The sequence below is a fragment of the Rathayibacter sp. AY1A3 genome (assembly GCF_002930975.1).
Lineage (GTDB): Bacteria > Actinomycetota > Actinomycetes > Actinomycetales > Microbacteriaceae > Rathayibacter.
On the sequence record NZ_PSTO01000007.1, the window covers coordinates 1 to 115,343 of the forward strand.

The following is a 115,343-nucleotide window of genomic DNA, read 5'->3' on the forward strand; positions in this document are numbered from 1 at the left end:
GGCTCGGGCTCGGCCGGGGCGGGAGCCTCGGCGTCGCTCTCGGCGTCCACCGACGGGGTCGCCTCGTCAGTGGCCTCGGTCTCGGCGGCCTGGACCTCGGGGGCCTCCTCGGCGGGAGCCTCGGGCTCGGACGCCGACGCGGCTCCGGAGCCGTCTCCGATGCGCACCAGCTCGGCGCCGACCTCGACGGTCTCGTCCTCCTGGACGAGGATCTCCTCGATCACTCCCGCGACGGGCGACGGGATCTCGGTGTCGACCTTGTCGGTCGAGACCTCGAGCAGGGGCTCGTCCACCTCGACGCGGTCCCCGACGTTCTTCAGCCAGCGGGTGACCGTTCCTTCCGTGACACTCTCTCCGAGTGCCGGGAGGCTGACGGATTCGCTCATGAGCCTGTCTCCTTAAGACGCTTGTGTTTCGATGTCCAGCTTACTGATGCGGAAGCGGCGGGTCGCCGCACCGCAGTGGTTCTACAGGGCGTGCAGCGGCTTCCCGGCCAGAGCGAGGTGCGCCTCGCCGAGCGCCTCGTTCTGAGTGGGGTGCGCGTGCACGAGGGGCGCGACGTCCTCGGGGTGCGCCTCCCAGTTCACGATGAGCTGAGCCTCGCCGATCAGCTCGCCGACGCGGGCTCCGACCATGTGCACGCCGACGACGGGGCCGTCGACCAGGCGCACGACCTTCACGGAGCCGGTGGTCCCGATGATCGTGCTCCGGGCGTTGCCGCCGAGGCCGTAGTCGTACACGGCAACGCGCTCGGCGCCGTACTCGGCGATCGCGCGGGCCTCGCCGAGGCCGACGGAGGCCACTTCGGGGTCGCTGTAGGTCACCTTCGGGACGTTGACGTCCCTGACGACCTGCGGCCCCAGACCGGCGATCTCCTCCGCGACGAAGATCCCCTGCTGGAAGCTCCGGTGCGCGAGCTGGAGCCCCGGCACGATGTCGCCCACGGCGTACACGCCGGGGACGGAGGTCTGCAGGCGCTCGTCGGTCAGCACGTAGCCGCGGTCGAGGCGGACCCCGGCCTCCTCGAGGCCGATGCCCGCGGTCACCGGGCCGCGGCCGACGGCGACCAGCAGGATCTCGCCCTCCATCGTTGCGCCGCTCTCGAGCGACACGGAGACGCCGTCCCCGCTCTGGGAGACCGACGCGACACGGGATCCCAGCTGGAAGGCGATGCCCCGCTTGCGGAAGGCGCGCTCCAGCTGCTTGCTGACGCTCTCGTCCTCGTTGGGAACGAGGTGGGGGAGGGCCTCGACGATCGTGACCTCGGCGCCGAACGAGCGCCAGACGCTCGCGAACTCGACGCCGATCACTCCGCCGCCGAGGACGACGACGCTCGCGGGAACGTGGTCGAGCTCGAGAGCCTGGTCGCTCGTCAGGATCCGGCCGCCGATCTCGATGCCGGGGAGGGTGCGGGAGGCGGACCCGGTGGCGACGACGACCGACGCGCCGTGCAGCACGTGCTCGCCGACGGTCACCGTGCCGGGCGCGGTGAGACGGCCCTCGCCCGTGACGACCGTGATGCCGCGCGAGGACACGAGGCTCTGGAGCCCCTTGTACTTGCCGGCGACGACGCCTTCGCGATAGCGCGTGACGCCCGCCATGTCGATCCCGGTGAAGCTCGAGAGCACGCCGTACTTCTCTCCCTCGCGGGCGCCGTCCGCCAGCTCGGCGGCGTGCAGCAGGGCCTTGGTGGGCACGCACCCGCGGTGCAGGCAGGTGCCGCCGAGCTTGTCGCGCTCCACGAGCGCGACGCTCATCCCGAGCTGCGTCGCCCGGAGGGCCGCCGCGTACCCGCCGCTGCCACCTCCGAGCACGACCAGGTCGTAGCGCTCTTCCGACACCCAGTGACTCCCTCGCGACGTGCGGTCCCGCTTCCCGGCCGACCGGCTCCGGCGCTGAGCGCCGAGCGGATCGGGAGGGGGGACGAGGCGGGATCTCCCGCCCCGTCGACCCTACTACGCGCTCGCGAAGCCCTCGGCCAGGGCGATCAGCGCGCGCACCGAGACCCCCGTGGCGCCGGCTCCGGTGAAGCCGTAGCCGCCGCCTCCGTTGCTCGAGGGTCCGGCGATGTCGAGGTGCGCCCACGGGATCGTGGTCGCGTCCTCGCCCTCGCCGCGCTTCCCGACGAACTCGCGGAGGAAGTGGCCGGCGAGGAGCATGCCGCCGGCGGTGTTGCCCGGCTTGACGTTCGCGATGTCGGCGATGTCCGAGTTCAGCAGCGGACGCAGCTCCGCGGGGAGAGGCATCTGCCAGAAGGGCTCTCCCGCCGTGCGGGCGGCGTCGAGGACGCGGGAGACCAGCTCGTCGTCGCCCAGGGCGCCGACGGTCCGGTTGCCGAGGGCGACCACGGAGGCGCCGGTCAGCGTCGCGACGTCGATGATCGCATCGGGCTGCTCCTCGCTGGCGGCGACGAGGCCGTCGGCGAGCACCAGTCGGCCCTCGGCGTCGGTGTTCAGCACCTCCACCGTGGTCCCGCCGCGCACGGTGAGCACGTCGTCCGGGCGGATCGCGGTCCCGGAGGGGAGGTTCTCGGCGATGCAGAGCCAGGCGGTCGCGCGGAGCGGGAGGCCGAGCTCCGCGATGGCGCGCACGACGGCGTACACGGTCGCCGCGCCCGCCATGTCGGTCTTCATCCCGATCATCGAGGCCGGCGGCTTGAGCGAGAGTCCGCCGCTGTCGAAGGTGATGCCCTTGCCGACCAGGGCGAGGTGGGTGCTCGCGCCCTCGGGCGCGTAGGCGACCTTCACGAGGCGGGGCGGGCGGGAGGAGCCGCTGCCGACTCCGAGGATGCCGCCGAACCCCTCCTCCGCGAGGGCCTCCTCGTCCCAGACGGTGACCTCGAGGGGCAGTCCCTCTGCGCCGGTCTGCACGGCCTCGGCCAGCGTCTGCGGGTAGAGGTGCGACGGGGGAGTGTTGACGAGGTCCTTCACCGTGCCGACCGCGCGGCCGAGCACGAGCGCCCGGTCCAGGACGGCGGGGTCGGCCGACTCGCCGCCGCCCAGCAGGACGACGTGCTCGACGGGCGCCTTCGCCGCGGCGGCGGTGCTGCCGCGGAAGGCGGTGAAGGAGTAGGAGCCGAGCGCGGCGCCCTCGGCGACCGCGGCGAGCGTGCCGTCGGAGCCGGCGGGGAGGGAGAGGGCCACGGAGGCGGACCCCGCGAGCAGGCGGACGGCGGCGCCCGCGGCGTTCCGCAGCGCGGTGTCGTCGGGCTCCGCCGAGCCGAGTCCGACGAGCACGATCACTCCGGCACGGACCGAGGACGGTACGCGCACGAGCGTCTCGGCCGCGCCGGTCGCGCCGAGCGCGCTCAGCGCGGCGGCCAGCTCCTCGAAGCCCTCCGCACCGACGAGCCGGGGACCGTCGGGTCCCGGGGCGACGCCGAGGACGAGGGCGTCGGTGTCGATGTCGGAGGCGGGAACGGTCGAGTACTCGAGAGAGGAGAGGGGCATGGCGGCAATGCTAGGCGCTGTTCGCTGAGGGCTCAGCGGACCCGGCCGGGGGGCCGGGACCCCCGTTTAGACTGGACGCATGCTGGATCCGGAAGACCTGTTCGAGATCGAGGGCGACCTCTCCGAGATCCCGCGCGGGCTGCACCTCGTCGCGGGCCTGACGGGCTCGGCCGACGCCGGGGGAGCGGTGGGGCAGCTGGGGGAGTACCTCTTCGAGACCCTCGAGCACCGCGAGGTCGCGGTCTTCGACCAGGATCAGCTGCTCGACTACCGGGCCCGCCGCCCCATCATCACGTTCGACCAGGACCACCTGGCGGACTACCGTCCGGCGATGCTCCGGCTCTCGCTCGCGCACGACGAGCTGCACCAGCCGTTCCTCCTGCTCACCGGCTTCGAGCCCGACTTCCAGTGGGAGCGGTTCACCCGCGCGGTGGTCTCCCTCCTCGAGCGGCTCGACGTCGCCTCGACCACGTGGGTCCAGGCGATCCCGATGCCCGTGCCGCACACCCGGCCCGTCGGCGTCACCGTGAGCGGCAACCGTGAGGACCTGATCGAGGCGATGTCGGTCTGGAAGCCGCACACGCAGGTGCCCTCGAACGTCCTCCACCTGCTCGAGCTGCGCCTCTACGAGCGCGGTCTGACCGTGGTCGGCTTCGCGCTGCTCATCCCCCACTACCTGTCGGACACCGAGTACCCGCAGGCGGCGGTCGCGGCGCTCGAGAGCATCTCGGCGTCGACCGGCCTCATCTTCCCGACGGACCGCCTGCGCGAGAGCGGGCGGGAGTTCCTCGGCAAGGTCGACGAGCAGGTCGGCGGCAACGACGAGCTGCAGAAGCTGGTCTCGGCCCTCGAGGCGCGGCACGACACCTACATGGAGGGGACGAGCCTCCGCTCGCCGCTCACCGACGAGGACGGCTTCGTGCCCAGCGCCGACGCGATCGCCGCCGAGCTCGAGAAGTTCCTCGCGATCCGCCGCCCGGGCGAGGAGCCCACCGCCTCCTGAGCGGCCGTAGGATCGGACGAGTGCGTGATCGTCGAGCCTGGTTCGTCTTCGGTGCCGGAGCGTTCGCCTACCTCGTCGCGGTCCTGGACCGCACGACGCTGGGCGTCGCAGGAGTGGACGCCGCGGAGCGGTTCGGGGTGGCCGCCGCCGTCCTCTCGTCGCTCGCCGTCGTCCAGCTGATCGTCTACGCCGGGATGCAGATCCCGGTCGGGATCCTCATCGACCGGTTCGGCCCGCGGACCCTGATCCTCTCGGGCACGGCACTGATGATGGCGGGCCAGGTCGTGGTCGCGATCGCGCCGGGCATCGGCGTCGCGATCGTCGGGCGGATCCTGCTGGGAGCCGGGGACGCCGCGATCTTCACCTCCGTGATCCGCCTCACGGTGACCTGGTTCAGCGGACCGATCGTGCCGCAGCTCTCGCAGTGGATCGGCAACATCGGCCAGGTGGGCCAGATCCTCTCCGCACTCCCGTTCGCGGCGATCCTCCACACGTTCGGCTGGGAGCCCGCGTTCCTCAGCGCCGCCGGCCTCGGGGCCGCGTCCTTCCTCGGCGTGCTCCTCCTGGTCGCCGACGTCCCGCCGCGCACCGAGCCGATCACGGTCGTGCCTCCGACGCTCCGGGCGACGATCGCGCAGCTCGGAGTGAGCCTGCGCCGGCCGGGGACGCAGCTCGGCTTCTGGTCGCACTTCGTCACGCAGTCCTCCGGCACGGTGTTCACGCTGCTCTGGGGCTACCCCTTCCTCGTCTACGCGATCGGCCTGCCGCCCACCGTCGCCGCGCCGACCCTCACGATCGTCGTGATCGCGGGGATCGTCGTCGGGCCGGTGCTCGGCGTCCTGACCGCTCGCCACCCCATGCGCCGCAGCAACCTCGTGCTCGGGATCGTCTCGGCGATGGCGGTCGCCTGGACCGTCGTGCTGCTCTGGCCCGGCGTCCCGCCGTACTGGCTCGTGGTGCTGCTCCTGATCGTCGTCGGAGCGGGCGGCCCCGGCTCCATGATCGGGTTCGACTTCGCCCGCACGTTCAACCCCTCGCGGAGCCTCGGCGCGGCGAACGGAGTCGTCAACGTGGGCGGGTTCCTGGCCAGCTTCACCATGATGTTCGCGATCGGCCTGATCCTCGACGCACTGGCCGGTCCCGGTGCCTCCTCCGAGCAGACCTACTCGCTCGAGCACTTCCGCCTGGCGTGGTGCGTGCAGTACGTGGTGGTCGGCGCCGGAGTCGTCGGACTCCTCGTCGCGCGCCGCCGGACCCGCCGCCGCCTGGCCGAGGACGAGGGAATAACCGTGGCCCCTCTCTGGGTTGCACTGAGTGACCGGATGCGCCGCGGCCGCGCGGGGCGCTGACGGTCGTCCCCGTCGATCCGCCCTTCTGCAGACGCGATGTCCCAGCGGAACGGCCCGGATCCCGCCGGATCGAGCCCCACTCGCACCGCACCGCACGGCTGCACTACTCAGACGTGCAATAATTGTCAATAGGACCCGTTCGGGTCGAGGAGCACCAGGCCCGCGTCGGGCGTGCGACGTCCTCGACTTGACATGGGTCCTCGTAATGCCCACCGACGGACGACGCCCTCCCGCGCCGCCCGCCCCCGGGACGCAACGGATGGAGAGGTGCCGCCATGGCCACCAGAGCTACCAAGACCGCAACGCTCGACGCCGTCGACGACGACGTGACGACGACCACCAAGAAGCCCGCGACGCGCAAGCCCGCGGCGAAGACCACGGCGGCCAAGACCACCGCGGCCAAGACGACCCGCTCGCGCGCCACGACCAAGGCCGCCGCTCCTGCCGACACCGAGGAGGAGCCGACCGACGCCGTCGAGCCCGACGAGGCAGCGGAGGAGGAGGAGACCGAGGCCGTCGCCGAGGACACCGAGACCGACGCGAAGGACGACGCGGAGACGCCGGAGGCCCCGGCCGCCGCTGCCGTCGCCGCTCCGGCCGAGCCGCTCCCGAGCGGTGCGCTCGTCCTGTCGTTCGGCGGAGAGGACGACGAGGTCCCGGTCTACTCGACCGCGATCACCGGCGCCACCGCCGACCCGGTCAAGGACTACCTGAAGCAGATCGGCAAGGTCGCGCTGCTGAACGCGGCCGAGGAGGTCGAGCTCGCGATGCGCATCGAGGCCGGCCTGTTCGCCGAGGACAAGCTCGCCAACTCGACCGACCTCAGCCCGGAGCTCGTCCGCGAGCTGCGCTGGGTCGCGAAGGACGGCCAGCGCGCGAAGAGCCACCTGCTCGGAGCGAACCTCCGGCTCGTCGTCAGCCTCGCGAAGCGCTACACCGGTCGCGGGATGCAGTTCCTCGACCTCATCCAGGAGGGCAATCTGGGCCTCATCCGTGCGGTCGAGAAGTTCGACTACACCAAGGGCTTCAAGTTCTCGACCTACGCCACGTGGTGGATCCGCCAGGCGATCACCCGCGCGATGGCCGACCAGGCCCGCACCATCCGCATCCCGGTGCACATGGTCGAGGTCATCAACAAGCTGGCCCGCGTGCAGCGCCAGATGCTCCAGGACCTGGGCCGCGAGCCCACGCCCGAGGAGCTCTCGCGCGAGCTCGACATGACCCCTGAGAAGGTCATCGAGGTGCAGAAGTACGGGCGCGAGCCGATCTCGCTGCACACGCCCCTGGGCGAGGACGGCGACAGCGAGTTCGGCGACCTCATCGAGGACACCGAGGCGGTCGTCCCGGCCGACGCCGTGGGCTTCACCATGCTGCAGAAGCAGCTGGAGTCGCTGCTCGACTCGCTCTCGGAGCGCGAGGCCGGCGTGATCCGCATGCGCTTCGGCCTCGGCGACGGCATGCCGAAGACGCTCGACCAGATCGGCGACACCTTCGGCGTGACGCGCGAGCGCATCCGCCAGATCGAGTCCAAGACGATGGCCAAGCTCCGCCACCCGTCCCGCTCGCAGTCGCTCCGCGACTACCTCGAGTAGGCCGGTGATCCGCTACGCGCCGGCGGTCCTCCTCGGGAGGGCCGCCCGGTTCGCCGCGCGGGCCCGGAAGCCCGGCGGGGGATCCGCCGTGCCCGGACTCGTGGTGAACCGCGTCGCGCCCGGATTCCTGCCCGCGGTGCTCGACGGGTTCCGGGACGGCCTCGTGGTCGTCACGGGATCGGCGGGCAAGTCGACCACGACCAAGATGCTGGTCGCGGTGCTCCGCGCGCACGGGCTCCGGGTCTTCACCAACCCGTCGACGGCCAACATCGCCCAGGGGCTGACCTCCGCGCTCCTGGAGCGGGCGGACCTCCGCGGACGGATCGACGCCGACATCGCCGTCCTCGAGATGGACGAGGGTCACGGCGCGCGCCTCGCGCCCCGGATGCGCCCCCGCGTCGTCCTGCTGACGAACGTGGTGGTCGACCAGATCGACCGCTTCTTCGATCCGGCCATGGTCGCCCGGATGCTCGGCACCATCGCCTCCCGCGCGACCGGTCCCGTCGTGCTGAACGCCGACGACCGCCACGTCGCCGATGTCGCGACCTCCCTCCCGGACGAGCGGATCCGCTGGTACGGCGTCTCCTCCTCCGTCCGCGACTCCGCGTCCGGCGGTCTCGGCTACGCCGCGGAGGCGGAGGCCGGGACCGACCGTGCCACCACCGTCGTCGAGAGCACGACGGGAGCGGCCGCGCGCATCGTCAGCGACGGCGACCCGCTCGAGGTCCGGCTCCCCGCGCGGGGCGTCCACTACGCGGTCGACGCCGCGGCGGCCGTCTCCACGGCCCGCGCCGTGCTCGCCGAGCGCTTCGACCCGGCCCTCGCCGCCTCCGCGCTCTCGAGCATCGACCCCGTCTTCGGGCGGGGCGAGATCGTCACCGTGCGCGGCCACGAGGTCGAGTTCGTCCTGGTTCAGAACCCGGCGAGCTACCGCCTGAACATCGCGGAGATCCCCGAGGGGACCGAGCAGATCATGCTCGCGATCGGCTCCGACGTCCGAGACCCCTCCTACTTCTGGCCCGTGGACACCTCCGTGCTCGGGCACGTCAGAGTCGTCTCGGGGTCGAAGGCGCACGAGGCGGCGCTGCACCTGCGCTACGACGGTGTCCGCGTCGACTCCGTCGACGAGGACCTGGGCCGCGCGCTCGACACGTTCCTCGCTCTGCCGACCCCCGCCTCCGGCCGGAAGACCATCGTCTTCTCGGCGGATTCGATGCGCCGCACCCGTGCGCACCTGCAGCTCGTCACCAACCGCGAGGAGACCGCGTGACCACCCTCCGCATCGCCGTGCTCGCTCCCGACGTCCTGGACAGCAACGGCGACGCGGCGAACGCCCGGGTCCTCGCGGCTCGGGCGCGCTGGTCGGGCGTCGAGGCGGAGGTGGTGCCGCTGGTGACCGCCTCCGACGCCGAGGTCCGTCCGGACGTCCTGGTCGCCGGGACAGGAGCGGACGAGGACCTCCCGGGCGTCCTGGCACTCCTCCACGAGATCGCGCCGACGCTGCGGGCCTGGGTCGACCAGGGCACTCAGGTGGTCGCGGTCGGAGCCGGCTGGGAGATGCTGGCCGGTTCGATCAGCACGGCCGCGGGCGGAGCCCGGGGGATCGGGCTGTTCCCCGGAGACTCGGTCACGGGCGAGCGCGCGACCGACGACCTCCTCGTCGAGACGCCGGGCGGCGTCCTCGTCGGATTCGAGAACCACGAGCGCCGGATGACCGGGATCGCGCCCGAGCACGCGCTCGGCCGAGTGCTGCACGGCACCGGCGACGGCGCCGGCCACGAGGGCTACGCGGCGGGAGGCCTTCTGGGCACGCACCTGCACGGCCCCGTCCTCGCGAAGAACCCGTCGCTCGCGGACGCGATCCTGCGGCGCGCCCTCGGCGACGCCTACTCCCCGTCGGACGAACGTCTCCGCCTGGTCGATGAAACGGCACGAGCCGCTCGCGAAGTGATCGCGAAGCGGCTCGGTGTCGGTCGGTAGGGCGCTGACGCGCCGTCCGGGCTGATCGGGGACGCGCTAGGGACGCTGCTCCTCGAAGAGTCGGGCGGACTCGTCGTGCCAGCTCTGGGCGATGCTGGAGAGCTTCTCCTGGTACTTCTTCCCGTGGTGCGCGCAGAACAGCAGTTCTCCGTTGTTCACGACCACTCGGATGTACGCCTGGGCACCGCAGCTGTCGCAGCGGTCGGCGGCGGAGAGCTGGTGGGCACCGGCGAGCTCGTCCACGCCGTTCTGGGTTGCTGTGGTCGACATGACTTGGCCTCCTGCACTCGTTCTTCGATCTCTGCTTAGTGGAACCCATCCAAGCACGCGATTGTTTCCGCACGGAGTCGATCGGTCGGCATTTCGCTCTGCGCGTAGGGGCCCCGCGCCGAGCGGCCATCGTGCTGTCGCCGGGTGCCGCGCCACCGCGGCCGGAGCGGTTCCCGAAAGTAGACTGGGCGGATGGCCTCCACCGACTACAACGCCCGCCACCTCTCCGTCCTCGAGGGTCTCGAGGCGGTCCGGAAGCGGCCCGGCATGTACATCGGATCGACCGACTCGCGCGGCCTCATGCACTGCCTCTGGGAGGTCATCGACAACTCCGTCGACGAGGCGCTGGCCGGGCACGGGACCGAGATCAGCGTGCTCCTGCACGCAGACGGCAGCGTCGAGGTGCGCGACCGCGCGCGCGGGATCCCGGTCGACATCGAGCCGAAGACGGGGCTCTCCGGAGTCGAGGTCGTGTTCACCAAGCTGCACGCGGGCGGCAAGTTCGGCTCGGGATCCTACGCGGCGTCCGGCGGTCTGCACGGCGTCGGCGCCTCCGTGGTCAACGCGCTCTCGGAGCGCCTGGACGTCGAGGTCGACCGCAACGGCCGCACCTACCGGATGTCGTTCCACCGGGGGGAGCCCGGGCGCTTCGCCGACGCGGGCGAGCCCACCCCCGACGCTCCGTTCACGCCGTTCGAGAACGGGTCGGAGCTGACGGTCGTCGGGAAGGTCGCCAAGGGCGTCACCGGAACGCGCGTGCGCTACTGGGCCGACCGCCAGATCTTCACGAAGGGCGCCTCGTTCCAGACGGACGACCTGGTGACGCGCGCCCGGCAGACCGCGTTCCTCGTCCCCGGCCTGACGATCGACATCGTCGACGACCGGGCGGACGAGCGCCGCGCCGAGATGTTCCGCTACGACGGCGGCATCTCGGAGTTCGTCGAGTTCCTCGCCCCCGACGCCCCCGTGACCGAGGTGCTGCGCCTCACCGGCTCCGGCACCTTCACCGAGACCGTGCCGGTGCTGACCCCCGGCGGCGCCATGGTGCCCACCGAGGTGGAGCGCACCTGCGAGGTCGACATCGCCCTGCGCTGGGGCACCGGCTACGAGACGGTGATGCGCAGCTTCGTGAACATCATCTCGACGCCCAAGGGCGGGACGCACCAGACCGGCTTCGAGCAGGGCCTGCTGAAGCTGCTCCGCTCTCAGGTGGAGGCGAACGCCCGCCGCCTCAAGGTCGGCTCGGACAAGCTCGAGAAGGACGACGTCCTCGCCGGGCTCAGCGCCGTGCTGACCGTGCGGCTCCCTGAGCCGCAGTTCGAAGGCCAGACGAAGGAGGTGCTGGGCACGCCCGCCGTCCGCGCGATCGTCGCCTCCACCATCGCCTCGACGCTGGGCGCGGTGTTCTCCTCGACGCGCCGTGAGGACAAGGCGCAGACCTCCCAGCTCCTCGAGAAGGTCGTCGCCGAGATGAAGTCGCGGATCTCGGCCCGCGCGCACAAGGAGACGCAGCGCCGCAAGAACGCGCTGGAGTCCTCCTCCCTTCCGGCGAAGCTGGTCGACTGCCGCAGCAGCGACGTCGAGAACAGCGAGCTCTTCATCGTCGAGGGCGACTCCGCCCTCGGCACCGCCAAGCTCGCCCGCAACAGCGAGTACCAGGCCCTGCTGCCGATCCGGGGGAAGATCCTCAACACGCAGAAGGCGAGCATCGCCGACATGCTCTCGAACGCCGAGTGCGCCTCGATGATCCAGGTGATCGGAGCCGGCTCCGGCCGCTCCTTCGACCTCTCGGCCGCCCGCTACGGGAAGATCATCCTGATGAGCGACGCCGACGTCGACGGCGCCCACATCCGCACCCTGCTGCTCACGCTCTTCTTCCGCTACATGCGGCCGCTCGTCGAGGCGGGGCGCGTCTTCGCCGCCGTGCCTCCGCTGCATCGGCTCGTGGTGATGAACGCGGGGAAGAAGCCGAACGAGACGATCTACACCTACTCCGAGAAGGAGCTGCAGAGCGTGCTCGCGGCCCTCGGCAAGGCGGGCCGCCGCTACCAGGACCCGATCCAGCGCTACAAGGGGCTCGGCGAGATGGACGCGGACCAGCTGGCCACGACGACCATGGACCGCTCCCGCCGCACCCTCCGCCGGGTGCGGGTCGCCGACGCGGAGAACGCCGGCCGGGTGTTCGAGCTGCTGATGGGCAACGACGTGGCACCCCGCAAGGAGTTCATCGTCCGCGGGTCCGAGTCGCTGTCGCGGGACCGCATCGACGTCTGAGCCGCGGGGCTCAGAACACCTCGGGCGCCGCTCCGATCGTCGCGATCGGCGCCGCGAGCGCCACGCCGGAGCCGTCGCGCTTCATCCCGGAGTCGGGCAGCGCGGCGACCGAGCCGTCGGCCTCGAGCGCGTGCGCGGGACCGGGGCCGACCCACGCCACTCCGAGGGCGGTCTCACCCTTGAGGAAGCGCTGCGCACGGACTCCGCCGGTGGCCCTGCCCTTGGCGGGGAACTCCGAGAACGGCGAGACCTTCGCACTGCCGGTGTCGGTCCCCGAGAGGGCCCAGCTGTCGACGGCGACCGTCGCGACGACGGCCTCGTCCCGGTCCTCGGCGGCGACGACGGCGAAGTGCACGACGTCGTCGGTCTCGGCCAGCTTGACCCCGGCCATCCCCGCGGCGGTCCGGCCCTGAGGGCGGACGGCGGACGCGGGGAAGCGCAGCAGCTGGGCCTCGCCGGTGACGAAGACCAGCTCGTCCTCCTCCGCCGACGCGGCCGCGCCCACGACGGCGTCCTTCGGCTTCAGGGCGATGAGCTCGATGTCCGGGCGGTTGGGCAGCTCGCCCGGCGCGACGCGCTTGACGACGCCCTGCTGGGTGCCGAGCGCGATCGGCCGCTCGTCGTCGAGGGCGACGAGCGCGAGCACCCGCTCGTCCTTCGCCAGGTGCGGGAGGTAGTCGCTCATGCGCACGCCCGCGCCCAGCTGCACCGAGGAGGAGGGGACGGCGGGCACGTCGACCGGCGAAAAGCGGAGGAGCCGACCGGCGCTGGTGACCGCGCCGATCTCCGTCCGGCTGGTCGTGTCGAGCACGCTGAGGACGGCGTCGTGCTTCGAGCGGCGCGTGGCGCGCTCGGGGTGGGGAGCGGCCTCGGGGTCGCGGTCGACCCGCACCATGCGGCCGGTGGTGCTCAGCAGCACCCGGCAGGGCACGTCCGCGATCTCGAGCACCGCGGCGGCCTTCCGCCCGGTGGTGGCGACGGAGGGACGCGCCTCGGTGAGCAGGGTGCGCCGCGGGGTCCCGAGGCGCTGGGCGACCTCGTCGAGCTCGTCCGAGACCAGCTCGTCGATCCGTGATCGGCTGGCGAGGAGGGCCTCGAGCTCGGCGATCTCGGCGAGGAGGGTGTCGCGCTCGGTCTCGAGCTCGATGCGCGAGAACCTCGTGAGGCGGCGGAGCTGGAGCTCGAGGATGTAGTCGGCCTGCAGGGTGCTGAGGTCGAAGACCTCGATCAGCCGGGCCCGCGCCGCCGCGGTGTCGTCGCTCCCGCGGATCAGCTGGATGACCTCGTCGATGTCGAGGATCGCGATGAGCAGGCCCTCGACCAGGTGCAGCCGCTCCTGGCGCTTGCGCAGTCGGTAGCGGGTCCGCCGGGTGACGACCTGCACCCGGTGGCCGATGTAGACCTGCAGCAGCTCCTTCAGGCCGAGGGTGCGCGGGCCGCCGTCGACCAGCGCGACGTTGTTGATCGAGAACGCGTCCTCGAGGGGCGTGTAGCGGTAGAGCTGCTCGAGGACGGCCTCGGGGCTGAAGCCGGTCTTGATCCCGATGACGAGCCGGAGGCCGTTGTCCCGGTCCGTCAGGTCCGTGACGTCCGAGATGCCGCTGAGCTTCTTGTTCTGGACGCCGTCCTTGATCTTGTCGATCACCTTCTCGGCGCCGACGAGGTAGGGCAGCTCGGTGACGACCAGGCCGGACTTGCGCGCGGTGATGCTCTCGACCGAGACGCGGGCGCGGGTCTTGAAGCCGCCCCGGCCGGTCGCATAGGCGTCGCGCACGCCGGCGAGGCCGACGATCGTGCCACCGCTCGGGAAGTCCGGTCCCGGGACGAACGACATCAGGTCGTCCAGGGACGCGTCGGGATGGGCGATCAGGTGCCGGGCCGCCCCGATCACCTCCACGAGGTTGTGGGGCGCCATGTTCGTCGCCATGCCGACGGCGATGCCGCTGGCCCCGTTGACCAGCAGGTTCGGGAACGCGGAGGGGAGGACCTCGGGCTGGTCGTGCGAGTTGTCGTAGTTCGGGACGAAGTCGACGACGTCCTCGCCGAGGTGCTCGGTCATGGCCGTGGCGGCCGGGGCGAGGCGGGCCTCGGTGTAGCGGGCCGCGGCCGGGCCGTCGTCGAGGGAGCCGAAGTTGCCGTGCCCGTCGACGAGGGCGACCCTCATCGTGAACGGCTGGGCGAGGCGGACGAGCGAGTCGTAGATCGAGGCGTCGCCGTGCGGGTGCAGCTTGCCCATCACCTCGCCGACCACGCGGGCCGACTTCACGTGACCGTGATCGGGCCGCAGCCCCATCTCGCTCATCATGTAGAGGATCCGGCGCTGCACCGGCTTGAGGCCGTCGCGGGCGTCGGGCAGGGCCCGCGAGTAGATGACCGAGTACGCGTACTCGAGGAAGGACCCCTCCATCTCGGCCGAGACGTCGACGTCCTCGATGCGCTCGGTGAGCGAGGATCCGGAGGAGGGGGCTGCAGCGTTCATGACTCGATTCGGTGGCGGGCGCGGGACGGCGGCGGGGGACTGCACCGCCCTGCGGCGCTCGACGGGACGGGCGGAGCGGAGACGGCGCCTCGCGGACGGGACCGGGCCTCCCGTTCACGCGGACGCTCCGCTGCACCGGCCCGGCGGGGACGGCGGCGCTGTGCGAAACTGGGCGCGATGACCCACATGCTACCGCCAGCCCCCGACGGGCGGCGGAGCCTCGCCGACGTCCTGCCGGGCGCCCTCGACGCGCTCCTGGGCCGCCCCGGCCTCTTCGGCTCGCCCCGCGTCGAGCGGATCGTGGTCGTCCTCGTCGACGGCCTGGGTGCCGCGAACCTCCGCCAGCGCGGGGGCCACTCGCGCACGCTCGCTCCGGCCCTCAACCGCGGCACCACGCTCGTCTCGGGATTCCCGACGACCACCGCGGCGGCCCTGGCGAGCCTGACGACGGGCCTGCGCCCGGGCGGGCACGGGATGGTCGGCTACCGCGTGCTCGACCGCGCCTCCGACCGCCTGGTCAACCAGCTCTCCGGCTGGGACGAGGGCATGGTGCCCGAGACGTGGCAGCCCCACCTCACGGTCTTCGAGCAGGCCTCTTCCGCCGGTGTCCGGGCCGGAGTGATCGGCCCCGCGCGGTACGCCCGCTCCGGTCTCACGCGGGCGATCCTGCGCGGCGCCGAGTACCACTCCGCCGGCGGCGTCGCCGAGCGCTTCACGGCGGCGCGCGCCCTGCTCGACGAGGGCGGGCGACAGCTCGTGTACCTCTACGTCCCCGAGCTCGACCAGGCGGCGCACGCGCGCGGCTGGGAGTCGCCGGAGTGGACGGCAGCGCTCGAGCTCCTGGACGGGGAGGTCGGCGGAGCGGTCCGCGGGCTCTCCGCCCGCGAGAGCGTGCTGGTCACCGCCGACCACGGCATCGTGGACGTCCCGGCGTCCTCGCACGTGCTCGTCGAGCGGGGACCGCTGCTCGAGGGCGTCCGGCACCTCGGCGGAGAGCCGCGTTGCCTGCAGCTCCACCTCGAGCCGGGTGTGGACCCCGACGAGGTGGCGCGGCGCTGGATCGAGGCGGAGGGCGCACGCGCCTGGATCGCGACGCGCGACGAGGTCGCCGCGAGCGGCTGGTTCGGCGAGGTCTCTCCGGCGGCGGCCGAGCGGATGGGCGACGTGTTCGTCGCGGCGCGGAGGACCATCGCCTACTACGCGGCGGACGACTCCTCCGGCCGCTCGATGATCGGGCAGCACGGGTCGCTCACGCCGGAGGAGACGCAGGTGCCGCTCCTCCGCTTCGGCGCGCTGGCCTGAGCCGGGCCGAGTGCACGGGGGCACCGTCCACCCCGGCGGAGCCGCGCCGGCGGAGGGTCAGTCGTCGCTGCGCGCTCCGAAGACGATCTCGTCCCAGCTCGGCATGGACGCCCGCCCCCTGCGGAGGCTCCCGCGCACGCCCGACGGCTGCTCGGGGACCGGGGGAGCGGTGCGCGGCGGCTCCGGTGCCTTCTCGACGGGAGGAGCGGCCTCGGCCTCGGGCTCCGGCTCCTCGCGGACGCGGAGGCTCGAGGCGTGATCGCGCTCGCCCCGGCGGCGCCGCAGGGCGTCGAGCAGGTCGGCGGTGTCGTTGAGGTTGCGCTCGCGCTGCTCCGTCGTGCTCGTGACGGGGCGGGGGAGCGTCGAGATCGGGCGCGGGGTCTCGGAGAGGGCCGGCTGCGGCTCCGTGTCGGAGGGGCGGACGGCGGCCGGCCGCGCGTGCGGCATCGCGGCGGGGCGGCCGGCGGTGGGGTGGTCGGCCCGGGCGGAGCGGCTCGGCGCCTCCGCGGACTCCGTGTCGAAGCGCGTGGCGAGCTCGTCGACGGCTGCGGGGATGACGGCGCGCAGGCGCGGGATGAGGGTCGGCCGGATCTCGCCCTGCTGCGAGAGCGTGATCGCCTCGGAGGTCAGCGGCGACAGCAGCGCCTTCCGCGGGTCGAAGCGCCAGCGGGCGTCGTGGTCGATCTCGTCCGAGCGGAAGAGGAGCTTGACGACCCAGCCCTCCTCCTCCTTCCAGCTCGACCACTGCTCGCCCTCGGCGCCGAGCGACGCGAGGCGGTCGCGGATGACGTCGCCGAAGGGCGTGCCCTCCTCGAGGGGATCGGGGTCGGTGGTCGTGTAGACGCGCACGGCGAGGGCGGACGCGACGATGTGCTCGCGCTCGGCCGTGACGGGTCCCTCGAAGCGCTGGACGTAGCCCAGGTCGGCGCCCGTGAGCTCGGCGACCTCCTCGGCGGAGAGCCCGGAGCGGATGTGGGCCTGGATCTCGCGGGGGGAGACGCGCTTCTCGCGCGGCGGGAGGGTGTGGACCCGCGGCCGCAGCTGGCTCTGCAGCGTCTCGTCGATGCGGACCGAGAAGCGCTCGCCGCCCTCGGACACGAGGACGAGCGATCCGCCCTCGACGCCGATCACCTTCAGTTCCATCATCGTGGGGACCCTCCTTCTGGACGCGGACCGGGCAAGGATGCCACGCGCCCGGGCGATCGGCCGGGAATACCCCGGGCGGGTCGAAAGTTGGTGCGGAAGGAGGCGGGGCGAGCGGGTGTCAAGAGCCGTTCGAGGTGGTTTGCGAATCGATGCGTCGTGATGCACACTGACCCCGCCGATTTGTTGAACAGCAGAAATAAGAAGTGGATGGGAATGGCTACGGACTACGACGCCCCCCGCAAGACCGATGACGACTCCGAGTCGATCGAGGCCCTGAAGGAGCGAGTCCCCGACAAGATGTCCGGAGTCGTCGACGTCGATGACGCCGACAACCCGGGCGGATTCGAACTGCCCGGTGCCGATCTGTCCGACCTCGATCTGGACGTCGTGGTCCTTCCGCCCCAGGCGGACGAGTTCACGTGCGTGAGCTGCTTCCTCGTGAAGCACCGCTCGCAGATCGACCACGAGGAGAAGCTCGGACCGATCTGCCTGGAGTGCGCCGCTTAAGCGCCTCCCGGCTCCGAAGGACGACCGCTCCGTCGCCGTGATCCCCGGATCGCGGCGACGATGTCGTCCGGGCGGCGGGTGGAGACCAGCCAGTACGGCGTCGGGTCGGCCGGATCCTCGATCGGGACCCGCACCACCTCCTTCACCCAGCCGCGGATGACCAGGTACGCCCGCGCGTCCAGGCGCGTCCCGCGCTCGGCGAACGCCTGGTCCCCCGAGTAGGAGGACGGCTCGCCCACGAGGTCCAGCGGGATGTGCGCGCGGCCGGCGCGCAGCTCCCCCTCCGCCACCTCGATCACGGGGGAGAGGGCCAGCAGCGACAGCACGCAGCCCGCGTACAGAACGACCGCGACGATCACCCCCACCGCGAGGTCGATGGGCGCGAACACCAGGATGCTGGCGGGGATCACGAGGGCGGTGGCGACGAAGAGCCAGGGCGCGGGCCACAGCCTCTCTCGGTAGGACGGCATGACCCTATTGGATCAGACGTTTGGTCTACCCTCGTCACGTGCCTGCAACCGTCGACGTCCCGATCACCGCGGACCGGCTCCCCTCCTACGCCCGTCCGGGCGACGCGGGAGCCGATCTCCACTCGACGGAGGACGTGGTGCTCGCCCCCGGTGAGCGCGCCTCCGTCGGCACAGGGGTGGCCGTCGCCCTCCCGGAGGGCCACGCCGGCTTCGTCGTCCCCCGCAGCGGGCTGGCCTTCAGGCACGGCATCACCGTCGTCAACGCCCCCGGAACGATCGACGCGGGCTACCGCGGTGAGATCCGGGTGGCGCTGCTGAACACCGACAGCCGCGAGACGTACCGCGTCTCGGCGGGGGACCGGATCGCGCAGCTCGTGATCGTCCCCGTCGTCCAGGCGAGGTTCACGGCCGTCGACGAGCTTCCCGAGTCGGTCCGCGGCACGGGCGGCTTCGGATCCACCGGGTACGCCGCCGGCGCCCAGGAGACCAGAATCCACGAGGAGAGCGCATGAGCGACATCCAGTCCACGACCGGCGAGGCCGCCGAGCCCGTCCAGCAGGACTTCGAGAAGTCGGCGCCGGAGGACCGCGCGGAGGCCGGGCCCCTGGACGAGCGCGAGGCCAACCCGGTCCGCCCCTACATCGACCTCGGCGGGGTGAAGGTGCTTCCCCGCGAGGGCATGCACATCCGCCTCGAGGTCGAGGAGGGGACCAAGCGCGTCATCGCCGTCGGCCTCGACTACGCAGGGTCGACGCTGCAGGTGCAGCCCTTCTCCGCGCCGCGCTCCTCGGGCCTCTGGCACGAGATCCGCGGCCAGATCGCCGAGCAGATCGGCCGTCAGGGCGGATCGACGACGGAGCGCGACGGCGTCTTCGGTCCGGAGCTCGTCGCCGACCTCCCGATCGCCGGCGGCCAGACCCGCGTCGCCCGGTTCGTCGGCGTCGACGGTCCGCGCTGGTTCCTCCGCGGCGTGATCGCCGGAGCCGGAGCCGTCGACGAGCAGGCGGCCGCCTCGGTCGAGGAGCTCTTCCGCAGCATCGTCGTGGTCCGCGGCAGCGGCCCGATGCCTCCGCGCGACCTGATCCCGCTGAAGGTGCCGACCGGCAGCCAGACCCAGCAGAGCGCGAGCTGACCGGCATGGAGCCGGTGCGGCCCGAGGACCCGGCCCGATCGGAGGAGCCGGTCCGGCCCGAGGTGGGCGACGCGATCGCGCAGGCCGCCCGCCGCTCGGGACTCGGCGCGGTCGCCGACGGCGAGCCGTTCGACGGGAAGGCGCTGCTGCGCACCATGGGCGGCGTCCGGGGGATCCTCGAGGCCGTCGTGCCCGGCATCGCCTTCGTCCTGCTCTACACGGTCACCTCGGAGCTGGTGCTCTCGCTGGTCGCTTCCGTCGGGCTCGCCGTGGCGTTCACGGTGGCGCGGGTGCTCGGCCGGACGCCGGTGATCCAGGCCGTCGGCGGGCTGCTCGCCGTGGTGGTCTCGGCCGCACTGGCGCTGTTCACCGGGCGGGGCGTCGACAACTTCGCCCTGGGGCTGCTCACCAACCTCGTCTACGGGCTCGTCTTCCTCCTCTCCGTCCTCGTGCGCTGGCCCCTGATCGGCGTCGCCGCCGGCTTCCTGATGGGGGACGGCACCTCCTGGCGGTCCGATCGGCGCAAGCGCCGCCTCTTCGGCGCCCTGACCCTCGCGTGGGCGGGGCTCTTCCTCCTGCGACTGGCCGTGCAGTACCCGCTGTTCCTCGCCGAGGACACCACGGCGCTGGGCATCTGGAAGCTGGCGCTGGGCCTGCCCCTGTACGCGCCGCTGCTGGTGCTCACCGTGCTCGCCGTCCGGGCCGAGTACCGCGGAGCCGGCGAGCGCGCCGATGCGGGCGATGCTCCGGATCGTGCATAGAATTGTCTCGACGTCGAGATAAATAGCGCTCGCCTCCCCGCACCGTCGCGGCGAGGTCGACCGGGCGCCTCGGCGTCGAGGAGTTAGGTCCTCCTTGGTGGCAAGCCGCTGTGCGCGGTCGTCAAGATGAGGACGGAGAGCGGCTCCGCCCGTCGGCGGACGCTGCAGTCAGCGAAGGAGAGGGCGACGTGTCCGCGGTAGACAGCTTTGGATCGAAAGACACCCTGAAGGTCGGCTCGACCGACTACGAGGTGTTCCGCATCGACCGGGTCCCCGGTCACGAGAAGCTCCCGTTCAGCCTCAAGGTGCTGCTCGAGAACCTCCTCCGCACGGAGGACGGCGCGAACATCACCGCCGACCACATCCGCGCCCTCGGCGAGTGGGTCCCGGAGTCGGAGCCCGACACCGAGATCCAGTTCACGCCGGCCCGCGTGGTCATGCAGGACTTCACCGGCGTGCCCTGCATCGTCGACCTCGCCACGATGCGCGAGGCCGTCGCTGCCCTGGGCGGCGACGCGAACCGGATCAACCCGCTCGCGCCCGCCGAGATGGTGATCGACCACTCCGTCATCGCCGACCTCTTCGGCACCGAGGACGCGCTCGAGCGCAACGTCGAGCTCGAGTACGAGCGCAACGGCGAGCGGTACCAGTTCCTCCGCTGGGGCCAGACCGCCTTCGACGACTTCAAGGTCGTCCCGCCCGGAACCGGCATCGTGCACCAGGTCAACATCGAGTACCTGGCCCGCGTCACCATGACCCGCGAGGTGGGCGGCGCGCTGCGCGCCTACCCCGACACCTGCGTCGGCACCGACTCGCACACGACGATGGTCAACGGCCTCGGCGTGCTCGGCTGGGGCGTCGGCGGCATCGAGGCCGAGGCCGCGATGCTCGGCCAGCCCGTCTCGATGCTCATCCCGAAGGTCGTCGGCTTCAAGCTCACCGGCTCGATCCCGACCGGCGTGACCGCGACGGACGTCGTGCTCACCATCACGCAGATGCTGCGCAAGCACGGCGTGGTCGGCAAGTTCGTCGAGTTCTACGGGGCGGGCGTCGCCGCAGTGCCGCTCGCCAACCGCGCCACCATCGGCAACATGAGCCCCGAGTTCGGCTCCACCGCCGCGATGTTCCCCATCGACGACGTGACCCTCGACTACCTGCGCCTCACCGGCCGCAGCGACGAGCAGATCGCCCTCGTCGAGCAGTACTCCAAGCTGCAGAAGCTCTGGCACGACCCCGCGGTCGAGCCGGTCTTCAGCGAGTACCTCGAGCTCGACCTCGGCACCGTCGTCCCCTCGATCGCCGGCCCGAAGCGCCCGCAGGACCGGATCGAGCTCTCGTCCGCCAAGACGCAGTTCGAGTCGGACCTCACCAACTACGCGGACGTCTCGCACGACATCGTCGACCTGACCATCGCGGAGTCGTTCCCCGCCTCCGACCCCGGAGAGCTGCAGCCGCAGGACGAGCACAGCAGCCACGAGCACACCCACCGCTCGCACGCGCCGGCGACCGCCTCCAAGCCGACCACGGTCGAGCTCGGCGAGGGCGGGACCTTCACGATCGATCACGGCGCCGTCGCGATCGCGGCGATCACCTCGTGCACCAACACGTCGAACCCGTCCGTCATGCTCGCGGCCGGCCTGCTGGCCCGCAACGCGGCGCAGAAGGGCCTGAAGGCCAAGCCGTGGGTCAAGACCACGCTGGCGCCCGGATCGAAGGTCGTCACCGACTACTACGAGAAGGCCGGCCTGACCGAGTCGCTCGAGGCGCTCGGCTTCTACACGGTCGGCTACGGCTGCACGACCTGCATCGGCAATTCCGGCCCGCTGCTCGAGGAGATCTCGGCCGCGGTGCAGGACAACGACCTCGCCGTGACCGCCGTGCTCTCGGGCAACCGCAACTTCGAGGGCCGCATCAACCCGGACGTGAAGATGAACTACCTGGCGAGCCCCCCGCTCGTCATCGCCTACGCGCTCGCCGGCTCGATGAACTTCGACTTCGAGGTCGACGCGCTCGGCACCGACTCCGACGGCAACGACGTGTTCCTCAAGGACATCTGGCCCGACGCGGCCGAGGTTCAGGCGACGATCGACTCGTCGATCGACAAGTCGATGTTCGACACGCAGTACGCGGGCGTGTTCGACGGTGACGAGCGCTGGCGCGCGCTGCAGACCCCCGAGGGCTCGATCTTCGAGTGGGACGAGTCGTCGACCTACGTGCGGAAGCCCCCGTACTTCGACGGCATGACGATGGAGACGACCCCGGTCACCGACATCGCCGGTGCCCGCGTGCTCGCCAAGCTCGGCGACTCCGTCACGACCGACCACATCAGCCCCGCCGGCTCGATCAAGGCCGACAGCCCCGCCGGCCGCTACCTCGACGAGCACGGCATCGACCGCAAGGACTACAACTCCTACGGCTCGCGCCGCGGCAACCACGAGGTGATGATCCGCGGCACGTTCGCGAACATCCGCCTGCGCAACCAGCTGCTCGACGGCGTGGAGGGCGGCTACACCCGCGACTTCACTCAGCCGGACGCCCCGCAGTCGTTCATCTACGACGCGTCGCAGAACTACCAGGCCGAGGGCACCCCGCTCGTCATCCTGGGCGGCAAGGAGTACGGCTCCGGCTCGTCGCGCGACTGGGCGGCCAAGGGAACGAGCCTGCTGGGCGTCAAGGCGGTCATCGTCGAGAGCTTCGAGCGGATCCACCGCTCGAACCTCATCGGCATGGGCGTCGTCCCGCTGCAGTTCCCCGCGGGCGAGAGCTGGGAGTCGCTGGGCCTCGACGGCACCGAGTCGATCAGCATCTCGGGCATCGAGGAGCTGAACGAGGGCGTCACCCCCAAGACGGTCCACGTCGTCGCCGAGCCGACCGAGCACTCGGCCGAGGGCAAGCGGACCGTCGAGTTCGACGCGGTCGTCCGCATCGACACCCCCGGTGAGGCGGACTACTACCGCAACGGCGGCATCCTGCAGTACGTGCTGCGCTCGCTCGTCTAGATCAGCCGCAGAGCGTGTGCGCCTTCCCTGCGGGGGAGGCGCACACGCGTTCCCGGGGGCCCCGTGCGTAGACTCGGGAGACGTCCCCACCTCGCTCACGACCCCGGAAGGCGGCGCGCATGGCTGTTCTCGAGACCATCGGCGGTCCTCGCGATCTCGATCGCCTGACCGCGGCCGAGCTCGAGACGCTGGCGCAGGAGATCCGCGACTTCCTCGTGCGCGAGGTCTCGAAGACCGGCGGCCACCTGGGGCCGAATCTCGGCGTCGTCGAGACGACCATCGCGATCCACCGGGTCTTCGACTCGCCGCACGACGCGATCGTGTTCGACACCGGCCACCAGTCCTACGTCCACAAGCTGCTCACCGGTCGCCAGGACTTCTCGAAGCTCCGGCAGCGCGGCGGCCTCGCCGGCTACCCGCAGCGGAGGGAGTCGCCGCACGACATCGTCGAGAGCTCGCACGCCTCCAGCTCGCTGTCCTGGGCGGACGGCATCTCCCGCGCCTTCACGATGACCGGCCAGACCGACCGCCACGTCGTCGCGGTCGTGGGCGACGGCGCCCTCACCGGCGGCATGACCTGGGAGGCGCTGAACAACATCAGCGACGACAACTCCCGCGGGCTGGTCATCGTGGTCAACGACAACGGGCGCTCCTACGCCCCGACCATCGGCGGCATGGCCCGCTTCCTCAACGGTGTCCGCACGCGGCCGACCTACCGCACGATGCACCGCGGCTCCCGGGCCGTCTCGGAGCGGCTGGGCGGCCCGGCCGCCGCCGTCTACCGCGGCGTGCGCGGCGGGCTCCACGGCTTCCTCAGCCGCTTCATCAACAACGAGGCGCTCTACTCCAACCTCGACATCAAGTACCTGGGGCCGATCGACGGACACGACCTGACGGCGATGGAGGAGGCCCTCCAGCAGGCGAAGGACTACGGCCAGCCGGTCATCGTCCACGCGATCACCCAGAAGGGCAAGGGCTTCGGTCCGGCCGTGCACGACCTCGCCGACCAGTTCCACGCCGTCGGGCAGATCGACCCCGAGACGGGCGAGCCGCTGAGCGCGGCCGGAGCCCGATCGTGGACCTCGGTGTTCGCCGAGGAGATCGTCACCCTGGCCGACGAGGACCCGACGATCGTCGGGATCACGGCCGCCATGCTCCGGCCCGTCGGTCTCGACCGCCTCGCGGAGAAGTACCCCGAGCGCGTCTTCGACGTCGGCATCGCGGAGCAGCACGCCGTGACGTCGGCCGCCGGTCTCGCCTTCGGGGGGCTGCATCCGGTCGTCGCGCTGTACGCCACCTTCGTGAACCGCGCCTTCGACCAGGTCTTGATGGACGTCGCGCTGCACCGCGCCGGCGTCACCTTCGTGCTGGACCGCGCCGGAGTCACCGGACCCGACGGTCCGAGCCACCACGGCATGTGGGATCTGGCGATCCTGCAGGTCGTCCCGAACATCCGCCTCGCCGCTCCGCGCGACTCCGTGCGTCTGCGCGAGGAGCTGCGCGAGGCCGTGGGCGTCACCGACGCGCCGACCGTGGTGCGCTTCTCGAAGGGGAGCGTCGGCGACGAGATCGACGCCGTCGAGCGCCTCGGCGACGGGGTCGACGTGCTCGCCCGCGCCGAGCGCAAGGACGTGCTGCTGGTCACGGTCGGGCCGATGGCCGCGATGGGTCTCGAGGTCGCTCAGCGGCTCGCGGCCCAGGGCATCGGAGCCACCGTCGTCGACCCCCGCTGGGTCGTGCCCGTGCCCACCAGCATCATCGAGCTCGCCCGCGAGCACCGCATCGTCGTCTCGATCGAGGACGGGGTGCGCGTCGGCGGGATCGGCACGCGCATCCGCCAGGACCTGCGCGAGGCCGGCGTGGACACCGCGGTGACCGAGCTCGGGCTGCCCGACCAGTTCCTCGACCACGCCAAGCGCGAGGAGATCCTCGAGGACGTCGGGCTCACTCCCCAGCACATCGCTCGCGACGTCGTCGCGCAGGTGCTGGGCAGCAAGATCCCGGTCGCCCGTCCGCTCCCGGACGAGGTCGAGGCCCGGGACGACGCCCGCAGCGACTGATCGGCCGTCGGGCTCCGTCCCTCAGGCGACGCGCGGAAGGGGCGCCGGATCAGATCCGGCGCCCCTTCCGCGTCACTGCACTCCGCGTCAGTCGACGCCGCGGATCGCGGGGTGGTGGAACGTGTCCCCGAACGCCCGCTCGCTCGCGCCGACCCGGTCGAGGTAGGGCGTGAGCCCGCCCATCTGGAACGGGTAGCCCGCGCCGAGGATCAGGCAGAGGTCGATGTCCTCCGCGGCGTGCACGACGTCGTCGTCCAGCATCCGCTTGACCTCGTCCGCGAGACCCGTCTCGACGCGCAGCCGCAGCTGCTCGGCCGTCATCGGCTCCGTGCCCCCGGCGACGATCGCGACCGCGCGCTTGTCGACGCCCTTCACACGCCCCTTCGCGTCGCGCTCGAAGACGTGGCCGAGCTCGGCGAGGCGGTGCAGGTTGGGGCTGTCGAAGAAGCGGTCGGGGAACGCGGCGTGGTGGGTGTCGAGCACGTGCGCGCCGACCTTGAGGCCCACCAGCTCGAGCAGCTCGAACGGGGTCATCGGCAGGCCGAACGGAGCCAGCGACTGCTCGACGACCTCGAAGGGAGTGCCCGTGTCGACCGCGTGCATCGCCTCGCCCAGGACCTTCGCCAGCACGCGGTTCACCACGAAGCCCGGGGTGTCGCGCGTGATGACGGCGTTCTTCTTGAGCTTCGCGGCGGTGACCATCGCCGTCGAGAGGGTCTCGTCGTCGGTGTGCGGTGTCCGGACCACCTCGATCAGCGGCATGACCGCGACCGGGTTGAAGAAGTGGAAGCCGACGAGGCGCTCCGGGTGCTCCAGCCGCTCGCCGATGCGCTCGACGGAGAGGGACGAGGTGTTGGTCGCGAGCACCGCCGTGGGCGAGACGTAGCGCTCGATGTCGGCGAACACCTCCTGCTTCACCGACAGCTCCTCGAAGACCGCCTCGATCACCCAGTCGGCGTCGGCGAAGTCGGAGCGGTCGGTCGTGCCGGTGATCAGCGCGCGGAGGCGGTTCGCGTCGTCGGGGGAGACGCGTCCCTTCGCCAGCAGCGCGTCGATCTCGGCGCGGATGCCCGCGACGCCCTTGTCGACCCGCTCCTGGTCGAGGTCGGTGATGACCACCGGCACCTGGAGGCGGCGGAGGAAGAGCAGCGCGAACTGCGAGGCCATGAGGCCCGCGCCGACCACCCCGACCTTGGTGACGGGCTTGGCCAGCGCCCTGTCGGGCGCTCCCGCGGGACGCTTGGCGCGCTTCTGCACCAGATCGAACGCGTAGATGCTCGCGCGGAACTGGTCGCCCGAGATCAGGTCGGCCAGCGCCTCGTCCTCGGCGGCGAAGCCCTCCTCGCGGGTGGTGTTCTTCGCGGCCTTGAGCAGCTCCAGCGCGCGGTACGGAGACGCCGCGACCGTGCCGATCCGCGACTCCAGCTGCTTGCGCGCGATCGAGATCGCGACGTCCCACTTGACCAGCCGCTCCAGCTTGCCGGGCGCGTTCGGCCGCTCCACCTTCACGGAGCCGCCGATCACGCCGTCGGCCCAGCGGAGCGAGTCCTCGAGGAAGGCGGCGGGCGGGAAGATCGCGTCGGCGATGCCGAGGTCGAACACCTCCTGGCCCTTGAGCGTGCGGTTGTTCTTCAGCGGGTTCTCGACGACGACCTTGAGCGCGTTCTCGATGCCGATCAGGTTCGGCAGGAGCCACGCGCCGCCCCAGCCGGGGATGATGCCGAGGAAGACCTCGGGGAGCCCGAGCGCGGGGATGGAGGAGTCGACGGTGCGGTAGTCGGCGTTCAGGCCGATCTCGGTGCCGCCGCCCAGGGCGAGGCCGTTGATGAAGGCGAAGGACGGCACGCCCAGCTCTGCCAGCATCCCCAGCGTGCGGTGGCCCAGGCGCGCCAGCTGGCGGCCGAGCTCACGGCTCGGGATGGCCCCGACCTTGCTGAGGTCGGCTCCCGCGGCGAGGATGAACGGCTTGCCGGTGATGCCGACCGCCTGGATCTCGCCGCGCGAGGCGCGCTCCTTCTGCGCCAGGAGGACGTCCGCCAGCTCGAAGAGCGACACCGGCCCGAAGGTGTTGGGGCGGGTGTGGTCGCGGTCGTTGTCGAGCGTGATCAGGGCGAGCGTGCGGCCGCTGGGCAGCGGCACGTCGCGGACATAGGAGTGGGTGACGACCTCGCCCTCGGCGAGGTCCACGAGGTTCTCGAATCCGTCGAGCATGGGTCAGCGTCCCTTCCGTCGTCCGCGCTTGCCGTCGTAGTGCGGGTTCTCCCAGATCACCGTGCCGCCCTGGCCGAGGCCGACGCAGAGGGCCGTCACGCCGTAGCGGACCTCGGGGTGCGACTCGAACTGCCGGGCCAGCTGGATCATCAGCCGGACCCCGGAGGAGGCGAGCGGGTGGCCGATCGCGATCGCTCCGCCGTACTCGTTGACGCGCGGGTCGTCGTCGTCGAGGCCGAAGTGGTCGAGGAAGGAGAGCACCTGCACGGCGAACGCCTCGTTGAGCTCGAAGAGCCCGATGTCCTCGATGCCCAGGCCCGCCTTGCGGAGCGCCTTCTCGGTCGAGGGGACCGGGCCGATGCCCATGATCTCGGGCTCGACGCCGGCGTACGCGAAGCTCACCATCCGCATCTTCGCGGACAGGCCCAGCTCCTGCGCGGCCTCGGCGCTGGCCAGGAGCGACACCGTCGCCCCGTCGTTGAGCCCGGAGGAGTTGCCCGCGGTCACCCGGCCGTGGGGCCGGAACGGGGTCCGCAGGCCCGCGAGGCCCTCGAGGGTCGTCTCGGGGCGCGGTGCCTCATCGGCGGTCGCGAGGCCCCAGCCCGCGGCGCTGCGCGTGGCGACGGGGACGAGGTCCGGCTGGATGCTGCCGGCGGCGTACGCGGCGGCGAGCTTCTGCTGGCTCCGCAGGGCGTAGTGGTCGGCGCGCTCCTTCGTCAGGTGCGGGAAGCGGTCGTGGATCCGCTCCGCCGTGCGGCCCATGTTGAGCGCGTCCTCGCCGACGAGGCGCTCGGAGAGGAAGCGCGGGTTGGGGTCGGCGCCGAAGCCCATCGGGTGCCGGCCCATGTGCTCCACGCCGCCGGCGAGGACCACGTCGTAGGCGCCGAACGCGATGCCGCCCGCGGTCGCGGTGACCGAGGTCATCGCTCCGGCGCACATGCGGTCGATGGCGAAGCCGGGCACCGACTTCGGCAGCCCTGCGAGCAGCGCCGCCGTGCGGCCGAGGGTCAGGCCCTGGTCGCCCTGCTGGGTGGTGGCGGCGATCGCCACCTCGTCCACCCGCTCCTTCGGCAGCGCGCCGTTGCGCTCCAGCAGACCGATCATCGCCTTGACGACGAGGTCGTCGGCTCGGGTCTGCCAGTACATGCCCTTCTCGCCGGCACGCCCGAACGGAGTACGGACTCCGTCGACGAACACGACTTCGGATCTCTCGGCCACAATGCCTCCCAGGAACTCACGGTCGCCGTCGATCGTAGGAACCGGCACCGCGCAGCCGGAATCCTTTGCCGCTTCCTACGAAGGGGTTTCGGTGCCCTCGGCCGGCGCTTGGGCCGCTTCGACAAACGCGGTGGCGATCGAGCCCGATGTGGCCTCGACCTGCCAGGCGCGGGCGCCGGCGCGGGTGAGCTCCGCGGCGACCGACTCCGCGGTCAGCGGCTCGGGCGGGTTCCAGGCCACCCGGCGCAGCAGCTCCGGCGTGAGCAGGTTCTCGACCGGGAGCGAGAGCAGCTCCGCGATCTCGGTGACCACGGCGCGTCCCGCCTTCAGGCGCGCGTCGGCGGCCGGGTTGCGATCGCCCCACGCGCGGGGAGGGGGGAGCGTGTCGGCGGCCGGGCGGGTCGGGCTCGGCAGGTCCTCGGTCGTCGTCCCGCGCTCGATCGCGGCCCACCAGCGCTCGACCTCGCCGCGGCTGGCGCGGCCGGTGAAGTCGCGGCGGCCCGAGAGCTGGCCGATGCTGGTCGGGATGTTGCGGGCGACCGCGATGATCGAGGAGTCGGGGATCAGGCGGCCGGGAGCGATGTCGCGCTCGCGGGCGAACGCGTCCCGGGCCAGCCAGAGCTCGCGCGCCACGGCGAGGGGGCGCGGGCCGCGGAGCGAATGCATGCCGGAGAGGCGGCGCCACGGATCCGGCAGGACCGCCTTCGGGGCGCGCGCGAGCGTCGCCTCGAACTCCTCGCGGGCGATGCGCGTCTTCCGCGCGGCGATGAGCATCTCCTCCATGCGGTCGCGGAGGTCGACGAGGAGCTCCACGTCCTTCGCGGCGTAGACGAGCCAGCTCTGGGGGAGGGGGCGGGTCGACCAGTCGGCGGCCGAGTGCTCCTTGGCCAGGTGGATGCCGAGGAGGTCCTCGACGACGGCGCCGAGGCCCACCTTGGGCAGTCCGAGGAGTCGGGCGGCGAGCTCGGTGTCGAAGATCCGCACCGGGTCCAGGCCCACCTCGCGCAGGCAGGCGAGATCCTGGCTGGCGGCGTGGAGCACCCACTCCTCCTGGCCGATGACCGCCTGCAGGGCGTCCATCCGGCCGATGGCGGGAGGATCGAAGAGGAACGCGCCGGCGCCGCGCCGGTAGACCTGGATCAGGTACGCGCGCTGCGAGTAGGTGAAGCCGGAGGCGCGCTCGGCGTCGACGGCGACGGGGCCCTCGCCGGCGGCGAGGGCGTCGACCGCGGCGAGGAACTCGTCGGGCGTGGAGAGGACACGGTAATCAGTCACGGTTGTTCCGTCGGAAGGCGAGCGGGGTCACACCGTCGCTCGATACGGGCGGGAGACCCGCGAGCATGCACAACAGCTCCCCCCACCCTTCCACGTGAGCGGCGAGCTGCGCATCATCCGGGCTCCAGGAGGCGCGGATCTCGATCTGCGCACCGTCCCCCTGAGCGGCCAGCTCGCCGAAGCCGGTGGAGAGCACCTTGGTCGCCGTGCCGGACGCGGCGGAATAGGAGGCGCCCCGCGCCCCGAGGGCGTCGATGAGCCAGGACCAGGCGACCTCGGCGAGGAACGGATCGGTGCCGATCTCGACCTCGAGGGGGGCCTGGGCGAAGCAGACGACACGGAAGGGGCCGCCCCACTGCTCGGGCTCCTCGGGGTCGTAGAGCAGGATGAAGCGCCCCGTGCCCAGCTCGGAGTCGCGTCCGTGCGCGTGCGGCGCGACGTCGCCCGACAGGGCGAGGGCCCAGGGCGCGAGACCCGACGGCGAGGCGATCTCGGACACGGTGAGCTCGGCGCGCGTGGCAGCGGCGCGGATCGACTCCGTCGCGACCCGGAACTCCTCAGGGAGCTGGGACGACGCTGGGAATTCGGGCACGATCGCAGACTAGGGTTCCGACGCGCCCGGGACGCGGAGGCACGCCGGGTGGGCGGCTCTCAGCGCATGCGGCTCCAGCGGGCGTAGACGGCCCCGGAATCGTCCGCGGCCAGGAGCGTCAGGGCGTAGGCGTCGTCGACGACGGCCGTGCCCGTCGCGACCGGGAGGCCCGGCAGGACGACGCGCGGCGAGGTGGTGAGGCACAGCTCGTCGACCCGGCCCGAGGCGAGGAACTGGCCCGAGAGCGAGGCGCCGCCCTCGCAGACGACGCGGTGCAGGCCGAGCCCGGCGAGAGCCTCCAGGAGCTCGTCGACGCCGATCCGCTCCGAGGAGGACGGGACCGGGACGACCTCGACGCCGGCGGGGAGCCCCTCCACCGCGCCGCGCGACTCCGGCACCAGCAGCAGGACCCGGGAGCCCTCCTGCAGCTCCAGGCGGTGCCCGGCGAGATCGCCCGAGGCGGAGACGACGGCGAGCGGGACCCGCCGGGGGACGCGGTAGCCCTCGGCGCGGACGCTCGCGGCTCCGACGAGGACGACGTCGGCCTGCTCGCGGACGACTCCGAGGATCGTGCGGTCGACGCGGTTGGTGAGCGTCTCGCTCGTGCCGTCGGAGCCGGTGCTGGAGCCGGTGACGCTCGCGATCATGTTCAGGCGCACGCGTACCGCCTCGTCGGGACGCCAGGCGTCCGCGACCGCCGCTCGCGCGCCCTCCTCGCCGATCACGATCGGCGGACCGGCGGGGACGAGCGGCCGGAGGATCATGCGGCCAGGTGCGCGCGGACCTGCCGCTTGGTACGGCCGAGCAGCGCGGTCATGCCGCGCAGGCGCAACGGCGAGACCGCCTCCGAGAGGCCGATGGTCTGCGGGAAGTCGTCGGGGACGGCGAGCACCTGCTCGGGGGTGAGCCCGGCCAGGCCCTGCGCCAGGATCGACGCGAAGCCGCGCGTCGTGGGCGCCTCGCGGGGAGCCGTGGCGTGCAGGTGCACGATCCCGCCCTCCACATCGACGACGATGAAGACGGGCGCCTGGCACTCCTCCACGCGCTCGAAGAGGTCCGGGTGGTCGCGGTAGCGCTCGGGCAGGTCGGGGAGCTCGTTCGAGAACTCGAGCAGGAGCTGCAGGCGCTCCGGCTTCTCGAGGGCGAGGAACTCCTCGCGGATGTCGCGCAGAGCGTCGGGGAGCGTGGTGTCGGTCATCCGGTCCAGTGTCTCATCGGGGGAGGGGCGGCGGGCGGTCGCAGCGGAGGCCGGGGGCCCGGATCCGGCCCGTCGACGGGCGGATCGGCGCTCCCGGCCTCCGTCGTGACGCGTCAGCGGGCCGCGGGGGCCTCGCCGGGCTCGGCGCCCTGCACGATCGGGACGCGGACGGCGCTGCCCCACTCGGTCCAGGAGCCGTCGTAGTTGCGGACGCCCTCGAAGCCGAGGAGGTGGGTCAGCACGAACCAGGTGTGGGCGGAGCGCTCGCCGATCCGGCAGTAGGCGATGACGGAGTCGCCGTCCTTCAGCCCCGCGCCCTCGCGGTAGATGCCGTTCAGCTCGTCGAGGGGGCGGAAGGTGCCGTCCTCGGCGGCGGCCCTGCCCCACGGCACGTTCTGCGCGCTCGGGATGTGACCGGCGCGCAGGGCGCCCTCCTCCGGGTAGGCCGGCGCCGTGGTGCGCTGCCCGGTGAACTCCTCCGGGGAGCGGACGTCGATCAGCGGGTTGCCGAAGTGCGCGAGGACGTCGTCCTTGAAGGCGCGGATCTCGGCGTCGCTGCGCTCGACGACGGGGTACTCGGCGGGCTCCGGGGAGGAGGCGTCGGTGGTCGTCGGGCGGCCCTCCGCGAGCCACTTGTCGCGGCCGCCGTCGAGCAGACGGACGTCCTCGTGGCCGAAGAGGGTGAAGACCCAGAGCGCGTAGGCGGCCCACCAGTTGTTCTTGTCGCCGTAGACGACGACGGTGGTGTCGCGGGCGATGCCCTTGCCGCCGACCAGCGCGGCGAACGCGGCGCCGTCGATGTAGTCGCGCTGCACCGGGTCGTTGAGGTCGGTGTGCCAGTCGATCTTGACGGAGCCGGGGATGTGGCCGGTCTCGTAGAGCAGGACGTCCTCGTCGGACTCGACGACGACGAGACCGGGAGTGCCGAGGCGCTGCTCGAGCCAGTCGGCGCTGACGAGCCGTTCGGGGTGCGCGTAGGAGGCGAACTTCGGCGACGGATCGGTTTCGACGGACAAGGAGGACCTCCAGGATGGTGCGCGGAGCGCGGGCGTGATTCCACGGCGGGCTACGCTGGAGCCCGCCCTTCAGCGACAGTACGCGTCCGCGGACGACGCCGCACGGAGGGCGCCGTAAGAGTTCGACACAGAACCGCGGCGGCTCCGTGCCCGGTGCGGCCGCCGCCACTGAGCGCACGGACCCCGCCGTGCGCAGGATGCGAGACGCGAGTGAGCCCCGACGACGTCCGATCGACGAGCAGCCTGACCGCCCGCTCGCCCCAGATCAGCGGGCACGAGATCGCGTCGACGCTGGTGCCCCCGCGCCAGTTCGAGGGTGCCACCTTCGAGAGCTACCGTCCCGACCCGGAGTACCCCTCGCAGGCCGACGCGGTGGAGGCTCTCCGCGCGTTCGCCGCCGGCGGCGGATCCAAGGGAGGCGGAGGCGGCTTCCTGGGCTTCGGCCGGAAGAAGGCCCCCGCGGTCAAGCCGGGCGTGTACCTCGACGGCGGCTTCGGCGTCGGCAAGACCCACCTGCTCGCGGCGATCTGGCACGCGGTGCCGGGCCGCACCTACTTCGGGACGTTCATCGAGTACACCGCACTCGTCGGCGCGCTCGGCTACGCGGCGACCGTCTCGCTCCTCAAGGGCTCGGCGCTGCTGTGCATCGACGAGTTCGAGCTGGACGACCCGGGCGACACGATGCTGATGACGCGGCTCCTCGGCGAGCTGGTCGCCTCCGGGACCCGCATCGCCGCGACCTCGAACACCCCGCCCAACGCGCTGGGCGAGGGGCGCTTCGCCGCGGCGGACTTCCTCCGCGAGATCCAGTCGATGGCCGCCCACTTCGAGACGATGCGGATCGACGGCACCGACTACCGGCGCCGCGACATCGAGGGCCACGCCGTGGTGCGCACCGACGAGGAGATCGACGCTCTCGTCGCGGCCGCCCCCGCCGGCTCCGTCGTCACCGACGACCCGTTCGCGGACGCCGTGCACCACCTGGGCACCGTGCACCCCTCCCGCTACATCAAGGTGATCGACGGCGTCGACACCATCGTGCTCCGGGGTGTCACCGCTCTGACCGACCAGACCGACGCCCTGCGCCTCGTGGCCTTCATCGACCGGGTCTACGACGCGCAGATCCCGGTCCTCGCCTCCGGGACGCCCCTCGACGAGGTCTTCGGCGGCGACATGCTGAGCGGCGGCTACCGCAAGAAGTACCTGCGCTCGATGTCGCGGCTCATCGCGCTCACCTCGATGGCGCCCCGCTCCTAGGGGCGGATCCGCTCTCCTCCCGGCGTTCCCGGGGTCGTCGTCGTGCCGTCCGCCAGCGCGCCGTAACGCGCTTTTTACACAGGGGCCTCGGCCGTAACCTCCGCGAAACGCGGTGCCTCACGGGACGAAACCTCGCGCCACCAGACTGTCGGCTACCCGAGGTGACCCGACACCCGCGTGTCTCCAGGCCGTGCTCCGACGCAGCGTCCTCGCTCCGGGCTTTTCTCTGCACACTCACGAGAGGTTCAACAATGGATCAAGGCAATACCGCGTTCCTGCTCATCGCAGCCGCGCTGGTCCTGCTCATGACCCCCGGGCTCGCCTTCTTCTACGGCGGCCTGGTGCGTGCGAAGAGCGTCATCAGCATGATGATGCTCAGCTTCGGAGCCATGGGCCTCATCGGGGTCCTCTGGGTCCTGTACGGCTACGCGATCGCGTTCGGCAACGGCCCGTCCGGCCCCGCAGGGACCGACACCTTCGTCGGCATCGACGGCGTCCTCGGCATCGACACCGCCCAGATCGGCCTGCAGGGCATCTACAACGACGCGCTCGGCGAGCAGACGTCGGCCTACCCGACGCTGGCCTTCGCCGCGTTCCAGGCGACGTTCGCGATCATCACCGTCGCGCTCATCTCCGGCGCCATCGCGGACCGCGCGAAGTTCGGCGCCTGGATGGTCTTCGCCGGCGTCTGGGCCACCGTCGTCTACTTCCCGGTCGCCTCGTGGGTCTTCAACTTCACCCTCGGCGACGACGCCACCGTCGTCGACGGCGGCTGGATCGCCTACGGCGTCGGCGCGATCGACTTCGCGGGCGGCACCGCCGTCCACATCAACGCCGGAGCGGCGGCCCTCGCCCTCGCCCTGGTGCTCGGCAAGCGCGTCAACTTCACCAAGGGCGCGCACCAGCCGCACAACCCGCCGTTCGTGCTCCTGGGCGCCGGACTGCTGTGGTTCGGCTGGTTCGGCTTCAACGCCGGCTCCGAGCTCGCCGCCGACGGCATCGCGGCCGTCGCCTTCCTCAACACCATCGCCGCTCCGGCCGCCGCGATCCTCGGCTGGCTCGTCGTCGAGAAGATCAAGGACGGCAAGCCCACCTCGATCGGCGCCGCCTCGGGCGCGGTCGCGGGCCTCGTCGCGATCACCCCGGCCTGCGCCAGCCTGTCGCCGTTCTGGGCGATCGTCCTGGGCGTCATCACCGGAGCCGTCTGCGCCCTGGCGATCGACCTCAAGTACCGCCTCGGCTACGACGACTCGCTCGACGTGGTCGGCGTGCACCTGGTCGGCGGCCTCATCGGAACGCTCTACATCGGCTTCTTCGGCACCGGCGTGGGCCTGTTCCTCACCGGCGACGCGAGCCAGCTCGGCAAGCAGGCCCTCGCGGCCTTCACCGTCCTCGCCTACTCCTTCGTCATGACGCTCCTCATCGGCTGGATCATCCAGAAGACGATGGGCTTCCGCGTGAAGAACGAGGACGAGATCGCCGGCATCGACACGGCCATCCACGGAGAGGCGGGCTACGTCCTGGCGGACTGACCCCCTCCTCCGCAGCACCCGACGGGGTGCCGGCTCTCCGGAGCCGGCACCCCGTCGGCGCGTCCGCGACGGGCGACCGCCGGGCGCGCCCACGCGGGCGGGCGGCCGCGGATCCGGGCTAGGGTTCCGGGGTGCCCTCCTCGCGCTCGGTCGTGTCCCTGCTCCTCCGACTCCTCGGCCGCGCGGTCGCCCCGCGGCCGGACGCCGGGCCCCGCCCGCAGCGCCCGTACCTGAGCACGACGGCGCCGACGCCGGGCGCGAGCGGAGTGGGCCGCACCGTCGAGGTCGACCCGTCGCGGCTCCGCGGGGTCCGCCTGGGCTACGCGCCCACGCCCGACGGCGACCCGGACCCGGGCGAGGTCGTCTGGACCTGGGTCCCCTACGAGGAGGACGACGGCCGCGGCAAGGACCGCCCGGTGCTCGTGCTCGCGGTCGAGAAGTCGGGGACGGTTCTCGCCGTGCGGCTGAGCTCGAAGGAGCACTCCGACTACCTGGCCGTCGGCACCGGCGGCTGGGACCCGGACGGGCGCCCCAGCTGGGTCGACCCGGAGCGCGTGTTCCGCGTGCACCCCGCCGGGATGCGCCGCGAAGGAGCAGCTCTGGAGCGCGCTCGGTACGACGCCGTCGCCCGGGTGCTCTCGGCGCGGTACGGCTGGCACTGAGCGCTAGAAGCCGTCGAGCGGCCACGAGTGGTCGCCGCTGACCGACTCACGGGGCGATCCCTGCCCGTCGAACGAGGGCCGTGCTCCTCGGAGGAGGCGTCAGACCGGGTCGATCGGCACGAAGCCCGCGTACTTCGCGGCGCGGCCGTCCCCGGAGGACGTGCCGGTGAGCCTGCGCTGCACCCACGGCGCGACGTGCTGCCGGTAGTACTGCACGGTTCCGCCGCGCCGGAGTGCGGACTCGGGAGCGTCGGGCAGCGCGGCGGGCGGCGTGAGCCCGAGCGCCCGCAGGACCCGGTCGGCCACCCGCCGGTGTCCCCGCGGGCCGAGGTGCAGGCGGTCCTCCGACCACAGCTCCGGATCGGCGAAAGCGGGGTCGTGCCAGTTGTCGGCGACGACCACGTCGGTCCGGTGGCTCGTCCGGCGCAGGACGGCGTCGGTCAGCGCGTCCCCGCGGCGGCGGATGAGCGAGCCGAGCGGGAGCCGCGGCGACGGGTCGGCGCCGGCCAGGGCGATCAGCACGACGCCCTGCTCGTCGCAGCGCTCGAGGACGCGGAGGTAGGCGTCGGCGATCCGCTCGATGTCGGCGCGCGGGCGCAGCATGTCGTTGCCGCCTCCGTTGAAGGAGAGGTGGGTCGGGCCCAGGGCGAGCGCGGGCTCGAGCTGCTCGGCGAGGATCGGCGCGATGAGCCGGCCCCGGATCGCGAGATTGGCGTACTCGATCCGCTCGCCCGTGGCCGCCGCCCATCCCGCGGCCGTCAGATCGGCCCAGCCGCGCGGGGTGCCGTCCGGCCGCTCGTCGCCGACGCCCTCGGTGAAGGAATCGCCGATCGCGACGTAGCGGACGGCCGTCATCGGCGGGTTCCGGAGGTGCGCATCGTGGCACTGTACCGCTCCGCGGCCGGGCTCAGGCGCGGCGCCTCAGCGGGGTGACCGGTGCCGAGCGGATGCTGCTGGGGCGGGCTGGCGTCGCGGCACCCGGCGCTGCGGCGAGCAGCTCCTCCTCGGGCCGGATGCCGGGCCGGTGCTCGCGCTCGGGACGCGGGGCGGCCCGGAACCAGGCGGCCAGCGCGGAGGACCGGCGGTGCCTCCGGTGGTCGCGGTCCAGCTCGGCGGTGCCCCGGTAGCCGGAGCCCCGGGCGATGCGGTCGAGGCCGCCGAGAGCGACGGGGGTGCTCGCCATCAGGACGGCGGCCAGCTCGAGTCGGCGGAGGGCGAGGTGCTCGTCGAGGCCGAGCCCGTAGCAGCGGCGGAACCGCAGCCGCAGCAGCAGGGCGGGCATCCGCAGCTCGGCGGCGAGGTGGTGGACGGTGAAGCGCCGATCGAGGTAGCGCTCGTTGACGAGGGCGGCCGCCGCGATGGCGACGACGTCGAGCGGCCGGCGGGAGGCGGCGAGGCGAGGGGTGGGGGTTCGGGTGTCCAGGGGAGGCATGCACAGGAGACGCGCGAGGTCCCTGTTCGTGACGCGGAGGCGCGGAATGCGTTCGGGTGGCGCAGTGATCGGTGTCGGACCGGCTCGACCGGCAGGGGCTGTGCCATCGTCGGGAGGGAGCGGAGTCCCCGCCGATCCGGAACCGACACCCAGGAGACGACCGCATGGCGCACGCCGCGCTGATCATCCACAGCGCACGGAAGGTCGACGCGGCCGGGACGGTGGAGGACCACTGGCTCCTCGCGCGGGACGGCGCGATCACGGCGACCGGCACCGGCACCGGCTGGCAGGCGCAGGCGGAGGGGGCGGAGCTGCACGACGCGCGGGGCCTCACCGCTGTCCCGGGCTTCATCGACCTGCACGTGCACGGAGGGGGCGGCCACGGCTTCGACGGAGGAGCGGAGGCGATCCGCGCGGGCCTCGCGCTGCACCGCTCCCGCGGCACCACGCGCTCGCTGGTCAGCCTGGTGTCGGCACCGCTGGAGCAGCTGGAGGCCTCTCTGGACGCGGTCTCGGCTCTCGCGGCCGCCGACCCGCTCGTGCTCGGCGCCCACCTCGAGGGCCCGTTCCTCGCGCCCTCGCGCAGGGGAGCGCACGACCCCGCGGCTCTCGTGCACCCCTCCTCCGGCGCGGTCGGCCGGCTGCTGGACGCCGCCCGCGGACGCCTCGCGCAGATCACACTCGCGCCCGAGCTGCCGGGAGCCCTCGCCGCGGTGGAGCGGCTCGCCGGCGCCGGCACGGTGGTCGCGGTGGGCCACACCGAGGCGGACGCCGACCAGGCGCGGGCCGCGTTCGACCGCGGAGCCCGGCTGGTCACGCACGCGTTCAACGCCATGCGCGGGATCGGCCACCGCGCCCCGGGCCCGATCCCGGTGGCCCTGGGAGACGAGCGGGTCGCGCTCGAGCTGATCCTCGACGGCCGGCACGTGGACGTCGAGGTGGTGCGGCTCGCGTTCGCGGCGGCTCCCGGGCGGATCGCGCTCGTCACCGACGCGATGGCGGCGGCCGGGGCGGGCGACGGAGCGCACCGCCTCGGCCCGCTCGACGTCGAGGTGCTCGGCGGAGTCGCCCGGCTCGCGGGCACCGCTGTGCTCGCCGGATCCACGCTCACGCAGGAGGAGGCCCTGCGGCGGGCCGTCGGGCCCGGCCGGCTCGGGCTGGAGGCGTCCGTCGCCGCCCTCACCGCCGTTCCCGCCCGCGTGCTCGGCCGTGGCGACCTCGGCCTGCTGGCCCCCGGGTACCGCGCCGACGTCGTCCTGCTCGACGCATCGCTCCGCGTGCAGCGGGTCTGGGCCGAGGGGCGCCCGTTCCCCGACTCCGCGGCCGGCGCGACGCGACCCCGGGTCAGGGCGTCGGCGTGACGGTCCAGGTCCCCTCGGTCTGGACGGCCATGACGCCGGGCAGGTCGGCCTCGAACACCTCGGAGAAGGCGACGGAGTCGCCGAACAGCTGCGGCTGATCGGAGGTCGTGAACACGCGGCCGGAGAACGAGTCGTCCGGACCCGCGGGCGTGTAGTCGACCGTCACGCGCGGGACGTCGTCGGAGAAGAACAGGACGGCCGGGCCGGTGCCGGACTGCGCACCGCTCACCGTCGCGAGGTCGTTCCAGCTCTGCAGGCCGAGCGTCCACGGCCCGTCGGCTCGGACGATCACCTGCTGCTCGACGGGGTCGTCGCGGAAGATCCCGGTCAGGAACGACCCCGTCATCGGGGCGGCGGCCTCGCCGAAGGGCGTCATCCGGCCCGCGGCGGTGACGATCGCCGTGCCGGTGCAGGCCGAGCAGTCCAGGCTCAGGACGACCGCGAACTCGCCCTGCCGCTGGAACGACACGTCGGCCGGGCCGGTGCCCGAGACGGTGGCGGGGACTCCCTCGCCGACCGGCCCGGCGTCGACGACGGTTCCGACCGGCTCGGCGGTCGCCGGAGCGGAGGGGGTCGGGCTCGGAGTGATCAGGTCGGTGATGGCGGGTCTCGGCGTCCGCGAGGCGGGCGCGGACGCCGTGGCGCCCGCCTCGGCCCCGCCGCCGGCGGTGCACCCGCCCAGCAGCAGGAGCCCCGCCGCTGCCGTCGTCGCCACTGCCGCTGTCGTCCCCCGAGCCCTCATGCGTCCAGACTGCCACGGCTGGTCCGGATCGTCGTCCCCGGAGGGAGTCAGAGGAGCAGGGCGCCGAGGCCCGCGGCGGCGAGGACGACGATCCACGGGGGCACGGTCCAGCGCGTCAGCGCCACGAAGGCGCCGATCGCGAGCGCCAGAGCGCCGGTCGAGCCGATGCCCTCGGTCAGCACCGGGTCGTAGAGGGCGCCGCCGAGCAGTCCCACCACGCCGGCGTTCACGCCGGCCAGCGCCCTCTGCGCGACCGGCAGGTGCCGCAGCCGCTGCCAGAACGGGAGCACGCCGACCACGAGCAGAGCGCCCGGCAGGAAGATCGCGACCAGCGCGATCGCCGCCCCCGCGACACCGTCCGGCGTCCCCGCGCCCACCGCGCCGAGGAACGCGGAGAAGGTGAAGAGCGGGCCCGGCACCGCCTGCGCCGCGCCGTAGCCGGCCAGGAACTCGCTCTGCCCGACCGCGCCGGCGCCGACCGTCTGCGCCTCCAGCAGAGGCAGCACGACGTGGCCGCCCCCGAACACCAGAGCGCCCGCGCGGTAGAAGACGGAGGCGAGACCCGCCGCTCCCTCGTCGGTGAGAGCGGCGAGCAGGGGGAGGCCGGCCAGGAGGAGCCCCCAGAGGGCGAGGGCCGAGACCGCGAGCGCCGTCGGGATCCGGACCGCGAAGCCCGGGCCCTCGTCCGGAGCCGCCTCCTCGCCGCGCAGCCACAGGACGCCGGCCAGGCCCGCCGCCGCGATCACCGCCACCTGCAGCGCGGGCTCCGGGGCGAGGAGCACAGCGACGGCCGCCGCGCCGGCGATCGTCGCGCGGCGGCGGTCCGGTGCGAGCGAGCGCGCCATCCCGAGCACGGCCTGCGCGACGACCGCGGCCGCCGCCGCCTGGAGGCCCAGGAGCCAGCCGGCGGAGGCGACATCGCCCGCACCGGCGACGAGCCCGGCGACGAGGACCAGGGCGATCGCCGAGGGGAGCGTGAATCCGCACCACGCGACGACCAGTCCGGCGAGTCCCGCGCGCTGCAGGCCGACCGCCATCCCGACCTGGCTGGACGCGGGTCCGGGGAGGAACTGGCACAGCGCGACGAGGTCGGCGTACGCGCGATCGGTCAGCCAGCCGCGGCGCACCACGAACTCCTCGCGGAAGTAGCCGAGGTGCGCGATCGGCCCGCCGAACGAGGTCAGCCCGAGGCGGAGGAACACGAGGAGCACGGGGAGGGCGCCGCCCCGCTGCCGCCGACCCGTCTCCGACACGGGGGCATCCTGCCAGACGGCGGTGTCCGGCGCGCGTCGTGTCACCGGAAAAGGGACGATAAGCGGCCGGATAAGCGATTCCTGGTGCGTTCTCCTCCGGTTGATAAAGCGGTGGGTAGAAATACTGAACCCCTTCTCATCCCCTCTGTTAGCCTGATCCGGCTTCCCTTTCCTTCTCGAGGAGAAGGTGATCCGCATCAGTAGCGCGAGCACTGCCGCTCGTTCTCTGAACGCCTTCTCCTCCTCTTTCGATCGGTGTACCCGGAACGGTGACGATCGGAAAGGCTCTCTCTTCCGTGACTCCTCAGGACACTGCCGTCGGCGACTCCGCCGACTCCTCCCGCACCGGCTCCCGGTCGGGCGTCAAGGCCCTCTCCGCTCTCTCCCGCCGCACGATCCTCGCCGGATCCGTCGCCGGCGCGGGCGCGATCGCGTTCGCGACGCCGGCCCTCGCGGCCGGCGACCTCACCGCGGTGCCCCGACTGCCCGGCGAGGTCTCGCGCCTGTCCACCGCCACGTCGAAGACGGGCGGGAAGCGCTACGAGATCATCGACGTCGTCGTCGCGGGGGACCGGGCGCGCCTGTTCGTGCCGCACGCGACGCCTCCGTCGCAGACCAGGGGCGCATCGATGCTCTGGTACTACCACGCCCGCAACGGCACCCACACGGCGCTCTCGAGCGCGTTCGCCTACTCCGCCGACCTCGCCGTGGACCGCGGCATCGTCAGCATCTGCCCGACCTACGGCGGCAGCATCTGGTCGAGCCCGCGGGCGATCGAGATCCAGGCCGCGGTCGCCGCCTGGGCCTCGTCGGTGTGGCGGATCGACGCGAGCCTCCTGCGCTCCGACTCCGGAGGCGGGCCGCTCCTGGCCTGGGCCTACGGGAAGCGGATGGTGCCGAACATCCGGGGCGCGTACCTCTGCAGCAGCTCCTACGACATGGAGGAGCGCGCGGCGAGCGAGCCGGACAAGATCGGCCCCGAGTACGCGGATGCGGCGGCGATCGCCGCCACCAACCCGGCGCGGCTGCCCGCGTCGGTGTGGCGCGGCGCCCGGCTGAGGATCACCGGATCTCCCGACGACGTCATGGTGCCGCTCGCCCTGCACGGCGCCGCCCTGCACGCCGCGGCCCTGCCCCTGGCGAAGGAGGCGACGCTGCGCACCCACCCGGGGGAGGGCACCGACGGCCACAAGGTCCCGAGCTTCACCAACAAGGAGATGATCGACACCTTCCAGCGCTGGATCGCCGAGGGCCCCGTGCCGCAGACGGAGCCCGTGCCCGAGACGCCGCCCGTGTCCACGCTGCCCGGCGCGGGCACCTACGAGAACGGCGCCGCGCAGATCGTCACCACCGGCACCTGGACGACGCTGAAGGCCACCGCGGACAGCGGCGGGAGCATCGCCTACTCGACCAGCTCCGGCGCCTCCGCGACGCTCGCCTTCACCGGCACGAGCATCGCCTGGATCAGCCGACTCACGTCGTCCTCCGGGATCAACGACGTCGAGCTCGACGGCGTGAAGGTCGCCTCCGTCGACCGCTACAGCGCGTCCGCCCGCTCGAAGCAGACGGTGTGGAGCAGCGGACAGCTCGCGGCCGGGCCGCACACGCTGACGATCCGCCGGGGGAGCAGCCGCAATCCGGCCTCGACCGGCAGCAATCTGCTGCTCGACTCCTTCGTGGTCGGCGACGCGACGCCTCCGCCGGCGACGACCCTGCCCGGAGCGGGCACCTACGAGAACGGCGCCGCCCCGATCGTCACGACCGGCACGTGGTCGACGCTGAAGGCGAGCACGGACAGCGGCGGCAGCATCGCCTACTCGACCACCGCGGGCGCCTCCGCCACCCTCGCCTTCACGGGTACCAGTGTGAGCTGGATCAGCCGCCTCACCGGCTCGTCCGGCATCAACGACGTCGAGCTCGACGGAGTCAAGGTCGCGTCCGTCGACCGCTACAGCGCCGCGACGCGGTCGAAGCAGACGGTCTGGAGCAGCGGACAGCTCGCGGCCGGGCCGCACACGGTGACCATCCGCCGCGGAAGCGGCCGCAATCCCTCCTCGAGCGGCACCAACCTGATCCTCGACGCGTTCGTGGTCGGCGACGCCGCTCCGGTCCCCACGGTCACCGTGCCCACGCCGATCGCGGAGTGGTCCTTCGCCGAGAGCGCCGCCCCCTTCGCCTCGGCCGTCGCGGGCGCTCCGGCGCTCCGGCAGGGTGCGGGCTCCTCCGCCCGCGCCGTCGCCACGCCGTTCGGCACCGGAGTCGCCCTCAACGGGACGACGGACCACCTGGTCGTCCCCAAGGGCGAGGTCGGCCCGCTCAACCTGGGCGCCTCGACCGGCCAGGTGACGATCGCGGTGTGGGTGCTCAACTCCGACGCGGACGGCGCCTGCATCGCGGGCGTCTGGGAGGAGTCGACGGTCGGGCCGCTGCGCTCCTACGCGCTGTTCAACAACCTCCCCGAGTACGGCGGCTGGGAGCGAGTGTGCATGCACGTCTCGAAGCTCGGCGGGCCGACGCCCGGCTACCCGTACTCGCGCGACTACTCGGTGGAGCCCCGCCGGATCACGCGCGGCGTGTGGCAGCTGCACGTCGGGACGTACGACGGCGCAGTCGCGGTCTCGTACCTCGACGGCGCCGCCACCGCGTACCCGGTGTACACGGACAAGCTCGGCGCGACCTACGCCAAGAACCCCTACGTCTACCCCGACGGCCTCAACGCGGCTCCGGGCGACTTCGTGGTCGGAGCGGTCGGCCGGGACGGCACGATGATCAACCGCTTCGCCGGCTCCCTCGCCCGACTGCGGGTGTGGGACCGGGCGCTGACCGCGGAGCAGGTGAAGCAGCTCTACTCGGCCGAGAAGGGCGCTCTCGGGTGACGACCCGAGGGCGGTGACACGAGTGCGAGAAGCGGATGATCCGCTTCTCGGACAAGGCCGTGTGAGCAATAGCCGGTGTCCCTCTTTCGAGGATGATTTAATCGGCTGAATTCGGATCTGCGGGCGGCCGCTCCACTGCTGCTCCGCCGTTCTCCGCCGCCTGTGTCCGCTGCGCGCGATTCCGCACTCACGCGGACGTGCGCTCCCGGAGGGGCGGATCGGGAATTCATCGCCCGGCGGCCGCGCAGCCCTGTCCCGGATCTCGGAGTGCGGCCCCGCGCCAGATGCGCACCGGCGCGACCACCTCCCAGCCGAGGGTGAGGTAGAGGGCGCGGCCGTCCGTGCTGGCGACGAGGAGACCGCTCCGTGCACCCTCGGACCCGGCCCAGGCGGTGAGGGCGTCGACGACCCGCCGTCCCAGCCCGCGTCGGCGGAACCGCGCATCGGTCTCGATCCGGTCCAGGACCGCGACCGTCCCGTGCACGGCGGCGGTGCCCTGAGCGGCGACGACTCCGTCGACCAGCAGCCGGACGCTCGCCACTCCGTCGGCGGCCTCGAGCACGGCTCCCTCGAGCAGGGCACCCTCGGCGGTGCGGCCCGGGCCGAGGAGCGCCGCCATCAGGCTCTCGTCGCCCGCGACGAGCTCCAGCCCGGCGGCGGGCGCGAGGCGGGCGTCGTCGCCCAGGCCGATGACCGTCAGCCACTCCCGGGGCCCGGCCGTCCGCTCGGCGCCCGCCTGCAGCGCGGAGGGCGACGGATCGACCAGGATCCGCTCCCGCGTGCGCGACTCCGCTCCGACATCGACCAGCCATGCTCCGTCCTCGCGGACGCGCTGCACGCCGCGTGCACGGCACCAGCCCTCGATCCAGTCGTCCACCCGCTCCGTCGTCGTGATCACGCCCCGAGAGTAGCCGCGACCGGACGGGCGCGATCGTGGAAGCGGGCTCTCCCGGCGGTGGCCGTCGTTCCCCGCCAGGACCGCCCTCGCCGCGGATCGCACCACGCGCACCGCGATCCGCCGGGTCCTCCCGTTGTCAACCTCAGTGCCACGGCGCCGTCCCCGGCCCTACCGTCGGCGCGAGACATCCGCTGCACCGCCGGGACCCTGACGGCCGTGCCGAGAGTGAGGGGCCGATCCGATGCCCAGGCAGGACGGCGACCCGCGGAGCACCACCCGAGTGCTGCGCGAGCTGGTCGCCGCGTTCGAGGATCCGGGAGCCGTGCACCCGGCGCTCGCCCGGCAGGTGCGGAGCGCCGCCCGCGAGCTGCTCGGCGCGTCGGAGCGGGAACCGCTGCTCCTGCGCGTGCGGATGCCGACCCTGATGGTCCCGCGCTCGGTCGTGGACGAGGTGCCCGATCCGCCCCCGGTGCCGCCCGCCGCGCTCTGACCCGACGGCGCTCGTACACTCGGACGATGCGACACGGCATCGTCATCCTCCCGCAGGACCCGTGGGCCGAGGCCCGCCGGAAGTGGCAGTCGGCCGAGGGCCTGGGCTTCGACCACGCGTGGACCTACGACCACCTCTCCTGGCGCTCCCTCGCCGACCAGCCGTGGCACGCGACCGTCCCCACCCTCACCGCTGCTGCGATGGTGACCGAGACGCTCCGCCTGGGCACGTTCGTGGCCTCCCCGAACTTCCGCCACCCGGTGCCGTTCGCGAAGGAGATCGCGACGCTGGACGAGATCTCGGGCGGTCGGACGATCGTCGGGGTCGGCTCGGGCGGCACGGGCTTCGACGCCCGCGTGCTCGGGCAGCCCGAGTACTCGCCCCGGCAGCGGCACGAGCGCTTCAGCCAGTTCGTCACGGCCCTCGACGCGCTGCTGCGCTTCGAGGAGCCCGGCTCGGGCGGCGTGGACCTCGAGGGGGAGTGGTTCACCGCCCGCTCGGCGCGCATGGTGGGCGAGCCCGTGCAGCGCCCCCGCGTCCCGTTCGTCCTCGCCGCCAACGGGCCGAAGGGCCTCGCGCTCGTCGCCGAGCGCGGGCAGGGCTGGGTCACCACCGGCCCGGAGGGAGTGTCGAGCGAGGAGTGGTGGCGGGCGGTCGGGTCCCTCTCCCGGCGGCTCGACGCGGCGCTCGAGGCGGCCGGGCGCGACCCGCGCACCGTTGAGCGCCACCTCTCGCTCGACTCCGGGAGCGACTACTCCCTCGAGAGCGTCGCCCGGTTCGAGGACATGGCCGGCCGGGCGGAGGAGCTCGGCTTCACGGACGTGATCGCGCACTGGCCGCGGCGCGACGGCGTCTACGCGGGCGACGACGAGGTCCTCTACGAGGTCGCCTCGCGCTTCTGACCGGGCCTCGGGGACTCTGGAGCGGTCCTCAGACCGCGCGGGCGCTCCCGCGGTCGACGAGACGCGCGGGCAGGAGGCGGATCGACGGCTCCTCGCCGCGGGACGGCTGCTCGATCCGCTCGACGAGCGTGTCGACCAGGTGCGCGCCGAGCTCGGCGGCACCCGTCTCGACGTAGCTGTAGGGGAGCGAGAAGTCGCGGGCGAACTCGGCCGAGTACAGGCTCACGACGGACAGCTGCCCGGGCACGGCGACAGCGCGTCGGCCCAGGATCGCGGGAAGCATCGCGATGGTCCGGTCGCTGTGGACGACCAGCGCCGTGAGACCGGGGTTGTCGTCGAGGAACGCCGTGATCATCGGCTCGACGGCGTCGGCGGCGGTGGCGGCCGGGCGCAGCACCAGCTCGATCCCGAGCCGACCGGCGGTCTCGAGAGCCGACTCGCGGAACCGGAGCCCGTAGGTCCCTCCGCGGTCGAAGACGCGCTCAGGAGGGGTGACGAGACCGATGCTCCGATGCCCGAGGGCGCCCAGGTGCTCGATCAGAAGGCGGGCCGCGTCGCCGAAATCGAGGTCGAAGACGTCCACCCCGGAGGCGTCCGCGGGCACGCCGAGGGCGGCACCGGGCCGCCGCGAGGCGCGCAGAACGGGCAGCCGGTCGTCGTCGTCCGCGACGCTCAGAAGGATCAGTCCGTCGACCTGCCCGGAGCCCGTGAGCCGGCGGACGGCAGCCGCCCCGTCGGCCTCGGTGGCCAGCAGCACGTCGTAGCCGAGCTCGCGGGCGCGGGCCGTGATGGGGAGCACGTACTCGACCATCGCGGGCGCGAACTCGTCCGGGTCGAAGTGGACGAGCAGTCCCAGCGCCATGGTGCGGCGCGTCGCGAGCGCCCGTGCTCCGGCGTTGACGGTGAAGTCGAGCTCGGCGATCGCGTCCTCGATGCGCTTGCGCGTCTCGGGGGAGATGCTGCGCTTGCCGGAGAGGACGTACGACACCGTGCTGCGAGAGACCCCTGCCGCTTTCGCGACGTCTCCGATCGTGGCCATCTCCACCCCCGCTCGAACCGTGTCGAGAGTGGCAGTGCGGCGCGGCGCATGCAACTCGGGCGCCGCGTCCCCGGCCCGAGGACCGGACGCTGCGACTCCGGCGCTCTGCTCGTCCACGGCGCGCTCGTCCACGTCCGGTCCCGACGACACGCCGACGCGGCCGGGCGCACGAGGTGCCCGGCCGCGTAGAGGGCGTTCTGGACGGATCAGCCGCAGCGCGCCGCACCGTAGGCCGGTGCCGTGGATCCGCTCGCCGCAGCGCCGTCGACCGTCCCCGCGATCCGCACGTCGAGAGCGCCGGCTCCGACGCTCGCAGCGCGGGTGCTGAAGGCGGCCGAGACCGTCTTGCCGGGAGCGACCCCGGTGAAGGTCTTCGTGCCCCAGGCCGAGCCGATCGTGACGTCAGCGGCGACCGCGCTGGTGTTGGTCGCCGTCCCCGTGATCGTGACCTTCCCCGCGGTGCAGCGCGAGGCCGCCGTGCCGCTCACCGTCAGGCCCGCTGTCCGCCCGACGAAGGGCGTGACCGAGATCCTGTCGATGTTGGGCGCGTACTGCGAGGTGAGCAGGACGCCGGGGAAGGTGTCGGAGAGGTAGGTCGTCCCGTCGAAGCCCGGGAGCTCCTTCGAGGTGATCGCGATGGTGTTCGAGCCCTTCCTGAGCGTGACCGGCACGCTCAGGTCCCACAGCTGGTTCTGGTGGAACGTGTGCGGGAAGAGCACGCGCTGCGTCACTCCGTTGACCGTGATGTCCGCGTGGCGGGCGAGCGGGTCGGGGTTGTAGTGCGTCGCGGGGGACTGCTCCTCGTTGGAGTAGCGCAGCGTGAGCGCGTACGTCCCGTCCTGCTCGGCCTTCACGTCGCCGAAGGTCAGGGTCGAGTCGCCGTCGCGTCCGCCCCCGATGTTCCCGACGGCCTTGCCGCCCGACGCGAAGGACAGGTCGCGGACCGTGGCGGGGCCGGTGATCGTGGCCGCCTCCGCCTCGTAGCTCGTCGTCGCGGGCGGGTTCGCGCTCGCTCCGATGACGATCCGATCGACGAGGAGCGTGCCGCTCGTGCCGACGACCTCGATCTTGTTCACGCCGCCCGAGAGGAAGACCTGGCGGGTCGAGCTCGCGCCCACCGGCCCGACCTTCACGTCGTTGACGTAGAGGTCGCCGGTGCCGCCGCCCAGGGTGTCCACCGTCACGGAGGACGGCGCGTCCTTCGCGGAGTAGCCCCAGACGGTGGTGGAGGCGCCGCTGGTGAGCGTCGCCGTGCCCGAGCCGGAGACGCCGGCGCGGGAGTAGTCGGCCGTCGCTCCGTCCTCGAGCGTGCCGGTCTCGGCCTCGTGGATCGAGGTCGCGGCGGCCGCGCTGGGGAGGGAGAGCTCGATCTTGTCGACGATCGCGTCGCCCACGGTCGACTTCGTGCCGGCGAGGTTCTTCGCGGCGAGCGAGATCGTGTGGGTGCCGGCGGTCAGCTTCACCTTGGTGTCCGCGTGGTCCCAGACCACGAACTTGTAGGCCAGCGGAAGGAGGATCTCCTGCTCCGCAGCGCCGTCGACGCTCAGGAACGCGTTGATCGGACCCTGCTGGGCGTTGGCGGCGTAGGTGTTGAGGGAGTTGGCGAAGGCGCTGAGGTCGTACTCGCCGTCCTTCGGGACGGTGACCGCGAAGTCGAGCTTCAGGTCGCCGCCGGTGCGGATCCCGCCGACGTTGCGTCCGCCCGAGGTGTAGAAGCCGCCGACGTTGGTCGGCGAGCCCTCGGGTCCGTTGAGGTTCCGCGATCCGGTGTAGCGGGCGTCCTCGGCCTCGTACTTCTGGCGGAAGTCGACGGGCGAGGCGGACGGCGACGACGCGTTGGCGCCCGGGGTCAGGACGACCTCGTAGGCGGAGTCGACGTCGAGCGCGGGGAGGGATCCGCCGAAGTCGAGCGAGAGGGCGCCGTCCACGACGGACGCGTCGAACTCCTTGACCGTCTGCGGGGCTCCCGAGTCGCCGACCTGGCCGGTCCAGCGGATCTCGCTGACCTCCACGTGGACCTTCGAGCCGAAGGTGGCGGCCGGGATGCGCTCGAACGCGACCTTCTGCGAGCCGCCGACGCCTCCGAAGAGGGCTCTCGCCTGCTTGGCCGCGGTGTCGAGGGTCGCGACGCCCTGGAGTGTGTAGCTCTGGCCGGGCTTGGGGGGCGTGACCGCGACGGTGTCGCCGGTCATCGAGGCGTAGGCGTTGAGGAGCCACCACTGGCCGTTGGCGCGGTTGGCCTGCACCGCGGAGTCGGAGAGGTTGCCGTCGATGTTCCAGTAGGCGATGTCGCCGTCGACCTTCTTGTCCTCGAGCGCGCTGATCCACTGGACCATCTGGCCGGGCACGGAGGTGTGGTAGTTGAAGGCGTACTCGTTGAGGTTCACCGGCAGGTGCTTCCCGGCGTAGGACGTGCCCGCGTACAGCTCGTCCTCCCAGGCCCGGAAGCGGTCGACGTTGGTGCGGATCTCACCCGGGGCGCTCAGCTCGTGCCAGGTCATCACGTCGGGGACGGTGTCCTGCTCGAGCGTGTGGGTCATGAACCCGCGGACCTGGTCGTAGAGGACGCTGGTGTTCGGTCCGGCGATGCGGGCGTCGGGCATCCTGTCGCGGATCAGCGCGTAGGTGCTGTCCCAGGCCGCGAAGAACGCGGTCGGGTCCTCCAGCCAGCTCTTCCCGTCGTAGCTCCACTTCCCGTTGCCGAACATGTTGCCCTCGGGCTCGTTGAACGGCACGAACACGATGTTGTCCTGGTACTCCTCGGGGAGCGCGAGCACCTGGTCGACCTGCGTGGCGATCTTCGCCTGGTAGTCGGCCAGCTTCTCCTGGGGAGTGCTGCCCGGCCACTCGTAGGGGAAGCCGCGGTAGATGTCCGTCATGTAGATGTAGGTGTCGCCGTCCGAGGTGTCGGCGACGGCCTTCGCGACGCTGAGCGCGTCGGCGCCCGGATGCTGCGGCCCGTCCTGCGCCTTGGTCGAGACCGTGCGCAGGTCGATCCCCTCGAGGAGGTTGTCGGAGGGGAGGCCCTCGCCGTAGACCCCGTAGAGGGTGCCGGACGCGCCGCCCATGAACTCGCCGGTGCTCGTGCCGAGGTCGATGGTCATCTCGTCGAGTGCGCGCACCGTGACGGTCGCCGTGACTGCGGTGCCGAGGCCGGTGACGGTGCCCTTCACGGTGAAGGTGCCGCGCTTCGCGTACGCGGAGGCGGGGACGCTCTCCCAGGTGACCGGGGCGTCCCGGTTCACGCCGTCGGAGTAGGTGGCGGGGACCCCCGGCAGGGCCGGCGCGACGCCGATGCCGGTGGTGACCGCGACGCTCGTCGAGAGAACGCCGGTGACGGCCGGCGCGGCGTCGCCCGCCAGACCCCGGACCTGAGCGGCGGTCAGAGCCCGGTCGTAGACGCGGAAGTCGTCGATCGCTCCGTCGAAGTAGGGGTGCACGTTCCAGAGCGCCCGGCCGATGTTGCCGCTCTTGGAGGCGGAGGCGGAGTAGAGCTGCTTCGCGAGGTCGACGGAGGCGGGAGCCGTCGCGACCTGCAGACCGTTGAGGTACAGGGTCACGGTCGTGCCGTCCATCGTCGCGGTGACGTTGACCCACTGGTCCTTCTGCAGCGGCGAGGAGCTGGAGACCCCGGTCTCGCCGCCGTCCTTCAGCTGCTTGATGATCGCGCGGGCGCTGCCGCCGTCGAACGACGGAGCGAAGGCCGACGCGGCGTCGGGGCTGATGCCCAGACACCACAGCCACTGGAAGCCTCCGGTGCCGGACCACTTCGTCCAGGCGGAGACGGTGGTCTGCGTCACGCCCTGGAAGAGCCCGTTCGGCACGGTCAGGTACGGCGCGGAGGCCGAGTCCGCAGCGCCCCCGGGAAGGTCGATCGCCGTCGTACCGGCCTTCCGACCCGCGACGTACGTCGCTCTCGCGCTGTTGACGACGGTGCCGTCGAGCTTCTTCGACGAGAGGTCGGCGACCGTGGATCCGGACACCTGCCCCTGCTCGAAGTCGTACTGGAGGATGAGCGCGTCGGCGGGGACGGAGGTGTCGGCCGCGGAGGCGGACTCGGCGCTCGGGAGAGCGACGGCGAGGGCGGCGAGTGTCGCGGCACTCAGCGCGAGGGCGAGGGAGCGGGTGCCGCGCCTCGGGGAGGACATCGTTGTCACGCTGGTCACTTTCTGTGGGGACAGCCGGCCGGACGACGCCGGGCGTCGGTCCGGGGACGGAGCAACAGTGCTTCGAACCGGTTCGACAAAACTAGGTTCCGCGCCTGCGACACGCAAGAGGACCTGAGGAGTTCCTCGTCCGGCTCGCAGGTGCCGGCGGTCGCTCGGGGCCTCGCCGGGACTCGTCAGCCCGCCGGAGCGGCCGTCGCCGCGACGCTCGACAGCGGGCGGACGGGTTCGAGAGGGGCGCGCATCGCCGGGGGAGTGCTGCTGATCGGGATGCTCGCCGGATGCACGGCGGGTCCCTCCGCTCCCGTCGACGACCGGATCATCGTCGCCGCGGAGAACAGCGACCGGCACGCAGGAGGACGTCCTGGACGCGGTCGAGGGGAGCCGCCCGGACTGGCTGAGCCCGGACGGCGTCCTTCCGCGGTGACCCGCGGGACCGCGGCGGCCTGTGCCGCGTGCGGGAGGATGAGGGCATGACGCTCCCTCGGCCGACGCTCCTCTCCCCGCCGCTCCAGGACCGGCTGGCCCGGTGGTTCGACGAGGAGGCGCCGCCGGCCCCCTCGCTGAGCTGGGCCCTGTTCGACCGCAGCGGGCTGATCGTCCACCACGGCCGCGGCGAGCACCGCCTCGACGGGGCCGCTCCCGGGCCCGGGACCGTGCACCGCATCGCCTCCATGTCGAAGAGCTTCGAGGCGGCGGCGGTGCTGATCCTGCGCGACCGCGGGCTGCTCCGCCTCGACGACCGCGTCGCCGACCACGTGCCGGAGTTCACCGACCCGCTCGACTCCGCGGGCCGGCCGCTGCCCGTGACGGTCAGGATGCTCCTCAGCAACTGCTCGGGGCTCCCGGAGGACAACGGCTGGGCCGACGACGTCATGGCTCTGACGCGGGAGGAGTTCCTCGAGGTCGTCCGCCGCGGGCTGACCTTCACGGAGCGGCCGGGTGAGGTCTACCAGTACTCCAACATCGGCTTCTGGCTGCTCGGCGTGCTCGTCGAGAACGTGACCGGGGAGGACTTCCCGTCCTTCGCGACGCGGACGATCCTCGAGCCGCTCGGCCTCCACGACACCCGCTACGACAGCGGCGACTACCCAGACGGCACGGATCTGGCGGCCGGCTTCAGCACCTTCGACGACGGAGCGACCTGGGTGCCCCGCCCCGTCACCGGCACCGGAGCGGGCGCCTGCGCCGCGAGCATGTTCAGCGCGGTCGGCGACATCGCCCGCTGGAGCGGCTGGCTCTCCTCCGCGTTCGAGGGCGAGGACGGCGCGGACGACGACCCGGTGCTGAGCCGCGGGTCCCGCCGCGAGATGCAGCGCGGCTGGACGCCGGTCCCCGCGCTGAGCCCTCGCGCCGTCGAGAGCACGCTCGACGGCTCCGCGTACGGGTTCGGCCTCGTCGTCGAGCACGACGTCCGCTTCGGCGGGATCGCCCACCACTCCGGCGGCCTGCCGGGCTGGTCGTCGAACATGCGGTGGCATCTGGAGTCGGGCCTGGGGGCCGTGGTCTTCGCGACCGCGAACGGGGCGAAGCTCGCCGCCGCCGCGACGGGACTGCTCCGCGCCGCCCTCGAGGACGCCGCTCCGCCGGCACGCACCATCACCCTCCTCCCGTCGACGCTCGCCGCGGCCGCCGCCGTCGAGGCCGCGATCGTCGCGGGAGACCTCACCCGGGCGGGGGAGCCGGGCAGCGGCGCCCTGCTCAGCCCCAACCTGCTGAGCGATGTGCCGGCAGACGTGCGCGCCCGCCGCCTCGCCACGGCGATCGCGGAGATCGGCGGTCTCGCCGAGGACGCGACCGCGAGGCCGCTGGTGGAGCGGCTGCTCTGGAGCGCCTCCGCGGCGCAGGCGGCCTTCCTCCTGCCGGGCCGCGACGGAGAGCTCGAGTGCCGGCTCGAGACCACGCCGACCGTCCCGGCCCTGATCCAGCGCCTCGAGATCGTCGTGCGCGAGGCTCCGACGGCTGCCCTCCCGGTCGTGCGCTTCTACCGCCCTCGGGCCGGCTAGCGGTCGAAGACGAGGCGCGGACGCGGCGCCCCTCGACGCTCCCGCACCGAGAACGGCGGGCGGCCCGCGAGGGACCGCCCGCCGTCACGCTCCCGCGGTCAGCGGATCGTCGTGCTCGCCGTGTCCGCGTTGCTGCGGATGGACGGGTCGGGCGTCTTCGTCGAGAACGCCGCCGCCAGCGCGGTCGCCGTGCCCGAGACGGCCGCCCTCACCGTGATCTTCTCCGACACGGTCCGCCCGTCCGCCAGGCCGGCCCGCTGGAACACCACGACGTTCCCGACCCTGGTGTACGAGCCTGTCGCCGAGACGAACTGCACACCCGCGGGCAGGACGACCTGCGAGAAGACCGACCCAGACGCAGCCGGACCGGCGTTCGTCGTGATGAGGGTGTAGGTGAGCGTCCTCCCCTTCACCGCCGAGGCCGGCCCGGAGAGGTCGACGCGCAGATCGGCCTTCGTCGCGACCTGCTTCGGCGAGACCGTCAGCGTGCTCGTCGCCCGAGCCGTGCCCGCCGAGTTCGCGGCCTGGATGCTGAAGGTGGTGGTCCCGGCCGTGGTCGGCGTCCCGGAGAGGCGCCCGGTCGCGTCAAGGGTGAGTCCGGCGGGCAGTGCGCCGGAGACCAGGGAGACCGACGGAGCGGGCGTGCCGCTCACCGCGTAGCGGAAGTCGTAGGCCGAGCCGACGACGCCGGCCGCGACCGTCCCGGAGAGGTTCGGCGCGACCGTCGTCGACGAGACGGTGACGGTGCTGGTGGTCTCCGCGGAGGCGGTGCCGGCGCGGGCCGCCAGCGTGAACGTGAAGGTGCCCGGCGCGGACGGAGTCCCGGTCAGGCGCCCGGCCGGAGTCAGGGTGAGGCCGGACGGGAGCGCACCGGAGGAGACGGCCACCGACGGCGCGGGGAAGCCCGAGACGGTGTAGCCGAAGTCGTAGGGGGTGCCGACGACGCCCGGCCCGGGGGTACCGGAGATCCCCGGCGCAGCGGCGGCGGGGGAGACGACGACGGTGCTGGTGGTCTCCGCGCTCCCCGCAGCGTTTGAAGCCCGCAGGGTGAAGGTGGAGCGGCCGGCGGTCGTCGGCGTCCCGGTCAGGCCGCCACGATCATCGAGGCTCAGGCCGGCGGGGAGCGTTCCGGAGACGAGCGAGACCGTCGGCGCCGGTGTGCCCGTCACGCTGTAGTCGAAGTCGTACGGGGTGCCCACCGTCGCGGCGGGCGGGTCGCCGGCCAGGGTCGGCGCGACCGTCGTCTCCGCCACGGCGAACGTGTGCGGGGCCCCGACGGTGGCGCCGAAGGGGTTCCGCGCGGAGACGGCGAAGGTGGACGTGCCCGCGGTCGTCGGCGTGCCGGAGAGGAGCCCGGACGCGCTGAGGGTCAGGCCGTCGGGGAGTGAGCCGGAGGCGATCGCGAACGAGGCGGGGCGGTCGGCCGCGAAGGTGTACGAGGCCGCCGCTCCGAGCGACCCGGACGCGGGAGGAGCATCCGCCGTCAGGACCGGACGCGGGCCCCGGGCGAGCACGTGATCGGGTCCGGCTGCGAGAGCCGTCGTGCCGGCGAGGCCGGCGGGGAACTGCAGCTGCCCGGCCGAGCTCCGGCCCCAGCCGACGATCGTGCCGTCGCCCTTCAGCGCGAGGCTGTAGTCGGACGCGGCGGCGATCGCCACGACCCCGGACAGGCCTTCCGGCACCGTGGTCTGGCCGTAGTCGACGACGACCGAGTCGGAGCTCGCGCCCCAGGCGACGACGGTGCCGTCCTCCTTCAGCGCGAGGCTGTGGGTCTCTCCTGCCGCGACGGCCACCACGCCCTCGAGCCCCGCGGGGACGTCGGTCTGCCCGTAGAGGTCCCAGCCCCAGGCGACCACCCTCCCGCCGGACACGGCGAGGCTGTGGCGCCGGCCCGCGGCGATGGCCGTGACGCCTCCGAGGCCGGCCGGGACCAGGCCCTCGCCCAGCCCGTTGCTGCCCCACGAGGTGACGGTGCCGTCGCTGCCGAGCGCGAGGCTGTTGTCGCGGGAGGACGAGATCGCGACGATCCCGGTCAGCGCGGCACTCCTCGAGACCTGCCCGTCGCCGTCGTAGCCCCAGGAGACGACGGTCCCGTCGCTCTTCAGTGCATGGCTGCTGTAGTCGCCGGCGGAGACCGCGACGACCCCCGTGAGACCGTCGGGGACGCTGGTCTGCCCGTACGACCCGCGGCCCCAGGCGACGACCCCGCCGTCGCCGTTCGCGGCGAGGCTGTGGGTCCGGCCCGCGGCGAGGGAGAGGACGCCCTCGACCCCGGCCGGGACCGTGGTCTTCCCGTCGGTGCCGCTTCCCCAGGCCGCCACCCCGAGGACAGGGGCGGACGGAGCGGCGACCGCCGCGAGAGGAACGGCGGTGCCGACGAGGAGCGCGACGGCCGCGGTCAGCCCGAGCAGGCCCCGCCGGAGCCGCCGCGCCGCTCCTGGATCCCGCGGCTGCGACGTGCCGTCCTCGACGGCGGGCGGACGAGGGACGGTGCTGGAGCGCATGTGCTGCCTTCGATCGGGACGGCCCTCATCGGCCGTCCTCGAACCGTGGCACGGCCGTCCCGCCGCTGACAATGTCCTCTAGCGGCCCTGTCCGGAAGAGGGCGCCGCGAAGCCCCGCGGAGGGGTGCTCGCCCGGTCCCGCGGCGGGCCCGCGCAGCTGCGCCGATCGCCGCGCCGAGCGCATGTGACGGTCAGCGCATCCCGAGGGACGCCGTCGCGTCCTGACCGCTCAGCGGGGTCGGAACGGGGACCCCGACCCTCCCGCGTACGGGGCGTCCGCCTGGTCGAAGTCCCAGCGGCCCGCGGTGGACGGGCGGACGACGGGGGTCTTCGTCGGGGTCGGCGTCGCCGACGGCGCCGGCGCGGCGGCCAGCCCGGCGTGCCAGCGGAAGATCGCGTCGATGCCGTCCTGGTTCACCCACGACGGTGCGTTGTGGCCGAGCGCGTGCGTCCGGACGGTCGCCTCCCTGGCCGTGGCCGTCGCCTTCTTCACGAGGGCGAGCCCGTGCAGTGCCGGCGGCACGCTCGGGTCCGGGTGGGCCGTGTCGGACACCACCGCGCGGATGTTCGCGCCGGCCCAGGCGGAGGCGGGCAGCCGCTTCGGGTTGTGGGAGTCGATCTGAGCGGTGCTGCCGCCGAAGGCACCGCCGATCGAGAAGCGGCCCCGCGTCGTGCGGTCGTGGGTGTCGCGGAGGTCGTAGACGCCGTTGACCAGGTAGACGCCGTTGATGCCGGGGAAGACCCGTGCGCCGTAGTCCTCGCAGGCGAGCGCACCGCCGGCCGACATCGCCCAGAGGTAGCTCGCGGCGATCGGGAACTGGCCGGAGAGGTAGGCGTAGCCGTTCCGCTGGTGCTTCTGCGCGGTGTCGTTGGTCCAGATCGTTCCGCCGAGCGTCTGGCAGATCGCGATGGCGCCCCGCTCGACGGCGAGCTCGGCCGGGTACGCGAAGACGCTGGACAGCGAGGTGTGGTCGGCCTGCGCGGAGTGGATGAACCAGATCACCGGTACCGCCGCGGCCTGCCGCGGCTTCACCGTCTGCGGCACGAAGATCCGCGCGAGGTCGCCCGCGATCGAGACCGTGAGGACGTCGTAGAGCACGCCGCGGTTCTTCGTCCTCACGTTGATCGTGCGGGTCTTCTCCCCGGGCAGGCCGGGCACGGGGGAGGCGGAGGCGGAGGCGGCCGGGAGCGTCGCCGCGCCCAGAGCGAGAGCACCCGTGAGGGCGCCGCCGATGACGGCGCGCCGCCGGAGGCCGGGAGTTCGAGAGGGGGGTCCTGCGGAATCGTCGGGGGACACGGGAGCTCCTCGTGCAGGGACCGCGGGCCGACGAGGTCGGCGGAGCGGTCCGGGTCGGCGGGGGGTGTGCCTGCAACGCTAGCCGGAGGACCGGCCGGACGACCCGTCGATGCGCGCCAGTCGCGGGACGGCGGAGGGACGACGCCGCAGGGGCGGAACGGTCGGCGGCTCGGCGACCGCATCGGCGGCGGATCGAGGCGCTCAGGAGGCGAAGGAGAGGCCCGTTCCTGATCGCCCGCCCCGCCGGTTCCGACCCTTTCGCCCCGTTCGGGAGCACTTCCCCGCACCGGTCCGGCCCCCCGGTGCGAAGGCTCCCAGGTTCCTCGCGCTCGCCAGCGGTTCGGAACGACCACGCCGTCCGAGCCGTCCTCCCGTCGACCCGCCCGAGCATCACTCCAGCACAGGCCCCAGCTCCGCCAGGACCTCCGCGACCCGGGCCCGCGCCCGTGCATCCAGCCCGCGGACCGGATGCGGGAGGCAGCGCGCCTCGGCGAGACCGAGCTGCTCCGCCATCGCCGCGACCACGCGGTAGCTGCCGCCGTGCTCCGCGAAGAGGTCCCAGACGGGCTGCAGGCGTGCCGATCCCGAAATCGCCGCCGCCTCATCGCCCGACTGCGCCGCCCGGGCGATCGACAGCGCCGTCCGCGGGAAGATGCCGCCGATCACCGAGTACCAGGCGTCGCAGCCGCCGAGCAGCCCGCGCGCACCCGCGGCGTCCCCCGAGACCCCGACAGTGACCCCCTCCGGAACCCGCGCCCGGATCTCGCTGACGCGCGCCGCCGCGGCGCCCGGTCCCTCCGGCACGCCGGGGATCTTGAGGGAGGCGACCTTCGGCAGCCGGGCGACGGCCCCGTAGAGGTCGTCGGAGAAGGAGAAGCGCGTCGTCCCGGGGTTGTCGTACACGACGAGCGGCACCGAGAGCTGAGCCGTCACGTCCTCGTAGAGCCCGAGCACGTCCTCGTCCGTCAGCGGCTGGTAGCCGAGCGGCGCCAGGAGCACCGCGCTCGCCCCGGCGCTCTGCGCGTCCTCGGCGAGCGCCAGCACCTGCGAGGTGCGCAGCGCCCCGATCCCGACCACGACCGGCACCGGGCCGGCGCTGCGGACGGCGATCTCGGCGGCGCGCCGGCGCTCGCCGCGGTCCAGGTACGGAGCCGAGCCGGTCGAGCCCAGGGCGCCGATCGAGTCGACTCCCGCCCGCGCGAGCCGCTCGACGAGAGCGGCGAACGACCGCTCGTCGAGACTGTCGTCGCGGAGCGGTGTGAGGGGGAAGGCGCTGAGTCCGGTGAGCACGTCGGTCCGTTCGCTGGGGGCGGGAGGGGCCCGGCCAGTCTCCCCGGCGGCAGGGGCCCGGTCGAGGCCAGAACCGCCGGGGCCGGGGGACCAGCCGTCACTCCGCGTCGAGCACCACTCGGGAGTGGAGTCCGAGCCGGTCGAGGAACGCCTCGTCGTGGCTGACGACGACCAGGCCGCCCCGCCAGGCGGCGAGAACGTCGACGAGGTGGTCGGTCGTGGCGAGATCGAGGTCGTTCGTCGGCTCGTCGAGCACGAGCAGCTGCGGAGCGGGCTGCGCCAGCACGAGCCCGGCGAGCGCGACGCGGAACCGCTCGCCGCCCGAGAGCGACGCGATCCTCCGATCGACCACGTCGCCGCGCACCAGGAGCCGCGCGAGGGCGTTCCGCAGCTCGACCGCCGGACGATCCGGCGCGGCCCGGGAGACGTGCTCCCGCACGGTGGCCTCCTCGTCGAGGAGTCCCTCGCGGCGCTGGGGGAGCCAGCCGACCCGCTCCGTCAGCGCTCGGGCCGTGGTGCCGGCGAGCGGATGCTCCCGCGCACCCGGCGCCCCGACGAGGTGCTCGAGCAGAGTCGTCTTCCCCGTTCCGTTCGCGCCGACCACGGCGATCCGCTCCGGCCCCTGGAGCACCGTCGTCCGGCCGCGCACCGTCACCTCCGCCAGACGGCGCCCGGCCGCGACCACGGGGTCCGGCAGGTCGAGGCGGACCCGGTCGTCGTCCCGGACTGCTCGCGACGCTGCGTCGACCTGCTCGCGCGCCCGCGCCTCCGCGGCCCCGTGCCCGGAGCGCAGCCGTCCCGCGGTCGCCTCGGCTCGTCCTCTCCGCGCGTTCGCGAGGATCGCGGGCATCGACTCCGCCGATCGCGCCCCCGCCCGCGCGCGGCGGGCGATGGTCGTCTCGGCCTCGATGCGCTGCCGCCGCTCGGCGCGGAGAAGCCGGTCGGCGTCGCGCAGATCGCGCTCCGCGGCCGCCTGCTCGAGGGCGAGCCGCTCCTCGAACGCCGAGAACGTCCCGCCCGAGGTGCGGACCGCCCCGTCGCGCAGCTCCGCGATCTCGTCGACGTGCTCGAGCAGTTCCCGGTCGTGGCTGACGAGCACGAGCGTCCCGCGCCACCGGTCGACCAGGTCGAGCAGAAGCCCTCGGGAGCGCCGGTCGAGGTCGTTCGTCGGCTCGTCGAGCACGGCGATCGGCCGGCCGCGCAGCCGGACGCCGGTCACGGCCGTGAGGACGGCCTGCCCTCCGGAGAGGGTCGCGACCGGCCGCAGCAGGTCCGCCTCCTCCAGGTCGAGACCGGCGTCGCCGAGTGCGGCGAGCGCCCGGGCCTCGAGGTCCCAGTCGTCCGCGAGCACCTCGAAGTGCCTCGGATCCGCGTCGCCGCGGAGGATCGCGTGCAGAGCGCCCAGGCGCTGCCGGATCCCGAGGAGATCGGAGACGGTGTCGTCGGGCCCTCGCCGGAGGCGCTGGGGCAGCAGGTCGACGGGTCCCGTCGTCGAGACGCTCCCGGCGGTCGGGGAGAGGCCGCCGGTGACGAGGCGGACGAGGGTCGACTTGCCGGCGCCGTTCGCGCCGACGAGACCGGTGCGCCCGCGTCCGAACGCAGCGGTGACGCGGTCGAGGACGACGGAGCCGTCGGGCCAGGCGAACGTGCAGTCGTGGAGGACGACGGCGGGCGGGGTGGTGCGGGAAGAGGAGGGCACGGTGCTCCAGTGGTCGGTGTCGGCGCACGACGACCACCGGGCTCCGAGGGAGCAGGAGCTCGCCCCTGAGGGGCGGGCACGGGGGACGTCAGTGCGAGAGCAGCTGCTGCGTCGTGGACGCAGTACCGGTGCTGGAGCGCAAGAGTCCGTCTTCCGTGCGGGGAGCCCCCGTGACCGCGAGCCGCTGGATCGGCCGGTGTTGCGGCCGCACCGACGTCGCGGCTCGCGACGAGGTACCCGACGACCGTACGTGCCCGTCGATACACGCGCAACCGTGACCGACTGCTCGTCCGCGGCCTGCGCCCGTCGGCGCCGTCGCGCGGCTCGCGGCGGACGGCTCTCCACCCACGGCGGGACGGCCGGACCGCCCTGGTATGCACGCTGCTGCCCACCGGTCGAGGGGGTCGCCGGCGGGCCCTCCCGTCGCCGGGCCCTCACTACGCTGAGCCCATGGTGACCATTCGCGACGTCGCGGCCGATGCGGGGGTGGCCCGCAGCACGGTGTCCTACGTGCTCTCCGGCAACAAGAAGCTCCCGGAGGCGACCCGCCTGCGCGTGCTCGCGAGCGTGGAGCGGCTCGGCTACCGGCCCGACCCGATGGCGCGGGCCCTGGCGCTGCGGCGCACGAACATCCTCGGCTTCTTCGCCTCCGTCGATCCGGAGTCGCGGCAGACCGATGTCGACGTCTTCATGCGCTTCGTGCGGGCGGCGATGTACGCGGCCCGCGCCCGCGGCTTCGACCTGCTGATGATGGGCACGGGCGAGGGGGAGCTCGCGCGCGACGTCCTCGCCGATGCGCTCGTCGTGATGGACATCCGCCGGGACGACCCCCGGCTGCCGGTCCTCGCGAGCATCGGCCTGCCGACCGCGCTGGTCGGCTACCCGGGCGAGGGCAGCCCGTTCAGCGCGATCGACCTCGACTTCGACGGCGCGGCGCGGGTGGCCGTCGACCACCTCGCCGACCTCGGGCACGTCGAGATCGCGGTCCTCGGGATGGGCCCCGACGCCTACGAGAGCGGCTACGCCTTCGCCCTGCGGTTCCGCGAGGGCTTCCTCGACCAGTGCCGCCTGCGCGGCGTGCGGGGCGCCGTCATCCCCAGCACCGACGACGTCGACGACTGGTTCGAGCAGGCGCAGGAGCAGCTCCCCGGCCTGAGCGCCGTGGTCACGCACGGGCCGGGCGTGCTCGAGCCGTTCCTGCAGCGCCTCAGCGGCCTGGGCCTGCGCGTCCCGGAGGACTGCTCGATCATGACCATCGCCCCGGAGGCGGTGATGCGGCACGCCGACCAGCCGGTCACCGTGGTGGACCTGCCCGGCGACGAGATGGTCTCGCGGGCGGTCGACCTGGTGCTCGACGAGCTCGCCGGCACCGCGACTCCGGGAGTGACGGAGCTGCTGCCCGCGGTGGTCGTGGACCTCGGCACCACCGCGCCCTTCTCGCCGGGCACCAGCCGGGGCGTCGTCCCCTCGTGGCGGCGGGCGCGCGGCTGACGTCGACCCGGTCGCCGGGGGCGTTCCCCGGGCGATCGGTGAACCGGTTCTCCGAAATCTATTGAACCGGTTCTCCGACTCGGTTAGGCTCGCCACGACTTCCGGACGGACCGCCTCAGCGGGCGCCTCCGGAGGGTCTTCCCGGCGCGAGCGCTCCGCTCGTCCCGACCGTATTCAGAGAGGAATACCGTGAAGAACAGCATCCGACGGGCCGCAGGCGCCGCCTCCCTCGTCCTCATCGCCGGAGTCGCCCTCAGCGCGTGCAGCGCACAGGGAGCGGGCGACGACTCGTCGAAGTCGCTCACTCTCTGGGACAGCTTCACCCAGTACGACGCGTCCTCCCCCTACGGCCAGCTTCTGGCCGGCTGCGAGGCCTCGACCGGGATCACCCTCGAGCGCACCTCCGACCCCGACCTCACCACCAAGCTCCTGCAGTCGGCCGCGTCGAAGACGACGCCGAACCTGGTCGTCCTCGACAACCCCAACGTCGCGAAGTTCGCCGACACCGGCCTGCTCGTCGACAACGCCGCCTCCGGGCTCGACACCAGCGACGTCCTCCCGAACGTGCTCGCCGCCGGCCAGCTGGACGGGAAGACCTACGGCTCGTCGATCGGCTCGAACACCCTCGCACTCTTCTACAACAAGGCGCTCTTCGAGGCCGCCGGCGTCACTCCGCCGACGACCTGGGACGAGCTGACCACCGCCGCGAAGGCCCTCACCGCGGGCGACGTCACCGGGCTCGGCTTCTCCGCGATCGGCACCGAGGAGGGCACCTTCCAGTTCCTGCCCTTCTTCTGGGGCTCCGGTGCGACCCTCGAGGACATCTCCTCCGACGACGCCGTCTCGGCGCTCGCGCTCTGGACCGACCTGGTGAAGAGCGGCTCGGCCTCGCAGGCGAACGTCAACGCCAACCAGCAGGACGTCCGCGACCAGTTCCTCGCGGGCAAGCTCGGGATGATGGTCAACGGCACCTGGCAGCTCTCCGCCCTCGACGAGGCGGGCATCGACTACGGCGTCGTGCCGATCCCGGCGAAGGACGGGGGAGCGGCACCGAGCCCGCTCGGCGGCGAGTTCGTCGAGGTGGTCGCCTCCGACGCCGCGAAGCAGACCCTCGCCACGGAGTTCGCGCAGTGCGTCATCCAGCCCGACAGCCTGAAGGCCTGGGCGGCCGGCCAGTCGTACATCATGCCGTACGCCGACGCGGCCGCCGAGCAGGCGACCGAGGACCCCGCGCTCCAGCCGTGGGTCGAGGCCATCTCGGTCGCGCAGGGACGCACCAGCGACCTCGGCGTCGCCTACCCGGACACCTCGAAGGCGCTCTGGACCGCGATCCAGGAGTCGCTGACCGGCTCGAAGACGCCGCAGGCGGCCCTCGACGACGCCGCGGCGAGCCTGAAGTAGCGGCCGCATGACCGACCCCGCCGTGCTCACGGCGCCGGTCGCGGGCGGGGCGGCCACCAGGCCGCCCGCCCGCCGCCGACCCCGCTCCCACCTCCGCCTCGCCGCCGCCGCCTTCATGGCGCCCGTGGTGATCTTCCTCGTTGTCTTCTTCGTCTACCCGATCATCCGCGGCGTCGTCCTCAGCCTCCAGGACTTCGGACCGTCGTCCTTCGTGACCGGGATCGCCCCCTTCGTCGGCTTCGACAACTACGTCACGGTCGTCACCGATCCGATCTTCGCGAGCATCGCCTGGCACACCGTGGTCTTCACCGTGGTCTCGCTGGTGGGCCAGTTCACGATCGGCATGGCCCTGGCGCTGTTCTTCAGCCGTCGGTTCCCGCTCTCGGCGACGTTCCGCTCCCTCATCCTGCTGCCGTGGCTCCTGCCGCTGATCGTCTCGGCGACGGCCTGGCGCTGGATCTTCGACCAGCAGTTCGGCATCCTGAACGCCGCGATCGGCACGCCGGTCGGCTGGCTGACCGATCCGTCCGTCTCGCTGTGGGCGGTCATCATCGCCAACATCTGGCTGGGCATCCCGTTCAACATGGTGCTGCTGCACGGAGGCCTGCAGGGCATCCCCGAGAGCCTCTACGAGGCCGCGGCACTGGACGGCGCCTCGCGCTGGCGGTCCTTCTGGAGCATCACCTGGCCGCTGCTGCGACCGGTGACCTCCGTCACGCTCCTCCTCGGCCTCGTCTACACGATCAAGGTGTTCGACGTCATCTGGATCCTCACCAAGGGAGGCCCGGCCAACAGCTCGCACACCCTCGCGACCTGGGCCTACGAGCAGTCCTTCACCGACCTGCAGTTCGGAGTCGGTGCGGCGGCTGGCCAGATCCTCGTGATCGTCGCCCTCGTCTTCGGCGTGATCTACATCCGCGCCCAGCGCAAGGAGGACCTCGGATGAACCGGCACACCACAGGGCTGCGCCGCGGGATCGACGTGGTCATCGCGATCGTGCTCTGCGGCTTCCTCCTCTTCCCGCTCTACTGGATGGTCAACGTCTCGCTGACCAAGCCGCAGAACCTGATCCAGACCCCGCCGAGCCTGTTCCCCGGCGACCCGACCCTCGACGGGTACGTGCAGGCGTTCTCGACGCAGCTGCCGAACCTCATCACGAGCCTCGTGATCTCGATCGGCTGCGTGATCCTGACCCTGGCGATCGCTCTGCCCGCCGCTTTCGCGATGGCGAAGTTCCGGGTGCGGGGGACCGGCGTCGTGATGTTCGTGTTCCTCCTCGCCCAGATGATCCCCGGGATTGTCCTGGTCACCGCGCTGTTCGCGATCTACAACGCGCTGGGGCTGCTCAACACCTATCCGGGCCTCATCCTCGCCGACGCGACCGCCTCCGTGCCGTTCGCGGTGATCATCCTCCGGGCCTTCATGCTCGGCATCCCCGACGAGCTGATCGAGGCCGCGCGGATCGACGGTGCGAGCAACTGGCGCTCCTTCGTCTCGATCGTCATCCCGCTGAGCCGGAACTCGATCGTGACCGCGGGCCTGTTCTCGTTCCTGTTCGCCTGGGCCGACTTCCTCAACGCGAACTCGCTCACCTCGGGCAACAGCATCGTGCCGTTCACCCTCGGCCTCTACCGCTACATCGGATCGACCACCACCAACTGGAACGGGATCATGGCGACCGCCGTGATCGCCTCCATCCCGGCCGCCGTGCTGCTGATCGTGGCCCAGCGCTACGTCGCCGCCGGGGTCACCGCCGGCGCGGTCAAGGACTGAGCGCCGTGCCCGACTCGAGGAAGCAGGAGCACATGGACACCGACGCGTTCGCGCTCGAGGGGGACCGCCTCGTCTGGCGCGGCGACGGCGAGACCGTCGTCGTCGAGCCGTGGGGGAGGGACAGCGTCCGGGTCCGCGCCCGCCGGTCCGGGGAGGTCCTCGACACCGACTGGGCGCTGATCGCCCCCGAGCGCCACGCGCCGGAGGTCTCGATCGAGGGACCGCGGGCGACGCTGCGCGCCGGCGGCATCACCGTCGTCCTCGAGCAGCAGGAGGGCTACGGGTACCAGACCGGCTACCACGAGCTCTCCTGCTCCCTCTCCTTCTGCGACCGTCGGGGGGAGCTGCTCTTCCGGGAGCTCGGGAGCGGGGGAGCGCTCAAGCTGCGCGCCCGCGAGCAGCGTCCGCACCTGGGCGGCGACTTCCGGCTGACCGCGCTGTTCGAGACGTCCCCCGACGAGAAGCTGTACGGGATGGGGCAGTACCAGCAGGACCTCCTCGACCTGAAGGGCTGCACGCTCGAGCTCGCGCACCGCAACTCCCAGTCGAGCGTCCCGTTCGTGCTGTCGAGCCGCGGCTACGGGTTCCTCTGGCACAACCCCGCGATCGGCCGCGCGACCTTCGCAGCCAACCGCACGGAGTGGTCCGCCGAGTCCTCCCAGCAGCTCGACTACTGGGTGACCGCGGGGGAGTCCCCGGCCGACATCACCCGGGCCTACGCCGACGCGACCGGGCACGTCCCGATGATGCCCGAGCACGGCCTCGGCTTCTGGCAGTGCAAGCTGCGCTACTGGAACCAGGAGCAGCTGCTCGAGGTCGCCCGCGAGCACCGGCGCCGCGGCCTGCCGATGGACGTGATCGTGGCCGACTTCTTCCACTGGCCGCACATGGGCGACTTCCGCTTCGAGGAGGAGTTCTGGCCGGATCCGTCCGCCATGGTCGCCGAGCTGCGCGAGCTCGGGATCGAGCTGATGGTCTCGGTCTGGCCGCAGGTGTCGGTCGAGTCCGAGAACTACATCGCGATGAAGAAGGGGAACCTCCTCGTCAAGGCCGAGCGGGGCCTGGACCTGCACATGCAGTTCGAGGGTCCGAGCGCGTTCTACGACGCGACGAGCCCCGCCGCCCGGAGGTTCGTCTGGGAGGCGTGCCGGCGCAACTACGGCGAGCACGGGATCCGGCTCTTCTGGCTCGACGAGGCCGAGCCCGAGTACGGCGTCTACGACTTCGACAACTACCGCTACGCCGCCGGCCCCGCCGTCCAGGTCGGCAACCTCTACCCGCAGGCGTTCTCCCGCGGCTTCTTCGAGGGGCAGAGCGAGGGCGGGGAGACCGCGATCGTGAACCTCGTCCGCACCGCGTGGGCGGGCAGCCAGCGCTACGGCGCGCTCGTGTGGTCGGGCGACATCCACTCGACCTTCGCGGACCTGCGCCACCAGATCACGGCCGGCATCCACATGGGCGTCGCGGGGATCCCGTGGTTCACGACCGACATCGGAGGATTCGCCGGGGGAGACCCGTCGGATCCGGAGTTCCGTGAGCTCCTCGTGCGCTGGTTCCAGTTCGGCGCGTTCAGCCCGGTGATGCGCCTCCACGGCGACCGTGCGCCGTCGGCCCCGGTCACGGCCGCCGACGGGAGCCGCCGCGCCGCGACCGGAGCCGCGAACGAGGTGTGGAGCTTCGGCGAGGAGGCGACGCCGATCCTCACCCGCCTGCTGCATCTGCGCGAGACCCTGCGCCCGTACACGCGCGAGGCGATGCGGGAGGCGCACGAGCTGGGCCAGCCCGTGCTGCGCGCGGTGTTCCACGAGTTCCCGGGGGACCCGGAGGCCTGGGATCTGGCCGACCAGTACCTCTTCGGCTCGGACCTGCTGGTGGCTCCGGTCACGCACGCCGGAGACGTCTCCCGACGGGTCTACCTGCCCGCCGGGGCGCGCTGGACGGAGCTCTCGACGGGCGCCGAGCACGAGGGCGGGCAGTGGATCGTCGCCGACGCGCCGCTGGCCGTCATCCCGGTCTTCGCGCGCGACGGCCGGCAGGCGCACCTCGTCGGGCAGCTCTGAGCGGAGGCTCCCCGCTGACCGGAGGGTTCCGCCGCGAGGAGCGCCCCGCGTCAGCCCGTCCCCGCGAGCCAGAAGTCGACCGCGTCGGGGGACGGGCGCCCGGCGACCCGGACGACGTCGCCGAACTCGAGCACGCTGTCCGGATCCTCCTGGACGGCCGGCCACCGCTCGCGGCCGGCGGCGTCCGGATCGCCGTGGGAGACGAACGCGAGCCAGCGCGCGGTCATCTCCTGCTCGAGCCGGCGGTCGACGTCCGTGTAGTCGGCGTCGCCGTCCGCCCCGAGGTTCCCGTACGCGTACATCACCTCGGCGCCGTGGTACGCGCCGAACCGCTCGAGTCCGCTCTCCGGGGGAGTGCGCGTGAAGATGTAGGCGTGGACGTGCGCCCGCCCGGTCCGGGCGGCCGTCAGCGCCCAGAGCCGCATCGGGGCGGTCATCGTCCGGTCGCTGCCGGCGCGCAGCCGGGAGTCGACGACCTGGTCCTCGACGGCACCCGGGTACAGCGCGAGGAAGCGGTCCGCGTCGTCTCCGTGCTCCCGGCGCACCTCCTGCTCGTAGGCGTCCGGATCCGAGTCGACGCCTCCCAGCAGATCGAGCGAGGTCTCGTCGGAGTTGCTGCCGAGCAGGAGGGGGACGTCGTTCTGCCGACCGGCCTCGTAGACGGCGAGCGGCGTGTCGGGGAGGACGACGCCGTCGATCGAGGGCCACCAGTGCTGCGAGAGGCCCGCGGCGGCCGCGACGATGCGCTCGGCCGGCAGGGCTCTCATCTCGGCCAGGCTCGCCCCGCCGAGGGCCTCGCTCAGGCGCGCAGCCGCCTCCCGTGCGGTGGCGGCGTCGTCGTAGAGGTCGCCGGCCTCGCGATCTCCCGCCGACCCCAGGCATCCTCCGCTCTCGCCGATGATCCCGTGGAGGAGGCCGGCCGCGAGGGGCGAGGCCCCGAGGATGCAGGCGCTGCCGGAGCCGGCGGACTGGCCGGCGACCGTCACCCGCCCCGGGTCCCCGCCGAAAGCGGCGATGTTGTCCTGCACCCACTGCAGAGCGGCGACCTGGTCGAGCAGTCCCTGATTCCCCGGGATGCCGCCGCCGAGCACATCACCGGCGAGGAAACCGAGGACGCCCAGACGGTAGGCGACGGTGACGACCACCGCGCCCCGGGAGGCGAGCGCCGCGCCGTCGTAGGCGGGGAGGGCGCCGGACCCCGAGACGAACGCGCCGCCGTGGAGGTAGACGAGGACCGGGCTGGAGTCGCCCGCCCCGCCGGCCGGCGTCCAGATGTTCAGGCGGAGGCTGTCCTCGTCCGTCGCGTACCCGCCGAGGAGCGTCTCCTCCAGCGGCAGGTCGAGCACGCGGGTCGCCGCTCGGGAGAGGAACGTCGGCTCCGGCTGAACGGCGGAGGGGCCGAAGTCGTCGGCCACGAGGGTCGCCGACCGCTGCGGGGCCAGGCGGGGCGCCTCCCAACGCAGCGGGCCGACCGGGGGAGCGGCGTAGGGGATCCCCGCGAAGGCGTCGACCCCGGCCGGGGCGTCATGCACACCGACGACGTCGCCCTGCCGGGTCGTGACCGGGGCGGTGTGCGGACCGGCGAGCGTCCGCGTCGCCGGGAGAGGACCCGCGGCGAGGGCGACGGCTCCGACGAGCCCTGCGGACGCGACCCAGGCCGCCGTACGCAGCATCCAGTGCCGGTGCCGCCAGCTCCTCGAGACGGCCGCGATCAGGACCGCGGCCGCCGCGACGACGAGCCACCCCCACCACTCCACCCGGTTCAGCCAGGCGAGGACCGCCCCGATGAGCACGACGGTCGCGGTCGGCAGCCACGGGGACCGTCGCCGTCGAGGTTCGGGCGTTCCAGTTTTCGATACGGTATGCATTGAAAACGAAACGTACTGAAAAGGCCCATTCAGCGCAAGGATCCGAATAGGCTGGGGGCGTGGTCACAGGCGAGCAGGCTCCGGTCCGGCGGAGGAGCGAGACGCGACGGCGTCTCCTCGCCGCGGCCGCCGAGCTCTTCGAGAGCACGGGCACCATCGGCCAGCGCGTCGAGGACATCTGCGCGCAGGCGGGCTTCACCCGCGGCGCGTTCTACTCGAACTTCGCCGGTGTCGACCAGCTCTTCCTCGCACTCCACGAGGAGCAGGCCGCGAGAGTGTGGGGGAGCCTGCAGGAGGCCCTCGACGTCCAGCTGCAGGAGGAGCACCGCGCGGCGACCCTCGACGGCGCCGTACGCTCCCTCCTCGACGCGCTCCCGTCCAGCCGCGAGTGGTTCTCCCTGCGGTCGGTGCTCCTGGCACGCGCTGCCGCGGACCCGGAGTTCGCCGAGCGGATGATGATCGACGACGACCGCGTCTCGCGCGAGCTGGGCGAGCGCTTCGCCGCCCTCGCCGCCGTGCACGGCCGCGTCCCCGCCGTCGAGTCCGCCGTCCTGGCGAAGGCGGTCGTCGCGGCGCACGTCGGGTCGGTGAGCCAGTGGCCCGTGGACACCAGCGCCGAACTTACGCAGCGCATGGTCGTCGCCGCGGTGATCCGAGGCCTCACCGTCGAAGCGCTCGGTCTGCCATCGGAGCGCGGCGGCGATCGATGACGTCCTGTCGCAGGAGCGTTGAGGGGAGCCGATCGCCATCCCTGCGAACGGGACCTCGGTCGAACTGACATAATGTGCATTATCGGATAACGGCGGAGGGGCCGGACGGACCGGGACCAGCACGTCTCGGTCGAAGTGTCGAATCGCGTGACCAGCCGCAGCCGCGGATCGACGGTCATCGTGCCGCGGACGCCGTCGTCGGCCTGGTCCTCTCGGGCGCCTGCGGTAACGCGCGTCAGCGGTCCTGCGAGCGCTCCCGCAGGTTCACCATCGCCGCGGCTGCATCGAGAAGGATGCTCACGCCGCCCGGTGTCCGCCGACGAGCGGACTTCGCCCACGACGGCATCGGACTCCCCCGATGCCGGTCCGCTGCCGTCCATCGGAGTCATCCGTCGAGGATCGCAGACCCGCGCGCCGGGGTCATTCCGCGAAGGCGATCAGGCGAAGTCGGAGATGTCGCCGACGAGGCGGGTGTTGTCCGCGGGGATCGGCTCGACGGCCGCCAGAGCGACCTCGGCCGCGAACTCCTGCACGTTGTAGAGCTTGCCGGCCGACTCGCGGCGCGAGCTGATCGCGCCCGGGTTCGCGCGCTCCAGCAGGGTCGCGGTGATGGTGCCCTCGATCATGTCGCCCGAGACGACGACGAACTCGATCCCGCGCTCGGCGAGCTCACCGATCCGCTCGCGCAGAGCGTCCTCGCCGGCGCGCTTGGAGAGCGCGACGGGCTCGTACTCGGGCATCGTGGGCGTGGTCCGTATGAAGTGCGCCTGGTGGCTCGTGACGAACACGACACGGGAGCCCTCGGAGAGCAGCGGCAGCGCCGCGTCGAGCACGGCGACCTGCGAGTCGCGGTTGAGGACCATCGCGTAGTCCTCCCCCATGTTGCTCTCCATGCCGCCGGAGGCGTTCAGGACGAGCACGTCCAGTCCTCCGTACTCCTTCTCGATGCGGGAGAAGAGCTCGGCGCGCGAGTCGGCGTCGGTGAGATCGGCTCCGACGGCGATGGCGGTGCCGCCGGCCTCGACGATCTGCGCGACGAGCTTGTCGGCGCGCGGCGCCTTCGAGCGGTAGTTGACGACGACGCGGGCTCCGGCCTCGGCCAGGTAGCGGACCGTGTCGGCGCCGATGCCGCGGGACGACCCGGTGACGAGAGCGCGCTTGCCGTCGAAGGAGCCGGGGGCGAGGGGATTGGACACGGGTATTCCTCCAGAACGCCGGCTCGGAGACCGGATCGGGCACGATGACGGGCCACGGCCCGACGGAGGAGTCTACCAAGGGCCTCGAGACCGTCGGCGCACCCCCTCTCCCAGCCCTCGTCCGGGGGGCGTTGATAGCCTGGGAATGCTCGTCGAGGGGAAGGAGCACACAGCATGGACGCTGTCACCCAGTACGCGTGGATCCTCTGGCTCGCGCTGATCCTCATCTTCGTGATCGTCGAGATGATCACTCTCGAGTTCACCTTCCTGATGCTCGCCGTCGGCAGCATCGGCGGACTGCTGACCGGGCTGGTCGGGGCTCCCTTCTGGGTCCAGGTCCCCGTCGCGGCCGTCCTCGCCGCCCTCCTGCTGTTCACCGTCCGTCCGCCGCTGCTGCGGCTGCTGAAGCGGGGCGGCGATCCCACCCCCAGCGGAGCGGACGCTCTCCTCGGGCTCTCCGGCAGCGTCGTCCTCGCCGGCCCCGGAGCCGGCCAGGTCAAGCTCGCCAACGGCGAGACCTGGACCGTCCGCCTGTCCCCGCTCGTCGAGGACCGCACACTCGGAGTCGGCGAGAGAGTCGTCGTCACCGCCATCGAGGGCGCGACCGCGGTCGTCGTCCCCGCCGAAAGGAGCACACCGTGACACCGTCCTCCGTCGTGACGATCGTCGTCGTCGCCGCCGTCGTCCTCTTCGCCCTGGTCGTCCTCTTCCGAGCGGTCCGCATCATCCCCCAGGCCACCGCCGGGGTCGTGGAGCGCCTCGGCAAGTACCACAAGACCCTGCTGCCGGGCCTCAATCTCGTCGTGCCGTTCATCGACCGGGTCCGCCCGCTGATCGACCTGCGCGAGCAGGTCGTCTCGTTCCCGCCGCAGCCCGTGATCACGGAGGACAACCTCGTCGTCTCGATCGACACGGTCGTCTACTTCCAGGTGACGGACGCCCGCGCGGCGACCTACGAGATCGCCAACTACCTCGGCGCGGTCGAGCAGCTGACCACCACCACGCTCCGCAACGTCGTCGGCGGCCTGAACCTCGAGGAGGCGCTGACCTCCCGCGACAACATCAACGGGCAGCTGCGCATCGTCCTCGACGAGGCCACCGGCAAGTGGGGCATCCGCGTCGGACGCGTGGAGCTCAAGGCCATCGACCCGCCCCTCTCCATCCAGGACTCGATGGAGAAGCAGATGCGCGCCGAGCGCGACCGTCGAGCCGTGATCCTCACCGCCGAGGGCACCAAGCAGTCCCAGATCCTGAACGCCGAGGGTCAGCGCCAGGCCGCGATCCTCGCTGCGGAGGGCCAGGCGAAGGCGGCGGTCCTGCGGGCCGAGGGTGAGGCCAAGGCGATCACCACCGTCTTCCACGCCATCCACGAGGGCCGCCCCGACAGCGAGCTCCTCGCGTACCAGTACCTCCAGACACTCCCCAAGATCGCCGAGGGCAGCGCGAACAAGCTCTGGGTCATCCCGAGCGAGCTCACCGAGGCGCTGAAGGGCATTGGAGGCGCGCTCGGCCAGCGCGGCCGGTCCGCCCCGGCGGTCCGCCCGCAGGATGCGGCACCCCCGTCGGCGCCTGCGGCGTCCGCGCCTGCCGCATCCGGGTCCGTCGGCTCCACTCCTGTCGAGCCCGGATCCGACACGTCCGCCCCCATGGCGCCCGCGACGACCGACGGAGCCCTCGGCTCGGCGCCCACTCCCCCGCCGCCGGCCGTCTAGCCACGGACCCGGTCCGCGATGCGCACCCCTGAGCGACCCCTCGCCCTGAGCGGGCCGACCCCCCGGGTGATCGCGCATCGCGGGTTCGGCCCGCAGGCTGAGGGCAACACGCTCGCCGCCTTCGAGCGCGCCCTCGCCGCGGGTGCGGACCTCCTCGAGACGGACGCGCGCGCCTCCCTCGACGGGGTCGCCGTGCTCGTCCACGACGCCGAGGTGATCGACCGCTCCGGCCGCCGCCACGTCGTCGCCGCCACCCGGTGGGAGGAGCTCGCCGACCTCCGACTGGCGGGCGGCGCCCGGCTCGCCTCTCTCGAGCAGGCCCTCGCCGCACTCCCCCGCGCGCGCTTCAACATCGACGTGAAGTCGCGGGACGCGATCGACCCGGTCGTCGCGGCGGTGTCCGGCGCCGCCGCCGCGGAGCGCGTCCTGATCACCTCGTTCTCCGAGATCCGTCGAGCAGCGGCCCTCCGCCGTCTTCCCGGCGCCGCGACCTCGGCGTCGGCGGTCCGCTTCGTCGTCGCCCTGGTCGCCGCCCACCTCGGCGCCGCCCTCCCCGTGCGTCTCGCTCTCCGCGGCATCGACGCGCTCCAGGTGCCCGAGCGCGCGCTCGGCCTCCGCGTCGCCGAGCCGCGGATCCTCGCCCGGCTGCGGGTGACCGGCTGCGAGATCCACCTCTGGACCATCGACGATCCGGAGCGGATGGAGCAGCTCCTCGCGCTCGGGATCGACGGGCTCGTGACCGACCGCACCGACCTCGCCCGAGCGGCCGTCGACGCCTTCCTCAGCGCCCGTCAGCCACGCCCTCAGGAACCGCGGAATACGCCTCCGACCTGAGGATTCTCTGGCAATGGCAGGGACGGGAAGACCACCTCCAGGTACGACGTTGACACTGGGGAAGCACAGCGAGAGGAGACCACACAATGGCAGATCGAAGCTTGCGAGGAATGCGGCTCGGATCCCAGAGCCTGCAGAGCGAAGAAGGCGTCGTCTTCTCCCCGCGATCGACGTACGAGTACCACTGCGCGAACTGCGGCCACGACACCGACATGGTGTTCTCGGCCGATGCGGAAGCACCGGAGACCTGGGAGTGCCGCTCCTGCGGTCACGAGGCCACTCTGATGGTGGACTCGAAGCCGGTCGTCGTGGACAAGGGCGAGCAGAAGGCTCCGCGCACCCACTGGGACATGCTGCTCGAGCGTCGGACCCGCGCGGAGCTGGAGGAGCTGCTCGAGGAGCGGCTCGCCTATCTGCGCGCCAGGCGCGGCGAGCACAAGATCGGCGCGTAGCGCCGGTCAGCGGGAACGGCGTCGCGGCTCGCGCGTCCTGAGGACGAACGAGACCATGCCGATGAGACCGGCGGCCAGGAAGTACCAGCCGAGGTCTCGCGCCCACACCAGAGCCGGGGTCGTGGTGGAGCTGAGGGGGACCTCGTCCACCATGGCACCCGGCTCGAACCATGTCAGGGAATCGATCGTCGAGCCGTCCGGCCCGATGATCGCACTCGTCCCGACGGTCGAGATGTTGACCACACTGCGCCCGGTCTCGATGGCCCGCAGGCGAGCGATCGCGAGCTGCTGGACGCTCTCGTCGGTCCGGCCGAAGTCGGCGTTGTTGGTCTGCCCGAGGATGACCTGGGCTCCCCCGTCGACCATCGCGTTCGTCAGCGCGTCGTCCGAGATGTCGAAGCAGATCGCGATGCCTGCGAGGACGCCGTTCACGTCGAAGACGTTGGGACGGGTGCCGATCGAGTAGTCGCGGCTCACCAGGTCGACCAGGTCCGGAGCGAACATCCGCCAGAACGCCCGGTCCGGCATGTACTCGGCGAACGGGACGGGATGCACCTTGTCGTAGACCTGCGTCGCCCCCTCCCCCGCCTTCCAGAGCAGCGAGCTGTTGTAGAAGACGTCGTCCGAGGGGTTCGTGATCGTGCCCACGACGAACGGCGCGTCCATCGTGCGGCTGAGGTAGTCGAGGACGGCGGCCGACTGGGCGTTCCGGGTCGGATCGATGTCGACGCCGTTCTCGGGCCACACCACCATGTCGACGTCCTGATCGAGGATCGGCAGCGTCGCCGAGGTGTGGTCCTCGAGGATCTGCCCGCGGTAGCTCTGCGAGAACAGGCCCGCATCGGAGTCGCCCTGGACGGCGGCGATCCGGGTCGTGCCCTCCGTCGGTGCCGGCCAGGCGGGGAACACCAGCGCCACGATCGCGAAGCCCGCGAGAGCGCTGACGCGAGCGGAGGCCGGGACGGACGTCTCGCGGACGGCCTGCGCGAGCACGGCGGCGAGGAACGCGACCACGAAGCCGAGGCCGGCGAAGCCGATCCACGCCGCGAGACCGGCGAGCGGGCCGAGGGACTGCGAGATCGCGAGGCGGCCCCAGGCGAAGCCGCCGTAGGGCCAGACGCTGGTGATCGACTCGCGCCCGATCCAGAGCGCCGCCAGGAGGGCGGGGAGGCCGACCATCCGGCCGAGCGGTCCCGTCCAGACGCGGTGGCCGCGCGTGGAGACGACCGCCATCAGCCCCGCGGAGAGCGCGAAGAAGATCGCCTGCAGGCCGGCGAGGGCCGCCCACGGGACCGGGCCGAGGTAGAGGGTCAGCCACTCGATGTGGACGCCCCAGAAGACCGCTCCGCCGACGAGGCCGACGAGGCTTCCGCTCCAGAAGCCGCGCCCCGCCAGCGCGAACAGGATCGCCGCGGCGCCCACGATCGCCAGCGGCCAGACGTCGGAGTCGGGGAAGCCGCGGTCGAGCACGGCGCCGCCGAGGGCGGCGAGGGGCAGCGCCACCCACAGCGGAACGGTCCGCCCGTCGGGCGGAGGAGCGATCGGCGTCATGCGACCGTCGAGTACGCGACGATGCCGCGGCGGACCAGGTCGAGGGCGGTCCGGGCCGCGCGGCCGACCTTGCCCTCGGCGACGACGGAGAGCTGGTCGAGGAGGTCGATGGTCTGCTTCGCCCAGCGCACGAAGTCGCCGGCGGCCATGTCGGACTCGCGGAGCACCATGTCGAGCGGCATGCCCTTGGCCCACATGTTCATCGACAGCGCCAGGCTCGTCGAGATCGGGTTGCTGCCCGGCAGGCGGTGCTCCCGCTCGACGTCGTCGAGCCGGGCCCACAGAAGCTGGGTCCTCTCCAGCGCCTCGGGGAACGCGCCGCGGGGCAGGAACTGCTCGCCGAGCGTCCCCTCCTCGCGTCGCGGCTCGAAGACCAGGCAGCACGCCATCGCCGCGAGGCCGGCCGGATCGAGCTCCGTCCACGCCTGCTTCCGGAGGCACTCGGCGACGAGCAGGTCCCGCTCCCCGTAGATCCGGCGGAGCGTGCGACCGTTGGGCGTCAGCGAGAGCTCGCCGACCTCGTCCCGGCGGAAGTAGCCGAGCTCGAGCAGCACGTCCGTGATGTGGTCGAAGATGCGGGCGACGGCGCCGGTGCGCGAGCGGATCTGGCGCTCGATCTCGTCGGTCTCGCGGCGCAGCTTCCACCAGCGCTCGGCCCAGCGCGCGTGCTGCTCGCGGTCGGAGCAGGCCTGGCACGGGTGCGCCTTCATCCGGCGCCGCAGGCTCGTGAGCTGTCCCTGGCGCTTCTCGCGCTCGGCGTGGGAGGCCGACTCGCCGCGCACCGCGCCCCGGCGCTCGAGGTCGCCGATCTCACGGCGGATCGCCGCGTACTGCTCGAAGTCGCCCAGGTGGCACTGCATCGCCGTGACGTAGCCCGCCATCGACTCCTCCTGCTGGCGGACCCGGCGGGCGAGATCGACGACGGACCGGTCGGCCTGGAACTGCGCGAACGACGACTCGAGGATCTCGCGCGTGCGCACCCGCCCGAACTGCTCGATCAGGTTCGCGGCCATGTTGTAGCTGGGGCGGAAGCTGGAGTTGAGCGGGTAGGTCCGCCGGGAGGCGAGGGACGCGACCGCCTGAGGGTCCATCCCGCCGCGCCACTGGATCACCGAGTGGCCCTCGACGTCGATGCCGCGTCGGCCCGCCCGGCCGGTGAGCTGGGTGTACTCCCCCGGTGTGATCGGGACGCGCGCCTCGCCGTTGAACTTCTCGAGCTTCTCGAGGACGACCGTGCGGGCCGGCATGTTGATGCCGAGCGCGAGCGTCTCGGTCGCGAAGACCACGCGCACGAGCCGGCGCAGGAACAGCTCCTCGACGACCTCCTTGAAGGCGGGGAGCATCCCGGCGTGGTGCGCGGCGACGCCCCGCTGGAGTCCGTCGAGCCACTCCCAGTAGCCGAGCACCGCGAGGTCCTCGTCGCGGATCGTCCGGCACCGCTCCTCGACGATCGCGCGGATCTCGTCGCGCTCGTGGCGCTCGGTGAGGCGCACGCCCGACCGCAGCACCTGGCGCACGGCCTGGTCGCAGCCCGCACGGCTGAAGACGAAGAAGATCGCGGGGAGGAGGTTCTTGCCGCGGAGGATCTCGACGACCTCCGAGCGCAGCACGAGCTCCTCGGTGCGCTGCTCCGGGTAGCGGCCGCGACCGCCTCGGCCGTTGCGGCCGCCCCTGCCGCCGCGCTCGACCCGGGAGCCGCCCTGGGCCATGCGGGCGAGCTCGGGGTTCACCCGGTTCGTCGCCGCCCGACCGGAGGAGTCGAAGAGGTCGACCAGCTTGCCGCCCACCAGGACGTGCTGGTCGAGCGGGACGGGGCGCTCCTCGGAGACGATGACCTCGGTCTCGCCGCGGACGGTCTGCAGCCAGTCGCCGAACTCCTCGGCGTTGGACACGGTGGCGCTGAGCGAGACCAGCCGCACGCGCTGCGGGAGGTGGATGATGACCTCCTCCCAGACGGCGCCGCGGAAGCGGTCGGCGAGGTAGTGCACCTCGTCCATCACGACGTAGGCGAGGTCGCGCAGGAGGTCCGAGTCGGCGTACAGCATGTTGCGCAGCACCTCGGTCGTCATCACGACGATCCGGGCGCGCGCGTTGACGTTCGAGTCGCCGGTCAGCAGGCCGACCTCGGAGGCTCCGTAGTCCTCGACGAACTCCTGGAACTTCTGGTTGCTCAGCGCCTTCATCGGCGTCGTGTAGAAGACCTTGGCCGTCGGGTCCTGCATGGCCAGGTGGATCGCGAACTCGGCCACCGCGGTCTTGCCGGCGCCGGTGGGCGCGGCGACGAGGACGCTGTGGCCGTCGTCGAGCGCGCTGCAGGCCTCGTACTGGAAGGGGTCGAGGTCGAACGCGAGGGTCGAGCGGAACGCTTCGACCCTCGCGTGGCCCTGGCGCGTCCGGAACGCGGCGAACCGCTCGGCGGGAGACGGTCCGGTCACGCGGGCAGGTCGGAGGGGCTGCCGTCGAACACCAGCTGGCGCTTGGCGGCGCGCCGGTCGTGCAGGATCGCGATCCCGCAGGCGAGGAAGAACAGGAAGATGATCGGGATGGCCAGGAGGAACATCGAGATCGGGTCGGCCGCGGGGGTCGCGATCGCCGTGAAGAGCACGATCGCCATGATCGCGATGCGCCACGACTTGAGGATCAGCATGCCGGGGAGGATGCCGAGGAAGTTGAGGAGCACCAGGAAGACGGGCAGCACGAAGGCGATGCCGACGACCAGCACGAGCTTGAGAACGAACTCGTAGTAGATCTTGGCGTCGAGGAAGCTCGCCGCGTTGCTGCCGGTGAAGCTCGTCAGGAGCTCCACGATGTGCGGGAACACGAACCAGCCGGCCGCGCAGCCCGCGAAGAACAGCGGGATGGCGGTGAGGATGAAGCCGAGGCCGTACCGCATCTCCTTGCGGGTCAGGCCCGGGACGAGGAACGCCCAGATCTGGTAGAGCCAGACCGGGCTCGCCAGGACGATGCCCACCGTGATGGCGATCTGCAGCCGCAGGTCGAAGGCACCGGCGATCGTCGGGAAGTTGAGGATCGCCTCCTTGCCCTGGGTGGAGGCCACCTCGGAGATCGGAGCCTTGAGGGCCTCGAAGACCCACTCCGAGACGAACCACCCCGCGACACACGCGATGACGATCGCGATCGCCGACTTGAAGAGCCTGTTGCGAAGCTCGACGAGGTGCGCCCCGAGCGACATGCGCCCGTCGGGGTTCTTCGTCCGCTTCGTCCGTGGCTTCTTCGGTGCCACGGACGTCATTACTTGAGCGGGGACTCGGGCGGCGTGGTGGTGCCGGTGCCGGTGGTCGAGCCGGTGGATCCGGCGACGGTGCCGGTGGTCCCCTCGGTCGACTCACGGCGCTCGGTGCCGTCCTCGTCCTTCATGGTCTTGACCTCGCTCTTGAAGATCCGCATCGACTGCCCGACACTGCGGGCCAGCTGCGGGAGCTTGGGCGCACCGAACAGGAGGAGGATCACGGCGAGGATGATGAGGAGGTGCCACCCCTGGAGGCCAGCGAACATTGCAGACTCACTTCACTTGTCGGTTGCGGTGTACGAGGAGCTTACCCCGTTCGACCCGTCCTGACCGGCGGAGATCGATCCTGTCGCGACGTGCGTCACGTCGGCCCTCGTGCGCACGCCTCACGTCGTCGCGATCGGCGAACAGCGACGAGGGAGGACGGGGCGGCAGGTCGTCCGTCACTCCTGGACTCAGTGTCTCGAGTTTCGCGGTGACCTCGGACAGCTGTCCGAGGAGCACCTTCCCCTTGCGCCAGTAGGAGAGGGCGAAGAGGACCAGCATCGCCAGAGCGCCCAGCGCGAGGCCGAGCCAGATCAGGATCCACGACCACCAGGTCACGACGGCTCCCCCTCGTTCGCGGCGAGCGCGGAGGCCGCCCAGTGCGCGACCGCGGTGCGCGCCTCGGGGGGTGCCACCACGGTGACGAGACCCGCCAACGACGCCACCAGGCGCGTCAGTCCCTCCAGATGGGCGACGCGGAGACGGACGAGGACACCGTGGTCCTGCTCCCCCGGCACGGGACCGGGGAACTCGGCGTCGGCCGCGTAGTCGCCCAGCAGCACGACGGCGCTGGGAGCGACGCGCAGGTCCACGACGAGATCGGAGGCGGAGGCCTCGAAGAGCCGTTCCGAGAGGGTCACCTCGTTGCGGCGCCGGACGATCGGCGTCCCCGTGTCGCGGAGGGAGCGCATCCTGTCGACCCGGAACGTCCTGACGCCCTCGCGGAGGTGGTCCCATCCGCGCAGGTACCAGTCCCGGTCGACCGATTCGAGCACGAAGGGGTCGACGAGCCGGGACTCGGTCTCGCCGCGGGCGCTGCGGTAGTCGAAAGCGACCTGCGTCGCCGAGCCCATCGCTGTCCGCAGGAGCGCCACAGCGCTGTCCGCGCCCGTGCCGCGCGAGACCGCCACCGCGCTCGGGGCCGAGGAGGCGCCGCGCGCGAGCTTCCCCATCAGCGAGGCGATCCGGTCGTTGCCCTGGTTCTCGGGCAGGGCTGCGAGGTACTGCATGCCGGCGATGAGGGCGGCGGCCTCGCGCGCCGAGAACCTCGGCGAGTCGTCGATCGCGACCTGGTGGGTGAGGACGACGTGGTCGTTCTCCTCGAAGTCGTCCCAGCCGATGTCGAAGAGATCGTTCGCCTGGTACTGCGCGGTCTCGCCGGGGATGCCCGAGACGGCGATGAGGCGCACCGCGCGCCGCACCTCCTCCTCCGGGATCTCGAAGTGCGCGGCGACCTCGGCGACGGAGACGCGGCCCCGGTCGAGCAGGTAGGGAACCAGGGAGAGGAGGACGGCCAGGCGGTCGCGCGCCTGCAGGGAGCGGGGTCTAGCCACGGGGATCCCCTCCATGGTCGTCGAGGGTGCGGCGGAGGCGGTCGAGGACGCGGCGGCGGAGCTCCTCCGGCTCGAGCACCCGCACCTCGGGACCGTGACCGGCGAGCTCGTCCGCGAGCACGTCCGAGTCGGTGTAGTGCAGGCGCAGCAGGCCCTGGCCCTGGCCCTCGGCCTCGGCACGCCCGCCGAGACGGAGGGCGGCGTCGGAGTCGGGGGCGACGCGCAGGAGCGCGCTGTTGCGCTGCAGGATCTCGTCGAGCTGGGCGAGAGCGGTCGCCGCGTGGTCCCCCGCCGCGGGAGGCGCGGTGCGGCCGGTGGACGCGACCGGCCCGACGATCCGCGACAGGAGGAAGGTCCGCGTGCCCTCGGCGCCCTCGTCCCAGCCGTGGAGGTGCCAGCGCCCCTGGTGGTTCACCAGGGCGCGGGGCTGCACGGTGCGCACGCGCGGCTCATCGCCGCCGGGCTTCAGATAGGGGAAGCGGACGACCTGGCCGCGGTCGAGCGCGGCGTTGAGCGGCTCGAACGAAGCCTCGCGGACCCGGATCGAGGGGCTGATGCCGATGACGGGGTCGACGGACTCGACCCCGATCGAGCGCAGCTTGATCAGCGCGCGCCGCGACTCCGCCGAGAGCGTCCCCTCGCGCCAGACCGCCCCGGCCAGGCGGAGCAGCGCGAGCTCCTCCGGATCGAAGGTCAGGTCGGCCGGGAGGTCGTAGCTGCGCTTCGCGATGCGGTACCGGACGGTCTGGGTGTTTCCCGGGTCGCCCGGGGCGTCGACTGTCTCGATCGGGATGCCCAGCTCGCGCAGGTCGTCCTTGTCGCGCTCGAACTGGCGCTCGAGCGAGGTCCGGTCGCCCCGGCCGACCCGCTGCCGGTAGCCCTGCACCGTGGAGAGGACGTCGGCCTTCGTCAGTCCGTTCTCGGCCGCGACGAGCGCGAGCACGAGGTTGAACAGACGCTCCTCGGCCGGGACGCGGCTCGAGGACGGGGCGTCGGAAGGCACGCCCTCCAGTCTAGGGCCGGGCCCGGTCAGACCTTTCCGAGGATGTCGGCGACGAAGATCAGCGTCGCGCCGCCGGGGATCCCGCCCTGGGGGGAGCCCTGGTCGCCGTAGCCCTGGTCGGGCGGGATGACCGCGATGACCTGGGATCCGACGGGCTGGCCGATGAGGGCGTCGGCGAATCCGGCGATGACTCCGCCCTGGGTGGTCGAGCCGTCGGCGGCCGTGAAGACGGCGGGAGCGCCCTTCTCCCAGCTGGAGTCGAACACCTTCCCGTCGCTCCACTGCCAGCCGGTGTAGGCCACGACGACCTGGTCGCCCTCGGCGACGACGTCGCCGTCGCCCTTCTTGAGCTGGGCGATGCGGAGGTCGGACGGCGCGTCGCCCGAGGGCTTCGCGAGCCCCGGGCGTCCGTCGTCGCCGAGCGTCACCGTCGGGAAGCCGTCGGGCGCGGGCTGGACGGCGCCGTTCGCGCGGGCCAGCGAGGCCTCGCGGACGTCCGCGACGAGCACGAGCGTGTCGTCCTCCGAGATGCCGAGCTGCGACGAGGACTGGCCGAAGCCGTCCTCGGGGGCGATCGCGATGGCGACGCGCGAGCCGACCTGCGTGCAGAGGAGGCCCTCGTTCAGGCCGACGAGCCCGGCTCCGCCGACGCCGAAGCGGGCGGTGCTCGACCCGTCGTAGGGCGAGGTCTCGAGGACCGTGCCGTCCGCTCCGTTGACCAGGGTGTAGTCGATGGTGACGAGCTGGCCCTTCTCGAGCGGTGCGCCCGAGCCCTCGATGAGGGTGCTGACCTGCGTGCCGTCCGCCTTCAGCGGCGTCGGGACGCTGACGTCCGGCTTCGCTCCGAAGTCGCCCGTGGCGCTGACCGCCGCCGAGGAGTCGCCGGAGGAGAACGGAGCGTCGCAGTCCGCCTGCGAGGAGGACGCGGTGCATCCGGTGAGAGCGGCGACGATGCCGATGCCGGCGATGAGCGCGGTGGTCCTGCGCACGGGTCCTCGATTCGAGAGAAGGGGAGCGGTGACGCCCGAGGTGGAGACGGCCCGGAGGCCGGGAACAGCTTAGAGGATGCCCTCGTCGTCGGGCTCCGCGGTCTCCTCGCCGAACCCGCGGGCCCGGGAGAGCTCGGCGCTGGTGGCGGACTCGCGGACCCGCTTGCGGAGGCTCTTGGGGCTCACGGCGCGCTCGCCGAGCGCGCCGGGGGTCCAGGCCTCCACGTCCTCGTCGCTGAAGTCCGTCTTCGACGGGCGACGCTTGAGCTCGGGGAGCACGGTGTCCGGAGCGAGCCGGCGAGCGGTGATGAGGAAGCCGGTGTGGCCGATCATCCGGTGGTCCGGCCGGACCGCGAGGCCCTCGACGTGCCAGCCGCGGACCATGGTCTCGTTCGACGACGGGTTCGTGAACAGGCCCGAGGCGCGGATCGCCTCCGCCGTCCGCGAGAGCTGCGTGACGGTGGCCACGTAGCAGAGGAGCACTCCGCCGGGCGTGAGAGCGTCGGCGGCGACGTCGAGGCACTCCCAGGGCGCGAGCATGTCGAGCACGACGCGGTCGGCCTCGCCGGACGGGACCGTGCCGGGCAGCGCCTCGACGAGGTCGCCGACGGTGACGCTCCAGTTGTCGGGCGTGTAGCCGAGGAAGGTCTCGACGTTCGCCCGTGCGACAGCCGCGAACTCCTCGCGCCGCTCGAACGACGACAGCCGGCCGGTCGGACCGACCGCCCGCAGCAGCCAGAGCGAGAGCGCGCCGGAGCCGACACCGGCCTCGACCACGCGGGCGCCGGGGAAGACGTCGGCGAGGGCGAGGATCTGGGCCGCGTCCTTCGGGTACACGATCGCCGCGCCGCGGGGCATCGACATCACGAAGTCGGCGAGGAGGGGTCGCAGCGCGAGGTGCTCGACGCCGACGGTGTTGGTCACCACCGAGCCGTCGGGCAGCCCGATCACCGTGTCGTGCTCGATGCCGCCCCGGTGCGTGTGGAACACCTTGCCGGGAACGAGCGTGATGGTGTTCATCCGCCCCTTGGGTCCCGTCAGCTGGACGCGGTCCCCCGCGCGGAAGGGTCCGGAATGCTGCAGTGCCTCACCGGTCATCGGCGGGCCTCCGTCTCGGTCGTGGCCGGGCCGGAGCCGCGGTGCTCGGAGGACACCGTCGCAAGGTCCGCGACGGTGCGGCCCGCGAGGGTGGGCCAGAGGGCGTAGGGGGCGGCGGGGTCGAGCTCCAGCTGGTGCGGGACGCCGATCGCCGCGGCTCCGGAGGCGACGGCCGCGCCCAGGCCCGTGAGGGAGTCCTCGATCGCGACGCAGGCGGCGATGTCGACACCGAGGGTGCTCGCGGCGAGGAGGTACGCCTCGGGGTGGGGCTTGCTGCGCTCGACCATGTCGCCGCTGACGACGGCGGCGAAGGCGGGGAACGGGATCCGGTCCACGACGGCCGCGGCCATCCGCGAGATCGACATCGTGACCAGCGCCTGCGGCACTCCCGCCTCGGACACCGCGCGCAGCAGCTCGAGCGCGCCCGGTCGCCACGGGATGCTCACGGCCAGCTGGTCGACGACCTCGTCGGTCATCCGGTCGATGATCGCGTCGACGGAGAGGTCGACACCCTTGCCCTGCAGGATGCGGGCGGCGGCGGGCAGGCCCGAGCCGACGAGTCCCATCGCGTCCTCATGGGTCCACACTCCGCCGAAGGAGGAGACGAGCGCGTGCTCCGACGCCATCCAGTACGGCTCGGTGTCGACGAGGGTCCCGTCCATGTCCCAGAGGACGGCGGCGGGGGCGGACGCTCCTCCGAGCGGCTCGGAGGACAGCGGCCGGGCGGAGGTCTCGGGAGTCACGAGCGACCATGGTACCGGCAGGGCCGCGCCCTTCCCCGGCCGCGGGCCGAGAGCGAACAGCGCGGCCGATCCCGCCGGACGGGACGGGCGGGGCCGGGGGCGGTCCTATCCTGGACGGAGGGACAGGCGCGGTGTGCGCTCCCCGCACATCGAGCCGAACGCGGAGATCCTGCCTATGAACGTGATCACGGGGAACGTCCTGGTCGTGGCCTTCGAGGGCTGGAACGACGCCGGGGACGCCGCCAGCGGCGCGCTGCGGCTGGTCAAGGACGCCGGGGAGTACGTGCCCCTCTTCGCCGTCGACGCCGAGCAGTACTACGACTTCCAGTACACCCGCCCCATGCTCTCGATCGGCGAGGACGGCCGCCGCAGCCTCGCCTGGCCCGGCACCCAGATCTTCGGCCCGGCCGACACCTCGGTCGACGCCGAGAGCGCGCTGTACCTCATGATCGGCACCGAGCCCTCGCGCAGCTGGAAGAGCTTCGCCGCCGAGGTCGTCGACGCCATGCTCGCGATCGACATCTCCGCCGTCGTCTTCCTCGGCGCGATGCTCGCCGACGTCCCGCACACCCGGCCGATCTCGATCTTCGCCTCGAGCGAGAACGCGGAGCTGCGGAGCTCGTTCGAGCTCGAGCGCTCCAGCTACGAGGGGCCGGTCGGCATCCTCAGCGTGATCGGCGAGGCCGCGCAGAAGGTCGGCATCCCCGCCGTCTCGATCTGGGCCTCCGTCCCGCACTACGTGCACAACGCGCCCTCGCCCAAGGCGATGCTGGCGCTGCTCGAGAAGCTCGAGGAGGTCGTCGGCCTGGCGATCCCCCGCGGCGACCTCGTCGAGGAGGCGGAGGAGTGGGAGCGCGGCATCGACGCCCTCGCCGCCGAGGACGAGGAGATGGCGTCGTACATCGCCCAGCTCGAGCAGGCGCGCGACACCGTCGACTCGCCGGAGGCGAGCGGCGAGGCGATCGCCCAGGAGTTCGAGCGCTACCTGCGCCGCCGCGGCGACGGCCGCTCCGGCGAGGAGCCCTGGCGGCCGTAGCCTCCGCCGGCGCCCGCTCGTCCGAGACGGTCGTCGATCACGGGACCGCTCCGGCCGATGACCCTCCCGGCCGCCCTGACGGGACTCGAGCCGTTCGGGACCCGAGCCGTCCGGGACTCGAGGCTTACGGGACTCGAGCCTGACGGGGTTCAGGCCGGGCGCACCCCGAGCAGGGCGTCGACCGCGTCGCGCAGGAGCGACGGGTCGTCCACGCCCTCGGTCAGTGCGGCGTCGACGACGGCGAGGGCGGCCGGAGTGCCGAGGTCGTCGGCCAGCGCCTCGCGCAGCTGCGCCAGCACCTCGAGCGCCGAGCGCGGTCCGACGGCGGCGAGGGCCGACTCCCAGCGCGCCAGGCGCGCCTCAGCCGACGGCAGGTCCTCAGGCAGCCACTCCCAGTCGGAGCGGTAGTGGTGCGCGAGGAGCGCGAGGCGGATCGCCCGCGGGTCCGCGCCCTCGCTCCGCAGACGGGAGACCAGCACCAGGTTCCCGAGCGACTTGCTCATCTTCTCGCCCTGGTAGGCGACCATCCCGGCGTGCGCGTAGGCGCGGGCCAGAGGACGGCCGGACAGCGAAGCGGCGTGGCCGGCGCTGAACTCGTGGTGCGGGAAGACCAGGTCGCTGCCGCCGCCCTGCAGGGTGAACTCGGGTCCGAGCCGATCGAGGGCGATCACCGAGCACTCGATGTGCCAGCCCGGACGGCCGCGGCCGACCTCGGCGTCCCAGGCGGGCTCGCCGGCGCGCTCGGCCCGCCAGAGCAGCGGATCGAGGGGGTCGCGCTTGCCGGCGCGCTCCGGGTCGCCCCCGCGCAGCGCCGAGAAGCGGGCCATCGACTCCGCGTCGAGCCGGCTCTCGCTGCCCAGGTGCCAGACGGCGCTCTCGGCCGCGGCGATGTCGTAGTAGAGGTCGCTCGCGCCCTCCTCCGCCGCGTCCGGAGCAGCGACGCGGTAGGCGACGCCGTCGCGCTCCAGGCGGGCGACCGCCTCCGCGATGGGATCCACGGTCTCGGTGACTCCGACGTAGTGCTGCGGAGGCAGGACGCGCAGGGCGGCCATGTCGCCGCGGAACAGCTCGACCTGCTCCTCGGCGAGGTCGCGCCAATCGACGCCGGTGGCCGTCGCACGCTCGAGCAGCGGGTCGTCGACGTCGGTCACGTTCTGGGCGTACTCGACCGTGTAGCCCGCGTCGAGCCAGACGCGCTGGACCGTGTCGAAGGCGAGGTAGGTCGACGCGTGCCCGAGGTGGGTGGCGTCGTAGGGCGTGATGCCGCAGACGTAGAGGCTCGCGACTCCGCTGGGCGCGTCGAGCTCGACGGGGCCCGCGGTCGCCGTGTCGTGCAGGCGCGGTGCGCTCCCCCGGCCGGGCAGGGCGGGGACGTCGGCGGCGGTCCAGGCGCGCATCTAGGCGGCGATCAGGCCGGTGGCGAGCGCGACCATCAGGACGACGCCGAGCACGATGCGGTACACGACGAACGGGAGGAAGCTGCGGCGGGAGATGTAGCTCATGAAGAACGCGATCACGACGAAGCCGACCACGAACGCGACGATGGTCGCCACGAGGGTCTCGAGCCCGCCGACCTGGACCTGGTTCGGGAGCACGACCGGGTCGCTGATGCTCTTGTACAGCTGGTAGAGACCGCTGCCGAACACCGCGGGGATCGCGAGGAGGAAGGAGTAGCGCGCCGCCGCCTTGCGCTCGTAGCCGAGGAAGAGGCCGGCGGTGATGGTGCCTCCCGAGCGCGAGACGCCGGGGATCAGGGCGAGCGCCTGCGCACCTCCGAAGATCAGGCCGTCGCGGACGCCCAGGTCGCGCAGGCGGCGCTTCTTCGCGCCGACCGCGTCGGCGATGCCGAGCAGGATGCCGAAGAGGATGAGGGTGGTGGCCACCACCCACAGGGAGCGGAGGGTCGTCTCGATCGCGTCCTGGAAGACGAGGCCGAGGACGATGATCGGAAGGCTGCCCAGGATGATGAGCCAGCCCATGCGGGCGTCCGGGTCCGAGCGCGGGATCCGGCCGACGAGGGAGCGGGCCCAGTGCGACACGATCCGCACGATGTCGCGCCAGAAGTAGATGATGACGGCGGTCTCGGTGCCCAGCTGCGTGATCGCGGTGAACGCGGCTCCGGTGTCGCGGCCGCCGAGACCGGGCAGCAGCTCGCTGACGATCCGGAGGTGGGCGCTGGAGGAGATGGGGAGGAATTCGGTCAGACCCTGGACGAGTCCCAGGATCAGCGCGTCGAGCAGGCCCATGCGTCACTTTCGAGGAGGGCTGGGGCGTCGTCGGCCAGCAGTCGGTCGGGATCGGTCGGTGCTGACCCGGTCCGCGGCGCCGTCAGGAGCTCAGCAGGAGATCGGTCAGGACCTTCCTGCCAAACACTAGTGCGTCCAGTGGAACGCGCTCGTCGACCCCGTGGAACAGCGCCGGGAAGTCCAGGGACGACGGCAGCTGGAGCGGCGCGAACCCGTATCCGGTGATGCCGAGCGTCGAGAGCGCCTTGTTGTCGGTGCCTCCGGAGAGCAGGTACGGAAGGACCTCGGCGCCCGGATCGAACCGGCGGATCGAGGCGGCCATGCTCTCGACGAGGGGGCCGGCGAAGGGCACCTCGAGTCCGATGTCGCGGTGCTGGACGAGGATCTCGACGTGCTCGCCCGCGAGGACCTTCAGCCGCTCGAGCACCGAATCCTCCTCGCCGGGGAGGACGCGCACGTCGATGGTGGCCTCCGCGGTGTCCGGGATGACGTTGGCCTTGTAGCCTGCCGACAGCATCGACGGATTGGCGGTGGTGCGCAGCGTCGCGGCGATGAAGCGCGAGGCGGTGCCGGTGGCGAGTGCCAGCTCCTCCGGAGTGCTGCGCTTGGGGTCGTGGCCGAGCAGGCGGGCGACCTCGTCGAGCAGCTCGCGCGTGGTGTCGGTGAGGCGCGTGGGCCACTCCTCGCTGCCGATGCGGGCGATCGCCTGCGCCAGCCGGGTGACGGCGTTCTCGGAGTTGATCTGCGAGCCGTGCCCCGCCATGCCGTGCGCGCGGAGGGTCAGCCACATCAGCGCCTTCTCGCCCGTCTGCACGAGGTAGGCGCGCTTGCCGGCCAGCTCGATCGAGTAGCCGCCGACCTCGCTGATCGCCTCGGTCGCTCCGGCGAACAGCTCGGGCCGCTCACGGGCCAGGAATCCCGATCCCCGCACGCCGCCCGCCTCCTCGTCGGCGAAGAAGGCGATGACGAGGTCGCGGGAGGGGCGCCGCCCCTCCCGGAGGATGTCGCCGAGCGAGGCGAGGATCATCGCGTCCATGTTCTTCATGTCGACCGCGCCGCGACCCCAGAGCATGCCGTCCTTGATCTCGCCGCCGAACGGGTCGACGCTCCAGTTGTCGGCGATGGCGGGCACCACGTCGAGGTGCCCGTGGACGACGAGGGCGCCGCGCTCGCGGTCCTCCCCCGCGACCCGCGCCACGACGCTCGTGCGTCCCGGGTCGGAGTCGATCAGCTCCGGCTCGAGGCCGAGGTCGCGCAGCTTCGCCGCGACGTACTCCGCGGCCGGGCGCTCCGGCTCCGCCTTCCCGTCGCCGTAGTTGCTGGTGTCGAAGCGGATGAGATCGCGCGCGATGAGCGCCGTCTCGTCGAGGGTGCTGTCGGTCACGGGCGCGCTGTCGATGCTGTCGGACATGCGGGCAACGGTACCGGCGCGGGCTCGGCGACGCGCGGAGGCCGGTGGGCCGCGAGGTGGCGTGAGAGGCTCCGGAACCGTGCTAATGTCTTCTTCGGCCGCGGAAACGCAGGTCGAAGGAAACACTCGTCCGGGTGGCGGAAATGGCAGACGCGCTAGCTTGAGGTGCTAGTGCCCGTATAGGGCGTGGGGGTTCAAGTCCCCCCTCGGACACACTGATCGGAACCCCTCGTCTCTCCTCGGAGAGGCGGGGGGTTCCGTCGTTTCCGGCACCTCCCTCCTCGTATCGGTGGGAGGGATGCGGCGGGCGGAGAGAGCAGACGCCCCGCTCTTTCCCGAAGAGGCGGGGCGTCTCCTGCAGTAAACGGGCGCTCCTGCAGTAAACGGGCGCTCCTGCACCGCACGGGCGCTCCTGCACCGCAGGGCCCTCCGGCACAGACCGTGCCTCGGCGTCAGACGCCTGCTGTCGCCGGCGACCAGCCGAGAGCCGGAGCGATCGATTCCACGACAGTGCGCAGGAGCCGCGCGTTGTACTCGACCCCGAGCTGGTTGGGAACGGTGAGCAGCAGCGTGTCCGCCTCCTGCACGGCGGCGTCCGCAGCGAGCTCGGCGGCGACGGCGTCCGGCTCGCCCGTGTAGCTGCGGCCGAATCGGGCGCGGACGCCCTCGAGGGTGGCGACCTGGTCCTGCTCGCCGCGGCCGCCGAAGTACAGCCGGTCGAGATCGGTCGTGATCGGAAGAACGCTGCGCGACACGGAGACGCGCGGGGTGCGCTCCCAGCCCGCCTCGCTCCACGCGGCGCGGTACTCGCGGATCTGGCGGGCCTGCAGCTCGTCGAAGGGCACGCCCTCCTCCTCCAGGAGCAGGGTCGACGACTGCAGGTTCATGCCCTGCTCGGCCGCCCAGCGCGCGGTCGCGAAGCTGCCGGCACCCCACCAGATCCGGTCCTCGAGGCCGGGCGAGCGCGGCTCGATCGAGAGCGGGAGCGACTGGCGCGTCATCGCAGGATCGGACTGCGCGACCGGCGCCCCGGCGAGCGCCTCCCGGAGGATCCGCACCTTCTGCCGGGCGAGGTCGGCGTCGGTCATCCCCTCCGGGGGGACGAAGCCGAACGCCTCGGACCCGCGCAGGGCCGTCTCGGGCGATCCCCGGCTGACCCCGAGCTCGAGCCGGCCGTCGGAGATCAGGTCGGTGGCGGCCGCCTCCTCCGCCATGTAGAGCGGGTTCTCGTAGCGCATGTCGATGACCCCGGTGCCGATCTCGATGCGGCGGGTGCGCGCGGCGATCGCCGCCAGCAGCGGGAACGGCGAGGCGAGCTGCGGCGCGAAGTGGTGCACGCGGACGTAGGCGCCGTCGATGCCGATCTCCTCCGCCGCCTCCGCGAGCTCGATCGTCTGGAGGAGGACGTCGCGAGCAGAGCGGGTCTGAGACCCGGGGACGGACTGGTAGTGGCCGAAGGAGAGGAAGCCGATGCGCGAGACCATGCCTGCCTCAGCGCCCGGGGGTCCCCCGCTATTCCCGGAGGGTGTGCACGACGGTCGCCGAACCGCGACAGCGCTCCCGAGGAGTCCTCAATACACGTATGGTGGTCGCGTGCCCGCTGATCGGGGCGGAGAGGGGTCGTCGTGGAGCCGATGGTCGGTCGCCTCGGGGCCACTCTCGGGGTCGCCATGCAGACGATCAGCGGGTCGCAGGTGCAGGCAGGCGCTCTCCGTCCGCAGCGGAACCGGTCGCCCGGTCGCGTCTTCGCGTCAGTGCGCCTCGAAGTCGGCGGAGACCGAGGCGGTGACCTCGATGTCCTCCGGCTTGAGGGCCAACGGCTCCTCAGGAGAGGAGAACGCCTTGGCGCGGCTCATCATCGCCGAGCCGCCCTCGATGCGCGTGTGCGGCCGCAGTCCCGGCTCGAAGAGGGTCAGCACCCGCACCTCGGTCAGGCCGAGGGCCGCAGCATAGGCCTCGGCCCGCTCGCGCGCGTCGCGGACGGCAGCGGTGCGGACCTCGCGCTCGATGCCCGCACGTCGTGCCGCCGTCACGTCCCAGTCGACCCCCGAGATCTGGATCCCCGGCACCTCCGAGATCGAGCCGACCCAGCGCCCGAGAGCCGCGAAGTCCCGGTACTTCACCCGGACCCCGGCGGCCGCGACATGGAACAGCTGCGTGACGTCCGAGTCCTTGATGTACCGGCGGATCGAGGAGACCGAGATCTGATCGGAGGACCACCAGGTGGCGGCGCCGGACGCCTGCTCGGCGGCCGCCTCCTCACGGACCCGCGCGTGCAGGGCGGTGACCTCGGCGAGCGCCTGGGGCCGGGATCGCGACTCGCGCCGGATCTCGAGGCGGACGGTGCCCCGCTCGGCGGGGTGGAAGTGCTGGGCGAGACCGGCGACGGTGATGGTGACCATGGCCCCATCGTGCCGTACGCACCCCGTCAGCTCCGAGCGGCGAGCATCTCCCGGATGCGGTCGGCGAGGGCCCGCTCCGTCGTCAGGTTGCTGACCAGCTGGGCTCGGTGCCCCCCGCAGGCGCCTGGGAGGGGAGCTCCGCTGCTCGGGTCGACCCGGCTCAGCAGTGCCCGCTCCCCCTGGGCGATCGAGGCCTCGAGCAGGGCGAGCCGCCGCTCGAGCCTCTCGGTCTCGAAGCTCTCGGGCGTGATGTCGGACTCGCGGAAGTGGCCGGCTGTGGAAGTGGGGACGCTCATCGATGATCCGTTCCGTCGGGGGCGCCCAGGAGCGGCGCCATCACCAGGAAGACACCGGAGAACGGCGATCATGACGCGAAGGCGCGAAATGCACTGAGACGTGGCGCGCCACCGGCGGTCAGGAGCGGAAGACGGCCAGGTTCTCGTTCTCCACGATGGCGAGGGTGCGGACGAGGCGGGTGTAGCGCTCGACGAGCTCGCCCTCCCCCGCGCCCTGTCCCAGCAGGGCCGAGATGCTCTCGGCAGGGAAGAGGGAGACGATCTCCATCGCGACGGCTCGCGCGTGCTCGGAGGAGAGAGTGCGCGCGTACTCCAGAGCGCGGGTCAGCTGCGGCCTCTCCTCTCCCTCCGGACTCGCCGACGGCGCCGTCGTGGCGGCATGCCCGAGGACCGCCACGAAGACGCGAGCGATCTCGTCGACCCGGAGTGCGCGGACCAGGGTCAGCAGACGCGAGGAGACGCGGGAGACGCCGCGCGCGAGGAGCTCTCCGCTGAGGGCGCGCACCTCGATCACGTCGCCGCCGCCGAACTCGCCGGAGACGCGCTTGATGCCCGAGGCGAACAGGCTCGAGCCGGCTCCGATGCTCCGCTCGGCCTCGAGGTTGATCTCGACGCGGCCGCGGCCGGTGGCCACTCCGGAGATCCAGCGCTGCTCCACGGGCGGATGCGCGTGCACGGCGCGGACGAGGGTGCCCGGGCCCGGCCCTCCCAGGGCGCACAGGATGACCTCGGGGGTGCGCGCCCCGGCGATCCTGGTCGAGACGCCGTTGTGCGCGGCGAGCTCGGCGGCCCGCAGCTTGGAGCGGATGCCCCCTCGGCCGGTACCGCCCTTCTGCACGCCGATGCGGCGCAGCTCCGAGATGCCCAGCTCCTCGAGGTGCACGCCCTCGGCGATGCTGCCGGCGAAGACGCCGGGGACGTCGGTGAGCAGCAGCAGCAGGTCCGCGCCGAGGAGCATCGCCAGTCCGCCGGCGACGCCGTCGTTGTCCGAGCCGGCGGAGTCGATCGTGTCGTTGCCGTTGACCACGGGCACGACTCCGGCGTCGAGGGCGTGGCGGATCGCCTCGGCGACGTGCGCCATCTGCCGGGGAGAGGCGAGGTCGGACTCGCCGATGAGGATCTGCGCGACCAGGGCGCCCGAGAGCTCGGCCACCGAGCGGTAGAAGCCCATCAGGACGGTCTGGCCCACCGCTGCCGCCAGGCGGGCGCTGATCGGCTCCTCCTGCGAGCGGGCGAAGAGCGCCCGGCCCGAGGAGACGGCGCCGGAGGAGACCAGCACGACGTCCCAGCCCAGCGCGCGGGCGGCGAAGGCGCTCTCGAGCGCGCTGGCCAGGAGAACGGGATCCGGACCCGACTGCTTGGTGACCGAGCTGGACCCCATCTTGACCACGAGGGTCCTTCTGCGCGGCGCGGCCGGGGCGGTGGCGTCGGAGTCGGCGGGGTCGAGCAGGGCGTCGGACATGGCTCCCATGGTAGAGGCGCGGCAGGAGGCCCTCCCTCGCCGAGACCCGGTGGAGAACGCCCCCGGACGGGGATGTCGGAGGCGGATGCGAGACTGCCCGGGACGTCTGGAACCTCCTCCTCAGTGCGCCTCGCCGGGCGGTCGCGGAAGGGTCCGAGCGGCTCGCCGGTGGATGTCGGTGGCAATTGACATACTCGAACACATGTTCGAACATGGGCAGATGAGCCCCCCTTCACCCCTCGTCTCCGCGGAGACGGCCGAGGCCGCAGAGCCCCTTCTGCGGCAGCTCGCGTCGGTGAAGGAGCTGCAGTCCCGCATCCGGGACATGCAGGCGACCACTCTCGAGACCAGGAGCCTCGCCACCCTGCCGGCCTTCTCCTCCGTGCTCCCGGGCGGCTCGCTCAAGCAGGGTGCCGCCTACTCGGTGGAGGGCTCGATGAGTCTGGCGATGGGGCTGCTCGCCGGCCCGTCCGCCGAGGGCTCGTGGTGCGGCGTGGTGGGCGTCCCGGAGTTCGGGGCCGAGGCCGCGGCCGGCATGGGGATCGACCTCGAGCGCCTGGTGCTCGTGCCCGCACCGGCCGAGCACTGGCTCACCGTCACCGCCGCTCTGGTCGATGTGCTGACCGTCGTGCTCACCCGTCCGCCCGCCTCCGTCTCCTCGGCCGACGTCTCGCGTCTGGGAGCACGACTGCGCCAGCGGGGTGCCGCGCTCGTGGTCCTCGGCGAGTGGCCCCAGGCCGAGGCGCGGCTCAGCATCCGCAGCAGCCGCTGGGAGGGGCTCGGCGACGGCCACGGCTACCTGCGCTCCCGGGAGGCGATGGTCGATGTGGTCGGCCGGGCCGGCACCCGGGTGCGCACGGTGCGGATGAGCATGCCCGGCGTCGAGAGCGCCTTCGGCTCCCGGGTCGAGCACGACCGCCTGCACGAGCGGGTGGTCTGAGATGGCGAGCGCACCCGAGCTGCGGCGGACGATCCTCGTCTGGTGCCCCGACTGGCCCCTCCTCGCGGCCGCCGCCGACGCCGGCCTCGGCGACGAGCACCCCCTGGCCCTCACGGAGAAGAGCCTGGTCTTCGCCTCCTCCCCCGCTGCCCGGGCGGAGGGGGTCCGGCGGGGCATGCGCGTGCGCGAGGCGCAGTCCCGTTGCACCGGTCTCGCCGTCCTCCCGTACGACCCGGTGCTCGACCACCGGGCGTTCGAGCCGCTCATCCAGGCGCTCGAGGAGATCACCCCGGGCGTCCAGCTGATCCGGCCCGGTCTGTGCGCGATCCGCGCCCGCGGTCCGCGCCGCTACTACGGGAGCGAGCAGAGCGCGGCCGAGGCGATCCTGCAGCGGCTGGCCGAGCTGGGTCTCCCCGACGCCCGCATCGGGATCGCCGACGGGCTCTTCGCCTCCGAGCTCGCCGCGAAGCACTCCGGCCGCCCTGTCGCCGTCGTGCCCCCAGGAGCAGCGGCAGGCTTCCTCGCTCCTCTCCCGCTCGACGCCCTCGAGACCGAGTCCGTCGCAGCCCCTGCCCGTGCTCCCCGCCGGGGGGACGACCTGGTGGCGCTCCTGCGCAGACTCGGCGTCCGCACCCTCGGCGCCTTCGCCGCCCTCCCTCGCGAGGACGTCGCCGCCCGGTTCGGACCGGAGGGCGCCCACGCGCACCTCCTCGCCGCCGGTGCGGAGTCGGAGACGGTGGTGCCCCGGCTCCCGCCGGAGCGCCTCGACCGGGCGATGGAGTTCGAGCCCCCTCTGGACCGCATCGACCAGGCCGCCTTCGCCTTCCGCGTCCCCGCGGAGGAGTTCGTCGCCGGGCTCACCCGCGCACAGCTGGTCGCGACCGCCATCCGCATCGAGGTCGTCAGCGAGCGCGGTGAGGTCTCCTCCCGGAGCTGGCTGCACCCGAGATGGTTCACCCCGGGCGACGTGCTCGACCGGGTCCGCTGGCAGCTGCAGGGCAGCGGGGAGATCGACACCGGTCTCGGAGCGCCGATCTCGCGGCTGTGCGTCGAGCCCGAGGCGGTCGACGCGATCGGCAACCACGAGCAGGGTCTCTGGGGCACCGCTCCGGAGGAGCGCGTCCACCACGGGCTGAGCCGTGTGCAGAGCATGCTCGGGCACGAGGCCGTGATGACCGCGTCGATCGGAGGGGGTCGATCCCTCCGCGACCGCCAGCACCTGATCCCCTGGGGCGACCGGGAGCCGGGCGACGCACGGCCGAGGACCCTGCCCTGGCCCGGCTCCCTGCCGCCGCCCCTCCCGCCGACGGTCTTCGCGGAGCCCGCGGCCGTGCTGGTCCGCGGACCGAGGGGCGAACCCGTCGCCGTCGACGAGCGCGGCGCCCTCAGCTCCGTGCCCGCCTACTTCACCCCCGGGACCTCTCAGGCACGCTTGGAGCCCCTCGCCGGATGGGCGGGTCCCTGGCCGATCGACGAGCGCTGGTGGGATCCGAGCACCGCCGTCCGCTACGACCGCTTCCAGGTGGTCGACGCCGCCGGTGTCGCCTGGCTGCTGCTCTGCCTCGACGGGGTCTGGGCAGCAGAGGCCCGCTACGACTGAACCGGAGCATCCCTCCACCACCGCGAACGAGCACCGAAGGAGCCCCGATGGGCTGGAACAACCCGCCGATCCCCTGGTCGGAGTTCGAGCGCCGCCTCTCCAGCGGCAAGCGCGCCGACGGCACGGTCGTCCGGGGCGACGGCGGCGACAGTCCGGCCTGGTCGCACAAGCGCCCCGCCTACGTGGCAGGGGACGACGTCCGGCCGCCGGCTCATCCGGTGCCCTACGCCGAGCTGCACGCCCACTCCCACTTCAGCTTCCTCGACGGGGCGAGCAAGCCGGAGCAGCTGGTCGAGGAGGCGGTCCGGCTCGGCATCGACACTCTCGCGCTCACCGACCACGACGGCCTCTACGGCATCGTGAGGATGGCCGAGGCCGCGCAGGGGCACGCCGTCCGCACGGCCTTCGGAGCCGAGCTCTCGATCGGGCTCACCTCGCCTCAGAACGGGGTCGCCGATCCGGAGGGGACCCACCTGCTCGTCCTCGCGCGCCGCGAGGAGGGCTACCACCGCCTCGCCCGTGCGATCACCACCGCCCAGCTCGCCGGAGCCGAGAAGGGCAAGCCGAGCTACGACCTCGAGGAGCTCGCGCGCGCCGCCGACGGCCACTGGATCGTGCTGACGGGCTGCCGCAAGGGAGCGGTCCGTCAAGCGCTCGCCGCCGCAGGAGTGGCCGCGGCCGAGCAGGAGGTCTGCGAGCTCGTCCGGCTCTTCGGTCCCGCCAACGTCCTCGTGGAGCTGTACGACCACGGGGATCCCCTCGCCTCGCGCGCCAACGACCAGCTGGCGGCGATCGCCGAGAAGCTCCGGCTGCGGACGGTCGCCACCGGGAACGTGCACTACGCCCGGCCGGAGGAGCGCCCCCTCCAGACGGCCCTCGCCGCGGTCAGAGCACGCCGGAGCCTCGACGAGATGGACGGCTGGCTCCCCGCAGCGGGCGGCGCCCACCTGCGCTCCGGCGCCGAGATGACCGAGCGCTTCGGCCGCTACCCCGGCTCCGTGGAGAACACGGTGCGCGTCGCCGACGAGATCGCCTTCGAGCTCGGCCGAGTCCGGCCCCGGCTGCCGCGCCAGGAGGTCCCCGAGGGGCACACCTCGATGAGCTGGCTGCGCGAGCTCGTGCGCGAGGCCGTGCCGGCCAAGTACCCCCGCGCCGACGCCGACGTCCTCGCGCGCCTCGAGAAGGAGCTCGCGGTGATCGAGCAGAAGGACTTCCCGGGCTACTTCCTGATCGTCCACGACATCGTCCACTACGCCAAGCGGAACGGCATCCTCTGCCAGGGACGCGGCTCAGCCGCCAACTCGGCGGTCTGCTACGTCCTGGGCATCACGGCGGTCGACTCGATCTTCTACGACCTGCCGTTCGAGCGGTTCCTCTCCAGCATCCGCGACGAGGAGCCCGACATCGACGTCGACTTCGACTCGGAGCGGCGCGAGGAGGTGATCCAGTACGTCTACCGGAAGTACGGACGTCTGAACGCGGCCCAGGTCGCCAACGTCATCACCTACCGGCCCAAGTTCGCCGTGCGCGACATGGCCAAGGCCCTCGGATACAGCGCTGGGCAGCAGGACGGCTGGTCGAAGCAGGTCGAGCGGTGGGGGTCCGTCACCGAGAGCACCGACCACGACATCCCCGAGGACGTGGTCGCCCTGACCACCCGGGTGCTGGGCACGCCCCGGCACCTGGGCATCCACTCCGGCGGCATGGTGCTGACCGACCGGCCCGTGGGCGAGGTCTGCCCGATCGAGCCCGCCCGGATGGAGGACCGCACCGTCCTGCAGTGGGACAAGGACGACTGCGCCTGGATGGGCCTGGTCAAGTTCGACCTCCTCGGGCTCGGGATGCTCGCCGCCCTGCAGTACACGTTCGACCTCGTCGCCGAGCACGTCGGCGAGAAGTGGGACCTCTCCACCCTCCCCCGGGAGGAGAAGGGCGTCTACGACCAGCTCTGCCGCGCCGATTCGATCGGGGTGTTCCAGGTCGAGAGCCGGGCGCAGATGGGCACCCTCCCCCGGCTGCAGCCGCGCCGCTTCTACGATCTGGTGATCGAGGTCGCGCTCATCCGCCCCGGCCCCATCCAGGGCGGTGCGGTCCACCCCTACATCCGCCGCAAGCTCGGCGAGGAGCCGGTGACGTACCAGCACCCCCTCCTCGTGACGCCGCTCAAGCGCACCCTCGGCGTGCCGCTCTTCCAGGAGCAGCTCATGCAGGTGGCCGTGGCCGTCGGCGACTGCAACGCGGAGGACGCCGACCTGCTGCGCCGGGCGATGGGGTCCAAGCGCGGGACCGAGAAGATCGAGACCCTCCGCGAGCGGCTCTACCAGGGGATGGCCCGCAACGGCATCACGGGCGAGGTCGCGGACGACATATACCTCCGGATCCAGGCCTTCGCGAACTTCGGCTTCGCCGAGAGCCATGCGATCAGCTTCGCCCTGCTGGTCTACGCGAGCGCCTGGCTCCGCCTGCACTACCCCGCTGCGTTCACCGCCGCGCTGCTGCGGGCGCAGCCCATGGGCTTCTACGCCCCGCACACCCTGGTCGCAGATGCCCGGCGTCACGGAGTGGAGGTCGTCTCGCCCGACGTCAACCGCTCCCTGGCGCCTCCCGGGCTCGAGGCGAAAGAGGACGCCCCCGCACGCCGGAGGGGCGGCGCCGCCTACGGGAGCGACGACTGCCTCCGCGCCGATCAGCCGCCCACGGGACTGTTCGACCGCACCGAGCACTTCCACACGGACGACCACAGGCGCGACAGCGGCTTCGTGATCCGGCTCGGGCTGGCAGGGGTGAAGGGCATCGGCACCGCGCTCGCCGAGCACATCGTCGCCGAGCGCGAACGCGGCGGACCCTACGCGAGCATGGCCGACCTCTCGCGTCGGGTCGGCACGACCGCGGCTCAGCTGGAGGCCCTCGGCGCCGCGGGCGCCTTCGACTCGCTCGGTCTGCAGCGTCGGCAGGCGCTCTGGGAGGCCGGCACCGCCGCAGGCGACCGCGAGGAGTTCCTCGCCGGCTCCACGGTCGTCGTGCAGCCCCCGCTCCTGCCGATGCTCTCCCCTCAGGAGCGCGTGGTCTTCGACTTCTGGGCCACCGGCATCTCGCCCGACGACCATCCGCTGCGCCACCTCCGCGAGGGACTCGCTCGCCGCGGCGCCCGCTCCTCGGCCGATCTCCCCGCCATCCCCTCGGGGACCCGGATCGAGGTCGGCGGGGTCGTGATCCACCGCCAACGTCCCTCCACAGCCGGTGGAGTGACCTTCCTCAACCTCGAGGACGAGCACGGGATCCTCAACGTGATCTGCTCCGTCGGAGTATGGAACCGCTACCGCCGCGTGGCCCGCGAGGCACCCGCCCTGCTGGTCAGGGGGATCCTCGAGCGCTCCGACGAGGGGGTGACGAACCTCCTCGCCGACAGGTTCGAGACCCTCACGGTCGGCGCTCGCACCACCTCCCGCAACTTCCGATGACCCCTCAGCGGCACTGCCCGCTCGCCCCACGAGAAAGCGACACCATGACCACTCTCGACCACGCCGCTCCCGTTCCGCACCTCGATGCGCCGCTCCTGAACGACCGGGAGCTGCGCGAGCGCGTCTCCTCGCTGATCGGACCGGCCTACCGCCGGGCGCTGTGGCCGATCTTCCTCGACCGCGACGGCGTGCAGCTGCCGATCCTCTACCCGGTGGACGGACTCCCCGTGCACCCCGACGAGGAGAAGACCGAGCGGATCGTCGCCACCCTCGCCAAGGCCGTGGCGCACCAGGACGTGGGCTCGCTCGCCTTCGCCCTGGAACGTCCCGGGCGCGCCTTCCTCGGCGAGACCGATCGGGTCCTCGCCCGTCACCTGGCGGCGGCGTGCCACAAGCGGGCCATCCCCCTCCGCGCGCTCCTGCTCGTCCACGACGAGGGAGTGCGGGTCGTGACCGCGACGGAGTACGCCGCGGTCACGCTCTGAGCGCTCGGGCCCCAGGCGGCCGTTCAGGACAGCGGCGGCCGGCCACCTGAACAGCCTGCCGCCACGGAGCTCAGGCGCTCAGGCGCTCAGCGTCACCAGCAGCGAGGAACCGCCGAGATCCACCTCAGTGTCCCCGGGCTGCACCGCGTACTCCCCGACGCCGAGCAGCGTCTCCGCCACCTCCGGCAGGGCGATGCGGGCGGCGGACTCGCCGACGTTGATCGCCACGGTCACCCGACCGCGGCCGAGAGTCAGCCAGCGGGCCTCCTCGTCGAACTCCACGCGGAGCGACCCGAAGCGCGGGTCCGTCAGCTCGGGGTAGCGGCGGCGGATCACCGCCAGCTCGCGGTACACCTCGAGGGTGCGGGCGTGACGCCCCTCCCCGACCTCGGACCAGTCGAGCCGCGAGCGCAGGAACGTCTCCGGGTCCTGCGGGTCGGGCACGACCTCCGGGTCCCAACCCATCTTCGCGAACTCCTCGATGCGGCCCTTCGCCGTCGCCTCGCCCAGATCCTTCTCCGGGTGCGAGGTGAAGAACTGCCACGGGGTCGACGCCGCCCACTCCTCCCCCATGAACAGCATGGGAGTGAAAGGGCCCAGCAGCGTCAGTGCCGCGGCGATCGCGAGGCGCCCCTCGTCGAGGGTCGCCGTCAGACGGTCGCCGACCGCCCGGTTGCCGATCTGGTCGTGGTTCTGGCTGCAGACCACCAGGCGCCAGGTCGGCATGTGCTCGGTGTCCACCGGACGGCCGTGGTGGCGGCCGCGGAACGTCGAGAGGGTGCCGTCGTGGAAGAAGCCTCGCGTCAGCACCTTCGCGAGGGCGCCGAGCGGCGCGAAGTCCTCGTAGTAGCCCGTGGTCTCCCCGGTCAGCGCGACGTGGACCGCGTGGTGGAAGTCGTCGCTCCACTGCGCGTCGAGCCCGTAGCCGTGCGCCTCCCGCGGAGTGATCAGCGTCGGGTCGTTGAGGTCGGACTCGGCGATCAGCGTCAGAGGGCGCCCGACGTGGGCCGACAGCACGGCCACCTCGCTCGCCATCTCCTCGAGCACGTGCACGGCCCGCTCGTCCGAGAGGGCGTGCACCGCGTCCAGGCGCAGGGCGTCGACGTGGTAGTCGCGCAGCCACATCAGAGCGTTGTCGATGATGTACCCGCGGACGGTGTCCGAACCCTCGCCGTCCAGGTTGATCGAGCTGCCCCAGGTGTTGGCCTTCTCGTTCTTGAGGTAGGGGCCGAACTCCGGCAGGTAGTTGCCGCTCGGGCCGAGGTGGTTGTAGACGACGTCCTGGACCACGCCGAGGCCGGCGCGGTGGGCGGCGTCCACGAAGCGCTGGTACGCCTCGGGTCCGCCGTACGGCTCGTGCACGGCGTACCAGAGGACGCCGTCGTAGCCCCAGTTGTGCGTTCCGTTCACCGCGTTGACCGGCAGCAGCTCGATGAAGTCCACGCCGATCGAGCGCAGGTGCTCGAAGCGCTCCGCCGCCGCGTCCAGGGTGCCCTCGGGTGTGAACGTGCCGAGGTGCAGCTCGTAGATGACGGCGCCGGCGAGCTCGCGCCCGGTCCAGGCGGAGTCGCCCCACTCGTGCGCCGAGGGGTCGAACGTGCGCGAGAGCTCGTGCACGCCCTTCGGCTGGCGGCGCGAGCGGGGATCCGGCAGCGGACCACTGCCGTCCACCCGGTACCCGTAGTCGACCTCGCCGGTGGCCGGGGCCGACGCGGGCGCCCGCCACCATCCGTCGTCTCCGTGGCGGGTCATCGTCAGCGACGAGTCGTCGCCGAGAAGGAGCTCGACCGTCGAGGCCTCGGGGGCCCAGACGTCGAACCGCGCGGGCCCGGTCGTCGGGAGTGCGTAGCGGTAGGGAGTCGTGCTGATCACTGCTGTCTCCAGGAGGGGTCGTATCGGTCTGCGGTGCGGTGGCGGAACCGGTCAGGAGACCGGGGCGAGCAGTGCCACGGGGTAGTCGGCGAGGATCTCGGCGACCGGAGTCACTCCTCCCGCGAAGGTGCGGCCGGTGAGGACGTCCTCCATCGGGTGCCCGGGCAGGACCACGACCGTGCCGTTCCACCCGCCCGAAGCGGCGAGGCCCTCGGGGAGCCGGGTCGCGACGGTCAGCGCGCCGCCGCGGTCGAAGGCGATCGCGTGCTCGGCGGCGGGCCCGATCGCGGGGACGGCGGCGTAGCGGGTGAACAGCTCGGGGCGGTCGCGGCGGAGCCGGAGGGCGCGCGAGGTGACGAGGAGCTTCGCGGCTCCCTCGGCGTCGATCGCGGGCTTCCAGCCGCCGTCGATCCGCTCCAGCAGCGCTCGACGCTGCCCGAAGTCGACCTCGCGGCGGTTGTCCGGGTCGACGAGGGAGGTCTCCCAGAGCTCGCTGCCCTGGTAGACGTCCGGGATGCCCGGGGCGGTGATCTGCACGAGCTTCGCGGCGAGGCCGTTCGACCAGCCGGCGGCCGACACCCGCTCGACGGTCTGCTCGACCAGCCGGCGGACGGCGGGCTCGTCGAACGCCGCGTCGATCGCCGCGTGCATCCGCTTCTCGAACTGCTCGTCAGGAGCGGTCCAGTGCGTCGAGTCGTCGGCCTCGCGCGACGCCTTCTCGGCGTAGGCGTGCAGGCGCTCGCGGCTCGCGGGCCAGGTCCCCACGACGGCCTCCCAGAGCAGGTGCTCGATCGGGCCGTCGCCGAAGCCGACGAGGGCGTGGAGCTCGCGGAGCGTCGCCGCCCACGCCTCCGGGTCCTCGGCCAGTGCGGTGATCCGGGCACGGGTGTCCTCGCCGCGCTTCGTGTCGTGGGTCGAGAGCGTGGTGAGCGAGGCGGGGAACGAGGCCTGGCGCACGGCCTGGCGGCGGTGGAACTCGACCAGGTCGATCGCGAACTCGTCCGGGTCCGCTCCGACCTCGTTCAGCGAGGTGAGGCGGCTGAAGCGGTAGAACGCCGTGTCCTCGACGCCCTTCGCCATCACCATGCCGGAGGTCTGCTGGAAGCGCACGGACACCGGAGTGCCGGTCTCGCCGAGCGCCGCGGCGACCTCGTCGATGGTCGCGCGGATCTCGGGGCGGCGGCGCACGGCGTCGACCCGGGCGTGCTCGAGGTGCTCCGCTCCGTAGGGGAGGTAGCTGCGGTAGACCGGGTAGGTCGCCAGGAGCTCCGCCAGCGCGTCGTCCGCTCCCTCGATGCCGGGGATCAGGCGGGCCAGCCGCAGGACCTCGGAGCGGAGGATCCCGTCGGCGATGCCGCGCTTGGTGTCGTGGATGAGGTCGGCCCACTGCAGCGGGGCGCCCTTCCCCGTGAGCTCGGCGTCGAGGCCCTCCAGCACGGGGCGGGCGTCGGGGTCGACCAGGATGCGGTCGACGTCGGCCAGTGCGTCGTAGCCCGTGGTGCCGACGGTCGCCCAGTGCGGCGGCAGCTCCTCGTCGCCCTCGAGGATCTTCTCGACCCAGACCGGGGCGCCGCCGATCGCGCGGGCCAGGTCGTCGAGGTATCCGCCCGGGTCGGCCAGGCCGTCCGGGTGGTCGACGCGCAGGCCGTCAGCGAGCCCCTCGGTGAACCAGCGGACGATCTCGGCGTGTGAGGCGTCGAACACCTCGGGCCGCTCGACCGTGATGGCGGCGAGGGTGTTCACCGCGAAGAAGCGGCGGTAGTTCAGCTCGGCGTCGGCGCGGCGCCAGTTCACGAGCTCGTAGCTCTGGCGCGCGTGCACCGTACGGCCGGAGTCGCCGGGCTCGGCGGTGCCGGGCGCGATCGGCAGGCGGTTCTCGTAGTAGTGCAGCTCGTCGCCGACGACCTCGAGCGCGTCGAGCTCGCTGTCGCTGTCGCCCTCGCTCGCACCGTCGCCGAGGATCGGCACGCGCAGCTTCCCGCCCCCCGCCTCCCAGTCGATGTCGAAGGCGGTGGCGTAGCGGGAGGACTTCCCGTTCCTCAGCAGGTCCCACCACCAGGAGTTCTCGCTCGGGGTCGCGACGCCCATGTGGTTGGGGACGATGTCGATGAGGACGCCGAGGCCCTCCGCCCGCGCCGCGGCCGAGGCGTTCGCCAGGCCGGCCGCGCCACCGCGATCGGGATCGACCTCGGTGTGGTCCACCACGTCGTAGCCGTGGTCCGAGCCGGGCTCGGCCTTCAGCAGCGGCGAGAAGTACAGCCAGTCCGCTCCGAGCGCGCGCACGTAGTCGGCGACGCGGGCGGCGTCGTCGAGGTCGAACGCCGACCGGATCTGGAGGCGGTAGGTGGAGGCGGGCAGACGCACGTCAGGCTCCTGTCGAGGGTGCGGTCGCGGAGTCGGTCGACTCGGCGTGGGGGCTGGTGGGTCCCGTCGAGGAGACGATCGGGATGGCCGAGGTGGCGGCCAGGGACGCGAGCGAGGCGGCGACCGAGTGGTCGACCTCGGGCTCGGGCGTGCTGTGCTCCTGGAGGATGACGAGCGACTTCGCCTGGACGGTGAGCATCGCCCCCGCCGGACGCGGGATCGAGTCCGCCTCGGCGCCGGCGGTGTCGACGAGGACGCTCCACTCGAGCGCGTACTCGTCGCTCGGGATCGCGAACTCGACGTCGACGTCGTCGGCGTTGAAGTACAGGAGGAAGCTGTCGTCGGTGACGGGGCGCCCGCGCTGGTCGCGCTCGCGGATCCCGTTGCCGTTGAGGTAGATGCCCACCGATCGGCCGAGACCGGAGTCCCAGTCGGACGGGGACATCTCGGTGCCGGCGGCGGTGAACCAGACGATGTCGGGCAGGGGCTCGCCGTCGCCGCGCAGGACGGGGCGGCCGTCGAAGAAGCGCATGCGTCGGAAGGTCGGGTGCTCGGCGCGCAGGCGGATGAGCGCCGCGGTGAACTCGAGCAGCGGCCGGTCGGCGTGCGCCCAGTCGATCCAGGTCAGCTCGCTGTCCTGGGCGTAGGTGTTGTTGTTGCCGTTCTGGGTCCGGCCCAGCTCGTCGCCGTGGAGGATCATCGGGACGCCCTGGGAGATCAGCATCGTCGCGAGGAAGTTCCGCTGCTGGCGCGCCCGGAGCGCGAGCACCCGCGGGTCGTCCGTGGGCCCCTCCACGCCGTGGTTCCAGGAGCGGTTGTGCGACTCGCCGTCGTTGCCGTCCTCGCCGTTGGCGTCGTTGTGCTTCTCGTTGTACGAGACCAGGTCCCGGAGGGTGAAGCCGTCGTGCGCCGTGACGAAGTTGATCGAGGCGACCGGGTAGCGGCCCGAGTGCGCGTAGAGGTCGGCCGAGCCGGTGAGGCGCGAGGCGAACTCCCCCAGCGTCGACGGTTCGCCGCGCCAGAAGTCGCGGACCGTGTCGCGGTACTTGCCGTTCCACTCCGTCCACTGGGGCGGGAAGTTTCCCACCTGGTAGCCGCCGGGCCCGACGTCCCACGGCTCGGCGATCAGCTTCACCTGCGAGACCACCGGGTCCTGCTGGACGAGCTCGAAGAAGGTGGAGAGCCGGTCGACGTCGTAGAACTCGCGTGCCAGCGCCGAGGCGAGGTCGAAGCGGAAGCCGTCGACGCGCATCTCCGTCACCCAGTAGCGCAGCGAGTCCATGATCAGCTGGAGCGAGTGCGGGTGTCGCACGTTCAGGGTGTTCCCGGTGCCGGTGTAGTCCATGTAGTAGCGCTTGTCGTCGTCGACGAGGCGGTAGTACGCCTCGTTGTCGATGCCGCGGAACGACAGGGTGGGGCCGAGGTGGTTGCCCTCCGCCGTGTGGTTGTAGACCACGTCGAGGATGACCTCGATGCCGGCCGCGTGGAGCGCCTTCACCATGCTCTTGAACTCCTGGACCTGCTGGCCCTGGTCGCCCGTGGAGGAGTAGGTGTTCTGCGGTGCGAAGAAGCCGATCGTGTTGTAGCCCCAGTAGTTCGAGAGGCCCTTGTCCATCAGCGTGGAGTCGTTCACGAACTGGTGCACGGGCATGAGCTCGATCGCCGAGACGCCCAGGTGCTTGAGGTGGTCGATCACCGCGGGGTGGGCGACTCCGGCGTAGGTGCCGCGGAGCTCCTCCGGCACGTCGGGGTGCGTCTTGGTGAGCCCCTTCACGTGCGCCTCGTAGATCACGGTGCTGTCGTAGGAGGTGCGCGGGCGGCGGTCACCGGCCCAGTCGAAGAAGGGGTTGATGACGACGCCCATCATCATGTGCGGCGCCGAGTCCTCGTCGTTCGTCGAGTCCGGGTCGCCGAAGGTGTACGAGAAGAGGGACTGGTCCCAGTCGATCTCCCCCGAGATCGCCTTCGCGTAGGGGTCCAGCAGCAGCTTGTTCGGGTTGCAGCGGTGGCCGGCATCGGGGTCGTACGGTCCGTGGATGCGGAAGCCGTAGCGCTGGCCCGGCTGGACCTGCGGGAGGTAGCAGTGCCAGACGTAGGCGTCCGACTCCTGGATCTCGACGCGCGTCTCGGTGCCGTCCTCCTCGAAGAGGCACAGCTCGACGCGCTCGGCGATCTCGCTGAACAGGGCGAAGTTCGTGCCGCTTCCGTCGAACGTCGCGCCCAACGGGTAGGCGGTTCCGGGCCAGGTCTCCACGAGACTCCTCAGGGGATTGTTCTCGGGCAGTCCGGGAGACGCCGATGTGCGGTCTGCGGATGCCCGACGTCGGGGGTGATGGTCCGTCACTTCCGCGACGGACCGACTGCTCAGCTTAGCGAGCGTGTCTCGAGCATTCCCCTGACGGTCAGCGCTCATCGCGCGGTCCTCCTCCGGTGGTCACGACCGGCGGCCGGAACCGCCGTCCGGTTCGTCCTGCGGGCGCGTGAGCGGGCAGGTCGTTCCGGTGGGTCACGCTCGAACAGTACGGTCGCGCCCGGTCCGCCGGGGAGGGCTGGCGCCGCGCCGGGTGCATCGGCTAGAACGCGCCGGAGGGACTGTCCGGCGCACGCGGAGGGGCCGGCCGGGCTGGGCGGGAGCAGCGATCGGCTCCGTCGTCGAGAGCGCGGCGCCACGTACCGGGGCGCCTCACCGCGATCAGTGCGAGCCGAGCCTGCGCCGCAGGAGGTCGATCCGCGCCTGCAGCTGGGTCACGCTCGCCTGCGCCACCGCGGGTCCGCCGCAGAGCCGGCGCAGCTCGGTGTGCACCTGGCCGTGCGACTCGCCCGTCCCCCGTGCCCACAGGCCGACCAGGGAGTTGAGCAGGCTGCGCTGCTCCTTGAGCGTGCGGTAGAGCGGCGCCGGGATCTCGCTCGCCGGCTCGGCCGGGGCCGCCGCGCCCGCGCGGCTGCCGGCGCGCTTGGCCTGCCGCTGCTGCCGGTGCTGGAGCAGCTCCCGCACCTGGTCGGGCTCGAGGAGCCCCGGCAGGCCGATGAAGTCGAGCTCCTCCTCGCTCTCGACCTCGACCTCCATCCCGAACTCGGCGCCCTCGTAGACGACGCGGTCGAAGGTGGCGGCCGAGCCGATCGACTCGAAGCGGCCCTCCTCCAGGAGATCGGAGGACGCCTTGTCGCTGCGCTCGGCGTCGGCCATCAGGTCGGCCTCGGGGTACTCCTCGTCGTCGGAGGTCCTGCGGTCGAGGGCGTGATCGCGCTGCAGCTCCATCGAGCCCGCCAGCGCGAGCAGGCCGGGCACGTTCGGGAGGAACACCGAGGCGGTCTCGCCGCGGCGCCGCGCGCGCACGAAGCGGCCGATCGCCTGGGCGAAGAACAGAGGAGTCGACGCCGATGTCGCGTAGACGCCGACGGCGAGCCTCGGCACGTCGACGCCCTCGGAGACCATGCGGACCGCGACCATCCAGCGACTGGTGTCCTTCGCGAACTCCTCGATCCGGTCGCTCGCCTCCTTCTCGTCGGAGAGCACGACGGTGACGGTCTCGCCGCTGATCTCGCGGAGCATCGCGGCGTAGGCGCGCGCGGTGTAGTGGTCGGTCGCGATGACCAGGCCGCCGGCGTCGGGCACGGCGCGCCGCACCTCGGTGAGGCGGGTGTTGGCGGCGCGGAGGACCGAGGGGATCCAGTCGCCCTTCGGGTCCAGCGCGGTCCGCCAGGCCTGCGAGGTGATGTCCTTGGTGTTGCCCTCGCCGAGCCGCGCCTCCATCTCGTCGCCGGCCTTCGACTTCCAGCGCATCTGCCCGGCGTAGACCATGAACAGCACCGGCCGGACGACGCCGTCCGCGAGCGCGCGGCCGTAGCCGTAGGCGTAGTCGGTGAGCGAGGTGCGGATGCCCTCCTCGTCCGGCAGGTAGCTGACGAACGGGATCGCCGCCGTGTCCGAGCGGAACGGCGTCCCGGTCAGCGAGAGCCGGCGGACCGCGGGCTCGAAGGCCTCGCGCACCGCGTCGCCCCAGCTGAGGGCGTCGCCGGCGTGGTGCACCTCGTCGAGGATGACGAGGGTGCGGCCGGACAGGGTGAGCTCGCGGTGGAGCTCGGCGCGGACGGCGACCTGCGCGTAGGTGACGGCGACGCCGTGGTAGTGGCGGGCGTGGCGGCCCATGCGGTTGGTGAAGGTCGGGTCCAGACGGATGCCGACGCGGTGCGCGGCCTCGGCCCACTGGCGCTTGAGGTGCTCCGTCGGAGCGACCACGGTGATCCGGTCGACCGTGCGGTTGTGCAGCAGCTCGGCGGCCAGCCGCAGCGCGAAGGTGGTCTTGCCCGCGCCCGGGGTCGCGGCGGCCAGGAAGTCGCGCGGCTCGTGCTGGAAGTAGGCCTCGAGCGCCTCCGCCTGCCAGGCGCGGAGCTTGTTCGCGGTACCCCACGGTGCCCTGCCCGGGAACGACGGGGACAGGTGCTCAGCGGCGGAGGTGCCGACCTGATGACCGAAGCTCGAGGGACTGTTCACGTGGACCGAATCTAGCCGACGCCTCCGACAGCGGCTCGGTCTCCGCGGCCCGCCGGGAGGCGCACGGCGTGTCGCGCCGTGCCACCGGCGGCCGGGTGCGGAGCATGATGGAGGGATGGTCGAGCAGCGTCATCCGTGGTCCCGCTACGTCGCCCTGGGCGACTCCTTCACCGAGGGGATCGGCGATCCCGAGCCCGGCAGCCCCGGCGGGCACCGCGGCTGGGCGGACCGCGTGGCGGAGGTCCTGGGCAGCCAGAACGAGGACTTCGCCTACGCCAACCTGGCGGTGCGCGGCCGCCTCCTGCAGCAGATCGTCGACGAGCAGGTCGAGCCCGCCCTGGAGCTGCGCCCCGACCTCATCACCATCTCCGCGGGCGGGAACGACGTCATCCGCCCGGGGACCGACCCCGACGACATCGCGTCCCGCTTCGAGTCGGGCCTCGCCCGGCTCCGCTCCGACGGGGCGACCGTCGTCCTCTTCACCGGAGTGGACGTGGGCTTCTCCCCCGTGTTCGGGCGGATCCGCGGGAAGGTCGCGATCTACAACGAGAACCTGCGGGCGCTGGCCAAGCGGTACGACTGCATCGTCGCCGACCAGTGGTCCCTCCAGGAGATCCAGGACGTGCGGATGTGGGCGCCGGACCGCCTGCACCTCAACCCGCACGGCCACCACGAGGTCGCGCGCATGGTCCTCGAGTCGCTGAACGTCGAGAACGACCTGCGCCCCCTCGCCCCGGAGCCGCTGCACGCCCGCACGTGGCGTGCCGCCCGCACGGAGGACATCCAGTGGGCGCGGGAGTACCTCGTGCCCTGGGTGCTGCGCCGAGTCCGCCACCAGTCCTCCGGCGACTTCATCACCGCCAAACGGCCCTCCGCCGAGCGCTGGAGCATCGATCCCGCGGCCTCGGAGCCGGGCTCGGTCGTGCCGGGCAACGCGACGCCGGAGGAGGTCGCCGAGGACATCGCGACCGCCGGCGTGCGGATCGTCGGCGACCGGGCCGCGGATCCCCTGGCCTGATCCGCTCCCGGGAGGCGGCGGCTCGCCCCGCGCTCAGCCGAACAGCTCGGCCGGGTGGCCGAGGCGCCAGGCGAAGCCCGGGTCCTCGATCGACCCGTCGGCGACGAGGGGAAGCTCGTACGGGGTGCCGTTGACGTCGACGGTCGCGGTCCCCACGCGCTCGCCGTCGGCGACGGTCTCGAGCGGATCGAGGGCGACCGTGGTCGACGTCGAGACCGCACCCCACACCAGCACGGACCGCGCCTCCGCGGTCTCGGCCGTCGCCGTCTCCCCCCAGGCGCTCGTGAGGGTGCCGTACTCCTGCCCCTCGACGGTCAGCGGGACGGTCCGGAAGCCCGCCTCGACGGTCGGGACGAGGGTCAGCACGTCCGCGGCGAGCTGCGGGTGCGTGCGCGCGCCCACCACCACGCCGACCAGGGTGACCGGCCGGCCCTCGACGGTCGCGTCGAGCGAGAACAGCAGGCACGAGCCCGCCTCGTCGGTCGTCCCCGTCTTGATCCCGTCCACTCCCGAGCGGCCGAGGAGCGAGTTGGTGTTGTCGACCTCGCCGACCCCCGGGATGACCGCGGTCGGCATCGCGACGATCGGAGCGAGCACCGGGTCCGCGATCAGCAGCTCGCCCAGGCGCACCATCTCGGCCGTCGTGCTGACCGTCGCCGGCGAGAGCCCGCTGGTGTCGGCGAGGGAGGTCCGCTCGAGCCCCTGCCCGTCGAGCCAGCCGCGCGCCGCGGCGAGGAAGGCGTCCTCCGAGCCGTACGCCCAGATCGCGAGCGACTTCGCGTAGTTGTTCGCGGACGGGAGCATCATGGCGGTCAGCGCCTCCCGCTCGGTCAGCTGCAGACCCGCGGTGACCGGAGCGTTCGAGCCGTTCTCGGCCAGGGTGTCGTTGTAGTACTGCACGTCCGCGCTCGTGAAGGTGATGGTCTCCCCGTCCGTCCCCGCCGCGATCGGCTTCGCCGCGAGGACGACGAGAGCGGTGACGACCTTGGCGATGCTCCCCGTCGGCACGGTTCCGGTGGAGCCGTAGCGGGCGAGCAGCCCGTCCTCCTCCGTCCCGTCGATGCCCACGGCCGCCACGGCGCCGGAGCCGTAGGCCGGCCAGGCCGGAGCGGGCGCGTCGACGGTGCTCGAGACGGGGTCCACCGCGACGGCGCTCGCCGTCGGCAGCTCCGCGGTCGCCGCGTTGGTCGCGTAGGCACCGCCTCCACCGACCAGCACGGTCGCAGCGACGAGACCGGCGACGACCGCCCCGCGCCGTCGACGCGGTCGCGGCTCCGGCGCGGCGGGCTCCCCGAACAGGTCGAGGGCGTCGTCGGATCGGGTCGGGGAGGTCACCCCGTCATCGTACGGGCGGGCCTCTCACCCGTCCCGGACGCCGCCCCGTCGTCGGACGCGGCGGGTGACGCGCGGCACCGACCCCGATCCCGCGTCGCGAGCGTCAGCGGCGGGTCACCGCCGGGCCGCCGAGCGCCGGAGCCCGGCGGTCAGCGCCCGCGGGTCAGCGCCCACAGCGCGACGGCGCTCGCCGAGGCCACGTTGAGCGAGTCGACGCCGTGCAGCATCGGGATGGTGACGACGGTGTCCGAGGCGTCCAGCGCCGCGCGGCTGAGCCCGTCCCCCTCGGCGCCCAGGACGATCGCGACGCGCTCGGGGCGAGCCGCCGCGTACTCATCGAGCGGCACCGCGTCCGGAGCGAGCGCCAGCGCGGCGACCGAGAACCCGGCCTCCTCCAGAGCGCGGCGAGCCGGTGCCCACTCGGGGGTGCGCGTCCACGGCACCTGCAGGACCGTGCCCATGCTCACCCGGACGCTGCGCCGGTACAGGGGGTCCGCGCAGCGCGGCGTCACGAGGACCGCGTCCGCGCCCATCCCGGCCGCGGCGCGGAAGACGGCGCCGACGTTGGTGTGGTCGACCAGGTCCTCCAGGATCACGACGAGGCGCGCGCCCTCCAGCAGCTCGGCCATCGGCCGCAGCGGCGGACGGTGCATCGAGGCGAGCGCTCCGCGGTGGAGGTGGAACCCGGTCAGCTCCTCGATCAGCGGATCCGGCGCCACGAAGACCGGCACCTCGGGATGACGCTCGAGCACCCCGGCCGCGTCCGGCAGCCGCTTCTCCTGCACCAGGACCGAGCGGGGACGGTGCCCGGCGTCGAGCGCCCGCTCGATCACCTTGGCGGACTCGGCGATGTACAGACCGCCCTCCGGCTCCAGCACCCGCCGCAGCGCCACGTCGGTGAGGCGGTGGTAGTCGGCGAGGAGCGGGTGGTCGAGGTCGGTGATGTGCACGATCGGCATCCCGGCAATCTAGGGCACGGCGCGGACTAAACTCGTCGGGGGCCGCTCGAACGGCCCTCGAAGGAGGCGCGGATGGAGTCGAGTCCGACACCGGTCGCCGAGGGCCCCGAGGCGCTCGCGGTCGAGCAGGCCGTCGAACTCCTCAGCGGGCGCCGCATCGCCGCCGTCACCGGCGCGGGCATGAGCACCGACTCGGGCATCCCCGACTACCGCGGAGCCGGGGCACCGGTGCGCAGCCCGATGACCTACTCCCAGTTCGTCGCCGATCCCGACTACCGCCGCCGGTACTGGGCCGGCAGCCAGCTCGGCTGGCGCCGCTTCACCAGCACGCTCCCCAACGACGGCCACCGGGCCCTGGCCCGGCTCGAGGAGCGCGGCCTGCTCACGGGCGTCGTCACCCAGAACGTCGACGGCCTGCACGTCCGGGCCGGCTCGCGCCGTGTGGTGGATCTGCACGGCTCGGCGGACCGTGTGTGCTGCATGACCTGCGGCCAGTACTTCGCCCGCGACGCGGTGGCCGAGCGGATCGAGGCGCTCAACCCCTGGCTCGACGACCCCGACGTCTCCTCCCTCAACCCCGACGGCGACGCCGAGGTCCACGACGTCTCGGCGATGACCGTCCCCGAGTGCACGGTCTGCGGCGGGATCCTGAAGCCGGACATCGTCTTCTTCGGCGAGTTCATCCCGACCGAGCGGTTCGAGGAGGCGCGCGCCATCGTCGCGGGCGCCGACGCCCTGCTCGTGGCCGGCTCGTCGCTCGTGGTCAACTCCGGCATCCGCTTCCTCGAGATCGCCCGTCGCGCCCGGATGCCGATCGTGATCGTCAACCGCGGCACCACCAAGGGCGACTCGCGCGCGAGCATCAAGATCGACGGCGGCACCAGCGAGGTGCTCCGCGAGCTCGCCGAGCGCCTGCCCGCGCGCCGCACCGCCGCCCTCTGAGCTCCCGACTGCTCCGCACCCGACCTCCCGAGAGGCCCCTGTGACCCAGCTCACCCTCGTCCGTCACGGCCAGACCGACTGGAACGCCGCCCGGCGCATCCAGGGCAGGAGCGACATCCCGCTCAACGCGACCGGGCGCGCCCAGGCGCGGGCGGCGGCGCGGCTGCTCGCCGACCGGCGCTTCGACGCCGTGGTCGCCAGTCCGCTGCAGCGCGCCTTCGACACCGGAGCCATCATCGCGCGCGGTCTCGGCCTCGACGAGCCGCTGGCGGTGCCGGGCCTGGCCGAGCGCGCCTACGGCGAGGCGGAGGGGATGACCGGTCCCGAGCTCGCCGAGCGCTTCCCCGGAGGCATCGAGCGCGCGCCGATCCCCGGCTGCGAGACCCGCGCCGAGGTCGTCGAGCGGGCGACCGCCGCGCTGCTCGAGGTGGCCGATCGCTTCCCCGGCGCGTCCGTCGTCGTCGCCACGCACGGTGCGGTCATCGGCAGCCTGATCCGCGCGCTCAGCAGCGAGGACCTCCCTGTGCACGGCGTCTCGGTCGGCAACGGCTCCCGGCACGACTTCGCGATCGTCGACGGGGCACTGCGCATCGTCGGCGTCGACGACTCCGGCGACGTGGTCGTGGCGGACGTCGACCTCGACGACGTGCTCAGCCCGGCCCCGGGAGCCTGACGGCCCGCCTCCCGGAGGCGGTCCGATCGCCGGCCCCGCGTCAGCGCCGGCCGAGGTCGTGCAGGAGCCCGAAGAGCACCCGGGCGGAGTCGCGCCAGGAGAAGGCCGCGGCCCGCTCCCTCGCCCGGGCCGAGTGCGTCCGCCACACGGCGCCGTCCTCGAGCGATCGCACGCCGTCCGCGATACCCTTCGCGCTCGACGGGTCGACGTACACGGCGGCGTCCTGGGCGATCTCGCGGAAGATCGGGATGTCGCTCACCACGACCGGCGTCCCGAGCGCCATCGCCTCGACCAGCGGGATCCCGAAGCCCTCGTCCCTGCTCGCCGTCACGAGAGCGGTCGCCCGCGCGAGCACCGCGCGGTACTCCGCGTCCGGCGCCCCCTGGTGGAACACCAGCTTCGCGGTCGGCGCCAGGGCCCGGAGCGTCTCGACGGTCTCGTCGCTCGCCCGGCTCATCAGGTGCAGCTCGTAGTCGGGCAGAAGCCGCATCGCGCGCGCGAGCGTCTCGACGTTCTTGTAGGGCATGAACGAGCCCATGTAGACGAGCGAGCGCCCGGCCGACCGGTCGGGCAGCGATCCCGCCAGAGCGGCGCTCGCCTCGTCGGGCTCGGTCGCCGCGTTCGGGACGACGACCACCGGCCGGGTGGTGAGGCGGTGGGAGCGGATCAGGTCGCGGGTGGTCTCCGAGACGGTGACGACCGCGTCGGCGCGCTGAAGGAGCCTCCGCTGCGGCCACCAGGCGAGGTGGTAGAGCCGCCAGAGCGCGCGCACGGGAGCGGCCAGGTCGCGCGGCGGAGTGCGGTGGCGGTAGTAGATGAGGTCGTGCACGGTCAGGACGAGCCGGTAGCGGCGGCCGAGCGAGCCCATGGTCTGCATCGGCGAGAAGACCACGTCGGGCCGCAGCCGGTTCACCAGCAGCGCGACGAACGGCTCGAACGGGCTGGTCGGCCCGGTCACGCGCTCCCACGGGAGCGACGGGAGCATCGCGAGCTGGCGGCGGTCGCTGATCAGCATGGTCACGTCGTGCAGCTTCGCGAGCTCGCGGACGAGCTCCGCGGTGTAGCGGCTGATCCCGTCGTGCCGCTCGAGCCGGGTGTACCGGCAGTCGACGACGATCCTCATCGGTCGATCCCCTCCTCGAGGGCCGTCCGCAGCACGGCGGCGGCCTCGTCCGGCGTCTCGTAGTGGATCAGGTGGCCGACTCCGTCGATGACGTGCAGGCGGGCGTGCGGCAGCCTCTCGAGCAGGCGGTACTGCGCCGGGAGCGGAGTGATGTCGTCCTGCGCCGCGGCGATCAGCTGCGTCGGCACCCGGATCCGGGAGGCGTACTCGCCGACGTCGTGCGAGACGGAGGCGCGGAACGCCTCGAGGACCGTGTCGCGGGAGGCGAAGGCGCTGAAGTAGCGGTCGTGCTGGTCGTGCACGAAGCGTCGCAGCGCCGGCTCCTTCGTCTTCACCATCGCCAGGCTCATCACCCGCACGATCAGCGGGTCGCTGAGCAGGCGGCGTCCGAGGGGCCCCGGCAGGAGCGCGCCGAGCCGGTAGTAGAGGACGGCGAGCCTGGTCAGGACGCCGCGCGGACCCTGCAGGGCGGGCGCCCCGATCGGGTTGACCAGCACCAGGAGCGGAGCGGGCAGCCCGTCGGCGACGGCCGCGGCCGCGACGATCGAGCCGAAGGAGTGGCCGAGGACGGCCGCCTCACCGCGGAGCCCCAGCGTGTCGAGGAAGGAGCCGAGCCAGGAGGCGTAGCCGTCCACGTCGTGCGGCAGGCGCGTCATCGGGGTCGAGGCGCCGAAGCCGGGCAGGTCGGGAGCGACGACCCGCACGTCCGCTCCCCCGGCGAGCAGACGGGCGACGACGGGCTCGAGGCCGTGGTGCTCGCCGCGGAACCCGTGCACCAGCACGAGGACGGTCGAGGCGTCCGGAGCGCCGTAGGTCCAGTAGGCGGTGCGGGATCCGGCGACGTCCACCGCGGCCTCGCGGACGGGGACACGGCCGAGATCGGAGGCGTAGGGGGAGGGAGTGGTCATCGCGTTCCTTATCGTAGGGAAAGCCCGTCGAAGATCTGGCCGCAACGCCTTGCGTGGCCTCGATCCGAGCCGGGAGCATGATCACGCGCTCGCAACACGGCGCACCGCCCACCCGTCTCGCGAGACGGTCATCCGCTCAGGCAGCAGCAGAAGGAGCACCGTGAGCTTCACGTCGCCGATCCAACTCCCCGGACTCGCCCTCGACCCCCAGTGGTACCGCCGGGCGGTGTTCTACGAGGTGATGATCCGGTCGTACTACGACTCCAACGGCGACGGCGCCGGCGACATCAACGGGCTCGCCTCCAAGCTCGACTACCTGCAGTGGCTCGGCATCGACGCCCTCTGGCTCCCGCCGTTCTACATGTCGCCTCTGCGCGACGGCGGCTACGACGTCTCCGACTTCAAGGCGATCCTCCCCGAGTTCGGCACGATGGAGGACTTCCGCGACCTCGTCCGGAAGGCCCACGAGCGCAACATGCGCATCGTGATGGACTTCCCGCTCAACCACACCAGCGACCAGCACGAGTGGTTCCAGCAGTCCCGCTCCGACCCCGAGGGCCCCCACGGCGACTTCTACGTCTGGAACGACACCGACGACAAGTGGCCGGACATCCGCATCATCTTCGTCGACACCGAGGACTCGAACTGGGCCTTCGACGCCGAGCGCCGCCAGTTCTACTTCCACCGCTTCTTCTCGCACCAGCCGGACCTCAACTTCGAGAACCCCGCCGTGCACGAGGCGATCCACGACGTGGTCAAGTTCTGGCTCGACCTCGGCGTCGACGGCATCCGGCTCGACGCGATCCCCTACCTCTACGAGTCCGACGAGGGCAACGGAGAGGGCGAGCCGCCCACCCACGAGTTCATCAAGAACCTCCGCACCATGGTCGACCGCGA

92 protein-coding genes and 1 tRNA gene (1 of these 93 running past the window's edge) are annotated in these 115,343 nt (G+C 72.5%); 41 read left to right on the top strand and 52 right to left on the bottom strand.

All coding sequences use genetic code 11. The features are described from left to right. From C5C10_RS04830 to C5C10_RS04840, 3 genes are all read right to left on the bottom strand, one after another. The coding region (locus C5C10_RS04830) for a biotin/lipoyl-containing protein (RefSeq protein ID WP_308470795.1) at positions 1 to 386 on the bottom strand (386 nt) is incomplete at its 3' end. 81 nt (positions 387 to 467) lie between these two features. Further along, complete coding sequence (lpdA, locus tag C5C10_RS04835; RefSeq protein ID WP_104328687.1) at positions 468 to 1,841, bottom strand: dihydrolipoyl dehydrogenase; 1,374 nt, start codon at positions 1,839 to 1,841, stop codon at positions 468 to 470. A 114-nt stretch (positions 1,842 to 1,955) separates the two neighbouring features. Continuing rightward, the gene (locus tag C5C10_RS04840; protein WP_104328688.1) at positions 1,956 to 3,449 is read right to left on the bottom strand and encodes a leucyl aminopeptidase; all 1,494 of its coding nucleotides are present in this window, start codon (positions 3,447 to 3,449) and stop codon (positions 1,956 to 1,958) included. 79 nt (positions 3,450 to 3,528) lie between these two features. Between C5C10_RS04840 and C5C10_RS04845 the strand changes: the two genes are divergently transcribed. The 5 genes from C5C10_RS04845 to C5C10_RS04865 all read left to right on the top strand — a co-directional run bounded on the left by C5C10_RS04845 (position 3,529) and on the right by C5C10_RS04865 (position 9,373). Next, a complete protein-coding gene (locus C5C10_RS04845) occupies positions 3,529 to 4,452 on the top strand; it encodes a proteasome assembly chaperone family protein (protein WP_104328689.1) in 924 nt (307 codons plus the stop codon). Between the two features lie 20 nt (positions 4,453 to 4,472). Beyond that, positions 4,473 to 5,801 carry a nitrate/nitrite transporter gene (locus C5C10_RS04850; protein ID WP_104328690.1) on the top strand — a complete coding sequence of 443 codons (1,329 nt, stop codon included), beginning with the start codon at positions 4,473 to 4,475 and terminating at the stop codon, positions 5,799 to 5,801. Between the two features lie 275 nt (positions 5,802 to 6,076). Continuing rightward, complete coding sequence (locus C5C10_RS04855; protein WP_104328691.1) at positions 6,077 to 7,393, top strand: RNA polymerase sigma factor; 1,317 nt, start codon at positions 6,077 to 6,079, stop codon at positions 7,391 to 7,393. Between the two features lie 4 nt (positions 7,394 to 7,397). Continuing rightward, complete coding sequence (locus C5C10_RS04860) at positions 7,398 to 8,663, top strand: Mur ligase family protein (protein WP_104328692.1); 1,266 nt, start codon at positions 7,398 to 7,400, stop codon at positions 8,661 to 8,663. After that, positions 8,660 to 9,373, top strand: a complete 714-nt coding sequence (locus C5C10_RS04865; protein WP_146082106.1) for a type 1 glutamine amidotransferase — start codon at positions 8,660 to 8,662, stop codon at positions 9,371 to 9,373. The genes C5C10_RS04860 and C5C10_RS04865 overlap by 4 nt, the downstream gene beginning before the upstream one ends. A 36-nt stretch (positions 9,374 to 9,409) precedes the next feature. Here C5C10_RS04865 and C5C10_RS04870 read toward each other — a convergent pair whose 3' ends face one another. Next, a complete protein-coding gene (locus C5C10_RS04870) occupies positions 9,410 to 9,643 on the bottom strand; it encodes a hypothetical protein (RefSeq protein WP_068212876.1) in 234 nt (77 codons plus the stop codon). Positions 9,644 to 9,835: 192 nt separating this feature from the next. Between C5C10_RS04870 and C5C10_RS04875 the strand changes: the two genes are divergently transcribed. Continuing rightward, a complete protein-coding gene (locus C5C10_RS04875) occupies positions 9,836 to 11,917 on the top strand; it encodes a type IIA DNA topoisomerase subunit B (RefSeq protein WP_104225230.1) in 2,082 nt (693 codons plus the stop codon). Positions 11,918 to 11,927: 10 nt separating this feature from the next. Here the strand turns inward: C5C10_RS04875 and C5C10_RS04880 are convergent, their stop codons facing one another. Then, on the bottom strand, positions 11,928 to 14,396 hold the full coding sequence (locus tag C5C10_RS04880; RefSeq protein WP_104328694.1) for a DNA topoisomerase (ATP-hydrolyzing) subunit A: 2,469 nt from the start codon (positions 14,394 to 14,396) through the stop codon (positions 11,928 to 11,930). Positions 14,397 to 14,573: 177 nt separating this feature from the next. Here C5C10_RS04880 and C5C10_RS04885 point away from each other — a divergent pair, with 177 nt between their 5' ends. Then, on the top strand, positions 14,574 to 15,698 hold the full coding sequence (locus C5C10_RS04885; protein WP_244229632.1) for an alkaline phosphatase family protein: 1,125 nt from the start codon (positions 14,574 to 14,576) through the stop codon (positions 15,696 to 15,698). Between the two features lie 57 nt (positions 15,699 to 15,755). Here C5C10_RS04885 and sepH read toward each other — a convergent pair whose 3' ends face one another. Continuing rightward, the gene (sepH, locus tag C5C10_RS04890; protein WP_104232567.1) at positions 15,756 to 16,844 is read right to left on the bottom strand and encodes a septation protein SepH; all 1,089 of its coding nucleotides are present in this window, start codon (positions 16,842 to 16,844) and stop codon (positions 15,756 to 15,758) included. Positions 16,845 to 17,057: 213 nt separating this feature from the next. On the opposite strand from sepH, the gene C5C10_RS04895 reads away from it, so the two are divergent. Beyond that, a complete protein-coding gene (locus C5C10_RS04895) occupies positions 17,058 to 17,351 on the top strand; it encodes a DUF4193 domain-containing protein (protein ID WP_055792269.1) in 294 nt (97 codons plus the stop codon). Here the strand turns inward: C5C10_RS04895 and C5C10_RS04900 are convergent. After that, complete coding sequence (locus C5C10_RS04900) at positions 17,348 to 17,821, bottom strand: DUF3093 domain-containing protein (RefSeq protein ID WP_104232568.1); 474 nt, start codon at positions 17,819 to 17,821, stop codon at positions 17,348 to 17,350. The two genes, C5C10_RS04895 and C5C10_RS04900, sit on opposite strands and share 4 nt — an antisense overlap. Before the next feature lie 38 nt (positions 17,822 to 17,859). Here C5C10_RS04900 and dut point away from each other — a divergent pair, with 38 nt between their 5' ends. The 5 genes from dut (at position 17,860) to dxs (ending at position 24,773) form a co-directional block, all read left to right on the top strand. Further along, positions 17,860 to 18,333: a dUTP diphosphatase gene (gene dut / locus C5C10_RS04905; protein WP_104222105.1), complete on the top strand. Its 474-nt coding sequence runs from the start codon at positions 17,860 to 17,862 to the stop codon at positions 18,331 to 18,333. After that, positions 18,330 to 18,953, top strand: a complete 624-nt coding sequence (locus C5C10_RS04910; RefSeq protein WP_104328696.1) for a DUF3710 domain-containing protein — start codon at positions 18,330 to 18,332, stop codon at positions 18,951 to 18,953. Before dut ends, C5C10_RS04910 begins: the two co-directional genes overlap by 4 nt. Before the next feature lie 5 nt (positions 18,954 to 18,958). Then, positions 18,959 to 19,714 carry a DUF3159 domain-containing protein gene (locus C5C10_RS04915; protein WP_104273659.1) on the top strand — a complete coding sequence of 252 codons (756 nt, stop codon included), beginning with the start codon at positions 18,959 to 18,961 and terminating at the stop codon, positions 19,712 to 19,714. A gap of 188 nt (positions 19,715 to 19,902) precedes the next feature. Then, positions 19,903 to 22,713 (top strand): aconitate hydratase AcnA, encoded by a 2,811-nt coding sequence (gene acnA, locus C5C10_RS04920; RefSeq protein ID WP_104222099.1) that lies wholly within the window; start codon positions 19,903 to 19,905, stop codon positions 22,711 to 22,713. Between the two features lie 119 nt (positions 22,714 to 22,832). Next, positions 22,833 to 24,773 (top strand): 1-deoxy-D-xylulose-5-phosphate synthase, encoded by a 1,941-nt coding sequence (dxs, locus tag C5C10_RS04925; RefSeq protein ID WP_104222098.1) that lies wholly within the window; start codon positions 22,833 to 22,835, stop codon positions 24,771 to 24,773. A gap of 87 nt (positions 24,774 to 24,860) precedes the next feature. Here the strand turns inward: dxs and C5C10_RS04930 are convergent, their stop codons facing one another. The 7 genes from C5C10_RS04930 to C5C10_RS04960 form a co-directional block, all read right to left on the bottom strand. Next, positions 24,861 to 26,984: a 3-hydroxyacyl-CoA dehydrogenase NAD-binding domain-containing protein gene (locus C5C10_RS04930; protein WP_104328697.1), complete on the bottom strand. Its 2,124-nt coding sequence runs from the start codon at positions 26,982 to 26,984 to the stop codon at positions 24,861 to 24,863. Between the two features lie 3 nt (positions 26,985 to 26,987). Further along, positions 26,988 to 28,202: a thiolase family protein gene (locus C5C10_RS04935; RefSeq protein ID WP_104232573.1), complete on the bottom strand. Its 1,215-nt coding sequence runs from the start codon at positions 28,200 to 28,202 to the stop codon at positions 26,988 to 26,990. 75 nt (positions 28,203 to 28,277) lie between these two features. Then, positions 28,278 to 29,477, bottom strand: a complete 1,200-nt coding sequence (locus tag C5C10_RS04940; protein ID WP_104328698.1) for a ribonuclease D — start codon at positions 29,475 to 29,477, stop codon at positions 28,278 to 28,280. Then, positions 29,470 to 30,069, bottom strand: coding sequence for a DUF3000 domain-containing protein (locus C5C10_RS04945; protein ID WP_104222090.1), 600 nt, complete (start codon positions 30,067 to 30,069; stop codon positions 29,470 to 29,472). Before C5C10_RS04945 ends, C5C10_RS04940 begins: the two co-directional genes overlap by 8 nt. A 59-nt stretch (positions 30,070 to 30,128) precedes the next feature. Beyond that, positions 30,129 to 30,833 carry a dihydrofolate reductase family protein gene (locus C5C10_RS04950; protein ID WP_104328699.1) on the bottom strand — a complete coding sequence of 235 codons (705 nt, stop codon included), beginning with the start codon at positions 30,831 to 30,833 and terminating at the stop codon, positions 30,129 to 30,131. Then, the gene (locus C5C10_RS04955; RefSeq protein ID WP_104222086.1) at positions 30,830 to 31,267 is read right to left on the bottom strand and encodes a SufE family protein; all 438 of its coding nucleotides are present in this window, start codon (positions 31,265 to 31,267) and stop codon (positions 30,830 to 30,832) included. Before C5C10_RS04955 ends, C5C10_RS04950 begins: the two co-directional genes overlap by 4 nt. A gap of 113 nt (positions 31,268 to 31,380) precedes the next feature. Beyond that, complete coding sequence (locus C5C10_RS04960) at positions 31,381 to 32,283, bottom strand: sulfurtransferase (protein WP_104232576.1); 903 nt, start codon at positions 32,281 to 32,283, stop codon at positions 31,381 to 31,383. Positions 32,284 to 32,493: 210 nt separating this feature from the next. Between C5C10_RS04960 and zapE the strand changes: the two genes are divergently transcribed. From zapE to C5C10_RS04975, 3 genes are all read left to right on the top strand, one after another. Beyond that, positions 32,494 to 33,540, top strand: a complete 1,047-nt coding sequence (zapE, locus tag C5C10_RS04965; protein ID WP_104222082.1) for a cell division protein ZapE — start codon at positions 32,494 to 32,496, stop codon at positions 33,538 to 33,540. Between the two features lie 251 nt (positions 33,541 to 33,791). Then, positions 33,792 to 35,072, top strand: a complete 1,281-nt coding sequence (locus tag C5C10_RS04970; RefSeq protein ID WP_104222080.1) for an ammonium transporter — start codon at positions 33,792 to 33,794, stop codon at positions 35,070 to 35,072. 131 nt (positions 35,073 to 35,203) lie between these two features. Beyond that, positions 35,204 to 35,734 carry a type II toxin-antitoxin system PemK/MazF family toxin gene (locus C5C10_RS04975; protein ID WP_167299028.1) on the top strand — a complete coding sequence of 177 codons (531 nt, stop codon included), beginning with the start codon at positions 35,204 to 35,206 and terminating at the stop codon, positions 35,732 to 35,734. Positions 35,735 to 35,833: 99 nt separating this feature from the next. Here C5C10_RS04975 and C5C10_RS04980 read toward each other — a convergent pair whose 3' ends face one another. Beyond that, positions 35,834 to 36,589 carry an SGNH/GDSL hydrolase family protein gene (locus tag C5C10_RS04980; protein ID WP_104328700.1) on the bottom strand — a complete coding sequence of 252 codons (756 nt, stop codon included), beginning with the start codon at positions 36,587 to 36,589 and terminating at the stop codon, positions 35,834 to 35,836. A gap of 52 nt (positions 36,590 to 36,641) precedes the next feature. After that, entirely contained in the window at positions 36,642 to 37,166 is a 525-nt protein-coding gene (locus C5C10_RS04985; protein WP_104328701.1) for a hypothetical protein, read from the bottom strand. A 164-nt stretch (positions 37,167 to 37,330) separates the two neighbouring features. Here C5C10_RS04985 and C5C10_RS04990 point away from each other — a divergent pair, with 164 nt between their 5' ends. Next, positions 37,331 to 38,527 carry an N-acetylglucosamine-6-phosphate deacetylase gene (locus C5C10_RS04990; RefSeq protein WP_104328702.1) on the top strand — a complete coding sequence of 399 codons (1,197 nt, stop codon included), beginning with the start codon at positions 37,331 to 37,333 and terminating at the stop codon, positions 38,525 to 38,527. On the opposite strand, the gene C5C10_RS04995 is transcribed toward C5C10_RS04990, so the two are convergent. Together C5C10_RS04995 and chrA are read right to left on the bottom strand one after the other, a co-directional pair. After that, positions 38,511 to 39,269, bottom strand: coding sequence for a hypothetical protein (locus C5C10_RS04995; protein WP_146076890.1), 759 nt, complete (start codon positions 39,267 to 39,269; stop codon positions 38,511 to 38,513). The two genes, C5C10_RS04990 and C5C10_RS04995, sit on opposite strands and share 17 nt — an antisense overlap. A 47-nt stretch (positions 39,270 to 39,316) precedes the next feature. Next, positions 39,317 to 40,522, bottom strand: a complete 1,206-nt coding sequence (chrA, locus tag C5C10_RS05000) for a chromate efflux transporter (RefSeq protein WP_258060428.1) — start codon at positions 40,520 to 40,522, stop codon at positions 39,317 to 39,319. Between the two features lie 296 nt (positions 40,523 to 40,818). Here chrA and C5C10_RS05005 point away from each other — a divergent pair, with 296 nt between their 5' ends. After that, positions 40,819 to 43,398, top strand: a complete 2,580-nt coding sequence (locus tag C5C10_RS05005; protein WP_104328703.1) for a LamG-like jellyroll fold domain-containing protein — start codon at positions 40,819 to 40,821, stop codon at positions 43,396 to 43,398. Between the two features lie 226 nt (positions 43,399 to 43,624). Here C5C10_RS05005 and C5C10_RS18040 read toward each other — a convergent pair whose 3' ends face one another. After that, positions 43,625 to 44,296, bottom strand: coding sequence for a GNAT family N-acetyltransferase (locus C5C10_RS18040; RefSeq protein WP_104328704.1), 672 nt, complete (start codon positions 44,294 to 44,296; stop codon positions 43,625 to 43,627). Between the two features lie 241 nt (positions 44,297 to 44,537). On the opposite strand from C5C10_RS18040, the gene C5C10_RS05015 reads away from it, so the two are divergent. Further along, positions 44,538 to 44,786: a hypothetical protein gene (locus tag C5C10_RS05015; RefSeq protein WP_146082107.1), complete on the top strand. Its 249-nt coding sequence runs from the start codon at positions 44,538 to 44,540 to the stop codon at positions 44,784 to 44,786. 26 nt (positions 44,787 to 44,812) lie between these two features. Further along, positions 44,813 to 45,688 carry an LLM class flavin-dependent oxidoreductase gene (locus C5C10_RS05020; RefSeq protein WP_104328706.1) on the top strand — a complete coding sequence of 292 codons (876 nt, stop codon included), beginning with the start codon at positions 44,813 to 44,815 and terminating at the stop codon, positions 45,686 to 45,688. A 28-nt stretch (positions 45,689 to 45,716) separates the two neighbouring features. Here C5C10_RS05020 and C5C10_RS05025 read toward each other — a convergent pair whose 3' ends face one another. Continuing rightward, complete coding sequence (locus C5C10_RS05025; protein ID WP_104328737.1) at positions 45,717 to 46,727, bottom strand: LacI family DNA-binding transcriptional regulator; 1,011 nt, start codon at positions 46,725 to 46,727, stop codon at positions 45,717 to 45,719. Between the two features lie 206 nt (positions 46,728 to 46,933). Further along, complete coding sequence (locus tag C5C10_RS05030) at positions 46,934 to 50,875, bottom strand: LamG-like jellyroll fold domain-containing protein (protein WP_104328707.1); 3,942 nt, start codon at positions 50,873 to 50,875, stop codon at positions 46,934 to 46,936. Between the two features lie 491 nt (positions 50,876 to 51,366). Between C5C10_RS05030 and C5C10_RS05035 the strand changes: the two genes are divergently transcribed. Further along, the gene (locus tag C5C10_RS05035; RefSeq protein WP_104328708.1) at positions 51,367 to 52,899 is read left to right on the top strand and encodes a serine hydrolase; all 1,533 of its coding nucleotides are present in this window, start codon (positions 51,367 to 51,369) and stop codon (positions 52,897 to 52,899) included. A 98-nt stretch (positions 52,900 to 52,997) separates the two neighbouring features. Here the strand turns inward: C5C10_RS05035 and C5C10_RS05040 are convergent, their stop codons facing one another. The 4 genes from C5C10_RS05040 to C5C10_RS05055 form a co-directional block, all read right to left on the bottom strand. Continuing rightward, entirely contained in the window at positions 52,998 to 55,403 is a 2,406-nt protein-coding gene (locus tag C5C10_RS05040; RefSeq protein ID WP_104328709.1) for a putative Ig domain-containing protein, read from the bottom strand. Between the two features lie 229 nt (positions 55,404 to 55,632). After that, positions 55,633 to 56,700 (bottom strand): hypothetical protein, encoded by a 1,068-nt coding sequence (locus C5C10_RS05045; RefSeq protein WP_104328710.1) that lies wholly within the window; start codon positions 56,698 to 56,700, stop codon positions 55,633 to 55,635. 390 nt (positions 56,701 to 57,090) lie between these two features. Then, complete coding sequence (locus tag C5C10_RS05050; protein ID WP_104328711.1) at positions 57,091 to 57,990, bottom strand: dihydrodipicolinate synthase family protein; 900 nt, start codon at positions 57,988 to 57,990, stop codon at positions 57,091 to 57,093. Between the two features lie 97 nt (positions 57,991 to 58,087). Then, positions 58,088 to 59,689, bottom strand: a complete 1,602-nt coding sequence (locus tag C5C10_RS05055; RefSeq protein WP_104328712.1) for an ABC-F family ATP-binding cassette domain-containing protein — start codon at positions 59,687 to 59,689, stop codon at positions 58,088 to 58,090. Positions 59,690 to 60,139: 450 nt separating this feature from the next. On the opposite strand from C5C10_RS05055, the gene C5C10_RS05060 reads away from it, so the two are divergent. The 5 genes from C5C10_RS05060 (at position 60,140) to C5C10_RS05080 (ending at position 66,414) form a co-directional block, all read left to right on the top strand. Beyond that, positions 60,140 to 61,180: a LacI family DNA-binding transcriptional regulator gene (locus C5C10_RS05060; protein WP_104222050.1), complete on the top strand. Its 1,041-nt coding sequence runs from the start codon at positions 60,140 to 60,142 to the stop codon at positions 61,178 to 61,180. A 189-nt stretch (positions 61,181 to 61,369) separates the two neighbouring features. Next, positions 61,370 to 62,581: an extracellular solute-binding protein gene (locus C5C10_RS05065; protein ID WP_104222048.1), complete on the top strand. Its 1,212-nt coding sequence runs from the start codon at positions 61,370 to 61,372 to the stop codon at positions 62,579 to 62,581. Between the two features lie 7 nt (positions 62,582 to 62,588). Further along, a complete protein-coding gene (locus tag C5C10_RS05070; RefSeq protein WP_104328713.1) occupies positions 62,589 to 63,527 on the top strand; it encodes a carbohydrate ABC transporter permease in 939 nt (312 codons plus the stop codon). After that, a complete protein-coding gene (locus tag C5C10_RS05075; RefSeq protein ID WP_104222044.1) occupies positions 63,524 to 64,354 on the top strand; it encodes a carbohydrate ABC transporter permease in 831 nt (276 codons plus the stop codon). Before C5C10_RS05070 ends, C5C10_RS05075 begins: the two co-directional genes overlap by 4 nt. Before the next feature lie 32 nt (positions 64,355 to 64,386). Beyond that, a complete protein-coding gene (locus C5C10_RS05080; RefSeq protein WP_104328714.1) occupies positions 64,387 to 66,414 on the top strand; it encodes a TIM-barrel domain-containing protein in 2,028 nt (675 codons plus the stop codon). Positions 66,415 to 66,464: 50 nt separating this feature from the next. Here C5C10_RS05080 and C5C10_RS05085 read toward each other — a convergent pair whose 3' ends face one another. Further along, positions 66,465 to 68,207: a carboxylesterase/lipase family protein gene (locus tag C5C10_RS05085; RefSeq protein ID WP_219813236.1), complete on the bottom strand. Its 1,743-nt coding sequence runs from the start codon at positions 68,205 to 68,207 to the stop codon at positions 66,465 to 66,467. 134 nt (positions 68,208 to 68,341) lie between these two features. On the opposite strand from C5C10_RS05085, the gene C5C10_RS05090 reads away from it, so the two are divergent. Continuing rightward, positions 68,342 to 68,992 (top strand): TetR/AcrR family transcriptional regulator, encoded by a 651-nt coding sequence (locus C5C10_RS05090; RefSeq protein WP_104328716.1) that lies wholly within the window; start codon positions 68,342 to 68,344, stop codon positions 68,990 to 68,992. Positions 68,993 to 69,429: 437 nt separating this feature from the next. Here C5C10_RS05090 and C5C10_RS05095 read toward each other — a convergent pair whose 3' ends face one another. After that, positions 69,430 to 70,188, bottom strand: a complete 759-nt coding sequence (locus C5C10_RS05095; RefSeq protein WP_104222036.1) for an SDR family oxidoreductase — start codon at positions 70,186 to 70,188, stop codon at positions 69,430 to 69,432. A 174-nt stretch (positions 70,189 to 70,362) separates the two neighbouring features. Between C5C10_RS05095 and C5C10_RS05100 the strand changes: the two genes are divergently transcribed. From C5C10_RS05100 to C5C10_RS05115, 4 genes are all read left to right on the top strand, one after another. Then, the gene (locus C5C10_RS05100; RefSeq protein WP_104222034.1) at positions 70,363 to 70,830 is read left to right on the top strand and encodes an NfeD family protein; all 468 of its coding nucleotides are present in this window, start codon (positions 70,363 to 70,365) and stop codon (positions 70,828 to 70,830) included. A 14-nt stretch (positions 70,831 to 70,844) separates the two neighbouring features. Then, positions 70,845 to 71,900, top strand: a complete 1,056-nt coding sequence (locus C5C10_RS05105; protein ID WP_374953340.1) for an SPFH domain-containing protein — start codon at positions 70,845 to 70,847, stop codon at positions 71,898 to 71,900. Positions 71,901 to 71,918: 18 nt separating this feature from the next. After that, the gene (locus C5C10_RS05110; RefSeq protein ID WP_104232600.1) at positions 71,919 to 72,734 is read left to right on the top strand and encodes a glycerophosphodiester phosphodiesterase family protein; all 816 of its coding nucleotides are present in this window, start codon (positions 71,919 to 71,921) and stop codon (positions 72,732 to 72,734) included. An 86-nt stretch (positions 72,735 to 72,820) separates the two neighbouring features. Continuing rightward, on the top strand, positions 72,821 to 73,186 hold the full coding sequence (locus C5C10_RS05115) for an RNA polymerase-binding protein RbpA (RefSeq protein WP_068207052.1): 366 nt from the start codon (positions 72,821 to 72,823) through the stop codon (positions 73,184 to 73,186). Positions 73,187 to 73,192: 6 nt separating this feature from the next. On the opposite strand, the gene lnt is transcribed toward C5C10_RS05115, so the two are convergent. The 10 genes from lnt to C5C10_RS05165 all read right to left on the bottom strand — a co-directional run bounded on the left by lnt (position 73,193) and on the right by C5C10_RS05165 (position 83,418). Continuing rightward, entirely contained in the window at positions 73,193 to 74,737 is a 1,545-nt protein-coding gene (lnt, locus tag C5C10_RS05120; protein WP_104328718.1) for an apolipoprotein N-acyltransferase, read from the bottom strand. Beyond that, positions 74,734 to 77,172: an RNA helicase gene (locus C5C10_RS05125; RefSeq protein ID WP_104328719.1), complete on the bottom strand. Its 2,439-nt coding sequence runs from the start codon at positions 77,170 to 77,172 to the stop codon at positions 74,734 to 74,736. Before C5C10_RS05125 ends, lnt begins: the two co-directional genes overlap by 4 nt. Beyond that, a complete protein-coding gene (gene tatC, locus C5C10_RS05130; protein ID WP_374952911.1) occupies positions 77,169 to 77,990 on the bottom strand; it encodes a twin-arginine translocase subunit TatC in 822 nt (273 codons plus the stop codon). The genes C5C10_RS05125 and tatC overlap by 4 nt, the downstream gene beginning before the upstream one ends. Then, positions 77,990 to 78,253 (bottom strand): Sec-independent protein translocase subunit TatA, encoded by a 264-nt coding sequence (gene tatA, locus C5C10_RS05135; protein WP_104232603.1) that lies wholly within the window; start codon positions 78,251 to 78,253, stop codon positions 77,990 to 77,992. The genes tatC and tatA overlap by 1 nt, the downstream gene beginning before the upstream one ends. Positions 78,254 to 78,260: 7 nt before the next feature. After that, positions 78,261 to 78,590 carry a hypothetical protein gene (locus C5C10_RS05140; protein ID WP_104232604.1) on the bottom strand — a complete coding sequence of 110 codons (330 nt, stop codon included), beginning with the start codon at positions 78,588 to 78,590 and terminating at the stop codon, positions 78,261 to 78,263. Next, entirely contained in the window at positions 78,587 to 79,585 is a 999-nt protein-coding gene (locus C5C10_RS05145) for a YafY family protein (protein ID WP_258060431.1), read from the bottom strand. Before C5C10_RS05145 ends, C5C10_RS05140 begins: the two co-directional genes overlap by 4 nt. Next, on the bottom strand, positions 79,578 to 80,588 hold the full coding sequence (locus C5C10_RS05150) for a YafY family protein (protein ID WP_104328721.1): 1,011 nt from the start codon (positions 80,586 to 80,588) through the stop codon (positions 79,578 to 79,580). Before C5C10_RS05150 ends, C5C10_RS05145 begins: the two co-directional genes overlap by 8 nt. A 26-nt stretch (positions 80,589 to 80,614) precedes the next feature. Beyond that, positions 80,615 to 81,577, bottom strand: a complete 963-nt coding sequence (locus C5C10_RS05155) for an FKBP-type peptidyl-prolyl cis-trans isomerase (RefSeq protein WP_104283653.1) — start codon at positions 81,575 to 81,577, stop codon at positions 80,615 to 80,617. Positions 81,578 to 81,646: 69 nt separating this feature from the next. Beyond that, positions 81,647 to 82,675 (bottom strand): tRNA (adenine-N1)-methyltransferase, encoded by a 1,029-nt coding sequence (locus C5C10_RS05160; RefSeq protein WP_104328722.1) that lies wholly within the window; start codon positions 82,673 to 82,675, stop codon positions 81,647 to 81,649. After that, on the bottom strand, positions 82,672 to 83,418 hold the full coding sequence (locus tag C5C10_RS05165) for an HAD family phosphatase (protein WP_258060432.1): 747 nt from the start codon (positions 83,416 to 83,418) through the stop codon (positions 82,672 to 82,674). Before C5C10_RS05165 ends, C5C10_RS05160 begins: the two co-directional genes overlap by 4 nt. A 175-nt stretch (positions 83,419 to 83,593) precedes the next feature. Between C5C10_RS05165 and C5C10_RS05170 the strand changes: the two genes are divergently transcribed. Beyond that, positions 83,594 to 84,454, top strand: coding sequence for a proteasome assembly chaperone family protein (locus C5C10_RS05170; RefSeq protein ID WP_104222142.1), 861 nt, complete (start codon positions 83,594 to 83,596; stop codon positions 84,452 to 84,454). A 149-nt stretch (positions 84,455 to 84,603) separates the two neighbouring features. Here the strand turns inward: C5C10_RS05170 and mshC are convergent, their stop codons facing one another. The 3 genes from mshC to C5C10_RS05185 all read right to left on the bottom strand — a co-directional run bounded on the left by mshC (position 84,604) and on the right by C5C10_RS05185 (position 88,111). After that, positions 84,604 to 85,851 carry a cysteine--1-D-myo-inosityl 2-amino-2-deoxy-alpha-D-glucopyranoside ligase gene (mshC, locus tag C5C10_RS05175; RefSeq protein ID WP_104222010.1) on the bottom strand — a complete coding sequence of 416 codons (1,248 nt, stop codon included), beginning with the start codon at positions 85,849 to 85,851 and terminating at the stop codon, positions 84,604 to 84,606. Continuing rightward, complete coding sequence (locus tag C5C10_RS05180; RefSeq protein ID WP_104222008.1) at positions 85,852 to 86,700, bottom strand: undecaprenyl-diphosphate phosphatase; 849 nt, start codon at positions 86,698 to 86,700, stop codon at positions 85,852 to 85,854. A gap of 82 nt (positions 86,701 to 86,782) precedes the next feature. Further along, the gene (locus tag C5C10_RS05185) at positions 86,783 to 88,111 is read right to left on the bottom strand and encodes a M20/M25/M40 family metallo-hydrolase (protein ID WP_181073400.1); all 1,329 of its coding nucleotides are present in this window, start codon (positions 88,109 to 88,111) and stop codon (positions 86,783 to 86,785) included. A 128-nt stretch (positions 88,112 to 88,239) separates the two neighbouring features. Between C5C10_RS05185 and C5C10_RS05190 the strand changes: the two genes are divergently transcribed. Next, positions 88,240 to 88,324: transfer RNA gene (locus C5C10_RS05190), tRNA-Leu, on the top strand. A gap of 239 nt (positions 88,325 to 88,563) precedes the next feature. On the opposite strand, the gene C5C10_RS05195 is transcribed toward C5C10_RS05190, so the two are convergent. The 4 genes from C5C10_RS05195 to proB form a co-directional block, all read right to left on the bottom strand. Beyond that, positions 88,564 to 89,595: an LLM class flavin-dependent oxidoreductase gene (locus C5C10_RS05195; RefSeq protein ID WP_104283654.1), complete on the bottom strand. Its 1,032-nt coding sequence runs from the start codon at positions 89,593 to 89,595 to the stop codon at positions 88,564 to 88,566. Between the two features lie 267 nt (positions 89,596 to 89,862). Beyond that, positions 89,863 to 90,513 carry an SIMPL domain-containing protein gene (locus C5C10_RS05200; protein ID WP_104225267.1) on the bottom strand — a complete coding sequence of 217 codons (651 nt, stop codon included), beginning with the start codon at positions 90,511 to 90,513 and terminating at the stop codon, positions 89,863 to 89,865. Positions 90,514 to 90,539: 26 nt separating this feature from the next. Beyond that, a complete protein-coding gene (locus tag C5C10_RS05205) occupies positions 90,540 to 90,809 on the bottom strand; it encodes a hypothetical protein (protein ID WP_104250347.1) in 270 nt (89 codons plus the stop codon). Positions 90,810 to 90,927: 118 nt separating this feature from the next. Continuing rightward, positions 90,928 to 92,271 carry a glutamate 5-kinase gene (gene proB / locus C5C10_RS05210; RefSeq protein WP_181073401.1) on the bottom strand — a complete coding sequence of 448 codons (1,344 nt, stop codon included), beginning with the start codon at positions 92,269 to 92,271 and terminating at the stop codon, positions 90,928 to 90,930. Positions 92,272 to 92,491: 220 nt separating this feature from the next. Here proB and C5C10_RS05215 point away from each other — a divergent pair, with 220 nt between their 5' ends. From C5C10_RS05215 to C5C10_RS05230, 4 genes are read left to right on the top strand one after another with little or no spacing between them, the layout of a single operon-like run. After that, complete coding sequence (locus C5C10_RS05215) at positions 92,492 to 93,211, top strand: hypothetical protein (protein ID WP_104328724.1); 720 nt, start codon at positions 92,492 to 92,494, stop codon at positions 93,209 to 93,211. A gap of 1 nt (position 93,212) precedes the next feature. Beyond that, entirely contained in the window at positions 93,213 to 94,811 is a 1,599-nt protein-coding gene (locus C5C10_RS05220) for a DNA polymerase Y family protein (RefSeq protein ID WP_104225271.1), read from the top strand. Between the two features lie 47 nt (positions 94,812 to 94,858). After that, positions 94,859 to 98,272, top strand: a complete 3,414-nt coding sequence (locus C5C10_RS05225; protein ID WP_104328725.1) for an error-prone DNA polymerase — start codon at positions 94,859 to 94,861, stop codon at positions 98,270 to 98,272. A gap of 44 nt (positions 98,273 to 98,316) precedes the next feature. Next, complete coding sequence (locus C5C10_RS05230) at positions 98,317 to 98,757, top strand: hypothetical protein (protein ID WP_104328726.1); 441 nt, start codon at positions 98,317 to 98,319, stop codon at positions 98,755 to 98,757. Between the two features lie 78 nt (positions 98,758 to 98,835). Here the strand turns inward: C5C10_RS05230 and treZ are convergent, their stop codons facing one another. The 4 genes from treZ to C5C10_RS05250 form a co-directional block, all read right to left on the bottom strand. After that, positions 98,836 to 100,629: a malto-oligosyltrehalose trehalohydrolase gene (gene treZ, locus C5C10_RS05235; RefSeq protein WP_258060433.1), complete on the bottom strand. Its 1,794-nt coding sequence runs from the start codon at positions 100,627 to 100,629 to the stop codon at positions 98,836 to 98,838. Positions 100,630 to 100,680: 51 nt separating this feature from the next. Beyond that, a complete protein-coding gene (gene treY, locus C5C10_RS05240; RefSeq protein ID WP_104328727.1) occupies positions 100,681 to 102,993 on the bottom strand; it encodes a malto-oligosyltrehalose synthase in 2,313 nt (770 codons plus the stop codon). Between the two features lies 1 nt (position 102,994). Beyond that, positions 102,995 to 105,247, bottom strand: a complete 2,253-nt coding sequence (gene glgX, locus C5C10_RS05245) for a glycogen debranching protein GlgX (RefSeq protein ID WP_104237465.1) — start codon at positions 105,245 to 105,247, stop codon at positions 102,995 to 102,997. Positions 105,248 to 105,685: 438 nt separating this feature from the next. Further along, entirely contained in the window at positions 105,686 to 107,488 is a 1,803-nt protein-coding gene (locus C5C10_RS05250; RefSeq protein WP_104237466.1) for a DEAD/DEAH box helicase, read from the bottom strand. Positions 107,489 to 107,603: 115 nt separating this feature from the next. On the opposite strand from C5C10_RS05250, the gene C5C10_RS05255 reads away from it, so the two are divergent. Continuing rightward, entirely contained in the window at positions 107,604 to 108,506 is a 903-nt protein-coding gene (locus C5C10_RS05255; protein WP_104287900.1) for an SGNH/GDSL hydrolase family protein, read from the top strand. A gap of 33 nt (positions 108,507 to 108,539) precedes the next feature. On the opposite strand, the gene C5C10_RS05260 is transcribed toward C5C10_RS05255, so the two are convergent. Both C5C10_RS05260 and C5C10_RS05265 read right to left on the bottom strand, forming a co-directional pair. Beyond that, positions 108,540 to 109,841 (bottom strand): D-alanyl-D-alanine carboxypeptidase family protein, encoded by a 1,302-nt coding sequence (locus C5C10_RS05260; protein ID WP_104328728.1) that lies wholly within the window; start codon positions 109,839 to 109,841, stop codon positions 108,540 to 108,542. A 149-nt stretch (positions 109,842 to 109,990) separates the two neighbouring features. Further along, positions 109,991 to 110,800, bottom strand: coding sequence for an RNA methyltransferase (locus tag C5C10_RS05265; protein WP_104232619.1), 810 nt, complete (start codon positions 110,798 to 110,800; stop codon positions 109,991 to 109,993). Positions 110,801 to 110,872: 72 nt separating this feature from the next. On the opposite strand from C5C10_RS05265, the gene C5C10_RS05270 reads away from it, so the two are divergent. Together C5C10_RS05270 and C5C10_RS05275 are read left to right on the top strand one after the other, a co-directional pair. Continuing rightward, positions 110,873 to 111,742: a Sir2 family NAD-dependent protein deacetylase gene (locus C5C10_RS05270; protein WP_104328729.1), complete on the top strand. Its 870-nt coding sequence runs from the start codon at positions 110,873 to 110,875 to the stop codon at positions 111,740 to 111,742. Between the two features lie 40 nt (positions 111,743 to 111,782). After that, positions 111,783 to 112,415: a histidine phosphatase family protein gene (locus tag C5C10_RS05275; RefSeq protein WP_104328730.1), complete on the top strand. Its 633-nt coding sequence runs from the start codon at positions 111,783 to 111,785 to the stop codon at positions 112,413 to 112,415. Between the two features lie 40 nt (positions 112,416 to 112,455). Here the strand turns inward: C5C10_RS05275 and C5C10_RS05280 are convergent, their stop codons facing one another. Both C5C10_RS05280 and C5C10_RS05285 read right to left on the bottom strand, forming a co-directional pair. Beyond that, entirely contained in the window at positions 112,456 to 113,538 is a 1,083-nt protein-coding gene (locus C5C10_RS05280; protein WP_104232622.1) for a glycosyltransferase family 1 protein, read from the bottom strand. After that, positions 113,535 to 114,446: an alpha/beta fold hydrolase gene (locus C5C10_RS05285; protein ID WP_104328731.1), complete on the bottom strand. Its 912-nt coding sequence runs from the start codon at positions 114,444 to 114,446 to the stop codon at positions 113,535 to 113,537. Before C5C10_RS05285 ends, C5C10_RS05280 begins: the two co-directional genes overlap by 4 nt. Positions 114,447 to 114,606: 160 nt before the next feature. On the opposite strand from C5C10_RS05285, the gene treS reads away from it, so the two are divergent. Then, positions 114,607 to 115,343 carry the 5' end (the start) of a maltose alpha-D-glucosyltransferase gene (gene treS / locus C5C10_RS05290; protein ID WP_104328732.1) on the top strand. Its footprint extends 979 nt past the window's final position, so 737 of the gene's 1,716 nt are visible here — the first part of the coding sequence; the start codon lies at positions 114,607 to 114,609; the stop codon falls past the right edge of the window.

What these genes read in the sequence shown, in the direction of transcription:
- C5C10_RS04840 (WP_104328688.1), bottom strand. Translation starts at nt 3,449, where the DNA reads ATGCCCCTCTCCTCTCTCGAGTACTCGACCGTTCCCGCCTCCGACATC.
- C5C10_RS04845 (WP_104328689.1), top strand. Translation starts at nt 3,529, where the DNA reads ATGCTGGATCCGGAAGACCTGTTCGAGATCGAGGGCGACCTCTCCGAG.
- C5C10_RS04855 (WP_104328691.1), top strand. Translation starts at nt 6,077, where the DNA reads ATGGCCACCAGAGCTACCAAGACCGCAACGCTCGACGCCGTCGACGAC.
- C5C10_RS04870 (WP_068212876.1), bottom strand. Translation starts at nt 9,643, where the DNA reads ATGTCGACCACAGCAACCCAGAACGGCGTGGACGAGCTCGCCGGTGCC.
- C5C10_RS04875 (WP_104225230.1), top strand. Translation starts at nt 9,836, where the DNA reads ATGGCCTCCACCGACTACAACGCCCGCCACCTCTCCGTCCTCGAGGGT.
- C5C10_RS04880 (WP_104328694.1), bottom strand. Translation starts at nt 14,396, where the DNA reads ATGAACGCTGCAGCCCCCTCCTCCGGATCCTCGCTCACCGAGCGCATC.
- C5C10_RS04885 (WP_244229632.1), top strand. Translation starts at nt 14,574, where the DNA reads ATGACCCACATGCTACCGCCAGCCCCCGACGGGCGGCGGAGCCTCGCC.
- sepH (WP_104232567.1), bottom strand. Translation starts at nt 16,844, where the DNA reads ATGATGGAACTGAAGGTGATCGGCGTCGAGGGCGGATCGCTCGTCCTC.
- C5C10_RS04895 (WP_055792269.1), top strand. Translation starts at nt 17,058, where the DNA reads ATGGCTACGGACTACGACGCCCCCCGCAAGACCGATGACGACTCCGAG.
- C5C10_RS04900 (WP_104232568.1), bottom strand. Translation starts at nt 17,821, where the DNA reads ATGCCGTCCTACCGAGAGAGGCTGTGGCCCGCGCCCTGGCTCTTCGTC.
- C5C10_RS04910 (WP_104328696.1), top strand. Translation starts at nt 18,330, where the DNA reads ATGAGCGACATCCAGTCCACGACCGGCGAGGCCGCCGAGCCCGTCCAG.
- C5C10_RS04915 (WP_104273659.1), top strand. Translation starts at nt 18,959, where the DNA reads ATGGAGCCGGTGCGGCCCGAGGACCCGGCCCGATCGGAGGAGCCGGTC.
- dxs (WP_104222098.1), top strand. Translation starts at nt 22,833, where the DNA reads ATGGCTGTTCTCGAGACCATCGGCGGTCCTCGCGATCTCGATCGCCTG.
- C5C10_RS04930 (WP_104328697.1), bottom strand. Translation starts at nt 26,984, where the DNA reads ATGCTCGACGGATTCGAGAACCTCGTGGACCTCGCCGAGGGCGAGGTC.
- C5C10_RS04950 (WP_104328699.1), bottom strand. Translation starts at nt 30,833, where the DNA reads ATGATCCTCCGGCCGCTCGTCCCCGCCGGTCCGCCGATCGTGATCGGC.
- C5C10_RS04955 (WP_104222086.1), bottom strand. Translation starts at nt 31,267, where the DNA reads ATGACCGACACCACGCTCCCCGACGCTCTGCGCGACATCCGCGAGGAG.
- C5C10_RS04970 (WP_104222080.1), top strand. Translation starts at nt 33,792, where the DNA reads ATGGATCAAGGCAATACCGCGTTCCTGCTCATCGCAGCCGCGCTGGTC.
- C5C10_RS04980 (WP_104328700.1), bottom strand. Translation starts at nt 36,589, where the DNA reads ATGACGGCCGTCCGCTACGTCGCGATCGGCGATTCCTTCACCGAGGGC.
- C5C10_RS04985 (WP_104328701.1), bottom strand. Translation starts at nt 37,166, where the DNA reads ATGCCTCCCCTGGACACCCGAACCCCCACCCCTCGCCTCGCCGCCTCC.
- C5C10_RS04990 (WP_104328702.1), top strand. Translation starts at nt 37,331, where the DNA reads ATGGCGCACGCCGCGCTGATCATCCACAGCGCACGGAAGGTCGACGCG.
- C5C10_RS04995 (WP_146076890.1), bottom strand. Translation starts at nt 39,269, where the DNA reads ATGAGGGCTCGGGGGACGACAGCGGCAGTGGCGACGACGGCAGCGGCG.
- C5C10_RS05015 (WP_146082107.1), top strand. Translation starts at nt 44,538, where the DNA reads ATGCCCAGGCAGGACGGCGACCCGCGGAGCACCACCCGAGTGCTGCGC.
- C5C10_RS05020 (WP_104328706.1), top strand. Translation starts at nt 44,813, where the DNA reads ATGCGACACGGCATCGTCATCCTCCCGCAGGACCCGTGGGCCGAGGCC.
- C5C10_RS05025 (WP_104328737.1), bottom strand. Translation starts at nt 46,727, where the DNA reads ATGGCCACGATCGGAGACGTCGCGAAAGCGGCAGGGGTCTCTCGCAGC.
- C5C10_RS05030 (WP_104328707.1), bottom strand. Translation starts at nt 50,875, where the DNA reads ATGTCCTCCCCGAGGCGCGGCACCCGCTCCCTCGCCCTCGCGCTGAGT.
- C5C10_RS05035 (WP_104328708.1), top strand. Translation starts at nt 51,367, where the DNA reads ATGACGCTCCCTCGGCCGACGCTCCTCTCCCCGCCGCTCCAGGACCGG.
- C5C10_RS05040 (WP_104328709.1), bottom strand. Translation starts at nt 55,403, where the DNA reads ATGCGCTCCAGCACCGTCCCTCGTCCGCCCGCCGTCGAGGACGGCACG.
- C5C10_RS05060 (WP_104222050.1), top strand. Translation starts at nt 60,140, where the DNA reads ATGGTGACCATTCGCGACGTCGCGGCCGATGCGGGGGTGGCCCGCAGC.
- C5C10_RS05070 (WP_104328713.1), top strand. Translation starts at nt 62,589, where the DNA reads ATGACCGACCCCGCCGTGCTCACGGCGCCGGTCGCGGGCGGGGCGGCC.
- C5C10_RS05075 (WP_104222044.1), top strand. Translation starts at nt 63,524, where the DNA reads ATGAACCGGCACACCACAGGGCTGCGCCGCGGGATCGACGTGGTCATC.
- C5C10_RS05080 (WP_104328714.1), top strand. Translation starts at nt 64,387, where the DNA reads ATGGACACCGACGCGTTCGCGCTCGAGGGGGACCGCCTCGTCTGGCGC.
- C5C10_RS05100 (WP_104222034.1), top strand. Translation starts at nt 70,363, where the DNA reads ATGGACGCTGTCACCCAGTACGCGTGGATCCTCTGGCTCGCGCTGATC.
- C5C10_RS05110 (WP_104232600.1), top strand. Translation starts at nt 71,919, where the DNA reads ATGCGCACCCCTGAGCGACCCCTCGCCCTGAGCGGGCCGACCCCCCGG.
- C5C10_RS05115 (WP_068207052.1), top strand. Translation starts at nt 72,821, where the DNA reads ATGGCAGATCGAAGCTTGCGAGGAATGCGGCTCGGATCCCAGAGCCTG.
- lnt (WP_104328718.1), bottom strand. Translation starts at nt 74,737, where the DNA reads ATGACGCCGATCGCTCCTCCGCCCGACGGGCGGACCGTTCCGCTGTGG.
- tatC (WP_374952911.1), bottom strand. Translation starts at nt 77,990, where the DNA reads ATGACGTCCGTGGCACCGAAGAAGCCACGGACGAAGCGGACGAAGAAC.
- tatA (WP_104232603.1), bottom strand. Translation starts at nt 78,253, where the DNA reads ATGTTCGCTGGCCTCCAGGGGTGGCACCTCCTCATCATCCTCGCCGTG.
- C5C10_RS05160 (WP_104328722.1), bottom strand. Translation starts at nt 82,675, where the DNA reads ATGACCGGTGAGGCACTGCAGCATTCCGGACCCTTCCGCGCGGGGGAC.
- C5C10_RS05170 (WP_104222142.1), top strand. Translation starts at nt 83,594, where the DNA reads ATGAACGTGATCACGGGGAACGTCCTGGTCGTGGCCTTCGAGGGCTGG.
- mshC (WP_104222010.1), bottom strand. Translation starts at nt 85,851, where the DNA reads ATGCGCGCCTGGACCGCCGCCGACGTCCCCGCCCTGCCCGGCCGGGGG.
- C5C10_RS05180 (WP_104222008.1), bottom strand. Translation starts at nt 86,700, where the DNA reads ATGGGCCTGCTCGACGCGCTGATCCTGGGACTCGTCCAGGGTCTGACC.
- C5C10_RS05185 (WP_181073400.1), bottom strand. Translation starts at nt 88,111, where the DNA reads ATGTCCGACAGCATCGACAGCGCGCCCGTGACCGACAGCACCCTCGAC.
- C5C10_RS05195 (WP_104283654.1), bottom strand. Translation starts at nt 89,595, where the DNA reads ATGGTCTCGCGCATCGGCTTCCTCTCCTTCGGCCACTACCAGTCCGTC.
- C5C10_RS05200 (WP_104225267.1), bottom strand. Translation starts at nt 90,513, where the DNA reads ATGGTCACCATCACCGTCGCCGGTCTCGCCCAGCACTTCCACCCCGCC.
- C5C10_RS05205 (WP_104250347.1), bottom strand. Translation starts at nt 90,809, where the DNA reads ATGAGCGTCCCCACTTCCACAGCCGGCCACTTCCGCGAGTCCGACATC.
- proB (WP_181073401.1), bottom strand. Translation starts at nt 92,271, where the DNA reads ATGTCCGACGCCCTGCTCGACCCCGCCGACTCCGACGCCACCGCCCCG.
- C5C10_RS05215 (WP_104328724.1), top strand. Translation starts at nt 92,492, where the DNA reads ATGAGCCCCCCTTCACCCCTCGTCTCCGCGGAGACGGCCGAGGCCGCA.
- C5C10_RS05220 (WP_104225271.1), top strand. Translation starts at nt 93,213, where the DNA reads ATGGCGAGCGCACCCGAGCTGCGGCGGACGATCCTCGTCTGGTGCCCC.
- C5C10_RS05225 (WP_104328725.1), top strand. Translation starts at nt 94,859, where the DNA reads ATGGGCTGGAACAACCCGCCGATCCCCTGGTCGGAGTTCGAGCGCCGC.
- C5C10_RS05230 (WP_104328726.1), top strand. Translation starts at nt 98,317, where the DNA reads ATGACCACTCTCGACCACGCCGCTCCCGTTCCGCACCTCGATGCGCCG.
- C5C10_RS05255 (WP_104287900.1), top strand. Translation starts at nt 107,604, where the DNA reads ATGGTCGAGCAGCGTCATCCGTGGTCCCGCTACGTCGCCCTGGGCGAC.
- C5C10_RS05265 (WP_104232619.1), bottom strand. Translation starts at nt 110,800, where the DNA reads ATGCCGATCGTGCACATCACCGACCTCGACCACCCGCTCCTCGCCGAC.
- C5C10_RS05270 (WP_104328729.1), top strand. Translation starts at nt 110,873, where the DNA reads ATGGAGTCGAGTCCGACACCGGTCGCCGAGGGCCCCGAGGCGCTCGCG.
- C5C10_RS05280 (WP_104232622.1), bottom strand. Translation starts at nt 113,538, where the DNA reads ATGAGGATCGTCGTCGACTGCCGGTACACCCGGCTCGAGCGGCACGAC.
- C5C10_RS05285 (WP_104328731.1), bottom strand. Translation starts at nt 114,446, where the DNA reads ATGACCACTCCCTCCCCCTACGCCTCCGATCTCGGCCGTGTCCCCGTC.